General features: G+C 72.0%; 102 protein-coding genes and 1 tRNA gene (2 of these 103 cut by a window edge). 57 read left to right on the top strand and 46 right to left on the bottom strand.

The features are described 5' to 3' along the window. Positions 1 to 1,783, top strand: the 3' portion of a protein-coding gene (locus tag Cs7R123_RS36865; protein WP_212833536.1) for a PD40 domain-containing protein. Its footprint begins 143 nt before the window's first position; the window shows 1,783 of its 1,926 coding nt (coding positions 144-1,926); the start codon falls outside the window, past its left edge; the stop codon is at positions 1,781 to 1,783. Between the two features lie 56 nt (positions 1,784 to 1,839). Here Cs7R123_RS36865 and Cs7R123_RS36860 read toward each other — a convergent pair whose 3' ends face one another. Beyond that, positions 1,840 to 5,058 (bottom strand): efflux RND transporter permease subunit, encoded by a 3,219-nt coding sequence (locus tag Cs7R123_RS36860; protein WP_212833534.1) that lies wholly within the window; start codon positions 5,056 to 5,058, stop codon positions 1,840 to 1,842. Positions 5,059 to 5,438: 380 nt separating this feature from the next. Between Cs7R123_RS36860 and Cs7R123_RS36855 the strand changes: the two genes are divergently transcribed. From Cs7R123_RS36855 to Cs7R123_RS36840, 4 genes are all read left to right on the top strand, one after another. Next, positions 5,439 to 6,152, top strand: coding sequence for a response regulator transcription factor (locus tag Cs7R123_RS36855; RefSeq protein WP_212833532.1), 714 nt, complete (start codon positions 5,439 to 5,441; stop codon positions 6,150 to 6,152). Then, positions 6,149 to 7,615: a cell wall metabolism sensor histidine kinase WalK gene (locus Cs7R123_RS40940; RefSeq protein WP_280517348.1), complete on the top strand. Its 1,467-nt coding sequence runs from the start codon at positions 6,149 to 6,151 to the stop codon at positions 7,613 to 7,615. Before Cs7R123_RS36855 ends, Cs7R123_RS40940 begins: the two co-directional genes overlap by 4 nt. Positions 7,616 to 7,806: 191 nt before the next feature. Next, positions 7,807 to 10,422, top strand: a complete 2,616-nt coding sequence (locus Cs7R123_RS36845; RefSeq protein ID WP_212833530.1) for a chitinase C-terminal domain-containing protein — start codon at positions 7,807 to 7,809, stop codon at positions 10,420 to 10,422. Positions 10,423 to 10,514: 92 nt separating this feature from the next. Next, entirely contained in the window at positions 10,515 to 11,330 is an 816-nt protein-coding gene (locus Cs7R123_RS36840) for a patatin-like phospholipase family protein (RefSeq protein WP_374707073.1), read from the top strand. Between the two features lie 116 nt (positions 11,331 to 11,446). Here the strand turns inward: Cs7R123_RS36840 and Cs7R123_RS36835 are convergent, their stop codons facing one another. Beyond that, positions 11,447 to 12,037 (bottom strand): HdeD family acid-resistance protein, encoded by a 591-nt coding sequence (locus Cs7R123_RS36835; protein ID WP_212833528.1) that lies wholly within the window; start codon positions 12,035 to 12,037, stop codon positions 11,447 to 11,449. 101 nt (positions 12,038 to 12,138) lie between these two features. On the opposite strand from Cs7R123_RS36835, the gene Cs7R123_RS36830 reads away from it, so the two are divergent. From Cs7R123_RS36830 to Cs7R123_RS36805, 6 genes are all read left to right on the top strand, one after another. After that, on the top strand, positions 12,139 to 12,567 hold the full coding sequence (locus Cs7R123_RS36830) for a DUF6325 family protein (protein WP_212833526.1): 429 nt from the start codon (positions 12,139 to 12,141) through the stop codon (positions 12,565 to 12,567). Position 12,568: 1 nt separating this feature from the next. After that, entirely contained in the window at positions 12,569 to 12,979 is a 411-nt protein-coding gene (locus Cs7R123_RS36825) for an SHOCT domain-containing protein (protein ID WP_244872376.1), read from the top strand. After that, complete coding sequence (locus Cs7R123_RS36820; protein WP_212833524.1) at positions 12,979 to 14,397, top strand: hypothetical protein; 1,419 nt, start codon at positions 12,979 to 12,981, stop codon at positions 14,395 to 14,397. The genes Cs7R123_RS36825 and Cs7R123_RS36820 overlap by 1 nt, the downstream gene beginning before the upstream one ends. 35 nt (positions 14,398 to 14,432) lie before the next feature. Beyond that, complete coding sequence (locus tag Cs7R123_RS36815) at positions 14,433 to 18,323, top strand: PT domain-containing protein (RefSeq protein ID WP_212833523.1); 3,891 nt, start codon at positions 14,433 to 14,435, stop codon at positions 18,321 to 18,323. A 71-nt stretch (positions 18,324 to 18,394) separates the two neighbouring features. Further along, the gene (locus Cs7R123_RS36810) at positions 18,395 to 18,853 is read left to right on the top strand and encodes an SHOCT domain-containing protein (RefSeq protein ID WP_212833522.1); all 459 of its coding nucleotides are present in this window, start codon (positions 18,395 to 18,397) and stop codon (positions 18,851 to 18,853) included. Positions 18,854 to 18,906: 53 nt separating this feature from the next. Next, on the top strand, positions 18,907 to 19,968 hold the full coding sequence (locus Cs7R123_RS36805) for an FHA domain-containing protein (RefSeq protein WP_212833521.1): 1,062 nt from the start codon (positions 18,907 to 18,909) through the stop codon (positions 19,966 to 19,968). Between the two features lie 158 nt (positions 19,969 to 20,126). Here Cs7R123_RS36805 and rocD read toward each other — a convergent pair whose 3' ends face one another. Both rocD and ddaH read right to left on the bottom strand, forming a co-directional pair. Beyond that, positions 20,127 to 21,347, bottom strand: a complete 1,221-nt coding sequence (gene rocD / locus Cs7R123_RS36800) for an ornithine--oxo-acid transaminase (protein WP_212833520.1) — start codon at positions 21,345 to 21,347, stop codon at positions 20,127 to 20,129. Beyond that, entirely contained in the window at positions 21,344 to 22,153 is an 810-nt protein-coding gene (gene ddaH / locus Cs7R123_RS36795; RefSeq protein WP_212833519.1) for a dimethylargininase, read from the bottom strand. The genes rocD and ddaH overlap by 4 nt, the downstream gene beginning before the upstream one ends. A 526-nt stretch (positions 22,154 to 22,679) precedes the next feature. Here ddaH and Cs7R123_RS36790 point away from each other — a divergent pair. After that, complete coding sequence (locus Cs7R123_RS36790) at positions 22,680 to 23,435, top strand: SDR family oxidoreductase (RefSeq protein ID WP_212833518.1); 756 nt, start codon at positions 22,680 to 22,682, stop codon at positions 23,433 to 23,435. Positions 23,436 to 23,717: 282 nt separating this feature from the next. After that, positions 23,718 to 25,280: a CocE/NonD family hydrolase gene (locus Cs7R123_RS36785; RefSeq protein WP_244872375.1), complete on the top strand. Its 1,563-nt coding sequence runs from the start codon at positions 23,718 to 23,720 to the stop codon at positions 25,278 to 25,280. A gap of 102 nt (positions 25,281 to 25,382) precedes the next feature. Here the strand turns inward: Cs7R123_RS36785 and Cs7R123_RS36780 are convergent, their stop codons facing one another. From Cs7R123_RS36780 to Cs7R123_RS36765, 4 genes are all read right to left on the bottom strand, one after another. After that, the gene (locus tag Cs7R123_RS36780; protein WP_212833517.1) at positions 25,383 to 25,787 is read right to left on the bottom strand and encodes a hypothetical protein; all 405 of its coding nucleotides are present in this window, start codon (positions 25,785 to 25,787) and stop codon (positions 25,383 to 25,385) included. Positions 25,788 to 25,823: 36 nt separating this feature from the next. Further along, on the bottom strand, positions 25,824 to 27,020 hold the full coding sequence (locus Cs7R123_RS36775; protein ID WP_212833515.1) for a YibE/F family protein: 1,197 nt from the start codon (positions 27,018 to 27,020) through the stop codon (positions 25,824 to 25,826). Between the two features lie 53 nt (positions 27,021 to 27,073). After that, positions 27,074 to 29,137 (bottom strand): hypothetical protein, encoded by a 2,064-nt coding sequence (locus tag Cs7R123_RS36770; RefSeq protein ID WP_212833513.1) that lies wholly within the window; start codon positions 29,135 to 29,137, stop codon positions 27,074 to 27,076. Positions 29,138 to 29,199: 62 nt separating this feature from the next. Next, on the bottom strand, positions 29,200 to 30,675 hold the full coding sequence (locus Cs7R123_RS36765) for an MFS transporter (RefSeq protein ID WP_212833511.1): 1,476 nt from the start codon (positions 30,673 to 30,675) through the stop codon (positions 29,200 to 29,202). A 98-nt stretch (positions 30,676 to 30,773) separates the two neighbouring features. Between Cs7R123_RS36765 and Cs7R123_RS36760 the strand changes: the two genes are divergently transcribed. After that, positions 30,774 to 31,538 carry a TetR/AcrR family transcriptional regulator gene (locus Cs7R123_RS36760; RefSeq protein ID WP_212833509.1) on the top strand — a complete coding sequence of 255 codons (765 nt, stop codon included), beginning with the start codon at positions 30,774 to 30,776 and terminating at the stop codon, positions 31,536 to 31,538. Here the strand turns inward: Cs7R123_RS36760 and Cs7R123_RS36755 are convergent. From Cs7R123_RS36755 to Cs7R123_RS36740, 4 genes are all read right to left on the bottom strand, one after another. After that, a complete protein-coding gene (locus Cs7R123_RS36755; RefSeq protein WP_212833507.1) occupies positions 31,514 to 32,104 on the bottom strand; it encodes an ATP/GTP-binding protein in 591 nt (196 codons plus the stop codon). The two genes, Cs7R123_RS36760 and Cs7R123_RS36755, sit on opposite strands and share 25 nt — an antisense overlap. A gap of 203 nt (positions 32,105 to 32,307) precedes the next feature. Continuing rightward, entirely contained in the window at positions 32,308 to 34,152 is a 1,845-nt protein-coding gene (gene glgB / locus Cs7R123_RS36750) for a 1,4-alpha-glucan branching protein GlgB (protein WP_212833506.1), read from the bottom strand. After that, entirely contained in the window at positions 34,149 to 35,456 is a 1,308-nt protein-coding gene (locus tag Cs7R123_RS36745; RefSeq protein WP_244872374.1) for a glycosyltransferase family 4 protein, read from the bottom strand. The genes glgB and Cs7R123_RS36745 overlap by 4 nt, the downstream gene beginning before the upstream one ends. 156 nt (positions 35,457 to 35,612) lie before the next feature. Next, positions 35,613 to 37,502, bottom strand: coding sequence for an amylo-alpha-1,6-glucosidase (locus tag Cs7R123_RS36740; RefSeq protein ID WP_212833504.1), 1,890 nt, complete (start codon positions 37,500 to 37,502; stop codon positions 35,613 to 35,615). Between the two features lie 100 nt (positions 37,503 to 37,602). Between Cs7R123_RS36740 and Cs7R123_RS36735 the strand changes: the two genes are divergently transcribed. Next, positions 37,603 to 40,266 carry a glucosidase gene (locus Cs7R123_RS36735; RefSeq protein ID WP_244872373.1) on the top strand — a complete coding sequence of 888 codons (2,664 nt, stop codon included), beginning with the start codon at positions 37,603 to 37,605 and terminating at the stop codon, positions 40,264 to 40,266. A gap of 18 nt (positions 40,267 to 40,284) precedes the next feature. Here the strand turns inward: Cs7R123_RS36735 and Cs7R123_RS36730 are convergent, their stop codons facing one another. From Cs7R123_RS36730 to Cs7R123_RS36715, 4 genes are all read right to left on the bottom strand, one after another. Then, on the bottom strand, positions 40,285 to 41,613 hold the full coding sequence (locus tag Cs7R123_RS36730; RefSeq protein ID WP_212833500.1) for an ATP-dependent 6-phosphofructokinase: 1,329 nt from the start codon (positions 41,611 to 41,613) through the stop codon (positions 40,285 to 40,287). 111 nt (positions 41,614 to 41,724) lie between these two features. Further along, on the bottom strand, positions 41,725 to 42,783 hold the full coding sequence (locus tag Cs7R123_RS36725) for a formylglycine-generating enzyme family protein (protein WP_374707071.1): 1,059 nt from the start codon (positions 42,781 to 42,783) through the stop codon (positions 41,725 to 41,727). After that, complete coding sequence (locus Cs7R123_RS36720; RefSeq protein WP_212833498.1) at positions 42,780 to 43,391, bottom strand: HdeD family acid-resistance protein; 612 nt, start codon at positions 43,389 to 43,391, stop codon at positions 42,780 to 42,782. Before Cs7R123_RS36720 ends, Cs7R123_RS36725 begins: the two co-directional genes overlap by 4 nt. A gap of 104 nt (positions 43,392 to 43,495) precedes the next feature. Then, a complete protein-coding gene (locus Cs7R123_RS36715) occupies positions 43,496 to 44,200 on the bottom strand; it encodes a ZIP family metal transporter (RefSeq protein WP_212833496.1) in 705 nt (234 codons plus the stop codon). 184 nt (positions 44,201 to 44,384) lie between these two features. Here Cs7R123_RS36715 and Cs7R123_RS36710 point away from each other — a divergent pair, with 184 nt between their 5' ends. The 7 genes from Cs7R123_RS36710 (at position 44,385) to Cs7R123_RS36680 (ending at position 52,049) form a co-directional block, all read left to right on the top strand. After that, entirely contained in the window at positions 44,385 to 46,190 is a 1,806-nt protein-coding gene (locus tag Cs7R123_RS36710; protein ID WP_212833494.1) for an arylsulfatase, read from the top strand. Between the two features lies 1 nt (position 46,191). Further along, complete coding sequence (locus tag Cs7R123_RS36705; protein WP_212833492.1) at positions 46,192 to 47,094, top strand: HAD family phosphatase; 903 nt, start codon at positions 46,192 to 46,194, stop codon at positions 47,092 to 47,094. A 15-nt stretch (positions 47,095 to 47,109) separates the two neighbouring features. Next, positions 47,110 to 48,369 carry an amidohydrolase/deacetylase family metallohydrolase gene (locus Cs7R123_RS36700; RefSeq protein ID WP_212833490.1) on the top strand — a complete coding sequence of 420 codons (1,260 nt, stop codon included), beginning with the start codon at positions 47,110 to 47,112 and terminating at the stop codon, positions 48,367 to 48,369. 341 nt (positions 48,370 to 48,710) lie between these two features. Then, on the top strand, positions 48,711 to 49,202 hold the full coding sequence (locus Cs7R123_RS36695) for a hypothetical protein (RefSeq protein WP_212833488.1): 492 nt from the start codon (positions 48,711 to 48,713) through the stop codon (positions 49,200 to 49,202). A gap of 47 nt (positions 49,203 to 49,249) precedes the next feature. Then, the gene (locus Cs7R123_RS36690) at positions 49,250 to 50,389 is read left to right on the top strand and encodes a hypothetical protein (RefSeq protein WP_244872372.1); all 1,140 of its coding nucleotides are present in this window, start codon (positions 49,250 to 49,252) and stop codon (positions 50,387 to 50,389) included. Between the two features lie 136 nt (positions 50,390 to 50,525). Then, complete coding sequence (locus tag Cs7R123_RS36685; RefSeq protein ID WP_212833486.1) at positions 50,526 to 51,419, top strand: NAD-dependent epimerase/dehydratase family protein; 894 nt, start codon at positions 50,526 to 50,528, stop codon at positions 51,417 to 51,419. Positions 51,420 to 51,446: 27 nt separating this feature from the next. Continuing rightward, on the top strand, positions 51,447 to 52,049 hold the full coding sequence (locus Cs7R123_RS36680) for a class I SAM-dependent methyltransferase (RefSeq protein WP_212833484.1): 603 nt from the start codon (positions 51,447 to 51,449) through the stop codon (positions 52,047 to 52,049). A gap of 100 nt (positions 52,050 to 52,149) precedes the next feature. Here the strand turns inward: Cs7R123_RS36680 and Cs7R123_RS36675 are convergent, their stop codons facing one another. Next, positions 52,150 to 53,583, bottom strand: coding sequence for a glycoside hydrolase family 76 protein (locus Cs7R123_RS36675; RefSeq protein ID WP_212833482.1), 1,434 nt, complete (start codon positions 53,581 to 53,583; stop codon positions 52,150 to 52,152). Between the two features lie 116 nt (positions 53,584 to 53,699). Beyond that, positions 53,700 to 55,070 carry a sigma-70 family RNA polymerase sigma factor gene (locus Cs7R123_RS36670; protein WP_212833481.1) on the bottom strand — a complete coding sequence of 457 codons (1,371 nt, stop codon included), beginning with the start codon at positions 55,068 to 55,070 and terminating at the stop codon, positions 53,700 to 53,702. Between the two features lie 222 nt (positions 55,071 to 55,292). Between Cs7R123_RS36670 and Cs7R123_RS36665 the strand changes: the two genes are divergently transcribed. Further along, entirely contained in the window at positions 55,293 to 56,360 is a 1,068-nt protein-coding gene (locus tag Cs7R123_RS36665; protein ID WP_212833479.1) for a hypothetical protein, read from the top strand. Between the two features lie 14 nt (positions 56,361 to 56,374). Here Cs7R123_RS36665 and Cs7R123_RS36660 read toward each other — a convergent pair whose 3' ends face one another. Further along, positions 56,375 to 57,598 (bottom strand): CDP-glycerol glycerophosphotransferase family protein, encoded by a 1,224-nt coding sequence (locus Cs7R123_RS36660; RefSeq protein ID WP_212833477.1) that lies wholly within the window; start codon positions 57,596 to 57,598, stop codon positions 56,375 to 56,377. Between the two features lie 152 nt (positions 57,599 to 57,750). On the opposite strand from Cs7R123_RS36660, the gene Cs7R123_RS36655 reads away from it, so the two are divergent. From Cs7R123_RS36655 to Cs7R123_RS36645, 3 genes are all read left to right on the top strand, one after another. Continuing rightward, positions 57,751 to 58,110 (top strand): hypothetical protein, encoded by a 360-nt coding sequence (locus tag Cs7R123_RS36655; RefSeq protein ID WP_212833475.1) that lies wholly within the window; start codon positions 57,751 to 57,753, stop codon positions 58,108 to 58,110. 89 nt (positions 58,111 to 58,199) lie between these two features. Further along, entirely contained in the window at positions 58,200 to 58,550 is a 351-nt protein-coding gene (locus Cs7R123_RS36650; protein WP_212834961.1) for a helix-turn-helix transcriptional regulator, read from the top strand. A gap of 28 nt (positions 58,551 to 58,578) precedes the next feature. Further along, positions 58,579 to 59,010, top strand: coding sequence for a VOC family protein (locus tag Cs7R123_RS36645; protein WP_212833473.1), 432 nt, complete (start codon positions 58,579 to 58,581; stop codon positions 59,008 to 59,010). Between the two features lie 7 nt (positions 59,011 to 59,017). On the opposite strand, the gene Cs7R123_RS36640 is transcribed toward Cs7R123_RS36645, so the two are convergent. Next, positions 59,018 to 59,566: a hypothetical protein gene (locus tag Cs7R123_RS36640; protein ID WP_212833471.1), complete on the bottom strand. Its 549-nt coding sequence runs from the start codon at positions 59,564 to 59,566 to the stop codon at positions 59,018 to 59,020. A gap of 116 nt (positions 59,567 to 59,682) precedes the next feature. After that, complete coding sequence (locus tag Cs7R123_RS36635) at positions 59,683 to 60,447, bottom strand: PH domain-containing protein (protein ID WP_212833469.1); 765 nt, start codon at positions 60,445 to 60,447, stop codon at positions 59,683 to 59,685. Positions 60,448 to 60,532: 85 nt separating this feature from the next. Here Cs7R123_RS36635 and Cs7R123_RS36630 point away from each other — a divergent pair, with 85 nt between their 5' ends. From Cs7R123_RS36630 to Cs7R123_RS36620, 3 genes are all read left to right on the top strand, one after another. Then, positions 60,533 to 60,871 carry a hypothetical protein gene (locus Cs7R123_RS36630; RefSeq protein WP_212833467.1) on the top strand — a complete coding sequence of 113 codons (339 nt, stop codon included), beginning with the start codon at positions 60,533 to 60,535 and terminating at the stop codon, positions 60,869 to 60,871. Between the two features lie 152 nt (positions 60,872 to 61,023). Next, positions 61,024 to 62,376, top strand: coding sequence for an acyltransferase (locus Cs7R123_RS36625; protein WP_212833465.1), 1,353 nt, complete (start codon positions 61,024 to 61,026; stop codon positions 62,374 to 62,376). 284 nt (positions 62,377 to 62,660) lie between these two features. Then, positions 62,661 to 62,987 carry a hypothetical protein gene (locus Cs7R123_RS36620; protein ID WP_212833463.1) on the top strand — a complete coding sequence of 109 codons (327 nt, stop codon included), beginning with the start codon at positions 62,661 to 62,663 and terminating at the stop codon, positions 62,985 to 62,987. 204 nt (positions 62,988 to 63,191) lie between these two features. Here the strand turns inward: Cs7R123_RS36620 and Cs7R123_RS36615 are convergent. The 3 genes from Cs7R123_RS36615 to Cs7R123_RS36605 form a co-directional block, all read right to left on the bottom strand. Further along, a tRNA-Arg gene (locus Cs7R123_RS36615) sits at positions 63,192 to 63,266 on the bottom strand. Positions 63,267 to 63,531: 265 nt separating this feature from the next. Then, a complete protein-coding gene (locus Cs7R123_RS36610) occupies positions 63,532 to 64,158 on the bottom strand; it encodes a DUF305 domain-containing protein (RefSeq protein WP_212833461.1) in 627 nt (208 codons plus the stop codon). 2 nt (positions 64,159 to 64,160) lie between these two features. Next, a complete protein-coding gene (locus tag Cs7R123_RS36605) occupies positions 64,161 to 64,949 on the bottom strand; it encodes a DUF3105 domain-containing protein (protein ID WP_212833459.1) in 789 nt (262 codons plus the stop codon). Between the two features lie 86 nt (positions 64,950 to 65,035). On the opposite strand from Cs7R123_RS36605, the gene argS reads away from it, so the two are divergent. The 7 genes from argS to Cs7R123_RS36570 all read left to right on the top strand — a co-directional run bounded on the left by argS (position 65,036) and on the right by Cs7R123_RS36570 (position 73,220). Further along, positions 65,036 to 66,682 (top strand): arginine--tRNA ligase, encoded by a 1,647-nt coding sequence (gene argS / locus Cs7R123_RS36600; RefSeq protein ID WP_212833457.1) that lies wholly within the window; start codon positions 65,036 to 65,038, stop codon positions 66,680 to 66,682. A 10-nt stretch (positions 66,683 to 66,692) separates the two neighbouring features. Next, positions 66,693 to 68,078 carry a diaminopimelate decarboxylase gene (gene lysA, locus Cs7R123_RS36595; protein ID WP_212833454.1) on the top strand — a complete coding sequence of 462 codons (1,386 nt, stop codon included), beginning with the start codon at positions 66,693 to 66,695 and terminating at the stop codon, positions 68,076 to 68,078. Positions 68,079 to 68,117: 39 nt separating this feature from the next. Next, the gene (locus Cs7R123_RS36590) at positions 68,118 to 69,404 is read left to right on the top strand and encodes a homoserine dehydrogenase (RefSeq protein WP_212833452.1); all 1,287 of its coding nucleotides are present in this window, start codon (positions 68,118 to 68,120) and stop codon (positions 69,402 to 69,404) included. A 165-nt stretch (positions 69,405 to 69,569) separates the two neighbouring features. Continuing rightward, positions 69,570 to 70,619: a threonine synthase gene (thrC, locus tag Cs7R123_RS36585; protein WP_212834960.1), complete on the top strand. Its 1,050-nt coding sequence runs from the start codon at positions 69,570 to 69,572 to the stop codon at positions 70,617 to 70,619. Between the two features lie 66 nt (positions 70,620 to 70,685). Next, on the top strand, positions 70,686 to 71,960 hold the full coding sequence (locus Cs7R123_RS36580) for an MFS transporter (RefSeq protein WP_212833450.1): 1,275 nt from the start codon (positions 70,686 to 70,688) through the stop codon (positions 71,958 to 71,960). A 194-nt stretch (positions 71,961 to 72,154) separates the two neighbouring features. Further along, complete coding sequence (locus Cs7R123_RS36575) at positions 72,155 to 73,018, top strand: SPFH domain-containing protein (RefSeq protein ID WP_212833448.1); 864 nt, start codon at positions 72,155 to 72,157, stop codon at positions 73,016 to 73,018. 10 nt (positions 73,019 to 73,028) lie between these two features. Then, the gene (locus Cs7R123_RS36570; RefSeq protein WP_212833446.1) at positions 73,029 to 73,220 is read left to right on the top strand and encodes a toxin-antitoxin system HicB family antitoxin; all 192 of its coding nucleotides are present in this window, start codon (positions 73,029 to 73,031) and stop codon (positions 73,218 to 73,220) included. A gap of 20 nt (positions 73,221 to 73,240) precedes the next feature. Here Cs7R123_RS36570 and Cs7R123_RS36565 read toward each other — a convergent pair whose 3' ends face one another. Then, entirely contained in the window at positions 73,241 to 73,663 is a 423-nt protein-coding gene (locus tag Cs7R123_RS36565) for a hypothetical protein (protein ID WP_212833444.1), read from the bottom strand. A gap of 74 nt (positions 73,664 to 73,737) precedes the next feature. Between Cs7R123_RS36565 and thrB the strand changes: the two genes are divergently transcribed. After that, complete coding sequence (gene thrB / locus Cs7R123_RS36560; protein ID WP_212833442.1) at positions 73,738 to 74,640, top strand: homoserine kinase; 903 nt, start codon at positions 73,738 to 73,740, stop codon at positions 74,638 to 74,640. 387 nt (positions 74,641 to 75,027) lie between these two features. Continuing rightward, positions 75,028 to 76,989 (top strand): transcription termination factor Rho, encoded by a 1,962-nt coding sequence (gene rho / locus Cs7R123_RS36555; protein ID WP_212833440.1) that lies wholly within the window; start codon positions 75,028 to 75,030, stop codon positions 76,987 to 76,989. 57 nt (positions 76,990 to 77,046) lie between these two features. Here rho and Cs7R123_RS36550 read toward each other — a convergent pair whose 3' ends face one another. From Cs7R123_RS36550 to Cs7R123_RS36540, 3 genes are all read right to left on the bottom strand, one after another. Continuing rightward, positions 77,047 to 77,631, bottom strand: coding sequence for a Uma2 family endonuclease (locus tag Cs7R123_RS36550; protein ID WP_212833438.1), 585 nt, complete (start codon positions 77,629 to 77,631; stop codon positions 77,047 to 77,049). A gap of 97 nt (positions 77,632 to 77,728) precedes the next feature. Next, positions 77,729 to 78,631 carry an AAA family ATPase gene (locus Cs7R123_RS36545; RefSeq protein ID WP_212833436.1) on the bottom strand — a complete coding sequence of 301 codons (903 nt, stop codon included), beginning with the start codon at positions 78,629 to 78,631 and terminating at the stop codon, positions 77,729 to 77,731. 22 nt (positions 78,632 to 78,653) lie between these two features. Then, positions 78,654 to 79,745: an RNA ligase gene (locus tag Cs7R123_RS36540; protein WP_212833434.1), complete on the bottom strand. Its 1,092-nt coding sequence runs from the start codon at positions 79,743 to 79,745 to the stop codon at positions 78,654 to 78,656. A 160-nt stretch (positions 79,746 to 79,905) separates the two neighbouring features. Here Cs7R123_RS36540 and rpmE point away from each other — a divergent pair, with 160 nt between their 5' ends. Together rpmE and prfA are read left to right on the top strand one after the other, a co-directional pair. Beyond that, positions 79,906 to 80,130 carry a 50S ribosomal protein L31 gene (gene rpmE / locus Cs7R123_RS36535; protein ID WP_212833432.1) on the top strand — a complete coding sequence of 75 codons (225 nt, stop codon included), beginning with the start codon at positions 79,906 to 79,908 and terminating at the stop codon, positions 80,128 to 80,130. 85 nt (positions 80,131 to 80,215) lie between these two features. After that, positions 80,216 to 81,304 carry a peptide chain release factor 1 gene (gene prfA, locus Cs7R123_RS36530; protein WP_212833430.1) on the top strand — a complete coding sequence of 363 codons (1,089 nt, stop codon included), beginning with the start codon at positions 80,216 to 80,218 and terminating at the stop codon, positions 81,302 to 81,304. Between the two features lie 197 nt (positions 81,305 to 81,501). On the opposite strand, the gene Cs7R123_RS36525 is transcribed toward prfA, so the two are convergent. Genes Cs7R123_RS36525 through Cs7R123_RS36515 form a run of 3 tightly spaced genes read right to left on the bottom strand, consistent with a single transcriptional unit; the run spans position 81,502 to position 84,073 of the window. Further along, the gene (locus Cs7R123_RS36525; protein ID WP_212833428.1) at positions 81,502 to 82,290 is read right to left on the bottom strand and encodes an ABC transporter permease; all 789 of its coding nucleotides are present in this window, start codon (positions 82,288 to 82,290) and stop codon (positions 81,502 to 81,504) included. Between the two features lie 2 nt (positions 82,291 to 82,292). Further along, positions 82,293 to 83,078, bottom strand: coding sequence for an ABC-2 family transporter protein (locus Cs7R123_RS36520; protein WP_212833426.1), 786 nt, complete (start codon positions 83,076 to 83,078; stop codon positions 82,293 to 82,295). Next, the gene (locus Cs7R123_RS36515) at positions 83,075 to 84,073 is read right to left on the bottom strand and encodes an ATP-binding cassette domain-containing protein (protein WP_212833424.1); all 999 of its coding nucleotides are present in this window, start codon (positions 84,071 to 84,073) and stop codon (positions 83,075 to 83,077) included. The genes Cs7R123_RS36520 and Cs7R123_RS36515 overlap by 4 nt, the downstream gene beginning before the upstream one ends. Positions 84,074 to 84,140: 67 nt before the next feature. Here Cs7R123_RS36515 and prmC point away from each other — a divergent pair, with 67 nt between their 5' ends. The 4 genes from prmC (at position 84,141) to Cs7R123_RS36495 (ending at position 86,809) form a co-directional block, all read left to right on the top strand. Next, on the top strand, positions 84,141 to 84,977 hold the full coding sequence (gene prmC / locus Cs7R123_RS36510; protein ID WP_212833423.1) for a peptide chain release factor N(5)-glutamine methyltransferase: 837 nt from the start codon (positions 84,141 to 84,143) through the stop codon (positions 84,975 to 84,977). Between the two features lie 54 nt (positions 84,978 to 85,031). Next, complete coding sequence (locus tag Cs7R123_RS36505) at positions 85,032 to 85,700, top strand: L-threonylcarbamoyladenylate synthase (RefSeq protein ID WP_212833422.1); 669 nt, start codon at positions 85,032 to 85,034, stop codon at positions 85,698 to 85,700. After that, complete coding sequence (locus tag Cs7R123_RS36500) at positions 85,700 to 86,314, top strand: phosphotyrosine protein phosphatase (protein WP_212833421.1); 615 nt, start codon at positions 85,700 to 85,702, stop codon at positions 86,312 to 86,314. The genes Cs7R123_RS36505 and Cs7R123_RS36500 overlap by 1 nt, the downstream gene beginning before the upstream one ends. 90 nt (positions 86,315 to 86,404) lie before the next feature. Then, positions 86,405 to 86,809 (top strand): hypothetical protein, encoded by a 405-nt coding sequence (locus Cs7R123_RS36495; protein ID WP_212833420.1) that lies wholly within the window; start codon positions 86,405 to 86,407, stop codon positions 86,807 to 86,809. Here Cs7R123_RS36495 and Cs7R123_RS36490 read toward each other — a convergent pair whose 3' ends face one another. Beyond that, positions 86,810 to 87,268, bottom strand: coding sequence for a hypothetical protein (locus tag Cs7R123_RS36490; RefSeq protein WP_212833419.1), 459 nt, complete (start codon positions 87,266 to 87,268; stop codon positions 86,810 to 86,812). A 644-nt stretch (positions 87,269 to 87,912) separates the two neighbouring features. Here Cs7R123_RS36490 and atpB point away from each other — a divergent pair. The 10 genes from atpB to Cs7R123_RS36440 all read left to right on the top strand — a co-directional run bounded on the left by atpB (position 87,913) and on the right by Cs7R123_RS36440 (position 96,733). After that, positions 87,913 to 88,716, top strand: a complete 804-nt coding sequence (gene atpB / locus Cs7R123_RS36485) for a F0F1 ATP synthase subunit A (protein WP_212833418.1) — start codon at positions 87,913 to 87,915, stop codon at positions 88,714 to 88,716. 118 nt (positions 88,717 to 88,834) lie between these two features. After that, positions 88,835 to 89,038, top strand: coding sequence for an ATP synthase F0 subunit C (gene atpE / locus Cs7R123_RS36480; RefSeq protein WP_212833416.1), 204 nt, complete (start codon positions 88,835 to 88,837; stop codon positions 89,036 to 89,038). 69 nt (positions 89,039 to 89,107) lie between these two features. Next, entirely contained in the window at positions 89,108 to 89,638 is a 531-nt protein-coding gene (locus Cs7R123_RS36475) for a F0F1 ATP synthase subunit B (protein ID WP_212833414.1), read from the top strand. Further along, a complete protein-coding gene (locus tag Cs7R123_RS36470; RefSeq protein ID WP_212833412.1) occupies positions 89,638 to 90,459 on the top strand; it encodes a F0F1 ATP synthase subunit delta in 822 nt (273 codons plus the stop codon). The genes Cs7R123_RS36475 and Cs7R123_RS36470 overlap by 1 nt, the downstream gene beginning before the upstream one ends. Positions 90,460 to 90,523: 64 nt before the next feature. Further along, the gene (gene atpA / locus Cs7R123_RS36465) at positions 90,524 to 92,158 is read left to right on the top strand and encodes a F0F1 ATP synthase subunit alpha (RefSeq protein WP_212833410.1); all 1,635 of its coding nucleotides are present in this window, start codon (positions 90,524 to 90,526) and stop codon (positions 92,156 to 92,158) included. Positions 92,159 to 92,160: 2 nt separating this feature from the next. Further along, positions 92,161 to 93,090 carry a F0F1 ATP synthase subunit gamma gene (locus Cs7R123_RS36460; RefSeq protein WP_212833408.1) on the top strand — a complete coding sequence of 310 codons (930 nt, stop codon included), beginning with the start codon at positions 92,161 to 92,163 and terminating at the stop codon, positions 93,088 to 93,090. After that, positions 93,090 to 94,517 (top strand): F0F1 ATP synthase subunit beta, encoded by a 1,428-nt coding sequence (gene atpD, locus Cs7R123_RS36455; protein ID WP_374707068.1) that lies wholly within the window; start codon positions 93,090 to 93,092, stop codon positions 94,515 to 94,517. The genes Cs7R123_RS36460 and atpD overlap by 1 nt, the downstream gene beginning before the upstream one ends. Positions 94,518 to 94,608: 91 nt before the next feature. After that, entirely contained in the window at positions 94,609 to 95,892 is a 1,284-nt protein-coding gene (locus tag Cs7R123_RS36450; protein ID WP_212833404.1) for an LCP family protein, read from the top strand. Between the two features lie 105 nt (positions 95,893 to 95,997). Continuing rightward, positions 95,998 to 96,282, top strand: coding sequence for a F0F1 ATP synthase subunit epsilon (locus tag Cs7R123_RS36445; protein ID WP_212833402.1), 285 nt, complete (start codon positions 95,998 to 96,000; stop codon positions 96,280 to 96,282). A 31-nt stretch (positions 96,283 to 96,313) separates the two neighbouring features. After that, positions 96,314 to 96,733 (top strand): DUF2550 domain-containing protein, encoded by a 420-nt coding sequence (locus Cs7R123_RS36440; RefSeq protein ID WP_212833400.1) that lies wholly within the window; start codon positions 96,314 to 96,316, stop codon positions 96,731 to 96,733. Positions 96,734 to 96,737: 4 nt separating this feature from the next. Here the strand turns inward: Cs7R123_RS36440 and Cs7R123_RS36435 are convergent, their stop codons facing one another. From Cs7R123_RS36435 to Cs7R123_RS36420, 4 genes are read right to left on the bottom strand one after another with little or no spacing between them, the layout of a single operon-like run. Beyond that, positions 96,738 to 97,520 carry an ABC transporter permease gene (locus Cs7R123_RS36435; RefSeq protein WP_212833398.1) on the bottom strand — a complete coding sequence of 261 codons (783 nt, stop codon included), beginning with the start codon at positions 97,518 to 97,520 and terminating at the stop codon, positions 96,738 to 96,740. Beyond that, positions 97,517 to 98,488 (bottom strand): ATP-binding cassette domain-containing protein, encoded by a 972-nt coding sequence (locus tag Cs7R123_RS36430; RefSeq protein ID WP_212833396.1) that lies wholly within the window; start codon positions 98,486 to 98,488, stop codon positions 97,517 to 97,519. Before Cs7R123_RS36430 ends, Cs7R123_RS36435 begins: the two co-directional genes overlap by 4 nt. 48 nt (positions 98,489 to 98,536) lie before the next feature. Beyond that, a complete protein-coding gene (locus tag Cs7R123_RS36425; RefSeq protein ID WP_212833394.1) occupies positions 98,537 to 98,938 on the bottom strand; it encodes a VOC family protein in 402 nt (133 codons plus the stop codon). Further along, positions 98,914 to 99,492, bottom strand: a complete 579-nt coding sequence (locus Cs7R123_RS36420) for a cob(I)yrinic acid a,c-diamide adenosyltransferase (RefSeq protein ID WP_212833392.1) — start codon at positions 99,490 to 99,492, stop codon at positions 98,914 to 98,916. Before Cs7R123_RS36420 ends, Cs7R123_RS36425 begins: the two co-directional genes overlap by 25 nt. Between Cs7R123_RS36420 and murA the strand changes: the two genes are divergently transcribed. Beyond that, positions 99,491 to 100,867: a UDP-N-acetylglucosamine 1-carboxyvinyltransferase gene (gene murA / locus Cs7R123_RS36415; protein ID WP_374707067.1), complete on the top strand. Its 1,377-nt coding sequence runs from the start codon at positions 99,491 to 99,493 to the stop codon at positions 100,865 to 100,867. The genes Cs7R123_RS36420 and murA overlap by 2 nt on opposite strands. Positions 100,868 to 100,970: 103 nt before the next feature. On the opposite strand, the gene Cs7R123_RS36410 is transcribed toward murA, so the two are convergent. Then, complete coding sequence (locus Cs7R123_RS36410) at positions 100,971 to 101,285, bottom strand: hypothetical protein (protein ID WP_212833388.1); 315 nt, start codon at positions 101,283 to 101,285, stop codon at positions 100,971 to 100,973. Between the two features lie 124 nt (positions 101,286 to 101,409). Between Cs7R123_RS36410 and Cs7R123_RS36405 the strand changes: the two genes are divergently transcribed. Further along, entirely contained in the window at positions 101,410 to 102,258 is an 849-nt protein-coding gene (locus tag Cs7R123_RS36405) for a 3-hydroxyacyl-CoA dehydrogenase family protein (RefSeq protein ID WP_212833386.1), read from the top strand. A gap of 117 nt (positions 102,259 to 102,375) precedes the next feature. On the opposite strand, the gene Cs7R123_RS36400 is transcribed toward Cs7R123_RS36405, so the two are convergent. From Cs7R123_RS36400 to Cs7R123_RS36385, 4 genes are all read right to left on the bottom strand, one after another. Then, complete coding sequence (locus Cs7R123_RS36400) at positions 102,376 to 103,434, bottom strand: IS30 family transposase (protein WP_212824477.1); 1,059 nt, start codon at positions 103,432 to 103,434, stop codon at positions 102,376 to 102,378. Between the two features lie 127 nt (positions 103,435 to 103,561). Next, positions 103,562 to 104,350, bottom strand: coding sequence for an alpha/beta hydrolase-fold protein (locus tag Cs7R123_RS36395; protein ID WP_212833384.1), 789 nt, complete (start codon positions 104,348 to 104,350; stop codon positions 103,562 to 103,564). Further along, entirely contained in the window at positions 104,350 to 105,165 is an 816-nt protein-coding gene (locus Cs7R123_RS36390; RefSeq protein ID WP_212833383.1) for an ABC transporter permease, read from the bottom strand. Before Cs7R123_RS36390 ends, Cs7R123_RS36395 begins: the two co-directional genes overlap by 1 nt. After that, complete coding sequence (locus tag Cs7R123_RS36385; protein ID WP_244872370.1) at positions 105,162 to 106,022, bottom strand: ABC transporter ATP-binding protein; 861 nt, start codon at positions 106,020 to 106,022, stop codon at positions 105,162 to 105,164. The genes Cs7R123_RS36390 and Cs7R123_RS36385 overlap by 4 nt, the downstream gene beginning before the upstream one ends. A 145-nt stretch (positions 106,023 to 106,167) precedes the next feature. Between Cs7R123_RS36385 and Cs7R123_RS36380 the strand changes: the two genes are divergently transcribed. Beyond that, entirely contained in the window at positions 106,168 to 108,156 is a 1,989-nt protein-coding gene (locus tag Cs7R123_RS36380) for a protein meaA (RefSeq protein ID WP_212833382.1), read from the top strand. Here Cs7R123_RS36380 and Cs7R123_RS36375 read toward each other — a convergent pair. From Cs7R123_RS36375 to Cs7R123_RS36355, 5 genes are all read right to left on the bottom strand, one after another. Continuing rightward, entirely contained in the window at positions 108,149 to 108,814 is a 666-nt protein-coding gene (locus Cs7R123_RS36375) for a hypothetical protein (protein ID WP_212833381.1), read from the bottom strand. The genes Cs7R123_RS36380 and Cs7R123_RS36375 overlap by 8 nt on opposite strands. Continuing rightward, on the bottom strand, positions 108,811 to 111,471 hold the full coding sequence (locus Cs7R123_RS36370; protein ID WP_212834957.1) for an FtsK/SpoIIIE domain-containing protein: 2,661 nt from the start codon (positions 111,469 to 111,471) through the stop codon (positions 108,811 to 108,813). The genes Cs7R123_RS36375 and Cs7R123_RS36370 overlap by 4 nt, the downstream gene beginning before the upstream one ends. A gap of 64 nt (positions 111,472 to 111,535) precedes the next feature. After that, complete coding sequence (locus Cs7R123_RS36365) at positions 111,536 to 112,546, bottom strand: hypothetical protein (protein ID WP_212833380.1); 1,011 nt, start codon at positions 112,544 to 112,546, stop codon at positions 111,536 to 111,538. 10 nt (positions 112,547 to 112,556) lie between these two features. Next, positions 112,557 to 112,817, bottom strand: a complete 261-nt coding sequence (locus Cs7R123_RS36360) for a hypothetical protein (RefSeq protein ID WP_212833379.1) — start codon at positions 112,815 to 112,817, stop codon at positions 112,557 to 112,559. 99 nt (positions 112,818 to 112,916) lie between these two features. Beyond that, positions 112,917 to 113,399, bottom strand: the 3' portion of a protein-coding gene (locus Cs7R123_RS36355) for a DUF4126 domain-containing protein (protein ID WP_212833378.1). 114 nt of this gene lie beyond the right edge of the window; only the last 483 of its 597 coding nucleotides appear in the window; the start codon falls outside the window, past its right edge — the gene reads right to left on this strand; the stop codon is at positions 112,917 to 112,919.

Here is a 113,399-nt window from a genome sequence, read left to right as displayed (position 1 = left end):
TGCGCCGTACAAGGCCGGCACGCTGCTGGTCTCGAACGGCACCGAGACGGTGCAGATCGGCGGCAAGCCGGTCACCTTCCCCACCAAGGTCACCGACGCGGCGTGGTCGCCCGACGGCAGCCGGGTGGCCTTCGTCGACGGCGACGGAGACATCGCCTCGGCCCGTCCCGACGGGACCGGCCTGAAGAAGCTGACCAAGGCGAAGGCGGGGGTGCACCGCAGCCGTCCGGCGTGGATCTCGGAGGGTGCCGAGATCTCGTTCACCGAGACCTCCGGCGGCAAGGACCGCCTCGTCACCGTGTACGGCAACGGCGGCATGCAGTACGACCAGCAGCGCGAGGTCCCGACCAGCCTGGCCCCGGACTCGGCGGAGACCGGCAACTCGACGGTGACCGGCAGCGCGGCCCACAACGACTCGGCGGACATCGCCTTCCAGCACAAGGGCGCCAAGGGCGGCGAGGTCTGGGTGGTGGACTTCAACCAGCGTGAGCCGTTCGGCCTCAAGCTGTCCGAGGGCACCGAGCCCGCGCTGTCGCCCGACGGGAGCCACGTGGCCTTCGTCGGCGCCAACGGCCAGATCAGCGTCATCGAGACCAAGGACAAGGCCAAGCCCACCCAGATCGGGTTCGGCGCCGCCAAGCCCACGCACCTGGTCTGGACGCCGGACGGCAAGAGCGTCGCCTACACCACCGCCTCCGGGGTGGAGTCGATCCCCGCCCAGGTGGCCAAGGGTGCCAAGGAGAACCCGGCGACGAAGCTGTCGGAGATCACCGGCGTGCCCACCTTCCTCGGCCGGGTGACCGACCGGGTGACCCGCCTGGCCACCGGCGACCCGGTGGCCACGGCGCTGGCGGTGTCGCGGGCGGCGTGGCCGACGCAGCAGGAGCCGTACATGAACTGCGAGTGCGACCGCGTCGCCGACCTGGTGATCGCGCCCGCGGCCAAGCCGGAGCTGGCGCTGGCGGGGGCGCGGATGGCGACCGGGCGGCGCTCGGCGTTCCTGCTGAACAGCGGCGCGAACCTCGACGCCAAGGTCGAGGCCGAGATCAAGCGGATCTTCGGTGCGATTCGGCCGAAGGAGGGCGGCAGCCCGTACGCCCACGTCGTCGGCGACAAGTCGCTGATCTCCGACGCCGTGCTCAACCGGCTCAAGACGCTCGGCTTCGAGGTGGACCGCGTGTCGGCGGCGGACCGCTTCGCCCTGGCGGCGTCCACCGCCCTCGCGGGCGAACCGCAGGGCGCATCCGACGTCGTGCTGGTCTCCGTGAGCGACCCGGCCACGCTCGGGGCGTCCTACGCCGGGGACTACTACGGGGTGAAGGTGCTGCTGACCGACGGGAAGAAGATGCCCGCGGCGACGGCGGCGTTCCTGTCGAAGCTGGGCCCGGACGCGAAGCTGGTCGCGGCGGGCACCGCGATCGACGCGCTGGCCGCCTGGTCGGCCAGGCCCGCGCGGCTGAAGGCGACCGAGGTCCGGGGCGCCGACGACGCCGCGACGGCGGCGCTGCTGCTCGACCGGTACGCGGGAGCCGTCAAGCGCCCGATCCTGGTCTCCAGCAGCGACCCGGTGGCGTTCGCCATCGCCGCGGGCCAGTCGCAGGCCGGGCCGGTGCTGGCGGTCGACGCGGCGGCGCTGCCCGCCCCGCTGGCCGACTGGCTCAGCGTGTCGTCGGCCGGGGTCAACGAGGTCTGGGTGCTCGGTGGCACCGAGGCGTTCCCGCCGGCGGCCCTGGAGACCGTCGGCGGCCGGATCAGCGGCCCGCAGGGCGTCGCCACCTCCTGAACGGAACTGCCCGCCCCGGGGAGGCGGCCCCGGGGCGGGCAGAGTTCCGTGCGGCGTCAGCTCAGGGCCGGCTCCGCGTCCGGGGCGGCGTGCCGCGGCGCGGCGACCGCTGCCTCGGGCTGCGCGGCGACGGGCCGCACACCCTTCTTCCGGTCCCGGCGGTTGCGCGTCCGCTGCTTGAGGCCCTCGACCAGGGAGTAGCCGACCGGCACCAGCACCAGCGTCAGCAGCGTCGAGGTGATCAGACCGCCGATCACCACCACCGCGAGCGGCTGCGAGATGAACGCCGACGACTCGGTGAGCCCCAGCGACATCGGCAGCAGCGCGAAGATGGTCGCGGCCGCGGTCATCAGGATCGGCCGCAGGCGGCGCCGGCCGCCCTCGACGATCGAGTCCCGGATCGACATGCCCTGCTCGCGGTACTGGTTGATCAGGTCGAGCAGCACGATCGCGTTGGTGACCACGATGCCGACCAGCATCAGCATGCCGATCATGGCGGCCAGGCCCATCGGCTGGCCGGTGACCAGCAGCGCCAGCAGCGCGCCGGTGGCCGCGAACGGGATCGACACCAGCAGCACCATCGGCTGGGCCAGGCCCCGGAACGTACCGATCATCACGATGAAGACCAGTGCGACCGCGACGCCCATGGCCAGGAACAGGTCACCGAAGGCCGACTGCTGGTTCTCCAGCACGCCGCCGATCTTGTACGTCGCACCCGACGGCAGCTTCAGCTCCTTGAGCTTGGCCTCCAGCTCGGTGCCGAGCGTGCCCAGCGCCTCGGCGGTCGGGGCACCCGACACCTTGGCGGTGCGGACCTGCTCCACCCGGTTGATCTGGCTCGGGCCGGCGACCGTGGTCACGTCGGCGACGTCGTCCAGGCGCAGCCCGCCGCCGATCGGCAGCGCGCGCAGCGCGGCCAGGTCGACCGGGGCGGCGCCGGTACGCAGGATCACCGGCTGCTCGATGCCGTCGATGACCGCGCGGGTCACCGTCGTGCCGCGGAAGGCCTGGTTGACCAGCTGGCCGACGGCCGCGTCGGTCAGGCCCACCCGCGCCGCGGCGGGGCGGTCCAGCGCGACCTGCACCTGCGGGGTGCTGGCCGACAGGTCGCTGTCGACGTCGGTCAGGCCGTTCAGCTGCGTCAGCGCGTCCTTGATCTGCTGGGCCGCCGCGCGCAGCGTGGCGTCGTCGGGCGCGTTGACCGACACCTCGATGTTGGACGAGCCGAAGCCGCCCTGCACCGCGCCGACCACGACCTCGCCCACGGCGGTGTCGTCCAGCGCGTCGATCTTGCCGCGCAGGGTCTCGGTCAGCTGCGCCTGGTCGACGTCGGCGTCCGAGGTGACCTGGAACCGGGCCTTGGTGGTGTCCGGGGCGCCGCCGCCGAACATGCTCCCGCCGCCGCCGACGGTCACCTGGTACGACTTCACGCCGTCGGTGTCGGCGAGCACCTGCTCGACCCGCTTGGCGGCCGCGTCCGTGGTGGCCAGGTCGGTGCCGGTCGGCAGCTGCTGGGTGATCGAGAACGAGTTGCCCGAGCTGCCGATGAAGCTGGTCTCGATCCGGCTCGCCAGTCCGACCGTGCCGAAGAAGATGACCGCGGCCACCACCAGGGTGATCGCGCGGTGCGCCAGCGACCAGCGCAGCACCGGGACGTACACCCGCTGGAGCAGGCTGCGCAGCTCCTTGGCCTCGGCCTGCTCGCGGATCTCGGCCAGTTCCTCGGCGGTGCCCTGCGGCGACTTGAGGAACCAGAACGCCAGCACCGGGACGATGGTCAGCGACACCAGCAGCGAGGCCAGCAGCGCCGCGGTCACGGTCAGGCCGAACGGGCCGAACAGCTGCCCGACGAACCCGCCGACCAGCGCCACGGGCAGGAACACCGCGACCGTGGTCAGGGTCGAGGCGGTGACCGCGCCGGACACCTCCTTCACCGCGGTGAGGATGGCCTCCTTCTTCGGCTCGCCGTACTCCAGGTGGCGCTTGATGTTCTCCAGGACCACGATCGAGTCGTCGACGACGCGGCCGATGGCGATGGTCAGACCGCCCAGGGTGAACAGGTTGAGCGAGTAGTCGCCGGTGTACAGCGCGATCAGTGCGATGACCACGCTGACCGGGATCGAGACCGCGGTGACCAGGGTCGAGCGGACCGACAGCAGGAAGACCAGGATCACCAGTACGGCGAAGACCAGGCCCAGCGCGCCCTCGGTGGTGAGGCTGCTGACCGAGCGCTCCACCTCGGGCGCCTGGTCGAACACGACCTGCAGCGCGCCGCCGGTGCCGAGCTGCGCGGCGAGCTCGGCCAGCTTGTCGTTGACGGCGTGCGAGATCTCGACGGCGTTGGCGCCGGGCTTGGCGGTGACGCCGACGCCCATGCTCGGCTGGCCGTTGGTGCGGGTCAGCTGGCTGGCCGCGGCCGGGGCCGAGGCCAGCGTCGCGACGTCCTTGAGCTGCGTCAGCGGCTTGGGCGCGGCGGGCTTGGCACCCGGCGCGGTGGCCGGACGTGCCGCCGGGGCACCCGGGGCACCGGCCGCCGGGGTCAGGTACAGGTCGCCGAGCTGGGTCAGCGTGGTGAAGCGGCCGCCGACGGCCACCGAGTAGCTGAGCCCGCCGTCGCTGATCACGCCGCCCGGCATGCTCACGCCGTTGGCGGTCAGCGCGGTCGTGACGGACTGCGCGGTCAGCCCGCGCGCGGCCAGCTTGGCCGGGTCGAGCGCGATGGTGACCTGCGGGTCGCGGGCGCCGGAGAGCGTCGCCTCGCGTACGCCGTCGATGTTGTTCAGGGCCGGGACCACCACAGCCCGCAGCCGCCGCGCCAGCTCCTGGTCGTCGCCGCCCGCGCCGCTCGCGGCGAGCTGGATGACCGGGATGTCGTCGGTCGAGCCGGCGATGACGGTGGGCTCGACGTTGGCGGGCAGGCGGTTGCTGATGCGGCTGAGCGCCTGCTGGATGTCGCCCTCGACCTTGTCGACGTCGACGCCGAAGTCGAACGTGATGGCGACGGTGGCCGAGCCGTTGCGGGAGACGGAGTTGACGCCCGTGGCCCCGTCCACACCCGCGACCGCCTGCTCGATCGGGATGGTGACCTGGCTTTCGACGATCTCCGGGGTGGCACCGGGGTACGCGGCGAGCACCGAGACGTTCGGGAACTGGATGTCCGGGAACATCTGCTGGCGCAGTTGCGGTAGCACGTACGCGCCGACACCGAGGATCGCCACGGTGATCAGGGCGACGAGCCCGCGACTGGCGAGGCTCAGCCTGGTCAGGAACGACATCTCGACTCCAGGGGGATGGTGCAGCTGGTGAGCGGGGGACGGGCGGCCGCAGGGGAGGGGACGCCCAGGTTCGACCGCAGTCAACCAGGACAACGCGCACGAACCCTGAACCGAACCTGAAAGCGAGCCGAAAGCCGCGAGTGCTCTCGGTCACGTTTCCCGGCACCGCCACCGGCGCGCACCACGTCCGTTCCAAGATCCGCCGAGTTGCCGGGCAACCGGGCGAACGGCGTCCCAAGATACGCCCGTATGCCCGGCAAGTGGGGAGGTGTTGGGCACATCGGGCGGTGACTTTCAGCATTTATTCGGGTTGTGTGCAGGCAACCTCGGGGGCGGTTCGGGCACACTGGCGCCGCCAGCCGACGAACAGGAGCACGCCGATGAAGCCGGAGCAGGGAGAGCAGCGCCGGCTGCTCGTGGTCGACGACGAGCCGACGATCGTGTCGCTGCTCTCGGCCAGCCTGCGGTTCGTGGGCTTCGACGTCCGCACCGCCGCCACCGGCGCCCAGGCGCTGGCGGTGGCCGCCGAGTTCAAGCCCGAGCTGCTCGTGCTCGACGTGATGCTGCCTGACTGCGACGGCTTCGAGGTGGTCCGCCGCCTGCGCTCCTCCGGCGCCCACGTGCCCGTGCTGTTCCTCACCGCCCGCGACGGCGTGCAGGACAAGATCACCGGCCTGACCGTCGGCGGCGACGACTACGTGACCAAGCCGTTCAGCCTGGAGGAGGTCGTCGCCCGCATCCGGGCCGTGCTGCGGCGCACCTATGCCGGGGCGGCCCTGCCCAGCGACGACTCCACCCTGCGCTTCGCCGACCTCGAACTCGACGAGGAGACCCACGACGTGCGCCGGGCGGGCAAGCTGATCCGGCTCAGCCCGACCGAGTTCAAACTGCTGCACTACCTGCTCACCAACGCCGACCGGGTGGTCAGCAAGGCGCAGATCCTCGACCACGTGTGGCGCTACGACTTCGGCGGCGACGCGCGGATCGTGGAGTCGTACATCTCGCTGCTGCGCCGCAAGGTCGACACCGTCGACCCGCCGCTCATCCACACGCTGCGCGGCTTCGGCTACTCGCTGCGGCTGCCCCGCTCGTGAAGCTGGTCGCCGCCCTGAAACGGCCCAAGCGCTGGTCGCTGCGGTCCCGGCTGCTGGCCGGGGTGCTCGCGCTGGTCGCCGCCGGATTCGTGGTCGCCGACTTCACCAGCGTCGCGCTGCTGCGGATGTACCTGGTCGAGCGGGTCAACGAGCAGCTGTTCCTCACCGCGCAGGCCATGTCGGGGACCGAGCCCGCCGAGGTCACCACCGAGGAGTTCGCCCGGCTGGCCAACTCCAAGGGCAAAGCCCTGTTCGACGCGTACGTGCTGGAGTTCCGCGACAACACCGGCCGGGTCGTCAAGGAGCTGCGCGGGCCGGGACAGCGCGGCTCGCCCGAACTGCCCGTGCTCGACCGGGCGGACGTGGTGTCGCGCGCGGACAAGCCGTTCTACGCGGCCAACTCGGCCGAACGCCACCACCCCGGCTACCAGGTGCTGGTCACCGAGCGCACCAGCGGCGACGGCAGCGTCGTCATCGCGTACGACCTCACCGGCGTCGCCCGCACCATGGGCCGGCTGGGCGGGATCGAGATCGTGGTGACCATGGTCGTGCTCGGTCTGGCGACCGTGCTCGGCGTCTACATGATCCGGGTCGGGCTGCGGCCGCTGACCGAGGTCGAGCAGACCGCCGAGGAGATCATCGCCGGGGGCGACCTGTCCCGCCGGGTGCCGCTACAGGCCGCGCCGCGCACCGAGATCGGCCGCCTGTCGCGGACCCTGAACACGATGCTGGCCCAGATCGAGAGCTCCTTCGGCGAGCGTACGGCGTCCGAGGCGCGGCTGCGCCGCTTCGTCGCCGACGCCTCGCACGAGCTGCGCACCCCGCTCGCGGGCATCCGCGGCCTGGCCGAACTGCACCGGCAGGGTGTGGTCACCGACCCGGCCGAGGTGTCGGCGCTGCTGGCCCGGATCGAGACCGAGGCCACCCGGATGGGCCTGCTGGTGGAGGACCTGCTGCTGCTGGCCCGGCTGGACGAGCAGCGCCCGCTGCGCAGCGAACCGGTCGACCTGCTGCCGCTGGCCGCCGACGCGATCGAGTCGGCCCAGCTGCGCGAGGCCGCCCGGCCGGTGCGCCTGGAACTGCTCGACGGTGAGGCGCCGGTGGTGCTCGGCGACGAGGACCGGCTGCGCCAGGTGCTGACCAACCTGCTCGGCAACGCGCTCGCCCACACCCCGCCGGGCACGCCGGTGACGGTCCGGGTCGGCACCGAGGACGACCGGGCCGTGCTCGACGTCGTCGACCAGGGGCCGGGCCTGGCTCCCGAGCACGCCGAACGGATCTTCGAACGCTTCTACCGCGTCGACCCGGCGCGCGCCCGCGACCACGACCGCTTCCCGGCGGCGGGTTCCGGGCTGGGGTTGTCCATCGTGGCGGCGCTGGTCACGGGGCATGGCGGCACCATCACGTACGCCCCGACGCCCGGCGGTGGCGCGACCTTCGCCGTCCGCCTCCCCCTCGCGTAACCCGCCCTGTCGGTGCGGCCTCACGGGGCGGGGAACGGCGGGTCGGGCGAGGCGGTTCGCCGTACCTTAACGTCCGGTTAAACATCGGCCGACAACTCTTGCGTGACCGGGGTCACGGGTCTAATTTTTAGCAAACTTTACTAACAGAGTTTCTGGCTTTCCGTGGTACCGCTACGCCCCAGGAGAGTTCCATGCAACGCAAACCGCTGCTCAACCTGCTCGTCGCCGCGGCGACCGGCCTGGCCGCCACCGCGTTCGCGGTCGCGTTCGCCGGCACCGCCAACTCGGCCGTCGACCAGGAGGCCTGCCGCCCCGACGGTCTCTACCGGACTCCCGGCGTCACCGTCCCCTACTGCGACGCCTACGACACCACCGGCCGCGAGTCCATGGGCGCCGGTCACCCGCGCCGGATCATCGGCTACTTCACCAACTGGCGTACGGGCAAGAACGGCGCCCCGGCCTACCTGGTGAACCAGATCCCGTGGCAGAAGATCACCCACATCAACTACGCGTTCGCGCACGTCGACGGGGCGAACAAGATCTCCATCGGCACCCCGACGGCCGCTAACAACGCCTCCACCAACATGACGTGGCCGGGCGTGGCGGGCGCGGAGATGGACCCGGCGTACTCGTACACCGGCCACTTCAACCTGCTCAACAAGTTCAAGAAGCAGTATCCGGACGTCAAGACGCTGATCAGCGTCGGCGGCTGGGCCGAGACCGGCGGCTTCTTCGACGACGCGGGCAACCACATCGACTCCGGCGGCTTCTACCGGATGACCACCAACGCCGACGGCTCGATCAACACGGCCGGCATCAACGCCTTCGCCGACTCGGTGGTGGCCTTCCTGCGCCAGTACGGCTTCGACGGCGTCGACATCGACTACGAGTACGCCACGTCCAACAAGGACGCGGGCAACCCGATGGACTTCACGCAGGCCAACGCGCGCCGGGCCGGGCTGAACGCCTCGTTCCAGACGCTGATGAAGACGCTGCGCACCAAGCTGGACACCGCGGCCGCCTCCGACAGCAAGTACTACATGGTGACCGTGGCCGCGCCCGCGTCGGGCTGGCTGCTGCGGGGCATGGAGGCCTACCAGGCCACCCAGTACCTCGACTACATCAACATCATGTCGTACGACCTGCACGGCGCCTGGAACCAGTACGTCGGCCCGAACGCGTCGCTGTACGACGACGGCGCCGACAACGAGCTGACCGCGGGCGGCGTCTACAGCGCGTACTCCAACATCGGCTACCTCAACACCGACTGGGCGTACCACTACTACCGCGGTGCGGTGCAGGGCGGCCGCATCAACATCGGCGTGCCGTACTACACCCGCGGCTTCCAGGGCGTCACCGGCGGCAACAACGGCCTGTGGGGCACCGCGCCCAAGAGCACGAACTGCCCCGTCGGCACGCAGAGCCCCTGCGGCAACGGCGCGATCGGCATCGACAACCTGTGGCACGACCTGGACACCTCGGGCAACGAGGAGCCGGCCGGCTCCAACCCGATGTGGCACGCCAAGAATCTGGAGAACGGCATCGCCGGCTCCTACCGCGCGGCGTACGGCCTGACCCCGGCCACGGACCCGAACGACAACCTGACCGGCACCTACGTCCGCAACTACTCGGCGGCCCTGGCCGCGCCGTGGCTGTGGAACGCGTCCAAGAAGGTGTTCCTGTCCACCGAGGACGAGCAGTCCATCGGCGCCAAGGCCGACTACGTGGTGAACAAGGGCATCGGCGGCATCATGATCTGGGAGCTGGCCGGCGACTACGCCTTCAACTCCACCGCCGGTGAGTACCAGATGGGCAACACGCTCACCAACGCGATCGCCGCGAAGTTCGCCACCGCCCCGGCGTACGGCGCGAGCAAGGCCAACACGGCACTGCCCGCGCAGACGCTCGACGTGGACGTGACGCTCAACGGCTTCGCGCTGGGCGACTCGAACTACCCGATCAACCCGAAGCTGCGGCTGACCAACAACTCCACCACCACCATCCCCGGCGGCACGGTGCTGGACTTCGACTACGGCACCTCGGCGCCGGGCACGATGAGCCAGCAGTCCGGCTGGGCGATGACGGTGACGCCGGGCCACACCGGCAGCAACATCGGCGGCCTCAAGGGCGACTTCCACCACGTGAAGGTCACCATCCCGAGCTACCAGTCGATCGCGCCGGGCGCCAACGTCGAGATCACGCTGAACTACGTGCTCCCGATCGGCAGCCCGTCCAACTACACGCTCACCTTCGGCGGGCAGAGCTACAGCCTCTCCGTCAACTACGCCCGGGGCGGGGTGGCGCCGAGCGCGTCGCCGTCGACCTCGGTCGGCCCGTCGGCCTCGGCTTCGCCGAGCACCCCGCCCGGCACCTGCACCGACCCGGCGTGGGAGAGCGGCAAGGTCTACACCGGCGGCAACCGGGTGTCCTACAACGGGCACGCGTGGCGGGCGCAGTGGTGGACCACGGGGGAGACCCCCGGTGTCGCCGCGGTCTGGGTGGACCTCGGTGCCTGCACCGGCGGCTCGCCGTCGCCGTCGCCCTCGGTGTCGCCGTCGAGCTCCCCGAGCCCGTCGCCGTCCCCGAGCCGGTCGGCCTCGCCGAGCCCGTCCGCCTCGCCCAGCGCGTCGGTTTCGCCGAGCCCGTCGACCTCGCCCGGGACCACCCCGGCCTGGGCGCCGAACGTGGCGTACGTGACCGGGGCCAAGGTGACCTACGGCGGCTCGACGTACCAGTGCCGCCAGCCGCACACCTCGATCGTCGGCTGGGAGCCGCCGAACGTGCCCGCGCTGTGGCTGAAGCTGTAAGACCGGCGGGGTGACCCGCGCACTGTGATCCTGGCGTCCTCTGAGCTGCACCGATGGCTCGGAGGACGCCAGGATCATGCATGATGGCGGACGTGGGGACAGTCGCGTTCGTGCTGGGTGGCGGCGGGGTGCTCGGCGCCGTCGAGGTCGGCATGCTGCGCGCGCTGTTCCGCGGCGGCATCCGCCCGGACCTGGTCGTCGGGCTGTCCATCGGCGCGATCAACGCCGCGCTGGTCGCCTCCGAGCCGAAACCCGAGGTCGTCGACCGGTTGGTGCGGCTGTGGGCCACCCCGGAGATCAGCGAGGTGTACGGCGACTCGGTGCCGCGCCAGATCCGCCGCCTGGCCACCCGCGCCCACCTGCACTCGCCCGCCCCGTTGCAGCGGCTGCTGGAGCGGACCTTCCGCCCCGAGACCACCTTCGCCGACCTGCCCGTGCCGCTGCACCTGTGCGCGGCGAACATCGAGCGCGCCGACGCGCACTGGTTCGACCGGGGCCGGGTCGTGCCCGCCGTGCTGGCCGCCGCCGCGCTGCCGGGCGTGCTGCCGCCGGTGGAGATCGACGGGGAGCACTTCCTGGACGGCGGGCTGGTGTCGTACCCGATCACCGAGGCGATCCGGCTCGGCGCCGACGAGGTGTTCATGCTCCAGGTGGGCCGTCTGGAGCGGCCGCTGGAGCCGCCGCAGCGCCCGTGGGAGGCGACCAGCGTCTCGATGGAGATCGCCCGCCGGGTCCGCTTCTCCCGCGAGCTGGCCGCCGTGCCCGACGGTGTCCGGGTGCACGTGCTGCCCGGCGGCGCCGGCGCCGACGAGAGCCCGTGGGCATACCGCGACACCGCCGCGATCGGCCGCCGCGTCAGCGAGGCCTACGCCGCCTCCCGCGACTACCTGGCCGCCGTCGGCCGCTGACGCGCGGTCCCGGCGCGGGGTTGTGGTTCGTGCAGTTTCGGGGAAAGTGCACGAACTCGGCCCAAGATTCCTGCACTTTCCCCGAAACTGCCCTTCCCCTGCGCTGCCCAGGGCGGTCAGGGGATGGTCATGGCGGCGTTCTTGGCGGCGCGGCCTGAGGTGAAGGCCAGGATCAGCTGGACTACGCCGAGGGCGACCAGCCAGAGGCCGGTGATCCAGACGATCACGGTCAGGGTGATCGCGGGCCAGAACAGGATGATCAGACCGGCGATCACGCCGAGCAGGCCCATCAGGATCGTGCCGACCTTGCCCCAGCCGGTGCGGCGGCGCGTGAACCCGGCCGCGATCTCGGCGATGCCGCTGACGATCCAGGCCAGGCCGAGCAGCACCGCCAGCAGCTTGACCGTGGTGGGCAGGTGGTTGAGGCAGAGGATGCCGATCACGATGAACACCAGGCCCATGACGCCGATCAGCGCGCGGTGGCCGCCGCTGGCGCCCTTGCTGCTGAAGGCCTCGGCGATCCGGAAGATGCCGACGACGATCAGCAGCACGCCGATCAGGGCGGCGATGACGGCCAGGGTGCTCTCGGGAAAGAGCAGCAGCACCAGCCCCATGGCGATGGAGAGCATGCCGCCGACCAGCGCCATCCGTTTGAAGTTGCGCAGCGCGGCGGACTCCAGCGCCGCATCACCGTACGGGTCGACCATGGTGCGAAGATATCTCGCAATCTCCCGTATTTCTCCCGATTCGTACTAGTAGCCTCGGGAAGCGACGGCGGCTGACGGGGCGCCTGACCGAGGGAGCAGCGATGGCACGGGGACCGCTGGAGTTCGTCGTCGTCGAGTTCCCCGACCGGGTGCCCGGCCGCGAGCTCGCCCCCGAGCTGCACCGCCTCGTCGACCAGGAGATCGTCCGGATCATCGACACGGTGGTCGTGACCCGGGCGGCCGACGGCACCGTCACCACCCACGAACTCGGCGAGTACGAGGGCGACCCCGACTTCGAGGCGCTCGACCCCGACATCCAGGCCGTCGACGGGCTCATCTCCGAACAGGACGTGCGCGACCTGGCCGAGGCGATCACACCGGGCGCGACCGCGCTGGTGCTGCTGTTCGAGCACGTGTGGCTGCGCAGCATGCGCGCCACGGTCGCCGCCGCGGGCGGCGAGGTCGTGCTCGCCGAACGGATTCCGGGCCCGGTCGTCGACGCGATCGAGGCGGCTGGCGTAGGAGGCTGACATGCTGCGACGTCCGGTGGTGGGCCGGCGGCGGCCGGGGCTGCTCGGCACGGCCGCCCGTACGGCGGTGGTGGCGGGCACGGCGACCGCGGTCGCCGGGGCGGTCAGCGGCTGGCAGCAGCGCAGGCAGCAGGAGGCCGCCCAGCGCGCGGCCGCCGAGCAGGCCACCGCCGCGCAGCGGCCGCCCGCCGACACCATCACGCCCGGTTTCCAGGCACCGGCGTCGGCGCCGCCCGCGCAGGCACCGGCGTCGGCGCGGCCGGCGCAGGACCCGGCCCCGGCGCGGCCGGCGCCTCCGGACACCGGCAGCGTGCTGACCCGGCAGCTCGAACAGCTCGCCGAGCTGCACGCTGCGGGCGCGCTCACCGACGCCGAGTTCGCCGCTGCCAAGTCCCGCCTGCTGGGTGCCTGATGGCGCCCCGGGTGCTCACCCAGCCCGACCCCGGCGAACCCGAGGAGCCGCGGGTGGTGCCGGTCGACCCGGCCGCACCGCATCCGGCCGTGCCGCATCCGGCCCCCGCCGATCTGCCGCATTCGGCTCCCGCCGACCTGCCGCTCGGGCTGCCGCCCGCCGGGCCGCCGCCGCCCGGGACCGTGCCCCGCGAAACCCGGCCGCCCGAGCCGCGCCGAGGCCGGGGCGGGCAGGCGGTGCGGGGGCTGCGCTGGGCGCTCGCGTTCGTGCTCGCGCTGCTGTCCGCGTCGCTGGTCACCGGTTCGGTGCTGGCCCGCTTCGCGCGGGCGCAGCTGCTCGACACCGACGCGTACGTGCAGACCGTCGCGCCACTGGCCGAGGACCCGCAGGTGCAGGCCGCCGTCACCGAGCGGGTGACGCACGAGGTCATGTCCCGGCTGCCGATCGAGAAGCTCGCGGGCGACCTGGCGAACGCGGTGGGGCTGCCCCGCGCGCAATCGATCATCGATCTGGTCACGCCCGCGATCACCAACTGGCTGACCGGCCAGGTGCACCGGATCGTCGACGAGGTGGTCCACTCGCCGCAGTTCGCGACGGTGTGGATACAGATGAACCGGGCCGGGCATCAGGGGCTGGCGAACATCCTCACCGGTCAGGACGGCCGCTTCGTACACACGCAGGATGCCACCGTCGTGATCGACCTCGGCCCGGTGCTCGCCCTGGCCCGGCAGAACCTGGTCGACCGGGGCTTCACCCTGGCCGCGCACATCCCCGACATGTCCATCCCGTACCCGGTGGCGCAGGTCGAGCAGCTGCCGACCATCCAGAAATACGTCCGGCTGCTGCAACTCGGGGGGACCTGGCTGCCGATCCTGGCGCTGGTGCTGCTCGGGTTCGCGGTGTGGGCCGCACCGAACCACCGGCGCGGGCTGCTGATGAGCCTGCTGCTGACCGCGCTGCTGCTGGGGGTGGCGCTGGCCGCCAACCAGGTGGCCCGCGACCGGGCCGCGCAGCAGGCGGTGGCGCGCGGCTTCAACCGTACGGTGACCCTCGACGTCTACGACACCGTGATCCGCAGCCTGCTCTACGCCCTGGGCACGGTGCTGCTGGTGGTGCTGCTCGGGGTGGTGTGGACGGTGCTGGCCGGGCCGTCGTCCGGGGCGCGGCGGCTGCGTGCCCTGGTCAACAGGGGGCTGGACCACATCGCCGCGCCGCTGGGCGACGAGCCCGCCGCCCGGAGCGTCGGGCGGTTCGTCCGCCGGTTCTTCGCGCCGATCGCGGTGCTGGTGGGGCTGCTGCTGGCATGGTGGCTGCTGGCCCGCCCGTCCCCGGCCACCGCGCTGTGGGTGTTCGCGGTCGGCGCGCTGCTGACGATGCTGCTGACGGTCGCGCGTCGGGTACCCGACCCGAGCGGCTGATTCACGACTGGCGCGCCTGCGCCATGCTGTCTGCCATGAGCGAGCCGTCCTCGTATCCGTGTCCGATGTGCGGCGCAGCCGCGACCCTGGCGGGACCGTGTCCCGGCTGCGGGCGCGCCCCGGACCGCGACGCCGCCGAGGTCATCGCGTACGACGTGCGCATCGCCGACCTGGCTCCGCGCACCGAGCAGGCCCGCCTGACCTACCAGGACCTCGCCCAGCAACTCGCCACCGCCCGCAGGCAGCGCGAACTGCACGCCACCGCGGTCCGCACCGCCATGGCGCGCGAACGCGGCCGCAACCTCGCGGTGGTGACCCAGCAGACCCGGATCCCCGCCGCCCAGGCCCCCGCCGGACCGGCCGTCCCGCCGGCACCGGGCGCCTTCGCCGGACCGGGCGGGCAGCCCGAGGCGAGCACGAAGACCGTGCAGAACCTGCTGTTCGTGCTCGGCGGCCTGCTGCTGGGCATCGCCGCGATCGTGTTCACCGCCGTCGCCTGGGCCGCGTTCGACGTGGTCGGGCGTGCGGTCATCCTCGGCGTGGTGACCCTGGCCGTGCTCGCGGTGCCGCCGCTGGTGCGACGCCGCGGCCTGACCGCCACCGCCGAGACCTTCGCCGCCCTCGGCCTGCTCCTGCTCCTGCTCGACGGCTACGCCATCTGGTACGTCGACCTCGGCGGCATCGCCGAGCACTGGCACGGTGCCGTTTACGCGGGCACGGTCGCGGCGGGGACGAGCGCGGTCGGGTTCGCGTACTCCCGGCTCGTCGGCACGGCCGCGACCCGCTTCGGCGCCCTGATCACCGCCCAGCCCGCGCTGCCGCTGCTGTTCGTGCCCGCCGGGTTCGGCCTGGCCGGGTGGACGCTGGTCTTCGCCGCCGTCGCCCTCGGCGACCTGCTGCTGCGCCAGACCTGGCGGCAGCCGTCCGGCACGGCGGCCGTGTGGCGGGTGCTGGCGGCGCTGGCCGCCGGTTTCGCCCTGCTCGTCGCGACGCTGCTCGCGCTGAGCGGGTGGGTGCTGGCGGTCGAGAACGTCGCGCAGGCCCTGCGCGCCTCGGCGGTGCTGCTCGCGGTCGCCGCCGTCCTGGTGGCGTGGCTCTGGGTGCGCGATCCGGTCGCCCCCGCCGTCTCCGCGGCCGTTCCTGCCGGCACCTCCGGGCTGGCCTACCGGCGCGGCGTCGCGGCCGGGGTGCTCGCGGCGGCGCTGGCTGCCGCCCTGGCCCGGCCTGCCCTGACCCAGTGGCCCGAGCAGTGGCTGCTGGCGCTGACGGCAGCCGCGGGCGTGGTCGCGGTGCTGGCGCTGGAACTGCGCGGCCCGCTGGCGCGCCGGGAACCGTCCGCCGCGACCGGCGCGCGGGTCGGCGCCGCGCTGGCGCTGGTGGTGCCCGCGGTGTGCGCGGTCTGCTGGGCCCTGCTCACCGGTCTGTACTCGCTCGCCGACGCGGTGCCGTGGTGGAACGCCCACCCGGCGCCCTACGACGGTTCCTACGCCTGGCAGCTGCCCCTGTCGCTGCTGCTGGTCACCGCGGCCGCCTGGTTGCTGGCCGGACGCGGCGGCGTGCTGCGCCGCTGGACCCTGGTGCCCGCGCTGCCGCTGCTGGCCCTGGCCCTGCCCGGCCACCCCGCGCTCACCCCGTGGACCGCCGTCGCCGTCGACCTGGCCACCGCAGCCGTGGCGCTGGCCCTGGCCCTGCTGTCCCGGCCCGGACCCGCTCCGGTGGACCTGCCGCCGACCTCCGCGCCGACCGGCGGTGCGACGAGCGCCCCCGCCGCCACCGGCCCGGACACCGGTCGCCCGACCGCGCCCGACGCCGCCGAGCCCACCGGCCAGGCGAGCGCGGTCCCGGCGGCTGCGGCGGCGCGGGACCAGCTCGCGGTGCTCACCGACGCCTTCGCGGCGACCCAGGCCACGGGCGACGGCGTGCCCGGCGGGGACGCCGCCGCGGCGGGAGCCGAGGACCGTCACGCGGTCGCGACCGGCGAGCGGATCATGCTCACCGGGTTCAGCACCCCGGCGGGGGCCGCGCTGCTCGGCGGCGGCACGGTGCCCGGCGGTGCGATGCCGGGCGGTGCGATGCCCGGCGGCCCGGTGCCGCCCGCCCCGGCCGCGCCGTGGCGACCGACCGCGCCCGGTGCCGTGGCCTGGGGCACGGTCGCGCTGGCTCTGGGTGCGCACGCGCTGACGGCCGGAGCCGGTGCGCCGCTGCTGTCGGCGGTGGCGCTGCTCGGCGTGGTCCTGCTCGGTGCGCTGGCCACCGCGGCGAGCCGGCTGCTGCCACAGGCCGCCCCGGCGCTCGGCGGCCTCGGCGCGGCGATCGCGATCGCGCTGCTCCCGCCCGCCGTGCACGCCACGGCGGTGGCGGCGGGCGCCGGTGGCCTGACCGGACACCGGGCGCTGCTGGTCGCGGCGCTGCTCAGCCCGCTCTGGGTGTACCTGCTGCGCCCGCTGCGCTCGTACGCCGTCGTCGGCGGCCTGGTCGGCGCGCTGTGGGCGCTGCCGTTCGGCGTGCCCGCGACGGAGCCCCGCGAGGTCTACACGGCGCTGTGCGTGCTCGCCCTGTCGGCGGTCACGATGCTGTCGGGCCGGAACTGGACGCGCTGGATCCCGGCGGTGGTGTTCGCCGGCGGCCTGCTCCAGTGCTCAGCCGCGCTCCATGCCGTCTTCATCGCCCCGCTGGGCTGGTTCGGCGCGATCTGGTCCGGCGCCCCGGCCGGGGCCGGGCTCAGCCCGGCGCTGCTCAGCCCGGTGACCTGGAGCGCGGTGCTGGCCCTGGCGCTGTACGCCCCCGCCGCGGTCGCCTGGTTCGGCCCGTCGGGCCGCCGTTACGGCCTGATCCTCGGCGGCCTGGTCGGGCTGGTCGCGGTGTTCGCGGCGCTGGCCGCGTGGCCCGCCCCGTGGCCGGTGATCGCCGCCCTGCAACTGCTGCTGGGTACCGGCCTGCTCGTGCTGGTGTCGCTGCGCCGCCTCGGCGCGCTGACCGCCACGGCGGCGGCGTACGGGGTGCTGCTGGCGGTGCTGGGGCTGGCGGGGTCGCTGCCCCGGCAGTGGTCCACCGTCGCGGCGCTGGCCGTGCTGAGCGTCGCGCTGGCCGTGGTCGCCTTCGGCGGCCGCTCCGCCTCGATCCGCGTCGCGGGCTGGCTGGCCGGGGCGGGCGCCAAGGTGCTGCTGGCGTACGCGATCGGTCGCGCCGCCGAGCTGCCCACGCAGGTGACCGGCTACCTGGTGCTCGCGGTGGCGGCGATCCTGCTCGGCCTGGCCCACCTGCCCCGGGTGCGCCCGCAGCGGGCCGCGGTCGAGGCCGCGGCGCACTCCGCGGCGCTGGTGGCGCTGACCCTGTGCCACGGCGCGGCACGCCCGAGCGCGCTGGTGCTGGCCCTGTGGGGGGTGGCGGTCGGGCTGACCGTGCTCGCGGCGGCGCCCGCCCAGCGGGTGCCGCGCGCGGCGCTGGCCGCGGTGGGCGAGGCCGTCGCGTGGTGCCTGCTGCTGCGGTCGGCGGGCATCGGCACCGTCGAGGCGTACACGCTGCCGGTGGCGGCGCTGGCGCTGGCGGTCGGCCTGTACGCCGCGCGGACCCGGCCGGACCTGTCCAGTTGGCTGTTCGCCGGTCCGGCGCTGGTCGCGGCGTTGCTGCCCAGCCTGGCCGGGGCGCTGACCGGCGACTCGGTGCAGCGGCGGCTGCTGCTCGGCGCGGGCGCGCTGCTCGTGGTGGTCTTCGGGTCCGTACGCCGCTGGCAGGCGCCGGTGGTGCTGGGCGGCGGCGTGCTGCTGGTGCTGGCCGCGCACGAGCTGTTCCTGGTGGTGCGGCTGGCGCCGACCTGGGTGCCGATCGCGGTCGGCGGGGCGGTGCTGCTGACGCTGGCGATCACGTACGAGCGGCGCCGCCGCGACGTGGCCCGCCTGCGCGGCGCGCTGGGCCGGATGCGCTGATTCATGGAAGTCGACGCCGGAGCGTCCACTGCTTGCCAGAATGTGAGGAGGTATCCGAAAAAGGGGGCAACATGGACTTCTGGGATGTCTTCTGGCTATTGCTGATCTTCATCCCGCTGCTGCTGATCTGGGCGTTCGCCATCGTGGACATCTTCCGCCGCGACGACCTCAGCGGCTGGCTCAAGGCCCTGTGGATCGTCGTGGTGATCCTGGCGCCGTTCTTCGGCACCCTGATCTACCTGATCTTCCGCAGGCCGGGCGCCACCCCGCAGGAGCGGCAGGCGATGGATCAGGCCAGCCGTGACTTCGTGCAGAAGTACGCGCCGACCGACACCGCACAGCAGCTCAGCATGCTGGCCGACCTGCACGACCGGGGGAAGCTGACCGACGCCGAGTTCGCCGCCGAGAAGGCGCGGGTGCTCGATGCCGCCAAGGCAGTGACTCCCACCACGCCCAGCGGCCCCACAGGCCCCACCAGCGCCGCCACCTCGGCCGCAGCCGCAAAGCCGACAGCACCGAGTGGCATCTGACGATCCGTTTGCGGGTTGCGGCAGGTCGCGCCCCGAACCTAGGGTCTGTGGTCATGAGGTTCGAGGTCAGCCACGTACTGGATGCGATCGAGCGGCGTCTGGGCACCGACCCGGCACTGGCCGCAGGCGTCCTCGACGTGGGCGAGTTGATCTACTGTGCCGACCTGGACGGCGGCCGCCCCGCCAACCTGGTGCGGCTGGGCATGGTGGTCGACGCGCTGGCGCGCCAGGTCGGCGAGGAGCACGTCTCGGCGTACTGCGTGGTGGACAAGTCGCTGCTGTCGAACCAGGACCTGACCTCCAACGAGCGCATGGTGATGCGCCGCTGGGCCGACGACGGCACCGTCGAGGTCGCGGTCGGCGCCGGCCCGCGCGTCATGGAGATCTCCGAGCTGACCGGCCTGCCGATCATCTCCCGGGCGCTGCCCGCGGTGTGGTCGCCGCTGCCCGGCGCGGGTGGCGCCGTGCTCCAGCCGCGCGGCCCGGTCCCGAACGGCCCGTCGCCGGTCGGGCGCCAGCTCACCGCCCGCTGGTGGCACTGCCCCGACCCCGACTGCGGCAGTTTCGGCCCGGCCCGCCGCGGCAGCGGCCAGCCCGTGCCCCGGCTGCGCAACGGCCAGCCGCTCTGCGCCCGGCACGACGCCCCGCTCGGTGACGCCGGGCCGCGGCCGCCGCAGCAGGTGCTCGCGGTGCGCATCGACGGCGTGATCCGGACCCGGTTCGTGGTCACCGCGGCCGCGCCGATCGTGGTCGGGCGCGCGCCCGACGGCGGGCAGGGGCAGAGCGGCGTGCAGCTCGGACCGTGGCTGAACGAGGACGCCCGCGCGAAGGTCAGCCGGGCGCACGTGTCGGTCGCCCTCACCCAGACCGGGATCTCGATCACCGATTTGAGCATGAACGGCACCCTCGTGCGGCTCGGCGGGGCCGCGGACGGGGAGCTCCAGCTCAGCCGTGGCGCGTCGCGGCAGCTGGGGGTGTCCGACATCGTGGAGCTGTTCCCGGGGGTGGAGATCGGGCGGCTCGGGGCGCTGGCCAGCAGCCGGCCCGTCGACTCGGCGTCGGTGCTCGGCGAGGCGCCGACGATGGCGTTCCGCCCCAACAGCCCCGGCTTCTGACGCGGATGCGGTGATCGTCGGCTGGCGCGGTTGCGTGATCGCTGGCTGCGGGCTGCGTGATCGCCGTCTGCGGTCGGATCAGCGGTTCTGAGCTGACTTTACGACCGCAGGCCGCGATCATGGATCGCGGCCTGCGGTCAGATCGGGGCAGCCAGGGGTCAGGCGGCGCCGATGACCTCGGCGAGCTGCCGTACCGCCCAGCGGACCTCGTCGGCCTCGATGACCAGCGGCGGGGCCAGCCGTACCGTGACGCCGTGGGTGTCCTTGGCCAGCATGCCGCGCGCCATCAGCTTCTCGGACGCCTCGCGGCCGCTCATGATCACCGGGTCGATGTCGACACCGGCCCACAGGCCGCGCCCGCGCACCGCGGTCACGCCCCGGCCGATCAGCGCCCGCAGCTGCTCGTGCAGCAGCCCGCCCAGTTCCGCCGAGCGGCGCTGGAACTCGCCGGTCTCCAGCAGCTTGATCACCTCGATGGCGACGGCGCAGCTCAGCGGGTTGCCGCCGAAGGTCGAGCCGTGCTCGCCCGGCTTGAGCACACCGAGCACCTCGCGGCTGGCGGCCACGGCCGACACCGGCACGATGCCGCCGCCCAGCGCCTTGCCCATGATGTGCATGTCGGGCCGGACGCCCTCGTGGTCGACCGCGAACGTCCGGCCGGTCCGCCCCAGGCCGCTCTGGATCTCGTCGGCCAGGAACAGCACGTTGCGGCGGCTGCACAGGTCGCGCACGCCGGGCAGGTAGCCGTCCGGCGGGACCAGCACGCCCGCCTCGCCCTGGATCGGTTCCAGCAGCACCGCGACGGTGAAGTCGTCCACGGCGTCGGCCAGCGCGGTCAGGTCGCCGTAGGGCACGATCTGGAACCCCGGGGTGTACGGCCCGAAGTCCGCCCGAGCGTCGTCGTCGGTCGAGAAGCTGATGATCGTCGTCGTACGGCCGTGGAAGTTGTCGGCCGCGACGATGATCTTCGCCTGCCCGTCCGGCACCCCCTTGACCTGGTAACCCCACTTGCGGGCCACCTTGATCGCGGTCTCCACCGCCTCCGCGCCGGTGTTCATCGGCAGCACCAGGTCCTGGCCGGTCAGGTCGGCCAGCCGGTGGCAGAACTCGGCGAACTGGTCGTGGATGAACGCGCGGCTGGTCAGCGTGAGCCGGTCCAGCTGCGCGTGGGCGGCCGCGATCAGCTTCGGGTGCCGGTGCCCGAAGTTCAGCGCCGAGTATCCGGACAGGAAGTCCAGGAACCGCCTGCCGTCGACGTCGGTGACCCAGGCACCCTCGGCCTCGGAGATCACCACCGGCAGCGGGTGGTAGTTGTGCGCCGTCCAGCGTTCGGCGTCGGCCACCGCCGACGGGGTACGGCTATCGACGATCGAGTTCATGAGCGCAGCTCCAAGGTGCAGCACTTCGGTCCACCGCCGGCCAGGCGCAGCTCGGAGACGTCCACCCCGATCGGCTCGTAACCGGCCTTGCGCAGTTCCTCCGCCAGGTGCGCGGCCTGCACGGGCAGCACGACGTTGTGCCCGTCGCTCACCGCGTTGAGGCCCAGCACCTCGGCATCTTCGATCTTAGCGATCACAGCGTTCGGGTAGAGCTGGCGCAACACCGACTGGCTGCCCGCGGAGAACGCCTCCGGCAGGTACGCGATGTTCGCGGGCTTGCCGTCCGCACCCGTCGACAGCACCGCCAACGCGGTGTCCAGGTGGTAGAAGCGCGGGTCGACCAGCTGAAGGGTGATGACCGGGCGGCCGAAGATCTCCTGCACCTCGGCGTGCGAGGCGTGCGCGGTGCGGAAGCCCGTACCGGCCAGGACGTACTCCCCGGCGAGCAGAATGTCGCCCTCACCCTCGTTCACGTGCTTCGCGTCGTGCACCTCGTAGCCGGAGCGGTCGAACCAGTCGCGGTAGGCCGGGCCTTCGTCGGCGCGCTCGGCGTGGCGGAACTGGGCGGTGAACATCCGGCCGTCGATCACGGTGCCGCCGTTGGCGGCGAAGACCATGTCGGGCAGCCCGGCGACGGGCTCGATGAGCTCGATCTGGTGGCCGAGGTTCTCGTACGTGGCCTTGAGGCTCTCCCACTGGCTGATCGCCAGAGTGGTGTCGTACGGGGCGGCGGGGTCCATCCACGGGTTGATCTTGTAGGTGACGGCGAAGTGGGTGGGCCGGCACATCAGAAAGCGCTTCTGCATGCCTCAACGCTAGGGGCCGGACAGGCGCGGTAACCACCATTCGGTCATGCGCATGACCTTGGTTTATTGCGCATTTCGAGGGCCCGACCAACGATTCGTTGCGTCGGGCCGAAATCCCATTCCCGCCCTCACGCTACCCCCGCCCCACCACCCCGCCCAGCCCCCTCCCGGGCGACCCCGCCGCCACCCCCTCGGCTCCCGCCGCCCGCCGCCCGCCGCCCGGCGCCCGGCGCCCCGGCGCGCAAGATCGGCGTCTTCGGTCAGAGTCGGCCCTCTGGCGCGACATCTCGACCGCAGCCAGTGATCTCGCCGCCGTGATCGCCGCTTGCGGTCATCCCCAGCGCCGGACGTCGGCGCGGGGGCGAGGGGATGGGGAGGTGATCACGGTGCTGGGGTGGTGACACGCCGTCGAACACGGCCATAAGTTCATGATCGACGGGATGGGCGGGTGGGGTGGGGAGGCGCGGGGCGGGTGGGGGTGGGTCCTGCGTGGTGGGGGTGCTGAACTGTCGTTAAAGTGCCGGGCATGACTGACCAGAGAGTTGCGATCGTCACCGGGGCTGCGCGGGGTATCGGCGCCGCCACCGCCCAGCGGCTGGCCGCCGACGGGTTCGCCGTCGCCGCCGTCGACCTCGATGCGGCCAACTGCGCCGACACCGTCGCCGCCATCGCCGCGGCGGGCGGGCGCGCGATCGCCGTGGGCGCGGACGTCTCCGACTCCGCCGCCGTCGAGGCCGCCGTCGCCCACGTCGCCGAGAACCTCGGCAGCCCGTCCGTGCTGGTCAACAACGCGGGAGTGCTGCGCGACAACCTGCTGTTCAAGATGACCGACTCGGACTGGGACACCGTCATGTCGGTGCACCTGCGCGGGGCGTTCCTGTGCAGCCGCGCGGTGCAGAAGTACATGGTCGAGGAGAAGTACGGCCGCATCGTGTCGCTGTCGAGCACCTCGGCGCTCGGCAACCGCGGCCAGGCCAACTACGCGGCCGCCAAGGCTGGGCTGCAGGGCTTCACCAAGACGCTCGCGATCGAGCTGGGCCCGTTCGGGATCACCGCGAACGCGGTGGCCCCCGGGTTCATCGTCACGGAGATGACCGCGGCCACCGCGGCCCGGGTCGGGGTGGACTTCGAAGCGTTCCAGGCGGCCCGCGCGGCCGAGACGCCGGTGCGCCGCGTCGGCCGCCCGGAGGACGTCGCACACGCCATCTCGTACCTGGCCAGCGAGGGCGCCGGCTTCGTCACCGGCCAGGTCATCTACGTCGCGGGCGGCCCCCGCGGGTGACCGCCCACCCGTCGGCCGGACGGTCTCCGCCCGACGCTGCGCCGTCTCGTTTCCATAGACGTTGGCCTATCACAGTGAATTTAAGGTGATCGAAGTCGACGTGATAGGCCAGCGTCTATGGAAAAACGGCTGATCGCGACTGCTCCGCCCCGGCGACCGACTGGTGGGGCGGTGGTGATCGGGGTGGGCCAAAGTTACCAGTGGGTATTGTGATCTAGCTCACGACATGGTTACCTCTCGGTAACTTGTCCGCAGCAAGACCGACATCCCCGCGAGGTCGCTGTGAGGAGATCCCTACCCCTCTTCACGGTGGTCGTGCTCGCCCTGTTCGGCTGGGCCGCTCCCGCCCACGCCGGCACGACCACCGGGTTCCGCTTCGTCGACATCGCCGCCCCCGACGGGGTGGTCCTCAAGGCCAACGTCATCGAGCCGACCAGCCCGGGTCGGCACCCCGCCATCGTGTTCCCGTCCAGCTGGGGACTCAACGACCTGGAATACCTGGCCCAGGCGAGCGCGCTCGCCCAGGGCGGCTACACCGTCGTGTCGTACACCCCGCGCGGGTGGTGGACCTCGGGCGGCGAGGTCGACACCGCCGGGCCGAAGGACATCGCCGACGTGTCCCGCGTGCTGGACTGGACGGTCGCCAACACTACCGCCGACGCGTCCCGCCTGGGCATGGCCGGGGTGTCGTACGGCGCGGGCATCAGCCTGATCGCGTCCGGGCACGACAGCCGCATCCGGGCCGTGGCCGCGCTCAGCGGCTGGAGCGACCTGGTCGCGTCGCTCTACGGCGGCGACACGCGCCGCCTTCAGTCCACGGCGCTGCTGGTCGGCGCGGCGGCGCTGCTCGCCGACACCAGCGACGAGTTCGACACGGTCATCGGCGACTTCTACGCCAACCGCAACATCGACGGGGTCAAGTCCTTCGCCCGCGCACGGTCCGCGGGCACGTACCTGTCGGCGATCAACGCCAGCCGCCCCGCCATCCTGATGGCCAACGGGTACGGCGACTCGATCTTCCCGCCGAACCAGCTCACCGACTTCTTCACCGGCCTGGCCGGGCCGAAGCGGCTGGAGTTCGCCCCCGGCGACCACGCGATCCCCGAGCTGACCGGCCTGGCCGGGCTGGACAACCACGTGTGGACCTCGGTCCGCCGCTGGATGGACCGCTACCTCCAGGGCGCCGCCAACGGCATCGACGCCGAGCCGCCGGTGGTGCTCCGCTCGATGACCGGCGGCGCGGTCGAGTCCTACCCGAACTGGGCCGCCGTCAACACCACGACCACGCGGTACGGCCTGGGCGAGGTGAGCTGGCTGACCGGCACCGGCCGGCTCGGCGGCACCCCGTCGACGGGCTGGTCGCGGCGCACCTGGTTCACCGTGGACACGGTGGCCTGCGGCGGCGTGATCCTGCTGTCCAACGGCCTGCAGGCGCTGACCGGCATCCCGCCGACGGCCTGGCTCCCGGCCGTGGACCGCAACGCCGCCGGGGTGTGGCAGGCCGACGACGCGTCGAGCACGATCCGCATCCGCGGCACGGCGACGGTGCACGCCCGGTTCACCCCGACCGAGCGCAGCGGCACGCTGGTGGCGTACCTGTACGACGTGGACTGGGCGGGCACGGGCCGCCTGATCACACAGGCCCCGGGTTCATGGCTGAACGGTACGGCCGGCGCCGCCCGTACCCTCGACATCAAGCTGCCCGCGACCAGCTGGGACGTCCCGGCTGGCCACCACCTGGCCCTGGTGCTCGACGGCCACGACGGCTACTACCTCGACGAGAACGGGGCACTGGGCTCCGTCCTCTTCTCCGGCCAGTCCTGGCTGGACCTGCCCGTCCGCTGATCGCGCCATCATGCAGTTTCGGGGAAAGTGCACGAATCCGAGGCCGGATAGGTGCACTTTCCCCGAAACTGCCGGCAAGCTCGGCGACTCACCCCGCCCGCCTCACGCGCCGATGGCGCCGCGGGGCGGGACGATCAGGGCGTAGATGACCAGCACGCACAGGGCGATGTTGATCAGCGACCACCACGGGAAGAGCGGCAGGTAGAGCATCTGGATCAGGGCGGTCAGGGCGGCCAGGCCGACGCCGACGCCGCGCGCCCACGTCTTGCCGGACATCACGCCGGAGCCCACCGCGATCTGGAGCACCCCGAGGATGATGTGCAGCCAGCCCCAGCCGGTACGGTCGAACAGGTAGAACTGACCCGCCGCGTACGAGACGTACTTGTCGTTGAAGAGCGCGAACACCCCTTCGACGACGTTGAACACGCCGAGCAGCAGGATCAGCATGCCCGCGAAGGACAGCCAGCCGGACATCGGCGGGCGCGCGGGCCGTACGGCCGTCGTCATCGGAACATCCTTTCGGGAAAGTGATGTTCTCTCACGCTATCCGTGTTCATGGTCGCTTTCTGTGGAAACGGGCGAACCCGGATGCCGGTGCGCCTCGGCGACGGCCCAGGCGGCCAGCGCGGTGGTGATCGGGACGGCGGCGATGAGCCCGAGCGTGCCGACCACGCCCCGGACGATCTCGGCGGTGATGATCTGCGTCGGCAGCACGTCGCCCGCCTTCGCTCCGGCGCTGACGATCAGCAGCATCAGCGGCAGCGACGCACCCGCGTACGCCAGGATGATGGTGTTGACCACCGACGCCACGTGCGAGCGGCCGACCCGGATCGCGGCGCGGTAGAGCTGGCGGGCCGACAGCGTCGGGTCGGCCAGGGACAGCTCGCCGACCAGGGCGGTCTGCGTGATGGTCACGTCGTCGAGCACGCCGAGCGTGCCGATGATGATCCCGGCCAGCAGCAGGCCGCGCAGGTCCACCCCGGCCAGCACGTTGGTCAGGATCGCCGCCTCGTCGGTGCCCGCGCCGTTCAGGTGCAGCGTCCGGGTCACCAGCAGGCCGAGCAGGCCGGTCAGGATCAGTGCGGCGAGCGTGCCCAGCACCGCCATCGAGGTGCCGACGCTGACGCCGTGGGTGAGGTAGATGACGGCGAACATGATCGCGGCCGCGCCGACGATCGCCACCGGCAGCGGCGACTCGCCCTGCTGGATCGCGGGCAGGATGAACCGCAGCAGCACCGCGAAACTGACCGCGAGGCCGACCAGGCTGGCCACCCCGCGCCAGCGCGCGAACGCGACCACCGCGGCGACGAACAGGGCCACCAGCAGCAGCAACGGCGTCCAGCGGTCGTGGTCGACGACGGCGTAGCGCACGTTGCCCTGCGCGTCGGGGCTCTCCACCACGATCACCCGGTCGCCGGGCGCGATGACCGGCGAGGTCGGCCCGGACGGCACGGTCGCCTCGACCTGCTGGTCGCCGACCCGTACGACGGCGGTGCCGCAGGAGCCGCCGGGCTGGGCCGGGATCTCGCGGGGGCACGCCGGAGTGGCGCTGACGATCCGGCCGTGCAGGCGGGCCAGTTGCTCCCCGGCCGGTGGCGCGCTGCCGCGCGGCCACAGCACGAGCAGCCCGACCACGGTCGCCACCACCATCGGGACGATGACGAGCGTGACGATGCGGCGCAGCCGGGGCGGCGCGGGCGGCAGGGTCTCACTCGGTTCGTGACTGTGCCCCGCCCCCATGACCCGAAGCTAGTCCACCCGGGACGGCCGCCGAGCCGGTTGCGGCATTCCGGTCAGGGCGTGACGAGCATGGCATACCGGTGGCCGTCGTCGGACCACATCACCAGCAGCCGCCCGTCCGGCCCGGCGACGAGCGCCTGGTAGTACGGCTCGGCGTCCACCTGGGCCAGGGTGATCCGGCGGGGCCGGCCGTCGAACCCGTCGGCCGGCTCGCACCACGCGGCCAGGCGCCGCCGCTGCTCGGCCGGGCCGAAGTGGAAGTACACGTCCGGGCCGGGGCCAGGGGCCGTAGTCAGGCCGCACACGGTGTGCCCGCGTACGGTCAGCGGCCATTCGCCCTGGTCGCCGCCGAGTTCGTAACCGGGCACCAGCGCGGGCCCGCCGCGGTCGAGCAGCACCGCGGGCACGGTCGGGTCGCCGGGCGCGGCGATCCGGTCGACGTGCGCGCCCGCGCAGTCGGCCGCCGGGCAGGTGGCCAGCCAGGCCCCGGTTCCGGCGGCGTCGCGCAGCAGCACCGTCGGGCGGTCCTGGTCGTCGAGCGTCAGCGTCATCCGGGGTACGGCCGTCCGCATGCCCGAGCCGCCGCCCTCGATCGCGCTCAGCATCACGTCGACGGTGCCCAGCACGGCCAGCGAGCGCCGGGTGCAGTGCACGGTGTTGCAGCGGGTGACCGCGAGCTCGGCCCGGGTCGGCACCCCCTCCTTGACCGGCAGCGGGCGCGCGGTGGCCACCACGATCGAGCCGTCGGGGCCGGGCGCGACCGCCAGCAGGGGCTGCTCCTCCTTGCCGCCGGTGTGCCACTTCGTGATGCCGTCGGTGCACCGTCCCGGCCCCTCGCAGCGTTCGAGCTGCACGGCGTCGTTGCCGTCGGTCCGGACCAGGTCGGGCACGTCGCGCCCGCGCAGCCCGGCCGCCACGACGGCGCCGTCGGCGCCGATCGCGGCGCTGGTGCCGTCGGACCCGAACCAGGTGACCTCGGAGGTGTGCGTGTCGCTGTCGGCGCAGGCGTCGTCGCGGCACCAGTGCACGGCGTACTCGGTGACGACGATCGGGTGCCGCCCGGCGGGCCACGCCGCCGCGACGATGCCCCCGCTCCAGGAGACCTCGTAGGAGTCGGCGCGCGGGCTGCCGTACGGGTTGACCGCCGCGACGGCCACGCCGAGCAGCATCGGCAGCGGCACCAGCGCGGCCAGCGCCCAGCCTGCGGCGCGCCGGGGCGGCGGGGGAGTGGCGGTCGCGCCGTGTCCGGCCAGGATCCGGTCGATCCGGGCCAGGTCCGTCTCGGCGGGGCCGGGCTGGCGCGGGCCGCGCGGCCGCAGGTACGCCACCGTCAGCAGCGACGCCTGCACCGCCGTCACCAGCAGCACGCCGACCACGACCAGCACCCGCAGCAGCAGCGCGATCGCACGGGGGTGCGAGGTGTCCAGCGCGGCCGAGGCGCTGTCGAACCGGTCGGCCAGCCACGGCAGCACGATCACCGCCGACAGCGCGATCCCGGTGCTCGGCAGCCGGCCGGAGGCCAGCCGCCCCACGTGCCGCAGCAGCGGCTCGTCGTTGTTGCGCAGCACGAGCGCGGGCAGGACCAGCAACCTGGTCGACACCAGCGCCAGCCCGAGCACGATCCCCACCAGCAGGACCGGGAGCTTCAGCTCCTCGCCGCCGGACGCCGCACCGGTCACGCATCCCAGCACCAGCGCCGTCAGGACGAGGAGGAGCACCATGGCCACGGCCGACTCAGGTGCGGTGCGCGCCGCCCGGCGCAGCGCCTGCCGGGGCGGCACCGCGACCCCGCGCAGCCGCCCGGCCAGCACGAGCATCGCGGCGTTCAGCCCGATCAGCCAGGCCACCGCCAGGATCAGCCAGCCGACCACCGAACCGTCGACGGTCGCGTCGGGGCGCAGCACCCCGTCCAGGATCGTCGCCGCGGGTCCGGCCTGCCCGATGCGGATCGCCTCGGCCAGCAGCAGTGCCGGGACCAGCGTCGGCACGAGCACGACGGCCAGGGGCCGCCAGTGCGCCAGCACGGCCAGCAGCCCGGCCGACAGCAGGGCGCCGCCGCCGCTCGGACCGGGCGATACGGCGGCAGGCGCGGCTGGTACGGCGGCGGGGGTGGTCACCGGCGCAGGGTAGGCGACGGGCACCAGCCCGCGCAGCCCCGGTGGCCACCCCTCGACCGGCGTCAGTGTGCGAGTTCCTCCTCGCGGGCCTGCCGCGGCAGCAGGAACGCGGCCGCGAAGGTGACCGCGATCAGCCCCACCTCGACCCACAGCACCAGGCGCATCGCCTCGGCGAAGGAGGCCTGGTCGGGCCCGAACTGCCCGAACTGAACGGTGTTGAAGAACAGCGTGCCGAGCAGCGCGATGCCGACGGCGCCGCCGAGCTGCTGCACCGCGGTGAGGGTGCCGGAGGCCGAGCCGGTCTCGTGTGGCTGCACCCCGGCCAGGATGATGTCGAAGAACGGCGCCATGACCAGGCCCATGCCGAGGCCGAAGGTGCCGAGCGCGGGGGCCAGCTGCCACGGGGTGACGTCGAATCCGGCGATCTCCAGCGTGAACACGAAGCCGACCGTCGCGGCGGCCATCACGGCCAGGCCGACGTGCAGCAGGCTGCGGCCGAGGCGGCGGGTCAGCCCGGCGCCGCTGGCCAGCCCGAAGCCGATCATGATGCCCAGCGACTGCGGCACCGAGGCCAGACCGGCCTTGAGCGGGCTGTAGCCCAGGCCGAGCTGGACGTACATGCTGAAGGCGAGGCCGAAGCCGATCATGCCGGAGAAGAAGGCCAGCCCGGCGACGAGTCCGCCGCTGAAGGAGCGCTGGCGGAACAGCGACGGCTCGACCAGCGGGTCGCCGCCGTTGCGGCGCCGGACGGCCTGCTGGCGTACGAAGAGGGCGAAGACGGGCAGGCAGGACGCCATCATGACGAACGTCCACGTGGGCCAGCCCAGCTCCCGGCCCTGCACCAGCGGGTAGAGCAGCAGCAGGGCGCCGGCGGTGACCAGGCCGACGCCGGTGAGGTCGAGCTTGGAGGCGTGCGACGAGCGGGACTCGGGCAGGAACTTCGCGGCGCCGATCAGGGCGAGCAGGCCCAGCGGCAGGTTGATCAGGAAGATCATGCGCCAGCCGGTGCCCCAGTAGTCGGCGTCGACCAGCCAGCCCGCCAGGATCGGCCCGGCGACCGCGGACAGGCCCATGACCGGCCCGAACGCGCCGAACGCGGCACCCATCTCCTTCGGCGGGAACATCTCCTTGATCATGCCGAGGCCCTGCGGCAGCAGGACGGCGCCGAACAGGCCCTGGAGCACGCGGGCGCCGATGAGCAGTTCGGGCGAGGTCGACACGGCGCACAGCACCGAGGCGGCGACGAAGCCGGCCGAGCCGATCATGAACATGCGCTTGCGGCCGTACAGGTCGCCGAGGCGGCCACCCGTGATCAGGCCCACGGCCATGGCCAGCGTGTACGCGGCGCCGAGCCACTGGATCAGGCTCTCGGTCCCGCCGACGTCGGCCCGGATGGAGGGCCCGGCGATGGTGGTGACGAGCGAGTCGAGCAGGTCCATCACCTCGGCGGCGAGGACCACGAAGAGGGCGGGCCAGCGCCAGCGGTACGCCGGCGGGTCGGTATCGGGTGGGGCGGCGGTCTCCAGGACGGCAGACATGTGTGATCTCCAGGGGGGAGGGGCTTAGCGAACGCTGTTCGTTTGTCGAACACCGTTCTACCTACCGAACGGCGTTCGCGTCAACTACGATGGCTGTCATGGTCGCCCCCACCCCGGAGATCCCCGCGCCGCCGTGGCGACGTTCGCGCAGCTCGTCGGGCAGGCGGCCGCTGAGCCAGGACGCGATCGTCGACGCGGCGCTGGCCGTGCTCGACCGCGAGGGCCTGGAGGCGGTCAGCATGCGTCGGATCGCCGAGGAGCTGGGCACCGGCGCCGCCTCGCTGTACGCGCACGTCGCCAACAAGGACGAGCTGCTGGATCTGGCCTACGACCGCATCGTCGGCGAGATCCGCCTGCCCGAGCCGCCCGATCCCGACCGGTGGCAGGACCAGATCCGCGAGCTGGCCCGGGAGTCGTACCGGGTGCTGAGCACCCACGGCGAGATCGCCCAGGTCGCCCTGGCCAACGTGCCCACCGGCCCGAACGCGCTGCGGATAACCGACACGATGCTGGGCATCCTCATCAGCGCGGGCATGCCGCCGCAGCAGGCCGCCTGGGCGGTGGACCGGATCGGGCTGTACCTGACCTCCGACGCCTACGAGGGGTCGCTGTACCGGGCCCGGCAGCGGGCCATGGGCGCCACGGAGGACGAGTTCATCCAGCAGTACTTCGGGCAACTCGGCGACTACTTCCGCAGCCTTCCCGCGGCGCGGTTCCCGTTCTTCACCGCACACATCGACGAGATGATGTCCGGTGGCGGGGACGAGCGGTTCGAGTTCGGGCTGGAGCTGCTGATCGGCGGCCTGGCCAGGCTGGTCCCGGCGCGGCCGGCGCGGGGTCAGGGCGCCCCGACGGGCGAGTAGTCCGGCCCCAGGATCAGCGAGCGCACGTGCTCGATCAGCGCGACCAGCACCTCGCGGCCCGAGCGGCGGTCGCGCACGTCGCACATGACCACGGGGACGTCGGCGTCCAGCGTCAGCGCGGTGCGCACCGCGGCCACCGAGAACGGCTGCGCGCCGTGGAAGCAGTTCACGGCGACGATGAACGGCGTGCCCCGCTTCTCGAAGTAGTCGATCGAGGGGAAGCTGTCGGCCAGGCGCCGCGTGTCGGCGAGCACGACCCCGCCCAGCGCGCCCACGGCCAGCTCGTCCCACAGGAACTTGAAGCGCTCCTGGCCCGGCGTGCCGAACAGGTAGAGCACGATGTTGTCGCCGATGGTGATGCGGCCGAAGTCCATCGTCACGGTGGTGGTGCGCTTGCCCTCCACGCCGGACAGGTCGTCGTCGGCCGCTCCGGCGGTGGTCAGCACCTCTTCGGTGTGCAGCGGCAGCACCTCGCTCACCGTGCCCACCAGCGTGGTCTTTCCGGCGCCGAACCCGCCCGCGATCAGGATCTTGATCGTGGTGGGTGGCAGGGAGCGTTGGAGCATGCGACCTCTCAAGCGCGCCGGGGGACGACCGCGCCCGGAGATCCGCCGGACATGAGGGCGCAGCCGCGGCTGATACTACTTACCCCGGCGCGGACACGCAGCATCCGATCTGGAGTTTTTAACGTTCTCGACGTATGCGAAGCGGTGACCGGCGCCGATACCGGCCTCCGGTCACCGCTTCGCGCGTGTCGCGTCCCGGCGTGTCAGACGGGGCTGAACCACACCGCCGCGTACGGCCCGATGCCGATGGTCACCTCGCCGTCGCCGTCGGTGCGGATGCGGCCGAGGTTGCCCACCCCCGACCCGCCGTAGATCTCGGCGTCCGTATTGATCACTTCACGCCAGGATCCCGGCCGGGGCAGGGTGATCCGGTGGTCGTTCAGCGGGATGCCGGAGAAGTTGACCACGCAGGCGATCAGCTTCTTCGAGGTCTTGCCGTGCCGCACGAACGACAGCGTGTTGGTGCCGGAGTCGTGCGGGTCGATCCAGCTGAAACCCTCCGGCTCGGTGTCGCGGGCCCACAGCGCGGCGCTGTCGGCGTAGAGCCGGTTCAGGTCGCGCACCAGCGGGCGCAGGTCGCCGTGGTATTCGGCGTGGGCCCAGTCCAGGCCCCACTGCTCGCTCCACTCGCTCTCCTGGGCCAGTTCGGCGCCCATGAACAGCAGCTTCTTGCCGGGGAAGGCGTACATGTAGCCGAGTAGCCCGCGCAGGCCGGCCAGCCGCTGCCAGCGGTCGCCGGGCAGCTTGCCCACGAGCGAGCGCTTGCCGTGCACCACCTCGTCGTGGCTGAGCGGCAGCACCCACTGCTCGTCGAAGGCGTACATGCTGGGCCAGGTCAGGTCGCCGTGGTGGTAGCTGCGGTGCGCCGGGTCGCGCTGGACGTACTCCAGCGTGTCGTGCATCCAGCCCATGTTCCACTTCATGCCGAAGCCCAGGCCGCCCCACTCGACCGGCCGGGAGACGCCCGGCCACGCCGTGGACTCCTCGGCGACGGTCAGCACGCCCGGGTTGTCGGCGTAGACGGCGGTGTTGAGCTCCTTGATGAAGTCCACCGCCTCCAGGTACGTGTTGCCGCCGTCGACGTTCGGGGTCCACTGGCCGTCCTGGCGCGAGTAGTCCAGGTACAGCATCGAGGCGACCGCGTCCACGCGCAGGCCGTCGACGTGGAACTCCTCGCACCAGTAGCGGGCGTTGGCGACCAGGAAGTTGCGCACCTCGCGGCGGCCGTAGTTGAAGACGAACGTGCCCCAGTCGGGGTGCTCGCCGCGCTGCCAGTCCTCGTGCTCGTAGAGGGGGGTGCCGTCGAAGCGGGCCAGGGCCCACTCGTCGCGGGGGAAGTGCGCGGGCACCCAGTCCAGCAGCACCGAGACCCCGGCCTGGTGCAGGCGGTCGACCAGGTGCCGGAACTCGTCGGGCGTGCCGAAGCGGGCGGTCGGGGCGTAGAACCCGGTGATCTGGTAGCCCCACGAGCCGCCGAACGGGTGCTCCATCACCGGCAGGAACTCCACGTGCGTGAAGCCCAGGTCGGTGACGTAGTCCACCAGCTGGTCGGCGAGCTCCTTGTACGACAGCCCCGGCCGCCACGAGCCGAGGTGCACCTCGTACACGCTCATCGGCCGGGCGTGGTGGTCGCGGACCTTCGCCCGCTTGGCCATCCAGGCGTCGTCGTTCCAGGTGTAGTCCGAGGCGTACAGGACCGAGGCGTTCTCCGGGGGGCACTGCGTGGCGAACGCGAGCGGGTCGGACCGGTAGGTCCAGCGGCCGTCGGCGCCGTGCACGCGGAACCGGTAGGTCTGCCCGGCTTGGGCGTGCGGCACGACCCCGGCCCAGATCCCGCTGCCGCCCTGCGGGTGCAGGTCGACGCCGTCGGCGGGCCACCAGCCGGAGAAGTCGCCGATCACCTGCACGGCCTTGGCGTTGGGCGCCCACACGGCGAAGCGCCAGCCCGCACCCTCGGGCTGCGGGTGCGCGCCGAGCACCTGCCACAGCTTCTCGTGGCGGCCCTCGCCGATCAGGAACAGGTCCAGGTCGCCGATCAGCGTGCTCATCGCAGCAGGTTCCCATCCGGTACGACGATGAGCTGCCGCTCGCCGCCGGTCTGCTCGGCCAGCCGCTCCGCCTGGAACAGCGGCTCCTCATGGATGGCGGCCCGGTACGAGGCGACGGTGCGGTCGGCGATGGACTGCCAGCCGTACTTCTCCGACACCATGGTCAGCGCCCGCCGGGCGATCTGCTTGGCCCGCTTGGGCTCGGCCAGCAGCGTGCCGACCGCGCCGGCCAGCGCCGCGGGGTCGCTGTGGGGGAAGGTCATTCCAGTCACGCCAGGTTCAACGATCTCGGCCAGGCCTCCGGTCGCGGCCACCGCCAGCGGGGCGCCCGCGGCCGCCGCCTCCAGGGCGACCATGCCGAACGGCTCGTACAGCGACGGCACCACGGTGGTGTCGGTGGCGGCCAGCAGCGCCGGCAGCTCCCGCTCGGACTGGAACCCGATGAAGTCGACCGTCTTGTTGAGCTTGAGCCGCCGGGTCGCCTCCTGGAGCTCCTCGCGGTAGGGGCCGTCCCCGGCGATGATCACCTTGAGGCCCGGGTGCTCGTCGGCGAGCTGCGGCACGGCGTCAACCAGGTGCTGGACGCCCTTCTCGTACACCAGCCGCCCGGCGAAGCCGACCAGCGGGCCGTCTCCGGCGAAGCGCGAGCGGGCCTCCTTGACCTTCTGCGCGGGCGCCTTCCAGACCTTGCCGTTCACGCCGTTGGGGATCACGTCGACCTTGCTCATCGGCAGCTGGAGCAGGCGGGTGACCTCCCACCGCATGTACTCCGAGCAGACCAGCACCCGGCAGGCGCGGTGGCCCAGCCACCATTCCACCGAGTGGATGCTCTTGTTCAGCTCGTCGGGCAGCCAGCCTTGGTGCCGCCCGGCCTCGGTGGCGTGCACCGTGGCCACCAGCGGCCGGCCCAGGTGCTCGGCCAGCGTCACGGCGGTGTGCGTGACCAGCCAGTCGTGCCCGTGGACCACGTCGTAGTGGTCGGTCTCGGCCGCGCGCAGCGCCGCCCGGGTCAGCGTGTGGTTGAACGCCATCGTCCAGGCCAGCAGCGTCGGCGTGGCCAGCGGGAACAGCGGCGGGTCCTCCGGGGCGCGCACGATGCGCACACCTTCGGCGTACTCCTCCAGCGGGGCGCCCGGCGCGTGCCGGGTCACCACGGTGACCTGGTGCCCGGAGCGCACCAGCGACGTCGCCAGCGCGTGGACGTGCCGGCCCAGCCCGCCGACGACGACCGGCGGGTACTCCCAGGAAAGCATCATGATCCGAAGCGGCTTCGGTGCCGCCAGCGGTTCCGATGCGATGGGCATGGTCATGGTCATGCGGGCCCCCTCGCAGTGACAACCCGGGCATACGGAACGGGACACCTGCCACAGGTGTCGGTACGCCGTTGGGGTTGTGCACAGTCTGGCGGATGGGTATTGCCAGCTGGGGACCTTTTGTTTCGTGTCTGTTACGCTCTGCTACTAGTGAGTAGAGATGAGCAGAATGCGTAGATTTTCTGCTACGCTCCAGGCCTGCGAGGGACAGCCCGTCGCGGCGTGCGGCGGCGCCCCGTCCGCGGTCTCGCTGATCGAGCCCAGACCGTAATCGCCCAGGTGGGCGCGCATTCCGGCCAGCAGATCGTCGATGGGCAGCGATGCGTTGCGCAGCGCCTGGGCGTATGGCCCCATCAGCCACGGCCAGACCGTGCCCTGGTGGTAGGCCCGGTCCCGGTCGGCCATCGTGCCGCTGTGATGTGCGCGATACGCCGGGTCGTCCGGGTCGAGGCTGCGCGGGCCGAGCGGGGTCAGCAGCGCGTCGCCGATGCGGCGCAGCGCCGCCGGGTCCGGCTCCATCGGGGCGTACGGCAGCGACCACGCCAGCAGCTGATTGGGCCGCAGCGCGGCGTCGTCGGGATCGAGCACGTCGTAGAGCCAGCCCTGCGGGGCGGGGAACCGGCGCCGGAAGGCCGCCGCCGTCACCGCCAGCCGCCGCCGCACGTCGTCGCTGCTCACCCCGGCCCGCTCGCGCAGCTTCGCCAGCGCGGCCAGCCCGTTGCACCACAGCGCGTTGACGTCGACGGCCTTGCCGGCCCGCTGCGTCACCGGCACCCCGCCGACCCGGGCGTCCATCCAGGTCAGGGCCTCACCGTCGGCGCCCTGCACCAGCAGCCCGTCGCTCTCGTCCACCTTGATGCCGTAGCGGGTGCCCCGCAGGTGCGCGGCCAGCACGCCGTCCAGCGCCGGGACCAGCTCGGCGGCCAGGTCGTCGTCGCCGGTCGCCTGCACGTGCCGGTCGATCGCGTGCAGGAACCACAGGGTCGCGTCGGCGGTGTTGTGGCCGACCGTGCCGCCGTCGGCGGTGTTGGCGAGCATGCCCTCGCTCAGCGTCGCGGCGTATCCGCGCAGCAGGTCCCGCCCCTGCTCGTGCCGCCCGGTTACCAGGAACAGCCCCTCGTACGACGTCATCGTGTCGCGCGACCAGGCGCCGAACCACGGGTAGCCCGCCACCACGTCCGGCCCGTGCGCGGTGCGCACCACGAACGCGTCCGCGGCCAGCGCCAGCGTCGCGACGTCCGGATCGGCCGAACCCAGCGCGGCCACCAGCTCGCGCCGCCGCCGGTGCTCCGCCGCGACGAGCTCGGCCGCGGGCGCCGGCTCGGCGGACAGGTCCCCGGCCCAGGCGACCACCTCGACCGTGTCGCCGGGCGCGGTCAGCACACCGCCGAACCGGCCCGCCAGCAGCAGATCCTCGTTCGGTACGTACCCCCGCGCGGCCTCCATCCGGTGGTGCACGCCCCGCAGCCAGGTGCCGTCGGGCCGCCAGCCCGGCCCGCGCAGCCGGTACGCCCCTTCGACCACCGCGCCGCCCGCGACCTCGCGCACGTCCAGGTGCCCGGCGCCGCGCTCACCGTGCTGGTCGCGCCACGTGCACAGCGCCTCCAGCTCCAGCTCGACCGGGCCACCGCTGACCAGCCGGTGCACCACCGCGACGCAGGAGGTGCCGTGCCGGACCGCCAGCTCGCGTTCGAGCACCGTGGCACCGATCCGCCAGCGCCACCGCGGCAGGCCGCCGACCAGCGTGAACTCCTCCAGCAGCGCGTGGCCGCGCGGGTCGAGCGCGCCGTCGGCCCACTCGTGGCTGCCCAGCCGCACGATCTCGCCGCCGGGCAGGCGCAGCACCGGGTCCAGCGCGGCCAGTCCGACGTGGCGGGTCGCCGGCGTGTCCCCGGGCACCACCAGCAGCGCGTGGTAGCGGCGGGTGCGCAGCCCGCTGACCGTGCCCATGGCGTAGCCGCCGCGACCGTCGGCCACCAGCCATTCGCGCTGGCCGCCGAGGGAGAGATCACCGCAGATCTGGGTGCCGAATCGCATACCGCCAACTCTGTCAAAGACCGGGCCTGTCGGGACAGTGATCGCGCGACTCAGACGTAAGTTGCACAAAGGTGTAACACGGGCAGGGGAGAATCGCCGGGTGAACGACGCAGAGCGCCGGAGACTGGCCGACGCCGACGCCGGGGCGCAGCCCTGGCGGGCCTGGGGACCATACCTTTCCGAACGGGCCTGGGGGACCGTGCGCGAGGACTACAGCGAGCACGGCACCGCCTGGGAGTACTTTCCGCACGACCACGCACGCTCGCGGGCGTACCGGTGGAACGAGGACGGCCTCGCCGGGATCTGCGACGAGCGGCAGACCTTCTGCTTCGGACTGGCGCTGTGGAACGGCGTCGACCCGATCCTCAAGGAGCGGCTGTTCGGGCTGACCGGCAACGAGGGCAACCACGGCGAGGACGCCAAGGAGTACTGGTGGTACACCGACTCCACGCCGACGCACTCGTGGATGTCATGGCGCTACCACTACCCGCAGCGGGAGTTCCCGTACTCGGAGCTGGTCGCGGTCAACCGGCAGCTGGAGCGGGCCGAGCCGGAGTACGAGCTCGCCGACACCGGGGTCTTCGCCGACGACCGCTACTGGGTCGTCACCGCCGACTACGCCAAGGCCGAGCCGACCGACGTGTGCGTCCTGGTCAGCCTGACCAACCGGGCCGCCGCGCCCGCCACCATCCACGTGCTGCCCACGCTGTGGTTCCGCAACACCTGGTCGTGGGGGCTGCCCGGCCGCGACGACAAGCCGGAGATCACCGTCGAGCAGGTCGGCAGCGGCGGCACGCTGCACGCCCGCCACCGCATCCTGGGCCAGCTCGTGCTCCAGGGCGACGGCGACCCCACCCCGCTGGTCTGCGACAACGAGACCAACGCGCGGCGCCTGTGGGGGTATGCGGAGACGCCGGACTTCCCCAAGGACGGCATCGCCGACCACGTCGTGCACGGCACCGACACGGTCAACCCGGCCGGGACCGGCACCAAGGCCGCCCTGCACTACGTGCTGACCGTCCCGCCGGGCGAGACCGCGCAGATCCGGCTGCGGCTGACCCAGGTCGCCGCGCCGGGCGGCCGGGCCCGCCAGGCTCCGCCGCTGCCCGGCGACTTCGACGAGGTCGTGGACGCCCGGCGCGCCGAGGCCGACGCGTACTTCGCGCAGCTGGTGCCCGCTGGCACGCCCGCGGCCGAGGCCGACGTGGTGCGCAAGGCGGTGGCCGGCCTGATGTGGGGCAAGCAGTTCTACCACTACGACGTGGCGCGCTGGCTCGACGGCGACCCGGCCTCGCCGGCGCCGCCCGACGGCCGCAGGCACGGGCGCAACCACACCTGGCGTCACATGACCAGCTTCGACGTGATCTCCATGCCGGACCCGTGGGAGTACCCCTGGTACGCCGCCTGGGACCTGGCCTTCCACTGCGTCGCCCTGGCCCGGGTCGACCCGCACTTCGCCAAGGAGCAGCTGCTGCTGCTCCTGCGCGACTGGTACCTGCACCCCAACGGGCAGATCCCGGCCTACGAGTGGGCGTTCGGCGACGTCAACCCGCCCGTGCACGCGTGGGCCGCGCTGCGCGTGTTCGAGATCGACGGGGCGCGCGACTTCGCGTTCCTGGCCCGGATCATGCACAAGCTGCTGCTGAACTTCACCTGGTGGGTCAACCGCAAGGACACCGGCGGCAACAACCTGTTCGAGGGCGGCTTCCTGGGCCTGGACAACGTCGGCCCGTTCGACCGGTCCGCGTCGCTGCCCGTGCCCGGGGTGCTGGAGCAGTCCGACGGCACCGCCTGGATGGCGATGTACGCCCTCAACCTGCTGGAGATCTCGCTGGTCCTGGCCACCCACGACCGGGTCTGGACCGACATAGCGACCAAGTTCCTGGAGCACTTCGCCTACATCGCCAACGCCGCCTCGCACCAGGGCCTGTGGGACGACGAGGACGGCTTCTTCTACGACGTGCTGCGCCGCACCGACGGGCGGGAGGTGCCGCTGAAGGTGCGCTCGCTGGTCGGGCTGCTGCCGCTGTGCGCCACCACCACGCTCAGCTCCGTCACGCTGGTGCGGCTGCCCGAGATCGCGGCCCGGCTGCGCTGGTTCCTGACCAACCGGCCCGAGTTCAGCGAGGTCGTCGGGTCGCGGCGGATCTCGGGCGGCGGCCAGCAGCAGCGGCTGCTCGCCGTGGTCGGGCCGGAGCAGCTGCGGCGCATTCTGCACCGGATGCTCGACGAGGAGGAGTTCCTGTCGCCGTACGGGCTGCGCTCGCTGTCGCGGCACCACCTGGCCAACCCGTACACGGTGCGGCTGGGCGGCAACGACTTCACGGTCGGGTACGAGCCGGCCGAGTCGACCAACGGGCTGTTCGGCGGCAACTCCAACTGGCGCGGGCCGATCTGGTTCCCGGTGAACTACCTGCTCATCGAGGGCGTCCGGCACTACGCCCGGTTCTTCCACGACGACCTGCTGGTGGAGTTCCCGACCCGGTCGGGGCAGAAGCTCACGCTGGACCAGATCGCCGACGACCTGTCCGACCGGCTCATCGCGCTGTTCCTGCCGGACGGGCAGGGCGGTAGGCCGTACGCCCCGCGCCATCCGCAGCTGCCCGACCACCCGGACTGGAACGACCACCTGTTGTTCTACGAGTACTTCCACGGCGACACCGGCGTCGGCCTGGGCGCGGCCCACCAGTGCGGCTGGACCGCCCTGGTCCTCGACCTCATCCTCACCCGCCGTCACCCCGACCCGTCCCCCGACCCCCGCTGACGGGGGCCGGGCGGGCGGTCAGCCGAAGGCGCGGGGTTGGCCGGTGGCCTCCAGGACGGACATCCAGAGGTCGCCGGCCGGGTCGACCTGGTTGCGCTTGCTGATGGCCAGGGAGATCGGCACGTGTACGAACCGGCCGCGCCACCGCCCCACCACCATCGCGGTGCGCCCGGCCATCGCGGCGTGCACGGCGGCGTGGGCCAGCCGGATGCAGTAGACGCTGTCGTACGGGTTGGCGGGGACGCTGCGGATGGCGTAGCTAGGGTCGATGTATTTGAGGTTGGCCTCCAGCCCGTGCGCCGCGAAGTCCTCGGAGATGCGCTTGCGCAGGTAGAGGCCGATGTCGCGCAGCTTCGGGTTGCCTGACTTGTCGACCTGGACCGGTTCGGAGTCCAGGTACTCCTGCCCGGCGCCCTCGGCCGCCACGACCACCGCGTGCCCGCGGGTGCGGACGCGTTCGCGCAGGTGGGCCAGGAACCCGGTGTCGCCGTCGAGGGCGAACGGGACCTCGGGCACCAGCACGTAGTCGGCGTCGTTGTTGGCGAGCGCGGCGTAGCTGGCGATGAAGCCCGAGTGGCGGCCCATGACCTGCACCAGGCCGACGCCGTGCGGCACCGCCCGCGCCTCGACGTGCGCGCTGCGGATCGACTCGGTCGCCTTCGAGAACGCGGTCTGGAAACCGAAGCTCTGGTCGATGTACGGGATGTCGTTGTCGATCGTCTTCGGCACCCCGATGACGGCGATCTTCAGCCCGCGCTCCTTGACCACGTCGGCGATGCGCAGCGCCCCGCGCATCGACCCGTCGCCGCCGATCACGAACAGCACGTTGATGCTCATCTGCTCCAGGCAGTCGACGATCTCGTACGAGTCCTGGCTGCCGCGCGACGTGCCGAGGATGGTGCCGCCGTACTCGTTGATGCCGCTGACCGACTCGGCGGTCAGGTCGATCGGGGGGTGGCCGTAGCTCGCGATGAAGCCCTGGTAGCCGTTGCGGAAGCCGTAGATCTTGGTGACGCCGTAGTGCGAGGTCAGCTGGAGCACCAGGCCCCGGATGACGTCGTTGAGGCCGGGGCACAGCCCGCCGCAGGTCACGATGCCGACCCGCGTCTTCGACGGCTGGAAGAAGATCTTGCGGCGCGGACCGCCCGGCTCGAAGCCCGGCAGCGCGTCCAGCGGCAGCGACCGGCCGGTCAGCATGCCCACGGTGTCGTCGAACAGCACCCGGTCGTCCTCGTTGACGTAGTGCTCGGTCGACGGCGGCGCCCCGTCCAGCAGCGACGCCAGCGGCGAGTCCACCCGGCAGTCGCCGAGCGTCCGCACCTCCAGGTCCACACCCTCCGGAACCATCCGCACCAGCCTCCAAACCCGTCGGGAGCCCGCACCCTACCCCCGCCCGGTTACCCCTTCCCACCCCCGCCCACCAGGTGGTCGCCCCCTTTCCCGCTTCGGCGGGCGGGGTCAGCCGGGGCGGACGACCAGGCGGAAGCCGAGGTGGCAGGTGGAGGTGTCGACGGCCTGCGCCATCCGTGCGGCGGGGCGGTAGCGGCGGCAGTAGCTGGGCGCGCACAGGAACGAGCCGCCCTTCATCACCCGGCGGGGGATGCGTACGCCCGGCAGGGCCGGGTCGTAGCTCTCCTGCTCACGGGTGCCGCGCGGGTCGGCGGGAGCGCAGCAGGCGGCGGCGGCCGGCTGGTGGGCGCCGTACCAGTCGGAGGTCCACTCCCACACGTTGCCGATCAGGTCGGACAGCCCGAACAGGTTCGGCGGGAACGACCCCACCGGCGCGGTGCGGTCGTAGCCGTCGTCGCACAGGTTGACCACCGGGAACTCGCCCTGCCACACGTTGGCCAGGTGGATGCCGCCCGGCGTCAGCTCGTCGCCCCAGGCGAACTCGGTGGGCTCGGCGCGGCCGCCGCAGGCGGCGTACTCCCATTCGGCCTCGGTGGGCAGGTCGGCCCCGGCCCAGCGGGCGTACGCGGTGACGTCGGCCCAGGCCACGTGCACCACCGGATGGTCGTCCAGCCCGTCGGCGGTGGAGCCGGGGCCGTACGGGTGCCGCCAGTCCGCGCCGGGGACCAGGTGCCACCAGTTGCCGATGTCGCGCAGGTCGACGCGGCGGCGCGGTCTGACGAACACCACCGACGCGGGCACCAGCAGCGCCGGATCGGCTCCGGGGTAGTCGGCGGCGTCCGGGGCGGTCTCGGCGACAGTGACGTGCCCGGTCTCGGCGACGAACCGGGCGAACTCGGCGTTGGTCACCGTGTGCCGGTCCATCCAGAATCCCTCGACCGTCACCGGGTGTGCGGGCGCCTCCTCCGGATAGTGCCGGTCGGAGCCCATCCGGAACGTGCCGCCGGGGATCCAGACCATGTCCGGGCGGGGCGGCTCGCAGTAGCCGGGCTGCTGCTCGGCCGGCACCACCGGGATGGTCTCGGTGGGGTCGTCGGGTTCGGGCAGGGCGACGGCGTCGCCGAGGGCGACGCCGTTGCCGAACCTGGCCTCGGCCGCGCGGCTCACCTGGCCGCCATCCGGTGCTTCAGCTCCCGGACGCGGAAGGCCATGACGAAGTCGGTGATGGCGCGGGTCAGCGCGATGACGCCGACCAGGACGATGAGCAGCTCGAACGAGCGGACGAACCGGCCGGCCGCCCAGAAGCCGAGGATGATCTCGATGATGCCGACGATCAGCCCGAGCCACCAGGCGTCGTGCTCGCGGCGGGTCATGAACGCGAGCACGATGTCGGCGGCGCCCTTGAACAGCAGGTACCAGCCGATGAACGCGGCCAGCCAGAACACCGTCCTGCCCGGGTTGATCCAGCAGATGAAGCCGGTGACCAGGAACAGGACGCCCAGGATCGCGTGCAGCCAGCGCCAGCCGGGGGCGTAGAACGCCTGGAACAGCTCGGCCACCGCCGCGACCAGGACGACGATGCCGGTCAGCGTGGCGATGGCGACGATGCTGCGGGAGTTGAACGCCAGCACCCACCAGCTGATGATGATCCAGCAGACGCCCGTGATCAGGAACAGCCACCAGGGCACCTTGGTGAGCTTGACCAGGTCCTGTCCGTAGTACCGCTCGGCCGGTTCCGGTCGCCCGGTGCCCGCGTTCGGTGCGGTGGTGCTCATCTGGACCTCCCTGACGCGCAGACGTACGAGTCACAGACTATGCACGGTATGTGAGGTTAGATGTCTTTTCCCGATTTAAGCGATCCACTCCATCGCCGCCGGCACTACTCCATCGCCGCCAGCGCCCCCGCGACCGCGAAGCCGAGCACGGTGAGCAGCCCGGCCGCCTTGCCGCCCTGCGCGTAGGCCTCCGGCACCATCGAGTCGGCGAGCATGGTCAGCACCGCTCCGGCCGCGAACGCCTGGGCGTAGGTCCCGTCGGCGCCGGGCATCAGCGTCACCGCCGTGTACCCGACCGCCGCGGCCAGTGCGGACAGTGCCACGATCAGCCACCACACCCGGTAGGCCCGCTGCGGCGGATGCCCGGCCGCGTCCATGGTCGCGGTCGCGCCCAGCGACTCGGGCAGGTTGGACACGAACACGGCGGCCAGGAACGCCACGCTGACCGAGCCGCCCGCGGCGACGCCCATGCCGAGCACCAGCGACTCCGGGATGCCGTCCAGTAGCGCGCCGAGGGTCAGCGACCGCCGGGCGGCGTTCGCGCCCGACCCGGCGCGTCTGGTGACGGTCTGGTCGAGCCGGTAGAAGACGACCGCGCCCAGGCCGAAGGCGGCGAACAGCCACGGGTCGGCGGCGAAGCCGAACGGGATCAGCTCGTACGCGATGGCGGCCAGCAGCGCGCCCGCGCCGAACGCCAGCACCAGGCCGACGGTGCGGCCCGGCGGCCGCCAGTGCAGTGCCAGCCAGGCTCCGATGAGCAGCGACGACGCCGCGAACGCGCCCCATGCCGCCGCGTGCAGTGCACCCATGCTGCCTCAACGCGCCCGCCGTCACCCCGGCAGCGGCTCTGCCCAAATTGCTCCAAAAGTGAACTAATCCCGGAATACTGGGGCGAGCGAGTGCCCCGTGATCACTGCACTTTCACGGAAGGTGCAGGAAAGGGCGCGGTCATTCGTGCAGTTTCCCGGAAAGTGCAGCGTCCAGGAGGTGATCATGGCGCGCAAGCAGACGACCACCGTCGCGGGCCGGGCGCCCGCCGTCAAGGCGGTCGCGAAGAAGGCCGCGAAGGCGGCGAAGGCCGCGCCCGCGCGGAAGCCGGCCAAGGCCGCACCCGCCACGGCGGCGGTGGCCCCGGCGGCCCCGGCCGCCAAGAAGGGCCCGGCCAAGAAGGCCGCTCGGAAGGCGCCGGAGAAGAAGGCCGCCTCGGGCCCCGCCCCCACCGCACCCGCGAAGAAGGGCACCAAGAAGGCGGTCACCGCCAAGGCCGCGGCGCGCGCGGCCGCCGCCGGGCCGCCCCCGGGCGGGCGAGGGCCCAACATCCTGGTCATCTGGGGCGACGACATCGGCATCACCAACCTGAGCTGCTACAGCGACGGGCTGATGGGCTACCGCACGCCCAACATCGACCGGCTCGCCGACGAGGGCGTGCGGTTCACCGACTACTACGGCGAGCAGAGCTGCACCGCGGGCCGGGCCGCCTTCCTCACCGGGCAGTCGGTGTTCCGCACCGGCCTGTCCAAGGTCGGCTTCCCCGGCGCGGACCTCGGGCTGCGCAAGGAGGACCCGACCATCGCCGAGGCGCTGAAGCCGCTCGGGTACGCCACCGGGCAGTTCGGCAAGAACCACTTCGGGGACAAGGACGAGTTCCTGCCCACGCTGCACGGCTTCGACGAGTTCTTCGGCAACCTGTACCACCTCAACGCCGAGGAGGATCCGGAGCAGGACGACTACCCGAGCCCGGAGGACTACCCGAACTTCCGGCGCAACTTCGGACCCCGGGGCGTGCTGCACTGCTGGGCCGAACCGGACGGCACCCAGCGCATCGAGGACACCGGCCCGCTGACCCGCCTGCGGATGCAGACCATCGACGACGAGGTGCTGGGCGTCGCGACCGACTTCATCGAGCGCCAGGCGGCGGCGGACACCCCGTTCTTCGTCTGGTTCAACACCACCCACATGCACTTCCGGACCCATCCGCGCCCCGAGGTCAAGGGGCTGGCGGGTCGGTGGCAGTCCGACTACCACGATGTGATGGTCGATCACGACCGCCTGGTGGGCGAGCTGCTGGCGGTGCTGGACCGGCTCGGCCTGGCCGAGGACACGATCGTCATGTACAGCACCGACAACGGGCCGCACATGAACACCTGGCCCGACGGCGGCATGACCCCGTTCCGCAACGAGAAGAACTCCAACTGGGAGGGCGCCTACCGGGTGCCGTCGATCCTGCGCTGGCCGGGCCGCATCCGCCCAGGGTGGGTCTCCAACGAGATCGTCGCCCACCTGGACATGTTCCCGACGCTGGTGGCCGCCGCGGGCGACCCCGACGTGGCCGAGCGGCTGAAGGCGGGCACCGACCTGGCGGGCAAGCACTTCAAGGTGCACCTGGACGGGCAGAGCGTGCTGGAGTACCTCACCGGGCAGGAGGAGGAGAGCCCGCGCGAGGGCTTCTTCTACTTCTCCGACGACGGCGACCTGACCTCCGTGCGGTTCGACAACTGGAAGCTGGTCTTCATGGAGCAGCGGGCCCCGGGCACGCTGCGCGTCTGGGCCGAGCCGTTCGTGCCGTTGCGGGTGCCGAAGATCTTCAACCTGCGGACGGACCCGTTCGAGCGGGCCGACATCACCTCCAACGGCTACTACGACTGGCTGCTGGAGCGGGCGTACATGGTGATGGCCGCGCAGCGGATCGTCGCCGACTTCCTGGCCACGTTCCAGGAGTTCCCGCCGCGCCAGAAGGCGGCGACCTTCACCATCGACCAGGTGATGGAGAAGATGCAGGAAGGCATCGGGAGCCACTGAGATGATCGATCTGCTGCCGTCGTGGCGGCCCGGGGCGACCCGCGACGCGGTCGAGGCGTTCCTCGCCGCGTCGCGGGACCTGCCCGTCGACCAGCGCGTCGCCGTGCTGGACAACGACGGCACGCTGTGGTGCGAGAAGCCCGGCTACGTCCAGTACGACTTCCTGGTGGCCCAGCTGCACGCCGCCGTGGCCGCCGACCCGTCCGTCGGCGAGCGGACCGAGTACCGGGCGCTGCTGGCACAGGACAAGGCCCTGCTGGGTGAGCTGGGCCTGCAACGGGTGGCGATGGCGCTGCTGGAGCTGTGCGCGGGCGTGACGCCGGAGGAGTTCACCGACCGGGTGCACCGGTTCATGGCCGAGGCCGTGCACACGCGGGGTGTGCCGTACCCGAAGCTGGTCTACCAGCCGATGCGGGAGCTGCTCGGGGCGCTGCGCGCGCACGAGTTCTCGGTGTTCGTGGTGACCGGCGGCGGCACCGAGTTCGTCCGGGCGGTCAGCGCGCAGCTGTACGGCGTCGCACCCGACGACGTCGTCGGCACGCTGGTGGAGTACCACTACGCCGAGCATGACGGCCATCCCGCGCTGGAGCGCACCGCCGAGGCGTACGGCGAGGTCAACGAGGGCCCGGCGAAGGTGGCGCACATCCAGACGCAGCTCGGGCGGCGGCCCGTGTTCGCGGCGGGCAACTCCGGCGGCGACCGGCAGATGCTGGAGTACGCCGCCGCGGCCGGCCCGCCGAGCCTGGCCCTGCTGCTCGACCACGACGACGCCGACCGCGAGTACGCGTACACGTCCAAGGCGGTCTCCTTCGCCGAGACCGAGGCCATCACCGACGTGGCCCGCCGCGAGGGCTGGACGGTGGTCAGCATGCGCGACGACTGGACGCGGATCTTCGCCGCGTGACGCTAGGGTCGGCCCATGCGGTACGACCTGTTGCTGACCGGCGGGCGCGTCCTGGACCCCGGCGGCGGACACGACGCAGTGCTCGACGTCGGGGTGCGCGCCGGGGTGATCGCCGAGGTCGGGGCCGGGCTGCCGCGCGGCGCGGCCCGCGAGGTCGCCGACGCCACCGGCCGCCTGGTCACCCCGGGCCTGGTCGACCTGCACACCCACGTCTTCAACGGCGCCACGTACTGGGGCATCGACCCGGCCCCCACCGCCTGGTGCTCCGGCGTCACCACCTGGGTCGACGCCGGTTCGGCCGGGGCCTACACGCTGCCCGCGCTGCGCGAGGCGGTGCGCGGCCACCGGGTGCGGGTGCCCGTGCTGCTCAACATCAGCGGCCCGGGGCTGGCCGCCGCCACCGGCGAGGCGCGCGACCTGGACAACTGCGACACCGACCTGGCCATCCGCACCATCGAGGCCAACCGGGACCTCGTCGTCGGGATCAAGTCCCGGATCGACCACAACGCCGTCGGCGCGAGCGGGCTGGAGCCGCTGCGCCGGGCGCTGGCCGCCGGCCGCGCCTGCGGCCTGCCGGTGATGGTCCACATCGGGGTCGCCCCGCCCGCGATCGGCGAGATCCTGCCGCTGCTGCGCCCCGGCGACATCGTCACCCACTGCGCCAGCGGGTTCGCCCACGACCCGGCCGCCCTCGACCCCGCCGTGCGCGCCGCGTACGACCGGGGCGTGCTGTTCGACGTCGGGCACGGGGCGGGCGGGTTCGCCTTCGACGTGCTGGAGGCTCAGCTCGCGGCCGGGATGCCGCCGCACACCGTCTCCACCGACCTGCACGGGCGCTCCCAGCACGGCCCGGTCTTCGACCTGCCGACCACGATGGCCAAGCTGCTGGCCGCCGGGATGAGCCTGGAGCAGGTGGTCGCGGCGGCCACGGTCGCCCCGGCACGCGCCCTCGCGCTGCCCGCAGGCCTCGGCACCCTGCGGCCCGGCGCCCCGGCCGACCTGGCCGTCTTCACGGTCGAGCAGGGCGCGTACGAGCTCGCCGACGTGCACGGCCAGCTCCGGACCGCCCCCCTGCGGCTGCGCAACGAGGCGACATACCTGGCCGGGCAGCTGCTTCCGCCTGCGCTGTCCGCCGCCCCCGCCCCGTGGATCCCGCTCACCGACGCGCAGCGCACCGCGCTGGCCGCCCGCGAGCGGGCGATCCGCGCGCTGCTCACCGTGCCGCTCGTCCCGCCCGCCGCCCTCGCCGACCAGTTCCCCCGCCTCCCGCGCTGAGAAGGACACCTCGGTGGCGTCGCGCACCAGCACGTCGTCCTCAGGTGTGAGCCCCCCGCGCCATGAACCTGCACGCGCCTACACCTCATATGGTGTAGCCACACCGCATGAGGTGTACGCGACAGAGCGACCATGCCGTCTCACGGCGTGGGCAGGGCCTGGCCACCGGTTCAGGCGGTCGCCTTTCGATCCCGCCGTGCTCGGCGCGCGATAGTACGGGACGAGCGGGGCGGATATACGGACTTTGCGGTAGGTGGCAGAGATCAGCCAGGTAGCGCGCAGAATGGACGTCTTGGGGCTGGCTCTCCCAGCCGGCGCCCTGGCCCCGTGAGGAGGACGTCATGGGACGCCTCTGTAGTAGAGCCGCCATCCTCGCCACCACCGCGCTCACTGCCGCCGCGCTGGTCGGCGCCCCCGCCGCGTCCGCAGCCGCGGCCGCCACCCGTCCCGGTGCGGTGGAACCCACCCCGGCGATCTGCGCCAAGACCGCCAAGACGGTCGAGGACGGCCTGACCGAGTTCGCCGCGCAGCTGTCAGACGTCACCCAGGCCGCCGATTCCGGCAACCTGACCGGAGCGGAGAAGTCGGTGCGTAAGGCCGGCGACGCCCTGGTCGCGCTCGCCGACGACCTGCGCGCCGACGCGGCCACCGCCGACGCGGCCGACGTACGCAGCACCCTGGGCCAGCTCGCCGACGAGTTCGAGTCGCAGGGCAAGCAGCTGGACACCCTGAAGGACCTGCAGGAGCTCGACGTCTCGCGCATCGACGCCCTGTCCGACCAGATGATCGCCATCTGCGGCGCCTCGACGGCGCCGGTGCCCGACCACACCTGACAGCCGCTCGGGTCGTGCCCGCGCCGGTACGGCTCTAGCATCGTCGCGTGCCGCTTCGCCCCCTGCTGCTCGCGCTCGCCGCCGCGCTCGCCCTGACCGGGTGCGACGCCGCTCCCGCCGCCGCACCCGGCTGGGTGCCCGCGTCGGGTGCGCCCGCCGCCTCCGCCGCGCCCGGCGCCGCCCCGAGCCCGTCCCCGGCCCGCGCGTCCTTCGCGCCGGGCAACCCGAAGGGCGGTGCCGCGGTCCCGGCCGAGGCGCGCGCGGTCGACACCTCGCATCCGACCCGGGTCGTCGGCACCGGAACCCCGGCCAGCTGCACCTCGCAGGCGGTCGTGAAGGCGGTGGCCGCCGGGGGAGTGATCACGTTCGACTGCGGCCCGGACCCGGTGACGATCACGATGGCCGCGACCGCGAAGGTCCGCAACGCCAACGGCCCGCGCATCGTGCTCGACGGCGGCGGCCTGGTCACCCTCAGCGGCGGCGGCAGGCGCCGCATCCTGTACATGAACACCTGCGACCAGGCCCAGGGCTGGACCACCTCGCACTGCCAAGACCAGGACCACCCGCAGCTCACGGTGCAGAACCTGACGTTCGCCGACGGCGACTCCACGGGCGAGACGGCGGAGGGCGGCGGTGGCGGCGCGATCTTCGTACGCGGCGGCCGCTTCAAGATCGTCAACTCCCGGTTCGTCCGCAACCGGTGCGACGGCACCGGCCCGGACCTCGGCGGTGCCGCGGTGCGCGTGCTCAGCCAGTACCACAACCAGCCCGTCTATGTCGTGAGCAGCACCTTCGGCGGTGGCAAGGGGCTGGGCGGCACGTGCGCCAACGGCGGGGCGCTGAGCAGCATCGGGGTCTCGTGGACCGTGCTCAACTGCGTCTTCAGCCACAACTCCGCCATCGGCCGCGGTGCCAACCCGGCCCGGCCCGGCACCCCGGGCGGCGGCAGCGGCGGCGCGATCTACGCCGACGGCAACCTGTTCACGATCCGGGTGGCGGGCACGGTCATCGAGGACAACCACGCCCGCGAGGGCGGCGGCGCGATCTTCTTCGTCAGCAACGACCGCACCGGCACGCTGCGCCTCGAACACTCGACGCTGCGCCGCAACCCCAGCGACGGATTCGAGACCAGGGGCTTTCCGGGCATCTTCTTCCTCGGCGCCCGGCCGCCGACGGTCGTCCGGTGAATGAACAGACCGCCTCGGGCAGCCTGTATGCTGCTAGGCGCCTGGCAGGCACCTCGCGAGATCGGTTCACGACCGGCTGACGGTGCGGCCGGCGCGGACAGCTGATGCAGCCGAGCGGTGCGGGAGCCGAATAACCATGTCGAACGAGATCCTCCTGGTGACCGGCGGTGCCGGCTTCGTGGGCAGCCACCTCATCCGCGAGCTGCTGGCCACCCGTCCCGACGCGCACATCGTCTCGATCGACAACTACTTCACGGGCACGAAGGCCAACGAGATCGTCGACGCCCGGGTCACCTACCTCGAGGGCAGCACGGTCGACGTCGCCAAGATATGGGCCGAGCACGGCTACGCGTCCCCGCGCCAGGTCTTCCACCTGGGGGAGTACGCCCGGATCGTGCAGTCGTTCGCCGAGTTCGACCGCACCTGGGAGTACAACACCCGCGGCACCAAGGAAGTGATCATGTTCTGCGCCGAGCACGGCGCGCGCCTGGTCTACTCCGCGTCCAGCTCGAAGTTCGGCAATGAGGGCAAGGACGAGCACCTCAACCCGTACGCGTGGACCAAGGCCAAGAACGTCGAGCTGATCAAGAACTACGGCGACTGGTACGGCCTCGACTACGTCATCACGTACTTCTACAACGCGTACGGCCCCGGCCAGATCAGCCACGGCACCTACGCCACCGTGATCGGCATCTTCGAGCGGCAGTACCTCGAAGGCAAGCCGCTGACCGTGGTCTCGCCCGGCACCCAGACCCGTGACTTCACCCACATCTCCGACATCGTCGCCGGCGTGCTCGCCGCCGCCGAGGGCGGCAAGGGCGACGGCTACCTGCTCGGCACCGGTCGCGAGTGGGAGGTCCGCGAGGTCGCCGACATGTTCGGCACCGACGTCGAGATGATCCCGGCGCTGCCGGGCGAGCGCACCAAGGGCCGCGCCGACAACGCCAAGGCCCGCGCGCTCGGCTGGGAGCCCAAGGTCGTGCTCAGCGAGTACATCGCCCAGTTCGTGGCGCAGCACCCGCGCGCCTGAGCCGTTCACGCGGCTAGGCTGCGGGTCATGCCCGACCCCCAGGCCGTCACCCGCGCCACCTACGACCACATCGCCGCCGCGTACGCCCAGCAGTTGGGCGGCGTCGACGGCATGGCGCCCGACCGCGAGCGCTTCGCCGCCGCGCTGACCCCGGGGGCGCTGGTCGCCGACATCGGCTGCGGCCCGGGCCACCACGTACGCGCGCTGCGTGAACTCGGCCTGCGCGTGGTCGGGCTGGACCTGTCCGAGGGCCAGCTGCGCGCCTCCGACGGCGTGCCCGGACTGGTGCAGGCCGACATGCTCGAACTGCCGTTCGCCGACAGCACGGTGGACGGGGTGTGGGCCATCGCGTCCCTGCTGCACCTGCCGCGCGAGGTGGCCCCGCGGGCGGTCGCCGAGTTCGCCCGGGTGCTGCGCGACGGTGGGCAGCTGTGGCTGACCGTGGCCGAGGGTGACGGCGAGGGCTTCGAGCCGTCGCACTACGACGACAGCCGGGCGCCGCGCTGGTTCAGCTACTACCGCGAGGACGAGCTGCGCGGCTGGCTGGAGCCCTCCGGCTTCGAGGTGGTGTGGACGCGCCATGGCCAGACCCACCGCTCCTGGCTCTCCCTGCACTGCCGCCGCACCTGACCCCAAAGTCATCAAAGTTGCCGGGCAATCGGGCGTCTCCGGGGTCCGCATTCGCCCCATCGCCCGGCAACTTGAGTGGTGGTTCAGCGGTGGGTCCGTGCTACCAGGCGGCGTTCATGAGGTCGGTGGCGGATTGCTGGCGGGCGGCGTCGGTGCCGTCCAGCGGCCCGGCCCAGCGCAGGCCGTACGCGTCGAGCGGGTTGCGGTCGGCGGCGTACGCCGCGTCGGCGTTGCGGCGCAGGTAGGCCAGGTATGGGCGACCGGACAGGGCGAGGTCGAGCTTGACCAGGCCCCGGGCGAGCACCCCCTTGAACGTCGGTCCGTCGGCGCCGCAGTTGGGTTCACACGGCTCGCGCAGGATGCCGTTGACGTTGAGCGCGGACGACGTGGTCGCCGCGTCGGCCGTGCGGCGCGCGGCGGTCAGCAGCGAGGCGTCCCCGGTGGCCCGGTTCAGCTCGGTCAGGCCCGCGATCAGGGCCCCCTGGTTGTACGACCACGCCGTCGACCCGTTGTTGCGGCAGGTCGACAGGTTGATCCCGTCGTTGACCAGCCCCGCGGAGTTGACCAGCCCGGTGTTCTGGATCCAGGTCCACGTGTTGCGGGCCCGTTGCAGGTATGCGGTGTCGCCCGGGATGCGGTTGTGCAGGGCCGCGTTGAGCTGGAGGAACAGACTGTTGGCGATGGCCGCCTTGTACGTGCGCGCCACGCTCCACCACACTCCGCCGCCGCAGGCGCCGTCCCAGTAGGAGTTCATGTAGTCGGCGTCGGCGCGGGCGGTGTTGAGGTAGCGGCTGTCGCCGGTCGCGTCGTAGGCGTCCACCCAGGCCAGACCCCACCACCCGGTGTCGTCGAGGTAGTCGTTGGTGAAGTTCCCCCGGAACTTGCCGAGGTTCTTGTCGTACGTGTTCGCGATGGCGTAGCGGTAGCTGGGCATGCCGGTCACCCGGACGCCGTCGATGACCGCCGTCAGCGCGTTGGCGCTGTTCCACCAGCCCGTGGTGTCGAACAGGCCGGTGCCGAGGTTGTAGAACTGCATCAGCGCGGTCGCGGCGGCCGTGGCCCGGTTGCCCGCGTTCCAGGTGGTGCGGGCCCAGGCCGTGCACGCCACCTCGGGCCGGTCCCCGGCCTTGCCGCAGGCGCGCAGCGCGCCCACGCCGAGGCTGGCCCAGTCGTCGACGTTGTACATCAGCGTCCGCCAGCCGGTCTGGCCCGAGGGGATCGCGGTGTCGCCGAGCTTGCTGCCGGCGGCCCAGGTGCGGCCGCCGTCCATGGAGCGGTCCAGCCAGACGTGGTCGCCCGGGTTGCCGCCGCCGATGCTGGCCCAGCCCATGGCGTCGGCGTCGTCGAAGTGCAGCACGATGGACCGGCCCCAGACGCCCGCCGTCACCGGCTGCCGGTCGCCGGGTGACAGCGCGGGGTCGCGGGCGTCGCAGTACCGGTTGCAGATGGTCGCAGCCCAGGCCGGGCCGGGGACGGTGAGGACCGCCAGCGTGGCGGTCAACGCTGCCGCGAGGGCAGCACGAAGTGTTCGCATGACTCTCTCCTGAAGGGACGGATCAGGGAAAGAGCGCTCTCTCGACCACGCTAGCCACGGCCGAATCCGTATACAACCCTTTCTATATGCCAGCGTTGGACCGGCGGCCGCTCAGCTCAGCGGTAGCCGAACATCTGGGTCCAGTAGTAGCGGTACGGCCCGCCGGTCGCCCGGCCCACGCCCATCGCCTTGGACGAGCAGTTCAGGATGTTCTCGCGGTGGCCCTTGGAGTTCATCCACTGCTGCATCGTCGCCTTGGCGGTGGCGTTGCCCGCGGCGATGTTCTCCGCCGACGGCGTCGTGTACCCCTGCGCCTTGGCGCGGTCCCACGGGCTCACGCCCTCCGGGGTGTCGTGCGAGAAGTAGGCGCGTTTCGCCATGTCCTCGCTGTGCAGCCGGGCGGCCTTCGCCAGGCGGCTGTCGGCGTGCACCGCGCCGCAGCCGGCCTTCTTCCGCTCGGCGTTGACCAGCGCCAGGATCTGCTCCTCCAGCGTCTGCGGCGCCCGGGGCGTCGGCTTCACCGACGGCGACGCCGACGGGCCGGCCGAGGGCGGGGCCGAGACCTGCGGGGTCGCCGACGGGGGCGCCGAGAGGGTCGCGGCCGGGTCGGCTGAGCCCGCGGCCGCCGATCCCGGCGACAGCGCCGTCGCGCCGTCCGCCTCGCCGCCGCGGGGCGGGGTCAGCACGTACACCCCGACGGCCAGCACCGACACGGCCGTGGCCGCGCCCGCCAGCCGCAGCGCCCACCGGCGCCCGGCGCCGCCGCCGGGCCGGACCACGCCCGCGGTGAAGAGCAACCCCAGCACCGCGTACGCGCTGACCCTGGTACGCAGCCGACGGCAGTGCTCGCACTGGTCGATGTGCCGGTCGACCCGGCCGCGCTCGCGCACGTTCAGCCGCCGGTGGCCCGGGGCGATCGCGTCCAGCCCCGCGCAGCGCCCGTGCTGGCGCGCCACGAGCATGGTGCGCACGGCGCTGCCCAGCGCCTTGCGGGAGCGGTGCACCAGCACCGCCGCGTGGGCCGAGCCGACGCCCAGCACCTCGCCGACCTCGCGGCTGGACAGGTCCCAGCGCAGCGTCAGCTCCAGCACCGCCCGCTGCCGGGGTTCCAGCGCGTGCGCGGCGTTCCAGACCAGCTCGTACGCCTCCCGCTGCTCGGCCGCGAGCTCGGGCCGCCGCGCCCGGTCGTCGTCGGTGAGCAGCTCCTCCGGCAACGGCCCCGGAGCCACCCGGCCCGCCGCCGACATCGCCCGCCGGTACGCGATCGAGAACAGCCACGTCTTCAGCGCCGCCGGGTCGCGCAGCTTCGCCAGGTCCCGCCAGGCCACCAGGAACGTCTCCTGCACGACGTCCTCGGCCGTGTGCACGTCGCCGACCTGCCGGATCACGAACCCGAGCAGCCCCGGCCGATACTGCCGGTAGAGCCGGTCGAACGCGTCCCGGTCACCGGCGAGCGCGCCCCGAGCCAGCGATGTGTCAGACCGCATGACAGCCTCCTGGAAGAGCGGTGGTCCCAGTAGGTCCCGCCACAGCGCCCGCCATTACACCCCCGCGCCAACTTTTTGTCGACCGCGCCCGCGCCACGCCGCGGTGGTGTGCAGTTTCGGGGAAACTGCCGGAATCTTGGCCGCGATTCCGGCACTTTCCCCGAAAATCCAGGCTGGTCCGAGCGGTGGGCGAGGGTGCGTGCGTTCGCTAGGGTGCCGATCATGAGCGGGTCCGGGAAGTCCAGCAGCCCTGTCGAGCACGTCGGCGGCAGGGCGCCGGAGCGGTTCGGCTGGCTCTGGGGGCTGGCCGGGTTCGCGGGGGTGGCCGGGGTCATCGCCGCCTACGTCCTGTTCGGCGCCTCCGCCCGAGCGGCACTGCTCGGCTTCGCCTGCGACGTGACCGCCTGCTCGACCGTCGGCATGACCGCGGCCGGCTGGCTGGTCGTCTCGCTGGCGGCGGTGGCGCTGCCCGCGGTCGGCCTGTGCTGGGCCAGGTCCGGGCCGATCGCCCGACGGGCCCTGGCCGCCGCCGCGGTGGCGGCCGTGGCGCTGCCGTTGCTGTTCCTGCCCGGCCGGCGGCGGAGCATGTCGGACATGATCTCCGGCCCCGGCGCCGACCAGTTCGGCAGCGGCTTCATGTGGGCCCTGGGCGGCATCGGCGCCGTCATCGCGGCCCTGCTCGTGCTCGCGGCGGTGTCGGGCAAGGCTCGGGCGGTGAACCGGAACTTCAACGCGATCGCCGGGGTCCTGGGAGCCGCGCTGATGGTGGCCGCCCTGCCCGTGGCCGTCGCGAACACCTACCCGACCTACGTGCGGGCCGACGAGATCTTCCCGGCGGTCCTGACCATGAACGGCGACACCCTCACCCGCACCAGCGCCTCGGACCAGCGCGGCTGCGACGGCGTACTGCCCGACGACGCCTTGCTGAACCGGGAGAACTGCTACCTGACCGTGCGCGCCGCGTTCACCACGGACGACAGCGACGCCGTGGTGACGTTCCGGGCGGTGCTCTACCGCGACGACGAGACCGCCGACGCCGTACGCGCGGGGCTGCCGAGCGGAATGGACCTCGCGGAGACGACCGGCGACGCGTCGACGACCTTCTCCACGAACGGTCCGTGGGTGCTGCTGGGCAGCGCCGCCCACGCGGACGGGCACGAGGTCGGCACGGGCGAACGCAACTGGGTGCTGTGGCCGCTGAGGCAGGTCTCGTACCACTTCATCGGCGCCCAGGCGGGCATCTTCATCGACCCCGACCCGAAGGACGAGATCCACCCGCGCACGCCCTGACCGGCAGACGCGGGTCAGCGCAGCGCGGCGAGCGGGCTGACGGCAGGGGCCGGGACGGGCTGCGGGGCGGGCGCGGTCTGCTCGCCGAGCAGCACCCGGCGTACGGTGCGCTCGCTGGCGCGGCCGTCCTCCAGGGCGCAGAAGCGGTCGCGGAAGGCGGTGCGGGCCCGGCGGGCCGCGGCGTCGTCGACGGCGCCCGTCCGGAAGCGCTCGACCAGCTCCTCCTGCGTGGTCACGACGACACCGGGGGAGTCCTCGAAGACGTCGAAGTAGACGCCGCGCTTGGTGCGGTACTGCTCCCAGTCGGACGCGAAGACGACGATCGGCCGGTCCAGGATCGCGTAGTCGAACATCGTCGACGAGTAGTCGGTGATCAGGACGTCCGCCGCCAGGTACAGGTCCTCGACGACCGGGTACGCGGTGACGTCGACGACCTGGGCCGACCCGGTGCCCGCCGCCTGCGCGGGCGGCTCGTAGAAGTAGTGGGTGCGCAGCAGGATCGTCGTGCCGGGGCCGAGCGCCTCGGCCAGCGCGGCGACGTCGAGGTGGCCCGCGAACCGGTTCGCGGTGCCGCCCCGGTGGGTCGGCGTGTAGAGGACGACCTGCTGGGCGGGCTCGATGCCGAGCAGGGCCCGCACGCGCGCGCCGTGCTCCGGCCCGGCGTTGACCAGGATGTCGTTGCGCGGGTAGCCGTACTCCAGCGACTCGAAGGCGCCCGGGTAGGCGGTGCCCCACGCCTCGGTGGAATGCGGGTTGGCGGCGATGCTGAAGTCCCACCGGCCGACCCGCTGGAGCAGCTCCGCGTGGTCGCGACCCACGGGGCGCCCCGCGTGGGCGAAGCTGTCGATGCCCATGAGCTTGAGCGGGGTGCCGTGGTGGGTCTGCACGTGCACGCTGCCGCGCCGCTTCACCACGTAGTCGGCGAAGTTCACGTTGCCGATGAAATAGGCGCCCCGGGCCATGATCCAGAAGTACTGGAGCGTCTCCTCCACGACGTACGAGACGCCGTCGGGCATGCCCGTGGCGCCCTCCTTCGTGACGACCCAGACGCCCCGGATGCGCGGCGCGAGGTCCCGGGCCTTCTCGTAGATCGCGGCCGGGTTGCACCGGTAGCCGCGGCCCCAGTACGCCGTGTAGACGGCCAGGTACGGGTCGACCGGCAGCAGGAGGAAGAGCCGGTAGCAGAGGTACTTCACGGCACGGAACGCCTGCCGGGCCAGGCTGCGCAGCTTCGGCACCAGGCGACCCAACGAACTGACCCCCGACATGCCGACCCCTATCGCACCAGAGTGAACAGAAGGTATCAGCTCGTCGGCGCCAGGGAGAAGGGCCGGTGCCGGGGGTACGGCCCGACGCACCGGCCTTGGCGCCGTGTGCCACCCTCTGCTCCGTGACCCCGCCGCACCCCACACAGACCGCCAGGCTCCACGGGCTCGCCGCAGGAGCCCTGTGCACGGGCATACTCGGCCTGATCGTGCAGGTCAGCCTCAGCCCCGGCGACGACGAGTGGCAGCCGGCGGTGCAGTGGCTGATCGTCGTCTCGTTCGCCCTGTTCCTGCTCGCCTGTGCCGCCGGGATCTTCGGCTGGCTGATGCGCGAGCACGAGATCTGGCGGCAGGGCGGCGGCGTCGAACAGGGCGTCGCCCGCGCGAAGGAGAAGGCCGAGGCGCAGGCGCGGGCCTACGCCGAGCAGACGGCCTGGAGCACCCAGCCGCGATACGCCGACGAGGCCGAGCGGCGCGACGGCTAGCCGCGGACCAGGGGCATGTCGGCCCCGCGTGGCAAGCTGGACGGGTGAACCGGGACGACCTCGTACGGCTGCGCCGTGCCCGCGACCGGATGGACCGCGACTTCGCCGAGCCCCTCGACGTGCCCGCGCTGGCGCGGGAGGCGCTCATGTCGGCGGGCCACTTCCAGCGCAGCTTCCGGGCCGCCTTCGGCGAGACGCCGTACAGCCATCTCATGACCCGGCGGATCGAGCGCGCCAAGGCGCTGCTGCGCCGGGGCGACCTCAGCGTCACCGAGGTCTGCTTCGCCGTCGGCTGCACCTCGCTCGGCTCGTTCAGCTCCCGCTTCACGGAGCTGGTCGGCGAGACCCCGAGCGCCTACCGGGGCCGTACGCACGAGCAGGCCGCCGCCATCCCCGCCTGCTTCACGAAGGTCCACACCCGGCCGGTCCGCAACGGCTGAACCCGCCGCGGCCGATAACGTGAGCCGTATGGACTTCCGGGTTTCGCACTGCTTCATCCTGGTCGACGACCATGAGAAGGCGCTGGGCTTCTACCGCGACGCGCTCGGCTGCGCGGTGCGCAACGACGTGCGGTTCGAGGGTATGCGCTGGGTGACGGTCGTGCCGCCGGGGCAGCCCGAGCTGGAGATCACGATCGAGACCGTCGACTCGTACCCGGGCACCTCGCCCGAGGACAAGCAGAAGCTGTCCGAGCTGCTGGCCAAGGGCCTGCTGCGTGGGCTGATCTTCATGACCGAGGACGTCGACGCCGCGTTCGAGCGCATCCGCGCGACCGGCGCCGAGGTGGTCCAGGAGCCGATGGACCAGGCGTACGGCGTGCGCGACTGCGCCTTCCGGGATCCGGCCGGGAACATGATCCGCATCAACCAGCCCGCGAAGTACCCGCCGGGCCGCGGCTGAGCCCGGATCACGCGCCGCTGCCGGCCGGCCCCAGGATGATCCGTTCGGCGTGGTGCGGATGCCAGACCATCGGCCCCACCCAGCCGCTGACGACCCGTGCCACCTGGCCTTTGAGCGGCTCGGCGGGCCAGATCGCGCGGCCGTGCTCCCAGGCGAGCAGGAGGCCCTCGGTGGTGTGCGGATCGTTGAGCACCAGCGCGCAGCGCTTGCGCGACCGGGTCCAGGTGTTCCAGATCGCCCAGCCGCCGGGCTGCGGTTTCAGGTACAGGCCGGCGCAGACCTGCTCGTACGTGTAGTCCGCGGTCGGCGGCATCGCCTCCGGCCGCAGCACCAGCACGCCCGCGACGTCACGCAGCCTCGACTCGTCGTCGAGGCATCCGTCGCCGTCGAAGTGGAAGTGCTGGAGCACCATCGCGATCTCCCGCAGCGCGAGTGCGACCGGCCCGGCGTCGGCCGAGGGCTCCAGCACCTCCCAGCCCTCGTCGTACGCCGTCGCGACCAGCCGGTTCGCCAGGAACTCGACCTGGCGCAGGTAATCCATGTCGGTGAAAGTCACGGCCGCACTCTGGCAGCGCCGGCGACCAGCCGCACCCGAATATCGGCCGGCCGCAGGTTGCCCGGTCGCCCGGTGCGCAGTGCTCTCGGGCGCGGGCCGGACCGCTCAGGCGCGGGTCAGCGCGACGCCATGACCTGCTGGACGGCGTGCCAGAGCCTGCGGAGCTGCGCCGATCGCTGGACGGCGGCCGACCAGGCCAGCTCGATGTCGGAGCGCAGCCGCAGCAACCGCTGCTCGCCCTGGCCGTCGGGCGCCGCCCCGATGCCCGGAGGCCGCAGCCGCCTGCCGTCCGCCGTGCAGATCAGCAGCGCGTCGCGCCACGGCTCACGCTCCCAGCGGACCTCGGTCAGCTCGCCCCACGCGACCGTGTGCCGCCGCGCCGCCGTACGGACGACCAGCCCGTCGGCGCCGACCTCGGTGTACGGCACGAGCACGCCCCAGACGAATCCCACCGCCACGGCGCTGAACGTCCACAGTATGAGCGCGGTACGCAGCGTCGCGTCGGACGCGGTGGAAGCCACGACCGCCATCGCGACGAACGCGGCGGCAACCCCGACGGCGAGCCAGCGCAGATACAGCGGCGGCCGGTGGCGGCGTGCGGCGATCGGCGCGGTCGCGGCCGCAAGGGCGCCCGGTCGCAGGGTCCGGTCGGCCGGGTCGAACGACGCCCGGTAGCGCCGGGCCCGCTTCGCCTCCCGGTGCCGCACCACGCCGACGAGCAGCCCCGTGACGGCTCCGGCGGCCGCGTGATCGAGGGCTCCGTCACCGGTGGCGATCCCGGCGAGTGCGCCCAGGACCGCGCCCAGCGACACGGTGACGGCGAGCCTCGCCCACAGGCTGCGCCGGGGGTTCGCCTCGTCGGGGGTGTCGGTGGAGGTCACGGCGGGCATGATGGCACAGGCCGGCAACGGGCTGCCTGCGGTGGCCGCCCGGCGGCCGGCCCGGAACCTCGGACGGGGAGCAGTAGTGGGGATCGACGTCATCCTGGCGCGGCGCACCCGTACGGGCACCGGCCCCAGGCGCGCCGAGGTCAAGGAGGTCGACTTCGTCGCCGCCTCCGGCGACGTCGTCGAGCGGATCCTGGCCGCGGTATGGGACTCCGGACGCACCCCGATGCTCGATCGGGCCGATCCCGTCGGCGATCTCATCCTGACCTCTGCGGAGATGGACCAGCTGCGCGCCGAACTGGAGATCCTGCGGGAAGCCGTGCCGGCGAGGGACGTCTCCGTGGTGGAAGCCATGCTGCGGCTGGCCCGGCTGTGCCAGGAGCACCCGGACCTGGAGATCTGGTTCCAGGGCGACTGACGTCGCGAGGCGGCCCCGCGACGGAGCGTATGTCTGATCGGTGTTCCCAACGGCCTTGAAATCCTTATTCAATGGCTTCTATAAGGCTTTTCAAAGACGCCTAGATGGTGCTGGATTACGCAGTTGGCCTGGGAATATGTAGCATCGGCGCGGTGTACCGCCCGCACAGCCACCACCCGATCGAGCGCATGCAATGGATGGACGCCCTGCGTGCCGTCGCCGCCGGATCGGTAGTCGTCTTCCACCTCGTCAGCTATGGCTTCCCCGCCCTGCGCCCGTCGTGGCTGATCGAGCACATCGACCTCGGGCGGTACGGCGTACTGCTGTTCTTCCTGGTGAGCGGCTACGTGATCTCCATGGCGCTGGAGCGCTACCGCCACCTGGGCGCCTTCTGGATCGGGCGGGTGCTGCGGCTCTATCCCGCCTATCTCGTGTCCGCCCTGGCGATGGTCGCGGTGCTGCTGACCGGCTTCCGGCCGTACGCGGGCTGGGAGGTCGGGCACCCGGCGGTCTCGGTGCTGTCACACGCCGCGATGCTCGGCGAGTTCACGGGCGCGTCACCGGTCCTGGGCGTGTACTGGACCCTGTCCTACGAGATGGTCTTCTACCTCGTGGTATCGGCCCTGTTCGTGGTCGGGCTGCAACGGCGGATGCACTGGTGGGCGCTCGGGCTCGCGGCTGTGGCGCTGCTGGGCGGCGGGGTGCTGCCGGACGCCCTGATCGGCACCGAGCCGAGCAGCCGGATCCTCGTGGCGGCCGCGCTGCTCCTGCTGCTGGCCGGAAGCGTCGCGGCCTACGTCTGGGGCGGTCGGCGGGTGGCGGTGCTCGCCGCGCTCGGTGGCTTCGCACTGCTCGGCTTCATCGCGCTGAACGGGCGGCTCTGGCCGAGGACCCAGGCCGTCGCCTCGTGGAACGTGCTGACCTTCCTGGCGGTCATGTTCGCCGGCGGCGTCATCTTCCACGCCCACCGGGGCACGCTCCGCCGGTCGTACGCGATCACGGTGCTCGCCGTGGTCCTGGCGCAGATCGTCGGTGCGACGTGGCTGCATCTGGCGCACCAGCCGTGGAGCGAGTCACGGCTCGCTGCGGCCCGCGAGGGCTCGCTGACGACGCTGCTCGCGGTCGTCGTCACCTTCGGCGTCTTCTTCGCGCTGCGCGATCGGAGCTTCCCTCGGGCGCTGACCTGGATGGGCCAGGTCAGCTACTCCGCCTACCTCTTCCACAACGTCATCCTCTTCGCGCTGATGACGTCGGTCCAGACGTGGCGGATGAGCCCGTGGCGGCAGCTCCTGCTGTTCGTGGTGACGGTCGCGGTCATCCTCGCGGTCTCCGGGCTCTCCTACCGGTTCGTCGAGCGGCCCGGTCAGACCGTGGCCAAGCGGCTCTCCCGCCGCTTCCGGGAGGCCGGCTCCCCACCGCCGCATCAGCTCGCGCCGGTGGCGGCAGAGTACGGCGAGCCCGACCCGCCAGCCGAGGGCGTGCGCGCGAGAGTTCTCGCAGGCTGACGACCGGAGAACTGCCGCACGATCTTCGGAACATCCTGCGGCCGGCGGTATAATGATCTCGATTGCTCGGTTCCGCAGTGTCCCGAATGGAATCGGGGCAGGCGAACACGTGCCGGCTCCAGCAAGTCCGATCCCGGAGTCGGCGAGAATCCAGGCCGATCCGCTTTCATTAGATCGACCATCGTCGGTGCGCTCAAACTCCGCTCATGGCCAAATCCTCCATCCGGAGGTGTTCGATGTCTGGAGCAACCACACCCATCGGTCGGCGACTCAGGATCGCGGCGATGACGTCCACCCTGCTTGGCGCGCTGCTGGCAGGAGTACCCACCTACGTGCAGCCAGCGTCGGCCGCGCAGTCAGCCCCCGTCGCGCTAGTCGCCGCGGAGCCGAAGCCGGATCCCGGTGATCAGTGGACGCCGAATTCCGGCGGTCAGCCGAAGCCGGATCCCGGTGATCAGTGGACGCCGAATTCCGGCGGTCAGCCGAAACCGGATCCTGGCGACCAGTGGACGCCGGATTCGGGTGGTCAGCAGCAGGCGGGTTCCGGTGATCAGTGGACGCCGGACCAGGGTTCCTCCGATGCCGCGAGGGGAGGCGCCCAGTGGGACTGACGCGACCGAGTCCTTACCGGGGTTCGCCCAGGTGTCCCGGCAGGGCGCTGCGCGACTTCGGCGCCTACGACGCGCTGGGCCACAGGTGGAAACCTCGGAACGGGCGGCCGTAGGCGGTCCGGCGAAGCCGGACACAGCCGTACATACGCTGAAGCCACTGATCTGGTCTACCCAGTTCAGTGGCTTCTTTGTGCGGGTGGAATGTGGTGCCCCCGGCAGGATTCGAACCTGCGCCCCCGCCTCCGGAGGGCGGTGCTCTATCCCCTGAGCTACGGGGGCTCAGCGACCGACAAAGAGTAGCAGGGTCGGCTGCCCGGTGCCGAATCGGTATCCGCCGCCCGTGTCGCGCCCGCCCACCGCCGTTTGATCGCCGCTTCCGGTCAAGACGTGCGCCACGAGCCGCGATTCTGACCGCAAACAGTGATCGCGCCCCCGCCCCCGCCGCCCGCGGCGCCCACGCCGCCGCCCCGCCCCGCGGTGCCCGCCCCACCCACGCAGAAGCCCCGCCGGGCCGAGGCCCGGCGGGGCTTGCGCGAACCACCGCTCAGCTGAAGCCGAGCACCTGCTGGAGTTGCTGCATGGCGGCGATCTCGCCCTGCTGGCCGGCCTTCATCGAACCGGCGAGCCAGACCACGTCCGGCTGGTCGGTCGCAGCCAGGACGCCGTCGACCATGTGCACGCCGCCCAGGTGATGCTTGATCATCATCTGGAGGAACAGCCGGTCGACGTCACGCCCGGTGGCCTTGTCCAGGGCGGTCATCTCCTCCGGCGTGGCCATGCCGGGCATGAGGTTGCCCTCGACCCCGCCGTTGGCGTCCGGCATCCAGGCCATGGGCTTGGCGGCGGTGTTCACGTTGAGGCCCCAGTCGCGCAGCCACTGGCGCATCATGCCGATCTGGCTCTGCTGGGTGAGCGCGATGTCGGCGCCGAGCGAGCGCACCGCGGGCGAGGTCGCCCGGTCCGCCGCGATCATGCCCATGGCGACGGCCTGGGCATGGTGGGAGGACATGTCGCGGGCGAACCCGGCGGCGGCGGAGTCGTCGGCGGGCAGGCTGGCGCGGTGCACCAGGTTGGTGCCGACGAAGCCGATGGCGAGGCCGAGCAGCAGGGCGACCAGCCCGGCGAGGCCGATCCTGCGCCAGCGGCCGGGGCTGGTCGTCTCCTCGACCATGCTCAGCTGCCCTGCCCGCTGGACATCGCCTGGACCTGCTCCTGGGTCAGCGGAGTGACACCGGTGGCGGTGTTGCCGCCGGAGCAGGCGACGCCGGGCTCGACGGTGGCGTTGACGCGCAGGTCGGTGATGAAGTCGTCGATGCGCTTGTCGTCGGCGTTGTCGACCTTCAGCTGGAAGCCCCAGGCCTGGAGCGAGATCGGCTTGTCCAGCTTGTCGATCGGGCTCATGAGCGTGTAGTCCTTGCCCGCGATCTTGGCCTTGAGCTTCTCGACCTGGTCGGCGGGCAGGTCGCTGCGGTAGGCGATCCACACGGCGCCGTGCTCCAGGCTGTGCACGGCGTGCTCGCTCGGGATGGGCGCGTCATAGACGTTGCCCGAGCACTGCTGCCAGACCTCGTTGTGGTTGCCGCCGACGGGCGGGCTCTGCTTGTAGGTCAGCGAGCCGTACTGGTGCTGCCGGGTCAGGTCGGCGGCGTTGGTCTCGCGGTAGTCGACGATGCCGGGGATCGCCTTGGCGGCGCCCTCCCAGTCGAACGGGGGCTTGAACGCCTGCCACGCGCCGTAGCCGATGATGCCCGCGGCGAGCAGGCCGACCGAGGTGAACAGGGCGATCGGGCCCCAGTTGCGACCCTGGTTGACCTTGACGGGCGCGATCGGCTTGCCCTTCGGGCCCCTGGGCGGGGTCTTCGCACCGGCCGTGGTCTTCTCGCCGGGCTTGGCACCGGGCTTGCCGCCGACCTTCACAACGTTGGGGCGGTGCTGTTCGCCGCCCTGCGTGCTGATGCTCATCGTGGTGTCCGTCACATCGAGGGGTGGGCGCGCCCGCCATGTGGTGGGACGCAGAGGGCCGAAGTCTACCCGGTTAGCATGGCCAGGTGACTCCCGCGAATCTTGCCGACGCTGTTCTCTCCGCCGCCAGGGCCGTCTTCACGGCCCGTGGTCTCGATCTGTCGGCGCTGCCGGCGGCGGCGACGGTGGAGCGTCCGCGCAACCCGGAGCACGGCGATTACGCCACCAACCTGGCTCTTCGGGTCGCCAAGAAAGTCGGCGCGAACCCCCGTGACCTGGCCGCGGCCCTGGCCGAGGAACTCAGCAAAGTCACAGGTATCGCTTCGGTGGAGATCGCCGGACCGGGCTTCCTGAACATCCGGGTCGACGCCGCGGCAGCGGGCGAGCTGGCCCGGCAGGTGGTCACCCTGGGTGCCGAGTACGGGCGGGGCACCGCCCTGAGCGCCCAGAACCTCAACCTGGAGTTCGTCTCGGCGAACCCGACCGGCCCGATCCACCTGGGCGGGGTCCGCTGGGCCGCGGTCGGCGACGCGCTCGCGCGGCTGCTGAAGGCGGCGGGCGCCCAGGTCACCACCGAGTACTACTTCAACGACGCCGGTGCGCAGATCGACCGGTTCGCCCGGTCGCTGCTGGCCGCGGCGCGGGGCGAGCAGACCCCGGAGGACGGGTACGGCGGCGCGTACATCGCCGAGATCGCGGCGCAGATCACGGCCGCGCACCCCGGCGCCGACGACGTCGAGACGTTCCGGGTCGAGGGCGTCGAGCTGATGTTCGCGCAGATCAAGTCGTCGCTGGCCGAGTTCGGCACCACCTTCGACGTGTACTTCAACGAGAAGGACCTGCACGACAAGGGCGAGCTCGACCTCGCCCTGGCCCGGCTGCGCGAGCAGGGCCACGTCTACGACGCCGACGGCGCGACCTGGCTGCGCACCACCGACTTCGGCGACGACAAGGACCGGGTGCTGCGCAAGAGCGACGGCGACTGGACCTACTTCGCCGCCGACTGCGCCTACTACCTGGACAAGCGCGAGCGCGGCGCCGACCTCGTCGTGATGATGCTGGGCGCCGACCACCACGGATACGTCGGCCGCATGCGCGCCATGTCCGCCTGCTTCGGCGACGACCCGGACACCAACCTGGAGATTCTGATCGGCCAGATGGTGAACCTGGTCCGCGACGGCGCCCCGGTGCGGATGAGCAAGCGCGCGGGCACCGTCGTGACGATGGAGGACCTGGTCGAGGCGATCGGCGTGGACGCGTCGCGGTACGCGCTGGGCCGGTTCAGCATCGACTCGCCGATCGACATCGACGTGGACCTGTGGACCCGGGCGTCGAACGAGAACCCGATCTACTACGTGCAGTACGTCGCCGCGCGTACCGCCGGGGTGGCCCGGCAGGCCGCCGACGCGGGCCTGACCCGCGACTCCGCCGAGTTCGACCCGGCGCTGCTGTCGCACCCGAAGGAGCTGGAGCTGGTCAAGGCGCTCGGCGACTTCCCCGGTGTGGTCGCCACCGCCGCCGAGCTGCGCGAGCCGCACCGCATCGCGCACTACCTCGAACAGAACGTGGCCCGCGCGTTCCACCGCTTCTACGACGAGTGCCGCGTCACCCCGATGGGAGACGCGCCCATCGAGCCTGTCAACGTCGCCCGGCTCTGGCTCAACGACGCCACCCGCATCGTCATCGCCAACGGCCTCGGGCTGCTCGGCGTGACCGCCCCCGAACGGATGTGACGGCCAGACCATGAGAGCTCACGAGGCCGGTGCCCTGCACGGAGAGATCGGGCACACCGGCCCGACCTGGCTGCGCACCCCCGTCGACGTCAACGCGCTGCTGGAGCCGCTGTGGCCGCGTACGGCGCGCAAGGACGACGCGGGCGTGCTGCACGTCGGCGGGCGCAGCGTGGCCGAGCTGGCGGCCGAGTTCGGCACCCCGGCGTACCTCCTCGACGAGGAGGACTTCCGGGCCCGGTGCCGCGCCTTCCGCGACGCGTTCGCCGGGGCCGAGGTGTACTACGCGGGCAAGGCGTTCCTGTGCCGGGCGGTCGTGCGCATCCTGGTCGAGGAGGGGCTCAGCCTCGACGTGTGCAGCGGCGGCGAGCTGGCCACCGCGCTGTCGGCGGGCATGGACCCGGCGCGGATCGGGCTGCACGGCAACAACAAGTCGGTCGGCGAGCTGACCCGGGCGCTGCGCGCCGGGGTGGGCCGGATCGTGGTCGACTCGTTCGACGAGATCGACCGGCTGAGCGCGCTGGCGCGCGAGTTCGGCGTACGCCCCGCGGTGATGATCCGGGTGACGGTCGGCGTCGAGGCGCACACGCACGAGTTCATCGCGACCGCGCACGAGGACCAGAAGTTCGGCTTCTCGCTGGCCGGCGGCCGGGCGTTCGAGGCGGCCCGGCGCATCCTGGCCGACGACGTGCTGGAGCTGCGCGGGCTGCACTCGCACATCGGCTCGCAGATCTTCGACACCTCCGGGTTCGAGGTCAGCGCGCGCCGGGTGCTGTCGCTCCAGCAGCGCATCCTGGAGGAGCTGGGCGCCGAGCTGCCCGAGCTGGACCTCGGCGGCGGCTTCGGCATCGCGTACACCAGCCAGGACGACCCGCAGCCGGCGGCCGACCTGGCCCAGCGCATGTTCAAGATCGTCGAGGGCGAGTGCCGGGGCCTGGGCATCGCCCAGCCGCACCTGTCCATCGAGCCGGGCCGCGCCATCGTCGGCCCGTCCACCTTCACCCTGTACGAGGTGGGCACGGTCAAGCCGCTCGACGGGCTGCGCACCTACGTGAGCGTGGACGGCGGCATGAGCGACAACATCCGCGCCGCGCTGTACGACGCGTCGTACAGCGCGACGCTCGCGTCACGCTCGTCACAGGCGGAGCCGATTCTCGCCCGCGTGGTGGGAAAACATTGTGAAGCCGGGGACGTGGTGGTGAAGGATGAATTCCTGCCCGCCGACGTGAAGCCCGGAGATCTTATTGCGGTGCCGGGGACCGGTGCCTACTGCCGGAGCATGGCGAGCAACTACAACCACGTCCCGCGGCCGCCGGTGGTGGCCGTACGGGACGGGCAGGCACGGGTGATCGTGCGCCGGGAGACCGAGGACGATCTCCTGGCGTTGGACGTGGGCTAGGGGGCGCCGCCCCCTGCCGGATCGCATCGGGGAGACGAAGTGGCTGACTCGCTCAAGGTGGCGCTGCTGGGGTGTGGCGCGGTCGGCTCGGAGGTCGTGAGGCTGCTGCACGAGCAGGCCGCCGACCTGACGGCGCGCATCGGCGCGCCGATCGAGCTGGTCGGCATCGCCGTGCGCCGGGGCGGGCGCGACCGGGCCGGGCTGCCGGTCGACCCGAGCCTGTTCACCACGGACGCGCTGGGCCTGGTCAAGCGCGACGACGTCGACGTGGTGATCGAGGTCGTCGGCGGCATCGAGCCCGCGCGCACCTGGCTGGTCGAGGCGCTGCGCGCCGGCAAGAGCGTCATCACCGGCAACAAGGCCCTGCTGGCCGAGGACGGCGGCAGCCTGCACGACGCCGCCGCCGAGGGCGGCGCCGACCTGTACTACGAGGCTGCCGTCGCCGGGGCCATCCCGCTGCTGCGCCCGCTGCGCGAGTCGCTGCACGGCGACCGCATCATGCAGGTCACCGGCATCGTCAACGGCACCACCAACTTCATCCTGTCCGCGATGGACAGCACCGGCGCCGGGTTCAACGAGGCCCTCGAAGAGGCCACCGCCCTCGGGTATGCCGAGGCCGACCCGACCGCCGACGTCGAGGGCTTCGACGCCGCCGCCAAGGCGGCGATCCTGGCCAGCCTCGCGTTCCACACCCGGGTGCGCGCCGCCGACGTCTACCGCGAGGGCATCACCGAGGTCAGCGCGGCCGACGTGGCCAGCGCCAAGGCCATGGGCTGCGTGATCAAGCTGCTGTGCATCGCCACCCGCACCGTCGACGGCGGCGTCAGCGTGCGCGTGCACCCGGCGATGATCCCGCGGACCCACCCGCTGGCCGGGGTCAACGAGTCGTTCAACGCGGTCTTCGTCGAGGCCGACGCGGCCGGGCAGCTGATGTTCTACGGCCGCGGCGCCGGTGGCGCCCCGACCGCCAGCGCGGTGCTGGGCGACCTGGTCGCGGTGGGCCGCAACCGCCTCGCGGGCGTACGCGCCGCGAGCGAGTCCGCCTACGCCGACCTGCCGGTGCGCCCGATGGGCGAGGTGCGCACCCGCTACCACGTGTCGCTGGACGTCGAGGACCGCGCGGGTGTGCTCGCCGCCGTCGCCGGGGTCTTCGCCAAGCACGGCGTCTCCATCGCCACGGTCAACCAGTCCGGCCGGGGCGACGAGGCCATCCTGGTCATCGTCACCCACTCGGCCCCCGACGCCGCCCTCTCGGCCACCGTCTCCGAACTGCGCACCCTCGACTTCGTCCGCGCCGTAGCCAGCCTCCTCCGCGTCGAGTTCTAACCCGCACGGGGCGGCGGGGGAGAGGGGCCGGGGGCGCTCGTACCATGGCGGTGTTGTCCGGGCTCTGCCTGCCGGTGGGATTCATGTCCCGCTGGGTGGAACCCAGGTGGTGGGTGGGCCGTTGAACGGGCAAGGTAGCCGATGACCGTCGGTAAGGGGGCCAGCATGTGGCGTGGATTGATCGAGCAGTATCGCGACCGGTTGCCGGTGTCAGAGAAGACGCCCGTGATCACGCTGCACGAGGGCAACACGCCCCTGGTCCCGGCACCGGTGCTGTCCGACCGCACCGGCTGTGACGTCTACCTGAAGGTCGAGGGCGCCAACCCGACCGGCTCCTTCAAGGACCGCGGCATGACCCTGGCGGTCTCCAAGGCGGTCGAGGAGGGCGCGAAGGCGATCATCTGCGCCTCGACCGGCAACACCTCCGCCAGCGCCGCCGCGTACGCCGCGCGCGCGGGCATCACCTGCGCCGTCCTCGTGCCGCAGGGCAAGATCGCACTGGGCAAGCTGGCCCAGGCCCTCGTGCACGGCGCGAAGCTGCTCCAGGTCAGCGGCAACTTCGACGACTGCCTGAGCATGGCCGCCAAGCTGGCCCAGGACTACCCGGTGGCGCTGGTCAACTCGGTCAACATCGACCGGCTGCACGGCCAGAAGACCGCCGCGTTCGAGATCGTCGAGGCGCTGGGCGACGCGCCGGACATCCACTGCCTGCCGGTCGGCAACGCGGGCAACATCAGCGCGTACTGGATGGGCTACCAGGAGGACGCGACGGCGGGCAACGCCACGCACACCCCCCGGATGTACGGCTTCCAGGCTGCCGGTTCCGCCCCGATCGTCGACGGCGCCGTGGTGGCCAACCCGTCCACGATCGCGACGGCGATCCGCATCGGCAACCCGGCCTCGTGGACCAAGGCCCTCGACGCCCGCGACCAGTCCAACGGCCTGATCGAGGCGGTCACCGACCGCGAGATCCTCTCGGCATACCGGCTGCTCGCCCGCGAGGTGGGCGTCTTCGTCGAGCTCGGCTCGGCGGCCAGCGTCGCGGGTCTGCTCCAGAGCGCCGCCGCGGGCAAGGTCCCGGCCGGCTCGCGGATCGTCTGCACCGTCACCGGCCACGGCCTCAAGGACCCCGAGTGGGCCATCTCGACGGCTCCGGCGCCGACCACCATCGGCAACGACCCGCTGGCCGCCGCCCGCGAACTCAACCTCGCCTGAGCCGCACCACGCCCGCCGCCGCCACCCGCTCCGGGTAGGCGGCGGTCGGCGTATGTGGTGGAAAACATGGGCGGGTGCCGACACCCCGGATCATCCCAGGTGTACGGTGCCTCTGTGCTTCGGGTCCTTACGCGTAACCGTGACTTCCGGCGGCTGTTCCTGGCCGAGCTGATCGTCTTCGGCGCGGACTGGTTCGTCATGGTCCCCCTGTTGCTGCTGCTCAACGAGAAGACGGGGCAGGGGCTGTGGGGCGGCCTGGCGCTGGCGGCCGAGACCGGCACGGTCGCGCTGCTGCTGCCGTACGCGGGGACGATCGCGGACCGGTTCGACCGCAAGCGCATCCTCATCACCTCCAACCTGTCCGCCCTGATCGCCGTGGTCGGCCTGTTCCTGGTGCACGGGCCCTGGGCGGGCCCGATCGCGCTGGTGTCGGTGGCGGCGCTGTCGGGGGCGAAGGCCTTCTACACCCCGGCCGCCAACGCGGCCATGCCGAACCTGGTCGACCGCAGCGACCTGTCGCCCGCGATGGCGGTGCACGGTTCCGCCTGGGGCACGGTCACGGTGCTGGCCTCCTCGATGGGCGGCGTGGTCAGCGCCTGGCTGAGCCCGTACGCGTGCTTCGGGCTGGTCGCGGTCGGCCTGGTCGGCGCCGCCCTGCTCACCTCGGGCATCCACCGCCCGACGCAGCTGCCGGGCCGGGCCGAGCAGCGGCCGGCCTTCGCGGCGATCGCCGAGGCGAACCGCTTCCTGCGCCGCGAGCCGCGCCTGCTGGCGCTGGTGACCGTCAAGTCGGCCGTCGGCGTGGGCAACGGCCTGCTGGCCACGTTCCCGGTGCTGGCCATGGCGTTCGGGGTCGGGCCGCGCGGGCTGGGCCTGATGTTCGCGATCCGGGGGCTGGGCAGCCTGGTCGGCCCGTTCGTCTTCCGCGCCGCCCTGGCCCGCCCGCACTGGCTGTTCCCGGCCCTGGCCATCTCCATGTCGACGTACGGGCTGGCCTACCTCGGGGTGTCGATGGCGACCTGGTTCCCGCTGGTGCTCGCGGGCATCTTCGTCGCGCACGCGGCGGGCGGCGGCAACTGGGTGATGTCGAACTACGCCCTGGCCCAGGAGGTGCCCGACGAACTGCGCGGCCGGGTCGGCGCCAGCGACCAGATGATCGCCATGCTGGCGGTGACGGTGTCGCAGCTGACCGTGGGCTTCTTCGTGGACTCGGTGGACGTGCGGCTGCTGATCGCCTGCTGCGCCACCACCACGCTGCTGTACGCCGTCGGCTGGCGCCTGGTCACCCGCCGCCTGCCCCGCCACGTCACGGCCGGCCCCGCCCTGGCCGTCGCCGACTGACCCACCCTGCCCCGCTCGCCGAACCCCGCCCGACACCTCGGGCGGGGTTCGTGCAGTTTCGGGGAAAGTGCAGGAACGGGCCCCGAGATTCCAGCAGTTTCCCCGAAACTGCTGCCACAGCGCCGCCCCCGTGCGCGGATTGGGGAGGGGGTGCTAGCGTGGTGATATCACTTCGATATTGGGGGAGGCGGGTCATGCAGAAGCGGGCGTTCCGGGTCTCCGGGTTCCTGCTCGTACTGGTGGCGCTGGCGATGCTGGCGGCCACGATCACGGTCGTCGCGGTGTACGCCGACAAGCCGGGCGGTGACGCCGTCATCGGCATCACCGCGGTGGCCGCGGCGCTGCTGATCACCCTGGTCTGCACGGGATTCATCGTGATCAGCCCGAACGACGCCCGGCTGATCCAGTTCTTCGGCAGCTACGCGGGGACGATCGACACGCCCGGGTTCCACTGGACCTGGCCGCTGACGGAGAAGACCAAGATCTCCAAGCGGGTCCGCAACTTCGAGTCCAACCGTCTCAAGGTCTCCGACGCCGACGGCAACCCCGTCGAGATCGCCGCCGTGGTGGTGTGGCGCGTGGTGGACACGTACGCGGCGAAGTTCGCCGTCGACGACTTCGTGAACTTCGTCGAGGTGCAGGCCGAGACCGCGGTGCGGCACCTGGCCACCAGCTACCCGTACGAGGCGCACGGCACCGACCGCACCAGCCTGCGCGACAGCGCCGCCGTCAGCGACGAGCTGACCGCCGAGCTGCGCGAGCGCGTCGCCCTGGCCGGGGTCGAGGTGGTGGAGTCGCGGATCACGCATCTGGCCTATGCTGCGGAGATCGCTCAGGCGATGCTCGCCCGCCAGCAGGCGCAGGCGATCGTGGCCGCCCGCGCGACCATTGTGGAGGGAGCCGTGGGGATGGTCTCCGGCGCGCTGGAGCAGCTGCGCGAGCAGGGTGTCGTCGAGCTGGACGAGGAGCGCAAGGCGCAGATGGTGTCCAACCTGCTGGTGGTCCTGTGCGGCGACCGCGCCGCACAGCCGGTCGTCAACGCGGGCACCCTCTACTGAGGACGACGCGGTGGCTGAGCGCAAGAAGCTGCTGCTGCGGCTGGATCCGGCGGTCCACGACGCCATCGCCCGCTGGGCCGCCGACGACCTGCGCAGCGTCAACGCGCAGATCGAGTACGCGCTGCGCGCCGCGCTGAAGTCGGTGGGGCGGCCGGTCGACCGCCCCACCGCCACCGTCGAGGACGACGAGTCCGAAGACTGACAGGCCGAAGTGGACGGTGCTCAGACTACGGGCGGCACCGTCCACTCGGACTCGCCCGGACGCGGCGCCAGCGCGGCCGGATCGACCGGCGCCGCCTGCGGCCTCCTGCGGCCGACGAAGGCACCCGCGAGCAGCAGCGACACCCAGAGCACCTGGCTGACGGAGAGCAGGGTGCTGACGACGCGGATCGTCATGAGGTGGTTCTGGTAGCCGCCGCTCTGGTAGGTGGCCGACAGGACCATGCGCACGCCCCAGTAGGACCACCAGAAGGCGAAGCCGAAATGCACGATGCCGACCACGCAGCCGGCGAGGATCAAAGTGGTGGCGACGGCGCCCAGCCGCTTGCGCATGACCAGCGCGAGCACGAGGCCGACCAGCAGCACCAGCGGAAGGAACAGGGCCGGCACGGCCCAGGCGAGCTCGGCGGGGTCGACGAGGTTCATGGGATCTCCCGAGGGGTGGACAACGGCCACACCGTACCGGTGGGCGACCAGCGCCGCAGACCTATATTGACCCCGTGACGATCACCTTCGGTCCGGGCGCCCGCACGGTGCTGGCCCCGGCGACCAGCGCGAACCTCGGCCCCGGCTTCGACGCCCTGGGGCTGGCGCTGGACCTGTGCGACGAGGTCACCGCCTGGGTGACCGAGGACGGCAGGACCAGCGTGACGGTCGAGGGCGAGGGCGCCGGCGAGTTGCCCGCCGACGACACGCACCTGGTCGTACGCGCGATGCGGGAGACCTTCGCCGAGCTGGGCGCCCAGCCCGCCGGCCTCGGCCTGCACTGCCGCAACCGGATACCGCAGGCCAGGGGCATGGGATCGTCCAGCGCCGCGATCGTGGCCGGGGTGACCCTGGCCAACGCCCTGGCGGGCGGCCGCCTGAGCCGGGCCGACGAGGTGCGCATCGCCGGCCGCATCGAGGGCCACCCCGACAACATCGCGCCCTGCCTGTTGGGCGGATTCACCATCGCCTGGGGCGGCGCCGACGCCGCCCGGGCCGTGTCGCTGCCGGTGGCCCCCGGGGTGCGGCCCACCGTGTTCGTGCCCGCGGTGCGGGGCTTCACGGCGCAGGCCCGCGCGGCGCTGCCGCCGCAGGTGCCGCACGCCGACGCGGCGTTCAACGCGGGCCGCTCGGCGCTGCTGGTGCACGCGCTGACGGCCGAGCCGGGGCTGCTCTACGAGGCCACCGAGGACCGGCTCCACCAGGACTACCGCGCCCCGGGCATGCCGCAGACAGCCGAGCTGGTCGCGCGGCTGCGCGCCGCCGGCGCGGCGGCCGTGGTCAGCGGGGCCGGGCCCAGCGTACTGGTGCTCTCGGCCCTGCCGTCCGATTTCACGCCGGACGGCAGTTGGGTGTCCCACAGTATTGCCGTGAACGCTGGCGGGGCGGTCGTATGCGAAGGTAGGATCCCGTGTTAGAAACCGGGGCGTATCACCTGACTTTTGCAGCAGTTCAGACACGCCGAGTAGCCCGGTGTTGCCGCTGGTCTGAGTCGTTGATTACGCTCTAGGGCAGCACAGCCGCGAAGCGCCCGATCTTGTGCGGGGCGGCGCAACCGGAGCTCGGTTCAGACGGACACGTTTGCCTGACAATACGGCCGTCCACCCCCTGTCTACGCCTGCCGCAGCCTGATCGCACGCTCCTGGTGTCCTGCCGTCGCTTCTGGACGGAGAGGGAACACCGTCGAGACTGCGCAAAAACCCCCGTAGGGCTCGCGATGAGTACCCACGGGTATCCGAGGCCGCCCGGCCGCCACTGTCGAAAGAAGACCCGGGCTGCCCCGGCCAATCGAGGGAAGGAATCCATTGAGCGACACCACCGACATGACGTCGGATGTCTCCCACGTCGCTGACGACGCCTCCACCGGCCGGCGCCGCCGTACTGCCGGCAGCGGTCTCTCTGCGAAGCTGCTGCCTGAGCTGCAGACTCTCGCGGCGGGGTTGGGCATCACGGGCACCGCACGCATGCGCAAGGGCGAGCTGATCGCCGCGATCACGGCCAGCCAGGGCGGCGGCGCTCCGCGCCCCCGCGCTGACGTCGCCGCGGCCGCCGCGCCGGCGCGCGAGGAGGTGCGGGCCGAGGTCCGCGAGACCGCGGCCGAGCCCGCCGGCGCGGAGGGTTCCGAGCCGCGTGGCGAGCGTCGTAGCCGCCGCGGGGCGCCGGAGCCGCGTGGTGAGGCTGAGGCGCCCGCCGGCGCCCCCGAGGGCCGCGAGCGGGGCGAAGGCCGCCGCGAGTCGCGCCGGGAGCGCAACGGCGAGCGGGGAGAGCGTGGTGACCGCGGGGACCGCGGCGAGCGCTCCGACCGGGGCCCGCGTGAGGAGCGTGCCGACCGGGGCCCGCGTGAGGAGCGTGCCGAGCGGGGCCCGCGTGAGGAGCGTGCCGAGCGGGGTCCGCGCGAGGAGCGTGCCGAGCGGGGTCCGCGTGAGGAGCGTGCCGAGCGCACCGCCGACCGCGGTGAGCGCAACGCCGACCGGGCGCCGCGCGAGCGGGACTTCGACGGTGACGAGGACGGCGACGGCCGCCGCGGGCGGCGCAGCCGGTTCCGCGACCGCCGGTCGCGCGGCCGCGAGCGCGAGACCGGCAGCGGCGGTGGCGGCGGTGCCGAGCCGCAGGTGAGCGAGGACGACGTCCTGGTGCCGGTCGCCGGCATCGTCGACGTGCTCGACAACTACGCCTTCGTGCGCACCACCGGCTACCTGGCGGGCCCGAACGACGTCTACGTGTCGATGTCGCAGGTCAAGAAGTACGGTCTGCGCCGCGGTGACGCGATCACCGGCGCCGTGCGGACCTCGCCCCGCGAGAGCGGAAGCGGCGAGCAGCGTCGCGACAAGTACAACCCGCTGGTCCGGCTGGACACGGTCAACGGCATGGAGCCCGATGAGGCCCGCCGCCGTCCCGAGTTCTACAAGCTCACTCCGCTGTACCCGCAGGAGCGCCTGCGCCTGGAGACCGAGCCGCAGATCCTGACCACGCGGGTGATAGACCTGGTCATGCCGATCGGCAAGGGCCAGCGCGCGCTCATCGTGTCGCCGCCCAAGGCCGGTAAGACCATGGTGCTCCAGGCCCTGGCCAACGCGATCACGACGAACAACCCCGAGTGCCACCTGATGGTGGTGCTGGTGGACGAGCGGCCCGAAGAGGTCACCGACATGCAGCGCTCGGTGAAGGGCGAGGTCATCGCCTCGACCTTCGACCGGCCGCCGATGGACCACACCACCGTCGCCGAGCTGGCGATCGAGCGGGCCAAGCGCCTGGTCGAGCTGGGTCACGACGTGGTGGTGCTGCTGGACTCGATCACGCGTCTGGGCCGGGCGTACAACCTGGCGGCGCCGGCCTCCGGCCGCATCCTGTCCGGTGGTATCGACTCGACCGCGCTCTACCCGCCCAAGCGCTTCCTCGGCGCGGCCCGCAACATCGAGAACGGCGGCTCGCTGACCATTCTCGCCACGGCGCTGGTGGAGACCGGTTCGATGATGGACACGGTCATCTTCGAGGAGTTCAAGGGCACGGGTAACGCCGAGCTCAAGCTCGACCGCAAGATCGCGGACAAGCGCATCTTCCCGGCGATCGACATCGACCCGTCCGGCACCCGCAAGGAGGAGATCCTGCTGGCGCCGGAGGAGCTGGTGATCGTGCACAAGCTGCGCAAGGTCCTGCACTCGCTGGACTCGCAGGCGGCGCTGGACCTGCTGCTGGACAAGCTGAAGCAGACCCGCACCAACATCGAGTTCCTGATGCAGATCGCGAAGACCACTCCCGGCGAGTGACGTCAGCGCGGAAAGAGGGCCGACCCCGGCGGGGTCGGCCCTCTTCGCGTGTACGGACTACGGGATCAGCTCGGTGACTGGGATGGCGGCCCAGTCCAGGCCCGGCACGGTGATGAACTCGCCCGCGCCGAAGACGCCGGTCGACTCGTAGACGTCGGTCTCGGCCAGGTGGAACGTGTGCACCGCGAAGATCGGGGTCGGCTCGATCCGCCAGTAGTAGGGGATGCCGGCGTCGGCGTACTCGGCCGGCTTGTGCTTGCGGTCGGCGGTCTGCGTACCCGGGCTGACGATCTCCACGGCCAGCACCACCTCGTGCGGCGGGAAGCTGAACCAGTCCAGGTTGACCGCGGCGGCGCGGACGACCAGCACGTCGGGGTTGCGGCGCAGGTCGTCGGCGAGCCGGATCTCCTGCTCGTGCAGGGCGGCCAGGGCGGGCGGGCAGCGGCGCAGCAGCGCGGTGACCAGCCGCATCATGACGATCTGATGCCGCGCCGTCGGTGGCGTCATGGGGCGCAGGACTCCGTCCAGGAGCTCGATGCGGCTGTCGGGGGGCAGCGTGTCGTACTCGTCCGGCGTGACGGTCACCGCGGCGGGCAGCGTGGCCGTCCCGTCCCGGGTGAGCTTCTGCGACAGCTTGGTCACCGTAGGTCCCCTTGTACTGACGTCTGTCAACCCATGTTAAGAAGGGCACCCTCCGCTACGTAATACGTCAAGAGGGTGCCCTTGCTTACTCTGGGGGCTAGAAGGCGCCGTCGGCGACCTGGAAGACGGTGAGGCCCAGCTCGCGCCACATCCGCACCACCTGGTTGCGGTCGTCGAGCACGGCCACGACGTGCCAGCTGTCGCGCAGCTCCCGCTCGAAGATCTCCTGCTTGACGACGGAGTCCTTGCGCTGGTCGCCGGTGCGGCGCATGTGCAGGCCCGCGTACGGGACGCCGACGTGCTCGTCCAGCCAGGCGGCGGTCGCCTCCCGGCACGCGTCGACCCGGCCGGAGCAGTAGACCACCGTGTGGCCCGCCGCGTGCAGCGCGCGGACCGCGTCGATGACCGGCTGGTTGGGCAGGTCCAGGTGCACGCGGGTGTGGTCGTACGGGCTGCGCGCGCCCATCAGCGCCACGGTGCCGTCCAGGTCGACCAGGATCGCCCGGGGCGCGTCCGCGGGGGGCGTGTAGGTGCGGTGCACCCCCGGCTCGGGCAGCGTGAGGTCGGTCCGGTGCCCGGCCAGGTAGCGCTCGTGCATGCGCAGGATCACCTCGGCGCCGACCCGGTCGCCCTCGGGGCGGGCCGCGTCGCGGTCGAGGCAGGTCTGGAGGGGCACGTCGGTGAAGTCGCGCAGCACGCTGCGGGCGCCGCAGGCGGCGGCGAGCTCGGCCAGCTCGCGCACCACCTTCGCGCGCAGGTTGGTGTCGTCGCAGATCACGTCGACCCCGGCGCGCAGCAGCGCCTCGACCTGGGCGCGCTGGGCCACGGTGACCTGGTGCTCGGCCCAGCCCTCGCCGAGGTTGCCGCCGTGCAGCATGCGGCGCAGGTCGTCGCGGTTGACGCGGACTGCGGCGGCCTGGGTCTTGGCCCAGGTGGTCTTGCCGGAGCCGGGCAGGCCCCTCGTGATCGTGAGAGTCGGCGTGATGGTCAGGGTGGGCATGTCGCTGCTCTCCGGGGTCGGGCTACTCGTCGTCGAAGGTACGGCCGTGCGGGGTCTCGCTCGCCTCCGGCCGTACGGAGTACCAGAGGGCGGGCCGGTAGTCCTTGCCGTCCAGCCGTGCGAACAGGTAGCCGCGCAGCTCGTGGCGCCCGGCGACGAGCGCGAAGTCCTTGCGGGTCCAGCCCTCGGGCAGGTCCGCCAGGATCTGGGCGTACGCCTGCTCGACCTGGGCGGACCGGGTGGCCGTCTCGGTGCGCAGCCGGTCGGCGACCGACGTGATCCAGGCGTGGAACTCGTCGGGCACCGGCTCGGCGATCTGCGCGACCGTCGCCCCGGCGCCCAGCGCCTCCCAGATGCCACGGGCGTGCAGACCGTAGATGATCCGGTGCAGGTGCAGGTAGTCCTCATATTTGATCTTCACGCGGGTGTCCGGGCCGGTCGCGCGCACGACCAGGCCTTCGCGGCCGGGGCGGGCGGGTGCCGCCAGCGCCTCGGCGAACGTCGCGTACCCGAAGACCTCGACCACCGGGCCGGGCCAGTCCGGCACGCCCTCGGGGCCGTACGAGCGCCCGGTGGCGACGTCGACCGCGCCGAGCAGCATCAGGTCGTTCATGCCGCGGTAGTCGACGACGATCCGGTTCGCCGGGTAGATGATCTCCACGAGCACGGTCCGCCCGGCCGGCGGCGCCCAGTGCGGGTACCGCTTGCGCAGCAGGTCGGTGGCGTGCCGCGCCTGGTCGGAGTTGAACGACCCGCGGGTGGCCACCGCCGGGCCGTCCGCGGTCGGGTAGATCACACCGAGTGACCCGTCCGCCTTGTCCGTGACCTGCACCGGCTCGTCCAGGCCGATCTGGGCCGCGCCCGGCTGGCCGTGGTTGAAGAACTTCGCCAGCGGGCGCGCCAGCACGGCACCGGTGTCGTCGGTGATCAGGCCGCGGCAGGAAAGGGTCACCGTGTCCCAGGTGTTCGCATACACGCACTTCTCGGTGTAGTTGAAGATCGTCAACGGCAGGTGCGGGTGCCGCTGCCTGCGCACCAGTCCCTCGGTCAGGGCGCGCTCAAGCGCGTCGGCCGGGAACAGAGCATCCAGTGTCGTTGTTGCGAGGGGGGACATGGCCGGTGACGCTACCGAGAGACCGCCGCATGGCGCATCCGAGATAGGTGGCATACTGGTCAGTCGGCCAGACCGGGTCTGGTTCACGCCCGAGCGGCCCGCGCGAGCGCGGTACGCGATGACGGCGACCCAGCGCCCACGACTTGAAAGGACCGAGGCTATGAAGTCCGGTATCCACCCGCAGTACCAGGAGACGACCGTCACCTGCTCGTGCGGCAACACCTTCGTCACCCGCAGCACCGCCAAGGGTGGCGCCATCCACGCTGAGACCTGCAGCGCCTGCCACCCGTTCTACACGGGCAAGCAGCGCGTCCTGGACACCGCCGGCCGGGTCGCCAAGTTCCAGGCCAAGTACGCCAAGGTCCAGAAGAAGGACGCCAAGTAGCTGTCTTTCCGGCGCCCGCTCCGTGTCTCACGGGGCGGGCGTCGTGCTGTTGCCCGCAAGCATCGTTTCTAGGGAGGATTCGGACATGAGCAACGAACGTCTCGACGCCCTGCTGGCCGAGTACTCGGACCTGGAGGCGAGGCTGGCGGACCCGTCGATCCACGCCGACCAGGCTGCCGCGCGCAAGGTGGGGCGGCGCTTCGCCGAGCTGACCCCCATCCACAAGACCGCGGGCGAGCTGTCGGCCACCCGCGCCGACCTGGAGGCCGCGCGCGAGCTGGCCCCGGTCGACCCCGACTTCGCCGCCGAGGCGGTGGCGCTGGAGCAGCGGCTGCCCGAGCTGGAGGAGAAGCTCGCCGAGCTGCTGGCCCCGCGCGACCCCAACGACGGCAAGGACGTGATCCTGGAGATCAAGTCCGGCGAGGGCGGCGAGGAGTCGGCCCTGTTCGCCGGGGACCTGCTGCGCATGTACCTGCGCTATGCCGAGAAGCACGGCTGGCTGACCGAGGTGCTCGACTCGCAGGATTCCGACCTGGGCGGCGTCAAGGACGTCTCGGTCGCCATCAAGACCCGGGGCGTGCCCGAGGGCGGCAACGGCGTCTGGTCGCGGCTGAAGTGGGAGGGCGGCGTGCACCGGGTGCAGCGCGTGCCCGCCACCGAGTCGCAGGGCCGCATCCACACCTCGGCCGCGGGCGTGCTGGTCATGCCGGAGGCGGAGGAGACCGAGGTCGAGATCGACCTCAACGACCTGCGGATCGACGTGTACCGGTCGCAGGGCGCGGGCGGCCAGTCCGTCAACACCACCGACTCGGCGGTGCGCATCACGCACATCCCGACCGGCACCGTGGTGACCTGCCAGAACGAGCGCTCGCAGCTGCAGAACAAGGACAAGGCCATGCGCATGCTGCGCGCCAAGCTCGCGCAGTACGCCGAGGAGCAGGCGGCCGCCGCGGCCGCCGACGCGCGCAAGGCGCAGATCCGCACGGTGGACCGGTCGGAGCGGATCCGCACGTACAACTACCCGCAGAACCGGATCACCGACCACCGGATCGGGTACACGGCGTACAACCTCGACATCGCGATGGGCGGGGAGATGGACGGCGTCCTCGACGCCCTCACCACCGCCGACCGCGCGGCACGCCTGGCCGGCGAGACGGAACTCTCCCGCCAGTAACCGCGAGACGAACCGAACCACAGCCGAGCTCACCTGACGCCGCGGTCACCCCGACCAACCCCGTTTTTCATAGACGTTGGCCTATGACGTCGACTTCGATCTTCGCTCAGTCGATGTAATAGGCCAACGTCTATGAAAAACGGGGTTGGTAACGGTGGGCGGCGCGGGTCGGTGACGGGGTGGGTGTGCGGGGTGGGTCAGTGGCCGGCGCTGTCGTAGCGGCGCAGGCCCGCTCGGAAGACCGTGCGGGCCAGCAGCGCCAGGTACAGGGCGGCCAGCGGGGTCAGCAGCCCGATCCACGGGGACGGCTTGTCCAGCAGCCAGGCGACGGGGAAGTACGTCATGAACCCCCACGGGACGACCAGCGTCAGCAGCGCCCGCACCGCCAGGCTGAAGATCCCGATCGGGTACCGCACCAGGTTGTTGATGTTGTTCAGGGTCACCGCGAAGAACGGGTGCGGCCCCGCGATCCAGAACGACGCGCAGTTGCCCAGCACCACCATCGACAGGTTGACCGTCACCGCGCTGGCCAGCAGCACCACCGCCGTCACCACCCGCAGCGGCGACCAGTCCACGTCCAGGTGCGCCAGCGCCCAGACGATCATGGTGCCCCCGGCGAGCATGTCGCCGATGCCGTGCAGCCCGATCCCGCCGCTGATCACCTGCACCGGCACCGGGGCGGGCCGCACCAGCGCATAGTCCAGCTCGCCGTGGTTGATCTTCCCGGCCAACCGCCAGGTGCCCTCGAAGAACAGCGGTCCGGTCCCGATGACCACCCCGAACATGCCCATCAGCAGCAGCGCCTCCGGGAACGTCCAGCCGTTGAGGGTCGGCACGTGGGTGAAGACCGACTTGAGGAACAGCAGGTTCAGGGTCTGGAACAGGGCGCCGGCGACGACGAGGATCCAGAAGTCGGCCTCGTACTCCAGCACGGCGCGCAGGTTGGCACCCAGCCCGCGCCGGTAGATCCGCAGTGTGCGCAGCATCGTCAGCCTCCGTGCACGGTCAGGGCGCGCAGCGCGCGCCGCCACACCAGCCGGGCCGCCCACCACAGCGCCAGCACCCACCCCGCCTGCACCGCCAGCAGCCGCAGCGCGTCCAGGCCGGTCGCCTGGCCGAGCAGCAGCGCCGCCGGGGTGGCCGTGATGCTGGCGAACGGCAGCACCGCGGCGAGCCCGCCCAGCCACGCGGGCAGCAGCGCCAGCGGGATCATCGCCCCGCTGAACAGCATCACCAGCCCGTCCTTGGCCCAGGAGACGCCCATGAAGTTCTGCGTCCAGAAGCAGGTCATCGTGGTGAAGTACGCGATGGTGAACTTCAGCGGCGGCACCATCGCGAAGCTGGCCGCGAACAGCAGCGCCTGCTGCGGTGACGGCACCGGGATGCCGCCGGTCAGCACGATCATGCCGGTGCCCGCGACCGCGATCGCCGCGAACTCCAGCGCCAGCCCGCCCATGTGCTCGCTGAACCGGGCCCACTGGTAGTCGATCGGCTTGGTCAGGTCGATCGCCACCTGGCCGGTCTGGATCCGCTCGGCCATCCACCAGTCGCCGTAGGCCGAGCCGACCGCCCCGGAGGCCCAGCCCACCAGCAGGTACGTCTTCATGTGCGGCCAGTCGTACCCGGCGATCCCGCCGTCGGCGAGCAGCGCGTGCCACACCGCCAGCGACGAGGCCAGGAACAGGCCGCCGCCGATCCAGGAGATGAGCGAACTCAGCCGGTACGTCATGATCCGGCGGGTCGACATCCGCCACAGCGACAGGTACGGCGTCATACGAGCAGCTCCCCGGCGTACACCTTGCGCACCACGTCCTCGATCGCGGGCTCGTCCAGGTGCAGCTCGCCGACCTCGACCACACCGAGCACCGCCGCGATGACCTGCCCGGCGGTATGGCTGAACCGGTCGAACACCACCGTCACCTCCTGCGGCCCGGCGCCCGGCAGCACCTCGACGTCGGGCAGCCGCGCCGCCAGCCGCGCCACCGGCACGGCCTCCGCCAGTTGCAGCCGCATCCGCCGGGTACGCGCGAACCGGTCCTTCATCTGCGCCAGCGGCCCGTCGAAGATGATCCGGCCCTCGTCGATGATCACGATGCGCTCGCACACGTCCTCGATGTCGCCGAGGTCGTGGGTGGTCAGCATCAGCGTGGTGCCGTCGGCGCGCAGCTCGCGCAGGAACTGCCGCACCTTGTCCTTCACCGAGATGTCCAGGCCGATGGTGGGCTCGTCGAGGTAGACGATGCGCGGGGTGTGCAGCAGCGCGGCGGCCAGGTCGGCGCGCATCCGCTGGCCCAGCGACAGCTTGCGGGCCACCACCGGCAGCAGGTCGCCCAGGTCGAGCACGGCGTCGAGCCGGTCCAGGCGCTCGCGGTAGGCGGCGGGGGTCAGGTCGTACATGTCGCGCAGCAGGTTCAGCGACTCGCGGACCGGCAGGTCCCACCACAGCTGGGTGCGCTGGCCGAACAGCACGCCGATGTTGCGCGCGTTGTCCATCCGGTCCACGTGCGGGGTCGCCCCGGCCACCCGGACCGTGCCCGCCGTGGGCACCAGGATGCCGGTGAGCAGCTTGATCGTGGTCGACTTGCCGGCGCCGTTGGGCCCGACGTACGCCACCGACTCGCCCGCCTCGATGGACAGGTCGATCCCGTCGACCGCGGTGAAGTCCTTGTACCTGGGCCGGACCAGGTGTTTCAGCGAGCCGCGCAAGCCCGGATCCTTCTGCGGCCGACGGAAGATCTTCGTCAGCCCTTCGGCCTGCACCAGTGCCATGCGCCCACCCTCGCGAAAAGCTCCCGCCCGGGGCAACCGGTTTCCCGCCTGCGGATACGGTGATCGGATGAGCGGAGCGGTGGGGCTGTCGGTGCGGCTGCGGCAGGCTGCGGCCCGGCTGGCGGCGGCGGGCGTGGACTCCGCGCGCGTCGACGCCGAGCTGCTGGCGGCGTATGTGCTGGGCGTGCCCCGCGGGGCGCTGCTGCTGATCGGGCAGCTCAGCGACGAGCAGGCCGAGGTGCTGGACCGGCTGGTGGAGCTGCGCGCGCAGCGCGTCCCGTTGCAGCACCTGACCGGCACCGCCCCGTTCCTGGGCCGGGACCTGCTGGTCGGGCCCGGCGTGTTCATCCCGCGCCCGGAGACCGAGCTGCTGGCCCGCTGGGGGGTCGAGGCGCTGCGCGACGTACGGGTGCCGACCGTGCTCGACCTGTGCAGCGGCACCGGCGCGCTGGCGGTGACCGTCGCCGACGCCCGCCCCGACGCCCGCGTGTACGCCGTCGAGCGCGGCGAGCAGGCGCTGCCCTGGCTGCGGCGCAACGTCGAGGGCACCGGGGTCGTGGTCGTCGAGGGCGACGTGCGCGACGTCACGCTGCCCGAACCGGTCGACCTGGTGCTGTGCAACCCGCCGTACGTGCCGTCGGCGGTCGCCGTACCCCCGGAGGTCGGGCACGATCCGCACGACGCCGTCTTCGCCGGACCCGACGGCCTGGATCTCATTCCGGTGATCGTCACCCGTTCGGCGCGGGTGCTGCGGCCCGGCGGGCTGATCGGCATGGAGCACGACGACACGCACACCGACGCCATGCGCGAGCTGCTGTCGGCGGAGTTCGACGAGGTCACGACGCATCTCGATCTGGCCGGGCGGCCGAGGTTCACCACGGCGGTCCGCGCGGGCACCGCCTGATCAGCGACAGGTCACGCCTGTCGCACGGTGCGGTTCGCATCAGGTGAAAACCACGTGACAGACTGGCTCACCGTGAGGCTCTACGACTGTCGTAACGTCGTCGAACGCGACCGGGGCATCCAGGCCGCCATCGACGCCGTCTCCAGCGGTGACCTGGTGGTCCTGCCGACCGACACGGTGTACGGCATCGGCGCCGACGCCTTCAAGCCCTGGGCGGTGACGAACCTGCTCAGCGCGAAGGGCCGGGGCAGGCACATGCCCCCGCCGGTGCTGGTGGGCTCCCGGCACACCCTCGACGGGCTGGTGCTGCGGCTGCCGGGCGTCGCCCGGGACCTGGTCGAGGCGTTCTGGCCCGGCGCACTGACCATCGTGGTCGAGCAGGCGCCGAGTCTGCAATGGGATCTCGGCGACACCGGCGGCACCGTGGCCGTACGCATGCCGCTGCACCCGGTGGCGCTGGAGGTGCTGCGCAAGACCGGCCCGATGGCCGTCTCGTCGGCCAACCTCACCGGCAACCCCGCCGCGGTCACCGCCGAGGAGGCCCGCGAGCAGCTCAGCTACAAGGTCAGCGTGTACCTGGAGGCGGGGGAGTGCCCCAACCCGGTGCCGTCGACCATCGTCGACCTGACCGGTGACCGGCCCCGCATCCTGCGCGCGGGCGCGATCGACATCGAGCAGCTGCGCGAGGTCGCCCCCGACATCGCCGGGCCCGGGGAGGCATGATGCCGCCGTTCACCGTGCTGCACGTGTGCATGGGCAACATCTGCCGCTCGCCGATGGCCGAGCGCCTGCTCACCCGGGCCGTGACCGAGCGCGCCGCGGCGCTGGGCGGGTCGTACGACGGGTCGGAGCTGCTGCTGTCCCACTCCGCGGGCACCGGCGGCTGGCACGAGGGCGAGGAGATGAACCCGCCCGCCGCGCGCCAGGTGCGCGCCCGGGGCGCCTCCCCGGACGGCTTCAGCGCCCGCAAGCTGCGCGCCGACCACATCGAGGCGGCGGACCTGATCCTCACCGCCACCGCCGACCAGTACGACTACGTCACCGCGCTGCGTCCCGACGCCGCCGACCGCACCTTCGTGCTCGGCGAGTTCGGCCGCCTGCTGCCCGCCGTCGACCTGGCCGCCCTGCCCTCCGCCGCGCCGACCCCCGACGCCGTCCACGACCGCGGCATCGCCCTGGTCGCGGCGGTCGCGGCAGCCCGCAACGGCGAACCCGCCCAGCCCAAGGACGACCTCGACGACCCCTGGGGCCGCGGCGACCAGGTCTTCACCCGCGTCGCCGACGAGATCCAGGACGTCCTCACCCCCCTGACGGCCACCCTCCTCCCCCTCCCGTGACCAGCCTCTCTAGTTGTTGATCATGAACTTATGGCAGGGTTGGACGGCGTGTCCCGGGCACAAGTTCATGATCGACTTTGAGGTGGCGTGATGTTGGCGAAGCGGCTGAGGTTCCTGCCGTACATGCTCGGTGTCACCGCCGCCGTCGCGGCGGTGGCGGCACCGGTCGGCTGGCTGGTCGCCGGGGGCACGGCCGCGCTCGGCGTGCTCGCCGGCGTCGCGCTGGTCGCGGTGAGCTACCTGTTCTCCAGCTTCGTGCTCGCGTGGGCGGACTCGGTCAACCCGAAGCTGGTGCTCACGATGGGCCTGGCCACGTACGCGATCAAGTTCACCGTGCTGTACCTGGCCATGGCCAGGGTCGCGCAGACGGGCTGGGCGGGGCTGAAGCCGATGGCGCTCGGGATCGGCGTGGCCGCGATCGCCTGGACCGTCGGCCACGCCTGGCACGTGTGGAACAGCCGCATCCCGTACGTGGACGTCGACCTCATCAAGTGATCAGTCGAAGATCTTCGGCTTGCACGGGTCGCGCACGGCGCCGCTGATCAGGTTGTCGCCCTCGGTGTCCTTGCGCGAGGTGCGGCTCCAGTCCACGACGGTGCGGAAGCTGCCGTCGCGGCAGCTGATGGTCACGTCCTTGGCCTCGTACTTCAGCTCGGGCGCATAGGTCTGCTTGCCCTTCAGCGTGTACGTCTTCGAGGCGACGGCGCTCCACTTGTCCCCGTCGCGCCGCTCGATGCGGATCTTCAGAGTGAGATTCTCGGCCCCGGGCGTGGCGCAGCGGTAGCGCACCTGGCCGGAGACCTTGCCGGTCTCCTCGTTCTTCTTGGGGCCGTCGACCACCACGGTGCAGTGCACCGGTTTGGTCGCGGACGCGTCATCGTTGCCGCGCGGCTCGCACCCGGCACCTAACGCTGTGACCAGCACCAATAGCAAGGGGGCGATCGCCTTGCGCATCTTCAGCACCGCCGGGAGGTTCGAGGGGTTTCCTCTATTTCACCGGGTACCTGGAAGTAAAGCAATGTAGATCTTTGACTGTGGGCGCTCGCCGTCTCACTGTGTGCTTCGCCACGCTGTGAGGGAACTGGGACATCGGCGGTCGCCGACGGCCGGCCGGAGGGCGAGCCTGGCGTCGCGTGGGCGGAAATGTGACAATCGGCGGGCCGATGTCGGGTGTGACAAGCGGCAGAAAAGATACAGTAATCGTCTGAAATATGTACAAAACGCGAACAAGACATTGATGACTCTCGTAGCCAATACGTAAGTACTGGTCACGAAGGGCAAGGTGAGCTTGGCCATGATGGGCTGGGGGGCGCTTGTCCCCCTACGCCAAGTGGCTGATATTGTTCGCCGCGTCATGGCCGATGACCAGCCTCCAAAGCGCCCCCTACCTGCGGGCGCCGATGCGGGTTGGGCGGCCATCGGGTATCTCCTCGGCGGAATGCTGGTCTGGGGAGGGGTCGGGTGGCTCATCGATAAGTGGCTGGGACTCCCCAACGTCGGGCTGTTGATCGGGTTGATCGGCGGCACGGCCGCCGGAGTCTTCTTGACCGTGAAGAGACTGGACGGGTGACCGTACCCGATCGACGGAGGATGACAGGTTGATTACGCAGCCGGGGTTCCTTGCTGAGGAGTTTCCTCCCAGTGTGGACAGCTTCGACTTCAAGAGCCTGATCCCGTCCCTCGAGGGCACCTTCTGGGGCCCCGCTTTCACCAAGATGACGTTGCTGATCTGGATCGCCGTCGCGATCGTGATCGTGTTCTTCCTGGTGACCTACCGCACCCCGACCCTCGTGCCGACCAAGAAGCAGTGGCTGGCCGAGTCGGTCTACGGCATCGTGCGCAACAACATCGCCGGTGAGATCATCGGCGTCAAGGAGGGCGTGCGCTTCGCGCCGTACCTCGCGACGGTGTTCCTGTTCGTCCTGGTGACGAACCTCTGGAGCATCATCCCGTTCGCGCAGATCTCGCCGAACTCGCACCTGGCCTTCCCCATCGTCCTCGCGGTGATGACGTGGCTGATCTACATCTACCTGGGCATGCGCAAGCACGGCGTCCTCGGCTACCTGAAGCACGCCTGCGTCCAGCCCGGCGTCCCGTGGTGGGTGCACCCGATCCTGGTGCCCATCGAGTTCATCTCGAACCTGGTGCTGCGGCCGATCACGCTGTCGGTCCGTCTGTTCGCCAACATGTTCGCCGGCCACCTGATCCTGCTGGTGTTCACGCTGGGCGGCGTCGCGCTGTGGAACGCGCAGAGCGCGCTGCTCAAGGGGGCTGCACTCGGCAGCTGGGCGTTCGCGATCATCATGACGCTGTTCGAGTTCTTCATCCTGAGCCTGCAGGCGTACGTCTTCACGCTGCTGTCGGCGACGTACTTCCAGAGCTCGATCTCCGAAGAGCACTGATCCGCGCCCGGCGCGACCTTCACCTTTGCTTTCGATCCACAACTGAAGATCGTTCGTACCTACATACCAAAAAACGTGCGCGTGACTGGCACGCGTCCAACGCAGGAGGAAAACCGACATGAGCGGCAGCCTTAACGTCATCGGTTACGGCATCGCGGCCCTGGGCCCCGGCATCGGCGTGGGTCTGGTCTTCGCTGCCTACATCCAGGCGACCGCCCGCCAGCCCGAGAGCGCGGGCCTGACCCGTGCCTACATGTTCATGGGCTTCGCCGTCGTCGAGGCGCTGGCCCTGCTGGGCTTCGTGCTCGCCTTCGTCAAGTAACGCGTTCATAGGCCGAGACGTTCGGTGACCGGTCGCCCGCGACCGGTCACCACCGAAGGGGAGTGACTTATGAACATCGCTGAAGAAGGGCACGCGTACAACGTGCTCGGCGTGCCGATCGCCGAGGTGATCGTCGGCCTCATCGCCTTCGGTGTGCTGCTCTTCGTGCTCACCAAGTACGTGTTCCCGCGTATGGAGAGCATGTTCCAGCAGCGCGTCGAGGCCATCGAAGGCGGTCTGGTCAAGGCGGAGAAGGCTCAGGCCGAGGCCGCCGCGCTGCTGTCGCAGTACAAGGCGCAGCTGGCCGAGGCCCGCACCGAGGCCGCCCGCATCCGCGACGAGGCCCGGGCCGACGCCGAGGGCATCCGTGCCGACGTGCTGGCCAAGGCCAAGGAAGAGTCCGACCGCATCATCGCGGCCGGTCGCGAGCAGCTGTCCGGCGAGCGCGCGAGCATCGTGCGCGAGCTGCGCGGCGAGATGGGTGCCCTGGCCGTCAGCCTCGCCGGCAAGATCGTCGGCGAGTCGCTGGAGGACGAGGCGCGCCGTCGCGGCACCGTCGAGCGGGCGCTGGCTGAGCTCGAGACCGCCGGAGCGCGTTGATGCAGGCGGCAAGCCGAGAGTCGTACACCGCGGCCCGGGCGGCGCTCGAGGAGAGCGCCCGGGCGGCGGGTGCCGCGGCCACTGCGGTCACGGCCGACGAGGTGCTGGCCTTCGCCGCTCTGCTCGACCGCGAACCGCGCCTGCGCCGCGCGCTGTCGGACCCGTCGCGGCCCGGCGACCAGCGCGGTGAGCTGGTTCGCAGCCTGCTGTCGGGCAAGGTGGGCCAGGCTAGCCTGGACCTGCTGGTAGTGCTGGCGTCGGGCCGCTGGTCGGCCGCGTCGGAGCTGCTGGACGCCGCCGAGCGCCTGGGCGCGGACGCGCTGCTGGCTTCGGCCGACCAGGCCGGCGACCTCGCCGAGGTCGAGGACGAGCTGTTCCGCTTCGGCCAGATCGTGGCCGGTGACCCGGCCCTGGCCGGTGCCATCGGCGACTTCACCGTGCCGGCGTCACGCCGGATCGAGCTGGTGCACGGGCTGCTGGCCGGCAAGGCCAAGCCGTCGACCGTGCGCCTGGCCGAGCTGGCCGTGGGCGGCTTCGGCGGGCGGTCGTTCGCCAACGCGCTGACCCGCCTGGTCGAGATGGCCGCCGAGCGGCGCGAGGCGCAGGTCGCCTACGTCACGGTGGCGAAGCCGCTGACCGACGCCGAGGAGAGCCGGCTGGCGTCCTCGCTGTCGGGCATCTACGGCCGGACGATTTCGATCAAGGTGACGGTCGACCCGACCGTGCTGGGCGGGCTGTGCGTGAAGGTCGGCAGCGACCTCTACGACGGCACCGTCGCCAAGCGCCTGGCCGCCGTCCGGAACGCGCTCGTCGGCAAGTGACGCAGCCGAGCCCTGAGAACGCATTCACTGACTTGACAGTCACGACACCGATAGGAAGCTGAGGATGGCCGAGCTGACCATCTCGTCCGAGGAGATCCGTGGAGCGCTTGAGCGTTTCGTCTCCTCGTACGCGCCCGAGATCTCCCGCGAGGAGGTCGGCGTCGTCACCGAGGCCGGTGACGGCATCGCCAAGGTTGAGGGTCTCCCCTCGGCCATGGCCAACGAGCTGCTGGAGTTCGCCGACGGCACCCTGGGTGTCGCGCTGAACCTCGATGTCCGCGAGATCGGTGTCGTCGTCCTGGGTGCCTTCGCGGGCATCGAGGAGGGCCAGCCGGTCAAGCGCACCGGCCGCGTTCTCTCCGTACCGGTCGGCGACAAGTTCCTGGGCCGCGTGGTTAACCCGCTGGGTGAGCCGATCGACGGCCTGGGCGAGATCGCCGACGAGGGCTTCCGCGAGCTGGAGCTGCAGGCTCCGAACGTGATGGTCCGCAAGAGCGTGCACGAGTCGCTGGAGACCGGCATCAAGGCCATCGACGCGATGACCCCGATCGGCCGCGGCCAGCGTCAGCTGATCATCGGTGACCGCAAGACCGGCAAGACGTCGGTGGCGCTGGACGCGATCATCAACCAGCGGGACAACTGGAAGTCGGGCGACCCGAAGAAGCAGGTCCGCTGCATCTACGTCGCGATCGGCCAGAAGGCCTCCACCGTGGCGTCGGTCAAGGGCACCCTCGAGGCCGCGGGCGCGATGGAGTACACCACCATCGTCAACTCGCCGGCGTCGGACCCGGCCGGCTTCAAGTACCTGGCGCCGTACACCGGTTCGGCCATCGGCCAGCACTGGATGTACGCGGGCAAGCACGTCCTCATCGTCTTCGACGACCTGAGCAAGCAGGCCGAGGCGTACCGCGCCGTGTCGCTGCTGCTGCGCCGCCCGCCGGGCCGTGAGGCCTACCCGGGTGACGTCTTCTACCTGCACTCCCGCCTGCTGGAGCGCTGCGCGAAGCTGTCGGACGAGCTGGGCGCGGGTTCGATGACCGGTCTGCCGATCATCGAGACGAAGGCCGGCGACATCTCGGCGTTCATCCCGACCAACGTCATCTCGATCACCGACGGCCAGATCTTCCTCGAGGAGGGTCTGTTCAACTCGGGTGTGCGTCCGGCCATCAACGTCGGTACGTCGGTCTCCCGGGTCGGTGGCTCGGCGCAGGGCAAGCCGATGCGCAAGGTCTCCGGCCGTCTGCGGCTGGACCTGGCCCAGTTCCGTGAGCTGGAGGCGTTCGCCGCCTTCGCCTCGGACCTGGACAAGGCCTCGCGCGCCCAGCTGGAGCGCGGTGGCCGCCTGGTCGAGCTGCTCAAGCAGCAGAACTACTCGCCGTACCCGATCGAGGAGCAGGTCGTCTCGATCTGGTCGGGCACCGAGGGCAAGCTGGACGACATCCCGGTCGCCCAGGTGCGCCGCTTCGAGTCGGAGTTCCTGCAGCACCTGCGCAGCTCCCACTCGGACGTGCTGAAGACGATCGCGGGCGGCACCTGGGACGACGGCGTCGCCGCCAAGCTCGACGGGCTGATCGCCAAGTTCAAGGAGGGCTTCCTGCCGTCCGAGGACAAGCTGGTGATCAACGAGGCTGACGCCGAGGCACTCGAGGGCGACGAGCGGACTGAGACCGTCACCCGCATCGTGGCGGAGAAGAAGTAGTCATGGCCGGTGGGGTTCGGGTTCTTCGTCGGCGGATCAAGGCGACCCGCTCGACGAAGAAGATCACCAAGGCGATGGAGCTGGTCGCGACCAGCCGTATCGCCAAGGCCCAGGAGCGCGTCGCGGCCTCGCTGCCGTACGCGACCGCCATCACCGACGTGCTGACCGCGCTGGCGTCCAACACCAACGCACAGCACCCGCTGCTGGTGCCGCGCGACCCGGAGCACCGGGCCGGCGTGCTGCTCATCACCAGTGACCGGGGTCTGTGCGGCGGCTACAACGCCAACGCGATCCGGCTCACCGAGCAGCTCATCGCCCGGCTCAAGGCGCAGGGCAAGCAGGTGGCGCTGTACGTGGTCGGCCGCAAGGGGGCCTCCTACTACAACTTCCGCGGGCGCGAGCTCGCCGGAAGCTGGAGCGGGTTCTCCGAGCAGCCGCGCTTCGAGGACGCGCGCCGGGTCGGCGAGACGCTGGTCCAGGCGTTCGTGCACGGCGCGGACGACAGCCTCGACGGTGCCGGTGCCGACGGCGTGCTGGGCGTGGACGAGCTGCACATCGTCTACACCGAGTTCAAGTCGCTCATGACGCAGACCGCGTCCACGAAGATCTTCGCGCCCATGCAGGTCGAGGAGCGCGAGGGCAACCGGGACGAGCTGCTGCCGGCGTACGAGTTCGAGCCGAACGCGGAGGAGCTGCTCGACGCGCTGCTGCCGAAGTACATCAACACGCGGATCTACGCGGCGTTGCTGGACTCGGCGGCCAGCGAGTCGGCCTCGCGCCGCCAGGCGATGAAGAGTGCGACCGACAACGCGGACACCATGATCAAGTCGCTGACGCGGGAGATGAACTCCGCCCGCCAGGCGTCGATCACCCAGGAAATCAGTGAGATCGTCGGCGGCGTGAACGCGCTGGCGGCGGCGGGGAGTGAATGATGACTACTGACATTAAGGCGGGCGTCGGTCGAGTCGTCCGGGTCATCGGCCCGGTCGTCGACATCGAGTTCCCGCGTGACGCGATGCCCGCACTCTTCAACGCGCTCCAGGTCGACGTGACCCTGAGCGAGGGCGTGCGGACGCTGACCCTCGAGGTGTCCAACCACCTCGGCGACAACGTCGTACGCGCCATCTCGATGCAGCCGACCGACGGCATGGTCCGGGGCGCCCAGGTGCGCGACACCGGCTCGCCGATCAGCGTCCCGGTGGGCAACGAGACCAAGGGCAAGGTGTTCAACGTCCTCGGCGAGTGCCTCAACCTGGAGAAGGGGCAGAAGCTCGAGGTCACCGAGCGCTGGCCGATCCACCGCAAGCCTCCGGCGTTCTCGGAGCTGGAGCCGAAGACCGAGATGCTGGAGACCGGCGTCAAGGTGATCGACCTGCTGGCCCCGTACGTCAAGGGCGGCAAGATCGGTCTGTTCGGCGGTGCCGGCGTGGGCAAGACGGTGCTCATCCAGGAGATGATCATCCGGGTCGCGCGTAACTTCGGCGGTACCTCCGTCTTCGCCGGCGTGGGTGAGCGCACCCGTGAGGGCAACGACCTCATCCACGAGATGGCCGGGGCGAACGTGCTCGGCGACACCGCGCTGGTCTTCGGCCAGATGGACGAGCCCCCGGGCACCCGTCTGCGGGTCGCGCTGTCCGCGCTGACCATGGCCGAGTACTTCCGCGACGTGCAGAAGCAGGAGGTGCTGCTCTTCATCGACAACATCTTCCGCTTCACGCAGGCCGGTTCCGAGGTGTCCACGCTGCTCGGCCGTATGCCCAGCGCCGTGGGTTACCAGCCGACCCTCGCCGACGAGATGGGTGAGCTCCAGGAGCGCATCACCTCGGTGCGCGGCCAGGCCATCACCTCGCTCCAGGCCATCTACGTGCCCGCGGACGACTACACCGACCCGGCGCCGGCGACCACCTTCGCCCACCTGGACGCGACCACGAACCTCGAGCGGAAGGTGTCCGACAAGGGCATCTACCCCGCCGTGGACCCGCTGGCCTCGTCCTCGCGAATCCTGGCCCCGGAGTACGTCGGTGCCGAGCACTACGCCGTCGCCTCCGAGGTGAAGCGGATCCTGCAGAAGTACAACGACCTGCAGGACATCATCGCCATCCTCGGTATGGACGAGCTCTCCGAGGAAGACAAGATCACCGTGGCCCGCGCCCGGCGGATCGAGCGCTTCCTGTCGCAGAACACCTTCGCGGCCAAGCAGTTCACCGGTGTCGAGGGTTCGACCGTGCCGGTGAAGGAGACCGTCGAGGCGTTCAAGAAGATCTCCCAGGGCGACTACGACCACGTCCCGGAGCAGGCCTTCTTCATGTGCGGTGGCCTCGACGACCTCGAGCGCAACTACCGTGAGCTGACCAAGTAAGGCTCAGCGAAGCCGGTCCGAGAGCCCCGTTCCCTCCTGGGAGCGGGGCTCTCGGCATACCTGGGGCGGGTTCGGTCTCGTTGTGCACTGCGTGGCGACGAAGACGTGGCGCGCGGCGGCCCGATGGGCCCGCCGGAGCGTGCTGGCAGGCACGGTGCTGATGCTGCTCAGCGGGGCCTCGCTGGTCACCGTGGACCGGCTGGTGGCGCGCTACGAGGGCGCGGTGCACAAGGCGGACCTGTTCGGCGACGAGCACCCGGACGCGGCACGGTCGGTGCCCGAGCCCAAGCCGATCGAGGACCTCAGGGGGCCGCTGAACATCCTGCTGGTGGGGATCGACCCGCGGCACAGCGACCCGTACTGGATCCCGCGCGCCGACTCGGTGCTGATCATGCACATCCCGGCCGGGCTGGACCGGGGCTACCTGTTCTCGCTGCCCCGCGACCTGCTGGTGCCCATCCCGGCGTTCCCGAAGGCGAACTACGGCGGCAGCAGCTCCGAGAAGCTCGCACACGCGATGTTCTTCGGCGCCCAGGTGCCCGGCGACCGGCGCGCCAACTACGCCCAGGGCTTCGAGCTGCTGGCGGCCGCCGTCAAGGGGTACACCGGCATCCAGCGCTTCGACGCCGGGGCGATCGTCAACTTCAGCGGCTTCCGCCACATCGTCGACGCGCTCGGCGGGATCGACCTCACCGTCGACGAGCAGGTCGTGTCGATCCACATGCAGCCCGACGGCGAGAAGCGCAAGCCGGGCAGGAGCGCGAACGGATACATCGGCCCCCAGATGACGTACGAGCCCGGCCGCCGGCACTTCAACGGCTGGCAGGCGCTGGACTTCGCCCGCCAGCGCTACATCGCCGACGGGGACTACGGCCGCCAGCGCCACCAGCAGCAGGTGATCCGGGCGATGGTCAGCAAGGGCGTCAGCGGCGACGTGCTGTCCGACCCGATCACGCTGGACCGGGTGCTGCGGGCGGCGGGGGACTCGGTCACCTTCAGCGGCCGCGGCTACGCGATGCTGGACTGGGCCTTCGCGCTGCGGCAGGTCCGGCCGGAGAACATCGTCATGGTGAAGCTGCTCGGCGGCGGCGTCGGCAAGTGGGTCGAGGACAAGGACGCCAAGTCCGACGACGGCGACAAGGCCGACGACGGCGGCGGCGACGCGCCCAAGGGCGACGACCCCAAGTCGGACGACAAGAGCGACAAGGGCGACAAGGACAAGAAGAAGGACGACAAGCCCAAGAAGAAGTACCAGTACCTGGGCGAGCAGCTCGACTACCCGTCGCGCACGTTCCTGGCCTCGGTGGTCAACGGCACGATCGAGCAGTACCTGTTCGCGCACCCGGAGATGCTCCAGACGATGACGTCACACTGACCGGTCCTGCCGCCAGGTGCCGATCACCGGCGGCTAGACTCGCCGGTACATCCTTCTCGCGACCTGGCACGCCAGGTTGACCACCATAGGCACTGAGGAGTCATCGTGGCCAAGCTGATCCAGGTCGAGCTCGTCGCCGTCGAGGAAAAGGTCTGGTCCGGGCAGGCCGAGATGCTCATCGCCCGCACCACCGAGGGCGAGCTGGGCGTGCTGCCGAGCCACGCGCCGATGCTGGGCCAGATCGTGCCGGGGACCGTGCGGATCAAGCTTGAGGGCGGCGAGGAGCTGGCCTACGAGGTGGACGGCGGGTTCCTCTCCGTGACCGGTGAGTCCGTGACGGTGCTGGCCGAGAGCGCCACCCCGGTCGCCGCGGCCGGCTCGCGCCACTGATCGCGCCGCCGCGCCGCCCGGAACGCCGACGATGAGGTTGCTAGAAGCCGTCGCCATCATCCTCGTCGTCGCGCTCGCGCTGCTGGCCTTCCTGTTCGTGCGCCGCGAGATCTTCGCGCGCCGGCACGGCACGGTCGAGCTCTATCTGCGCCTGCACCAGCGTCCGGGCGGGCGCGGCTGGGCCCCGGGCTTCGCCCAGTTCCGCGGGGACTACCTGCGCTGGTACCGCATGTTCAGCCTGTCGCCCCGCCCGCGCCGCACCCTGAACCGCCGCGAGCTGACCGTGGTCAGCCGCCGCCCGCCGTCGCAGGACGAAGCCGTGCTGGTGCCCGCCGACTGGGTCGTGCTCCACTGCGCCGACTCGCGCGCCACGGTCGAGATCGCGATGCCGCTGCACACCGTCACGGGCTTCCTGTCCTGGCTGGAAGCGGCCGCGCCGTACTCGACCTGACCGCTCAGCGCCCCGAGCCGCGGCGCGACAGCAGGCGGTGCGCGGTCGGGACGGTCAGCGCCAGCAGGGCGGCCGTCCAGAGCAGGGCCGGGGCCAGGGTGCGCGGCGCGAGCGGGCCGGGCTCCAGCCACAGCGCGCGCAGGGCCGTCGCCACGACCGACACCGGATTGTGCTGCGCGATCGGGCGCAGCCAGCCCGGCAGGTCGCCGGTCGGCAGGAACGCGCACGACACCAGTACGAACGGGTAGGTCCAGGCCAGGCCGAGCCGCCGGGCCCGCACCGGGGTACGGGCCGCCAGCCCCAGCATCACCGACACCCACGCGACCGCCTGCCCGAACGCGAGCAGCACCGCGAACCCGGCCGCCGCCCGCGCCGCCCCGGTCTCGATCCGCCAGCCCATCACCGCGGCCGTGGCCGCCGTCGCCGCCACCGCCAGCAGCTGCGGGCACAGGTTCGCCCCGACGTGCCCGAGCAGCACCGACCAGCGCGACACGGGCAGGGCCCGGAAGCGGTCCAGCGCACCGCCCCGGCGGTCCTGGGCCAGCCCCACCGCCGTCAGGCCCGCCGCGAACATCACGGCCTGGGTGAACACCCCGGGCAGCAGGAAATCGCGGTAGACGACGCCTGGGAGGGCGAGGACGGGGCCGATGACGTACCCGAGGAACAGCGCGACCGCCACCGGCTGCCCGGTGGCCAGCAGCAGCAGGCCGGGCAGCCGCCGGGACCGGACCAGGTTGCGGCGCGCCAGCACGGCGCTGTCGGCCAGCATGGCGGCCAGCTCGCTCACGTGCGCGCCTCCTCCTCGGCCACCGTCGGCGTCGCCGCCTGCCCGGTGAGCTTGAGGAACATGTCGTCCAGGCTGGCCCGGTGGATGCCGATGTCGACCGGCTCGATCCCGGCCGCGTCCAGCCGCCGCACCAGCTCGGTCAGCGCCTGCGCCCCGCCGGTCACCGGCGCCTGCACCAGGTGCTGATCGGGCAGCACGGCCGCCTGGCCGCCGCAGACCCGGTTCAGGATGTCCTCGACCACCTGCGTCTCGGCCCGGTTGCCGAGCACGACCTGGATGCGCTCGCCGCCGATGCGGCGCTTGAGCTCCTCCGGGGTGCCCCCGGCGATGGCCCGGCCCCGGTCGATCACGATGATCTCGTCGGCGAGCTGGTCGGCCTCGTCCAGCTGCGCGGTGCACAGCAGCAGTGTGCAGCCCGTGCGGACCCGCTCCCCGATCACGTCCCACATGCCCAGCCGCCCGCGCGGGTCCAGGCCCAGGGTCGGCTCGTCCAGCAGGAGCACCGGCGGCGCGGCGACCAGCGCGGCCGCCAGGTCGAGGCGGCGCCGCATCGCCAGGGAGTACGTGCGCACCGCCCGCGTCCCGGCCTCGGTGAGGTGGAACCGCTCCAGCAGCTCCTCGGCGCGGGCGCGGGCCCGGCGGTGGCCCAGCCGGTGCAGCCGCCCGACGAGTTCCAGCTGCTCGAAGCCGGTGAGGAACCCGTCGACGGCCGGCTGCTGGGCGCTGACGCCCAGGTGGCGGCGGGCGTGCTCGGGCTCGGCGGTCACGTCGATGCCGTTGACGAAGGCGCGGCCCTGATCGGGCCGCAGCAGCGTGGCGAGGATGCGCATCGCGGTCGTCTTGCCCGCTCCGGCCGGTCCCAGCAGGCCGAGCACCGTGCCCTCCGGCACGCTGAGGCTCAGGCCGGCCAGTGCCTTGACCTGGCCGTACCGTTTTGCGAGCCCCTCGGCGACGATCGCATCGGCCATGGCCTCACGGTAGTCACCGGGGCTTTTCCGCGAGCGGGATCGCCGTTTTCAGCCCGCCACCAGTTCCACCTCGTAGCCCTGGGTGTCGTGGAGGTAGGCGGCGTAGGTGTCGGGGCCGCCCGCGTACGGGTGGCGGTCGGCGAACATGAGCGTCCAGCCGCGCGCGGGAGCCTGCGCCACCAGGCGGTCGACGTCGGCCCTGGTCCCGGCGTGCAGCGCGAGGTGGTTCAGGCCGGGCGCGCAGCGGTCGTGCCGGTCCCCGGTGAGCGCGGGGGACTGCTCGAACACGACGTAGCCGGTGCCGTGCCGCCAGGAGACGCCCCCGGGGAAGCGCTGGAACTCGGTCCACCCGAGTTCGGTCAGCAGCCAGCCCCAGGAGCGCTCGGTCTCGGCCAGGTCGGGGACCCAGACCTCGACGTGGTGGATCACCGGTTGCCCCCCGGCACCCACTTGACGTCGGCGGTGCCGTTCGAGTTCGCCACGCGGCTGAGGATAAACAGCAGGTCAGACAGCCGGTTGAGGTACTGTGCGCTCAGCGGGCTGGTGCGCGGCGCATCTGCCGCCAGCAGGGCGAACGTGCTGCGTTCGGCCCGGCGGGCAACGGTGCGGGCGACGTGCAGCAGTGCCGCTCCCGGCGTACCCCCCGGCAGGATGAACGAATCCAGCTTGGACAACCGAGCGTTGAACTCATCGCACCAGCCTTCCAGGCGGGTGATGTAGTCCTCGGTGATGCGAAGCGGTGGGTACTTGGGGTCGGGGGTGATGGGGTTGCAGAGGTCGGCGCCCACGTCGAACAGGTCGTTCTGGACCCGCACGAGCACGTCGCAGACATCGTCAGCTAAGTTGCCAAGGGCGAGCGCGACTCCCAGCGCGGCGTTGCACTCGTCCACATCGGCGTACGCGGCGATGCGCGGGTCGGTCTTGGCCACGCGCTCACCGCTGCCGAGCGCGGTGGTGCCGGCGTCGCCGGTCTTCGTGTAGATGCGGGTGAGGTGAACAGCCATGACAGCGAGCCTAATGGTGGTGGGTGGCGGTGAGTCCCGGGGAGCGTTGCTGGGAAGCGCGCGGATCGGTGATCAGGCTTCTACGATGGCCGACGTGGACGTGATCCGGGTAAGGGGCGGCGTGCGGCTGTCCGGCGAGGTCGGCGTGGTCGGGGCCAAGAACTCCGCGCTCAAACTGATGGCCGCGGCGCTGCTGGCCGAGGGCGAGAGCGTGATCAGCAACGTGCCGCGCATCACCGACATCGCCCTGATGGGCGAGGTGCTGCGGCGGCTCGGCGCCGAGGTCGCGTTCGAGGACGACCGGGTACGGATCAACGTGCCCGCCCGGTTGCACCCCGAGGCCGACTACGAGCTGGTGCGGCGCCTGCGCGCCTCGATCTGCGTGCTGGGGCCGCTGCTGGCCCGGTGCGGCCGGGTGCGGGTGGCCCACCCGGGCGGCGACGCGATCGGCTCGCGCGGCCTGGACATGCACGTCTCCGGCCTGGCCAAGATGGGCGCCGACATCAGCGGCGAGCACGGCTTCGTGGTCGCCGAGGCGCCCTCGGGCCTGCACGGCGGCCGGATCAGCCTCGACTTCCCGAGCGTCGGCGCGACCGAGAACCTGCTGATGGCGGCGGTCCTGGCCCGCGGCACCACGGTGATCGACAACGTGGCCCGGGAGCCGGAGATCGTCGACATCTGCCAGATGCTGATCGCCATGGGCGCCCGCATCCAGGGTGCGGGCACCTCGGAGCTGGTCGTGCACGGCGTGGACCAGCTCCAGCCGGTCGAGCACGCCACGATCGGCGACCGGATCGTGGCCGGGACCTGGGCCTTCGGCTCGGCGATGACGCGCGGCGACGTGACCGTGCGCGGGGTCGACCCGCGCTGGCTGGAGATCGCGCTCGACAAGATCCAGCAGGCGGGCGGGGCCGTCGACTACGGGCCGGACTGGTTCCGGGTCCGCATGACCGACCGGCCCGCCGCCGTCGACGTCCGTACGCTGCCGTTCCCCGGTTTCGCGACCGACCTGCTGCCGATGGCGATCGGCATGGCCGCCGTCGCCGACGGCGTCTCGCTGATCACCGAGAACATCTTCGACGGCCGGTTCATGTTCGCCGAGGAGCTCAAGCGGCTGGGCGCCGACATCCGGATCGAGGGCCACCACGCGATGGTGCGCGGCCGCGAGACGCTGTCGTGCGCCGAGGTCAGCGCCAGCGACATCCGGGCCGGGGCGGGCCTGGTCATCGCCGGGCTGTGCGGCGACGGGGTCACCACCATCCGGGCGGTGCACCACATCGACCGCGGCTACCCGAACTTCGCCGCGGACCTGCGCTCACTCGGTGTCGAGGTCGAACGGGCCGAGGCCCCGGCCGACCCGGAGTACGGCTTCTGACTCTGTCATGGTCGCCGGCTACCGCGGCCTTAATCGGTGTCGTCCTCCGCTGCGCTCCAGACGACACCGAGCGGCCGCTACCGCGGGCGAGCATTGTCTCAGTTCAGCCGACGAGGCGGCGCGCCCGCATCGCCTCGTCGGCGAAGACGAGCACGCGGATGCGCCCGTCCGGGGCGGTCGCGAGCGTGGCACGGATGCCGGCGCTGAGCAGGTGCTCGCGCAGCAGCTTCGCGTCGGCGGGTGTACGGACCATCGCCACGCTGGCCAGCAGGCCGTAGTCGTCGGTGGTCGGGGCGGTCGGCGCCACCGGGGCGGGCGTCTGCCCGTCGCGCTGGAAGCCGCGGTACAGAACCACGGCCAGCACGGCGATCGTGAGGATCGCCACCATCGGCCCGGCGAGATATGCGCTCTCAGGCATGACCCAAGTGTGCACCCGACTCACGTTCGCGTGGGCATATTCAGCAATCGGCAAGACGCCGGTCGAGGGCTCCTGAGCGGTCGTTTAGGCTCGACCGCGACGAACGTACTCGGGAGGCTTGGACATGGCAGGGAAGCTCGCGGTGATCGGTGCCGGGCTCATGGGCTCCGGTATCGCCCAGGTGGCGGCGCAGGCGGGATGGCAGGTCACCCTGCGCGACCTCGACGAGGCGGCCACCGCGCGGGGCCTGGGCGGCATCAGCAAGTCGCTGGCCCGGTTCGCGGCCAAGGGCACCATCACCGAGCAGGACGCGCAGGACGCCCTCGGCCGGATCACCACCACCACCGACCTGGAGGCGGCCGCCGAGGCGGACATCGTGATCGAGGCGGTCTTCGAGAAGCTGGAGATCAAGCAGGAGGTGTTCCGGGCCCTGGACCGCATCTGCAAGCCGGACGCGGTGCTCGGCACCAACACCTCGGCCATCCCGATCACCCAGATCGCGGCCGTGACCCAGCGGCCCGAGCAGGTCGTGGGCACCCACTTCTTCAGCCCGGTGCCGATGATGCGGCTGTGCGAGCTGGTGCGCGGGCTGCGTACCAGCGACGAGGCGCTGGCGGCGGCGCGGGCCTTCGCCGAGGGGATCGGCAAGACCTGCATCGTGGTGAACCGGGACGTGGCCGGGTTCGTGACCACCCGCCTGATCACCGCGCTGGTGGTGGAGGCGGTCAAGCTGGTCGAGTCCGGCGTGGTGACGCCGGAGGACCTGGACGTCGCCTGCAAGCTGGGCTTCGGCCACGCGATGGGGCCGCTGGCGACGGCGGACCTGACCGGGATCGACATCCTGGCGCACGCGGCCAGCAACATCTACAGGGACACGGCGGACCCGAAGTTCTTCCCGCCGGAGCTCATGCAGCGCATGGTCACGGCCGGTGAGCTGGGCCGCAAGTCGGGTCGGGGCTTCTACCAGTACTGACCGCCCGCGAGCCGGACCCGCCCGCGAGCGGCGGCGGATCCGCGCTGGCCGCGCCGACTCACCACCCCGTTTTTCCATAGACGTTGGCCTATTGCATCGACTGATTCGAGGGCGGTTTCACCCGGTAGTTGCAATTAGCTGTTCCTGGAGTACTTCGGCTGGTGTTCTGAAGCCGAGGATCTTGCGGGGTCGTCCGTTGATCTCAGCGGCGACCCCGTCGAGGTGTTCCTGGGTGTGGACGCTGAGGTCGGTGCCTTTGGGCAGGTATTCGCGTAGTAGGCCGTTGGTGTTCTCGTTGGTGCCGCGTTCCCAGGGGCTGTGGGGGTTGGCGAAGTAGACCTGGCAGTCGGTGCGGGCGGTGAACAGCTTGTGGGAGTGGGCCATCTCGAAGCCGCGGTCCCAGGTGAGGCTGCGTAGTAGTTGGCGGGGCAGGTGGGTCAGTCGGTCGGCGACGGCTTCGGCGACGGCGGCGGGGTCGTGGTGGTCGGGCAGGGCGGTCAGGGTGAGGTAGCGGGTGGTCCGTTCCACGACGGTGGCGATGCCGGACCTGCCGTGGGCGCCGATGATGAGGTCGCCTTCGTGGTGGCCGGCGGTCTTGCGGTCGGCGGCGTCGGCCGGGCGGGTGCTGATGTGCGGCAGGTCGGCGAACCGGGCGCGGCGGCCGTCGGGCTGCGCCGGGCGGCGGTGGGCGCGGCCGGTGCGCAGGACCGGCCGTTCGAACAGGTCCTTCAGGCCGCCGCGGGCCTGCACATAGATCGCCAGGTAGATCGTCTCTGCGGACACGTGCCACTCCGGGGCGTCGGGATGGGCGAAACGCAATCGTCCCGCGATCTGCTCCGGTGACCACCGCTTGGCCAGCCCCGCCACGACCGTGTCGCGCAACGGCCCCGGGACGGCCAGCTTCGCCGGCTTGGGCCGCCGCGCCCGCCGCCCGGCCCGCAACTGCGCCAGCACCGCGTCATAGCGGAGCCGGTACGCCCGCACCAGCCGCCCGCCCGGACCCCTGCGCCGCAGGTGAGGCGGCCCGTAACGGTCATCGCCGTTACGGGCCACCTCCCGGCACACCGTCGAGGCGTGCACCCCGACCGCGATCGCTATCTGGACCTGGGTGAACCCCGCCGCCCAACACCGCTGGATCGTCGCCCGCTGCTCTGCCGTCAGCCGCTTACCCGGCACCGCCCAACCCCCACCACTTGTCGCGTCGGGCGGTACAACCCGAATTGCAACAACTGGTTGTGATCAAGGAGATCGAATTCGTTGTAATAGGCCAACGTCTATCAAAAACGGGTGGTGACGGGGTGCGTCAGGCGGGGGAGAGGGTGCGGCCGAGGAAGTCGAAAGCCGCCGGGGTGATGGTGTTCCAGTACCGGCGGGTGTGCCCGCCCTCGGCATACGCCGCCTTCGCGCCCGGAATCCGCCCCTCCAGCTCGCGTACCGCGTCGTAGAACCCGTCCTGCCGCCCGCACCACAGCGACACCGGCGTCCCCGCCAGCCCCGCCGCACCGGCGAACACGGCGTCCCCGCGGGCCACGGCGGGCGAGAACGCCGCCACCGCCCGGTGCGCCCCCGGGAACCGCTCGGCCAGCCGCAGCACGCCGTACCCGCCCATGGACCAGCCCCACAGTGCGATCCGGCCGACGTCGAAGCCGCGCTGCCCGCACCAGGCCGGCAGTTCCTCGGCGGCCATCCGGCCCGGGTCGTCGGCGCCTGAGGGCTCCCAGCGCAGCCGCCCGCCGGTCGCCCCGGCCAGCACGAACGGCGGGACGCCCCGGCGCACCGCGTCGGTGAGGAACCGGCCGAAGCCGAAGCGCGGGAAGTCGGCGGCGGTGGCCGACGCCCCGTGCAGCACCAGGCAGACCGGCAGGCCCCGGCCGTCGCCGTGGCCCTCGGGCACGGCGGTGTAGAAGTCGACCTGCCGGCCCCGGGTCGCCGAGTCGCGCTGCTCCACCCGCTCGTCACCCAGCGGCACGGCCGGGATGAGCTCGAAGCCGTCGTCGTCGGGGGTGTCGGCGAAGGCGCGCCACACCCCCAGCCCGGCCACGGCCGCACCGGCGGCGGCGCCGCCCAGCAGCAGGGCCCGGCGGCGGTCCATCAGCCGTCCCGGCTGGTGGTCCAGCGGAACCCGAACAGGCACAGCACCAGGCCGCCGACGCACCAGGCGCCGAGGACCAGGGCGACCTTGCCCAGCTCGTACGAGCCGGCGACCTCCTGGGCGGCGAAGTCGGCGGGCAGGAACACCGAGCGCAGGCCCTGGCACATCCACTTGAGCGGGAACAGCGCCGCGAACTGCTGCATCCAGTGCGGCAGCGACGAGTACTGGATGAACACGCCCGAGGTGAACTGGAGGATCAGCGCGATCGGGGTGACCACGGCCGGGCCGGAGCGGCCGGACTTGGCCACGCCGGAGAAGGCGATGCCACACAGGGTGCACGCGGTCAGGCCGAGCACGCTGACCCAGGCGAAGGTGAACCATTGCTGCCCGGTCGCGGGCAGCGAGATGTCGTAGAAGGCGACCGCGACGGTCAGCAGCAGCACGATCGACAGCAGCGCCAGCGCGGCGACGCACAGGATCTTGCCGCCGAAGTAGACCCACTTCGGCATCGGCGTGGACCGGTAGCGCTTGAGCACGCCGCGGTCGCGCTCGATCGGGATGGTGATGGCCAGGTTCTGGAAGCCGGTGGCCATGATGCCGGAGGCGATCATGCCGGTGACGAAGTACTGCGACAGCGTCACCGCCGGGCTCACCCCCTCCGGGGTGATCACGGTGTTCTTGAAGATCGATCCGAAGATCAGCATCAGCATGACCGGGAACAGCAGCGTGAAGACCAGCGACTCGCGGGTCCGGACGAACTGCTTGAACTCGATGCCGCCCTGTGCCAGGGCCAGGCTCAGTCCGTTCTCGCTCATGCCGCCTGCTCCTTCTCGCCCAGCATCTCCAGGTAGATGTCCTCCAGCGTCGGCCGGGTGACGGTCAGTTCCGGCACCTCGCCGCCGAAGCGCTCCGACAGCCGCCGTACCGCCTCGGTGGGCTGGTCGGTCTGCTCGGAGCGCGCCTGGCCGTCCTCGCGCCAGGCGACGCGGGCCGTGGCCTGGTGCCGCCCACCGAGCTCGGCCGGGGTGGAGACGGCCAGCATCACGCCCCGGTTGATCACGCCGACCCGGTCGGCCAGCGCCTCGGCCTCGTCCAGGTAGTGCGTGGTGAGCAGGATCGTGGTGCCGTGGTGGGACAGCTGGCGGATCAGGTCCCAGAACTCGCGGCGGGCCGCCGGGTCGAAGCCGGTGGTCGGCTCGTCGAGGAACAGCAGCTCCGGCTGGTTCACGATGCCCAGGGCCACGTCCAGGCGGCGCTTCTGGCCGCCGGACAGCGTGTGGGTGCGGGAGTCGGCCTTGTCGCTCAGCCCGACCCGCTCGATCACCTCGGCCGGGTCGGCGGCGTTCGGGTAGAAGCGGGCGAAGTGGCGCACGACCTCGCCGACCTTCAGCTCGTCGAACTCGCCGGTGCCCTGCAGCACCATGCCGACACGCCTGCGCCAGTCGGTGCCCGCCCTGGCCGGGTCGACGCCGAGCACGGTGACGTCGCCGCCGTCGCGCTGGCGGAAGCCCTCCAGGATCTCCACAGTGGTGGTCTTGCCCGCGCCGTTCGGCCCCAGCAGCGCGAACACCTCGCCGCGCCGTACCGCGAGATCCACGCCCGCGACGGCCTGGTTGTCCCGATAGGACTTGCGCAGACCGGAAACGCTGATCGCCAGCTCTTCGTCAGTCACACGGGCACGATACGCCCCGCCCGGGGCGGCGCCGATCCCGCTGCGGGACAGGGAGACCTGCGAGGACGGGGAGATCTGCACGACGCGATCACCAGTGAGATTGTTCACCGGCTCAAGTTACTGAACGTTCACTTAGCATCGGCGTATGGAACCTCGCCTCGCCGACCGGGACCGTCCCTGGGTCATGCGGACCTATGCCGGGCACTCCAGCGCCGCGGCGACAAACGCGCTGTTCCGGCGCAACCTGGCCAAGGGCCAGACCGGGCTGTCGGTCGCCTTCGACCTGCCCACCCAGACCGGGTACGACGCCGACCACGAGCTCGCCGCGGGCGAGGTCGGCCGGGTCGGCGTGCCGGTGGCGCACCTCGGCGACGCCCGCGCCCTGTTCGACGGCATCGACCTCGCCGCCGCGAACACCAGCATGACCATCAACGCCACCGCGATGTGGCTGCTCGCGCTGTACGTCACCGTCGCGCGGGAGCAGGGCGCCGACCCGCAGGGCCTGGCGGGCACCACCCAGAACGACATCATCAAGGAGTACCTGTCGCGCGGGACGTACATCTTCCCGCCCGGCCCGTCGCTGCGGCTGACCACCGACGTCGTCGCGTGGACGGTGGCCAACGCGCCCGCCTGGAACCCGGTCAACATCTGCTCGTACCACCTCCAGGAGGCTGGGGCCACGCCCGTGCAGGAGGTCGGCTTCGCGCTGGCCACCGCCGTCGGGCTGCTGGACCGGGTGCGCGAGGGCGGCCAGGTCGCGCCGGAGCGGCTCGGCGACGTGGTGCAGCGGATCTCGTTCTTCGTCAACTCCGGCGTGCGCTTCGTCGAGGAGATGGCGAAGATGCGCGCGTTCACCCGGCTCTGGGACGAGATCACCCGCGACCGGTACGGCGTCACCGACCCGAAGCAGCGGCGGCTGCGGTACGGCGTACAGGTCAACTCGCTCGGGCTGACCGAGTCGCAGCCGGAGAACAACGTCGCCCGCATCGTGCTGGAGATGCTCGGGGTCACCCTGTCGCGCGACGCGCGCGCCCGCGCGGTGCAGCTGCCCGCCTGGAACGAGGCGCTGGGCCTGCCCCGCCCCTGGGACCAGCAGTGGTCCCTGCGCCTCCAGCAGATCCTGGCGTACGAGTCGGACCTGCTGGAATACCCCGACCTGTTCGCCGGGTCGCATGTCGTCGAGGCGCTGGTCGACGAGATCGTCACCGGAGCGCGCCGCGAGCTGGAGCAGATCCTCGACCTCGGCGGCCCGGTGGCGGCGGTGGAGTCCGGCTACCTCAAGAGCGCCCTGGTCTCCTCGCTGGTCCGGCGGCGGCAGCGGGTCGAGTCCGGGCAGGACGTCGTCGTGGGCGTCAACCGGTACACCGAGACCGAGCCGTCCCCGCTGACCGCCGCCGGCGCCGAGGCCATCGAGCAGGTGGATCCGGCCGTGGAGCAGGCCGTGATCGCGTCGGTGCGGCAGTGGCGCGAGCAGCGCGACGGCCGGGCCGCCGCCGCGGCGCTGGACCGGCTGCGCGCCGACGCCGCCGGGCGGGCCAACCTGATGACCGCCACGCTGGCCTGCGTGCAGGCCGGGGTCACCACCGGCGAGTGGGCGGGCGTGCTGCGCGAGGTGTTCGGCGAGTACCGGGCGCCCACCGGCCTGGCCGGGGTCACCGGCGGGGCTGACGAGGGGCTGGCCCGGGTTCGCGAGCGGGTCCGGGCCACGGCCCGGGAGCTGGGGCGCGAGCGGCTGCGGCTGCTCGTCGGCAAGCCCGGCCTGGACGGGCACTCCAACGGCGCGGAGCAGATCGCCGTACGCGCCCGCGACGCCGGGTTCGAGGTGATCTACCAGGGCATCCGGCTGACCCCGGCGCAGATCGTCGCCGCCGCCGTCCAGGAGGACGTCGACCTGGTGGGCCTGTCGGTCCTGTCCGGCTCCCACCTCAACGCCGTCCCGGCGGTCCTGCGCGGCCTGCGCGAAGCGGGCCTGCCCGACCTCCCGGTCGTCGTCGGCGGGATCATCCCGGACACCGACGCCGCCACCCTCCTGGAGGCAGGCGTGGCCCGCGTCTTCACCTCCAAGGACTTCGCCCTCACCGACATCATGGACGAGCTGGTCACCGTCGTCCGCGCCACCCGGGTGGTCAGCTGAGGTCGGTCAGGGTGAGCAGAGCTGTCGACAGCATGCCGGCCAGGGCGACCAGGGCGGTGGCGCCCGCGTCGAGGCGGGCGCCCCAGTAGCGGTCGGCGAGGTCGCGGGCAGGGATCAGGCCGGCCAGCGGCGCGGCGAAGATCAGCAGCCAGCCGGTGACGAAGCCGAGCGGGCCGAGCGTCTGCAGGCTCAGGCCGAGCAGCGCCACGGCGGCCGAGCAGGCGGCGCCGACCGCGAACAGCAGCGGCAGCACCAGCGGCGGCAATGCCTCGCCGCCGCGCCGGGCCCGGTCGATACGGGCGGCGGCGGCCTCCAGCAGCGCGATCGGGTCGGGCACCGCGCCCTCCGGGGTGCCCGGGGCCGGGATCGGGGTCGGGGTCGGGCCGAGGCGGCGGCCGCGGCGGCCGCGCACCTCCTTCAGCTCGTCCCACAGGGCGCCCGCGGCCAGGTCCGTCTGGGCCATCACCTTCTGCGCGTGCGCGGCGCGGGCACCGGCGGCCACCACCGAGTCCTCGGCCGCCGCCAGGTCGTGCTCGACCGTGGCGACACCGTCGGCGTGGGACTGGTTGGCCGCGGCCAGCGCCGTCTCGTGCCGGCGCGAGGCGGCGACCAGGTCGGCGATGAGGGCGCGGTAGCGCGCCGCCGGGGTCGAGGTCACGGGGCCACCTCGTACGGGATGACGAGTTGCGGCCGCTGGTGCACGGCCCGGTCGAAGTGCAGCGCCCGCCCGGGGCGCGGCGCCCAGACGGGTCCGCCCGCCTGCGGGTACAGCGGGGACAGTTCGGGGCCGTGGACGTCCAGGGCCACCCAGGCGCCGATGGCGTCGAACCGGGCGCCGACCCCGCCCAGGTCGTCGCGCAGCCGGGCCACCGTGCGCCACCAGCCCAGCAGGTGGGTACGCCGCTCCGGCCCCCGCGCCAGCACCGTGCGCAGCAGCTCGTGGCCGGTGGGCAGCCCCGGCCCCGGCTTGGCGGCCAGCCGGTCGTGCACCGCGTCCAGCGCGAAGCCGAACACGTAGTGCGGGGTCTCGTCGGTGTCGGCGGCGGCCGTGCGCAGCAGTTCGACCACGGCGTCGGCGGTGTACCAGTCGCAGCGGTGCCGGGCGGCGACCACGGCGTGCAGCGACTTCGCGGCGGTGGTGGCGTCGTCGTCCAGGCACAGCAGGCTGAACCGGGCCGTGCCCGGGGCGTGCTGGCCCGCCAGGGCGTGCCCGGCCGACAGCAGCACCGCGCACGCCTCCTCGACCCGGGTGCCCAGCACCGCCAGGTTGCGGCCGGGCGCGCGGTTGAGCCGCAGCGTCGCGGGCCGGCCGGTGACGTCGATGGTCTCGCCGAGCAGCGCGACCGCACCCAGCCGCGACAGCAGCTCCGGGTCCGGGGTGGGCGGCAGCAGCGGGAACAGCGGCCGGGCGTCGCCGTCGAACAGCCGGGGCGGCTCGGCGCCCTCCGGCCGGGCCAGCCACAGCTGCTCCTGGAGGCTGAGCCAGGTGCCGCGGTCGCCCGCGTCGGGCAGCCGTACGACGGTGTTGGCCGACGGCACGCCCGAGTCGGCGTTGACCACGGCGTGGCAGCGGGGGATCAGCTCGGCGGCCAGGTTCACGTCGGACAGGATCCGGCGCGCCTTGGGCAGCGCGATGCGCAGCGTGAACTGCGAGACCAGGCCGGACCGGCCCCACAGCGCCTCGATGCCGGAGACGTCCTGGCTGGCCAGCACCAGGTGGATGCCCTGCGACCGGCCGCGCCGGGCCAGGTCCTCCAGCAGGTTGACCGCCTCGGTGGTGACCGCGTCGCGGGCGCCCAGCAGCACCTGGAACTCGTCGATGACCGCGACGATGCGCGGCCAGCTGCCGGTCGGGTCCTCGGCGCGCAGCTCGGCCAGCTTGGTCGCCTCGTGCGCCTTGGCGGCGGCCGCGCGGCGCTTCAGCTCGTCGGCGAGGTGGCGCAGCAGGGCCAGGCCGAACTCCCGGTCGGCGTTCACGTTGACGCCGACCAGGCGCACGTGCGGCAGCCAGCTCGGGTCGCGGGTGCCCGGCGCGAACCGGGCGAACGACACGCCCTCCTTGAAGTCGAGCAGGTACAGCGCCAGCTCGTCGGGGGAGTGGCGGGCGGTGAGGGCGGCCAGCCAGCAGTACAGCAGATTGGTCTTGCCCGAACCGGACGGTCCGCCGATCAGCGCGTGCGGCGGGTCGTCGCCGAGCACCAGTTCGATCAGGCGCCCGTCGGTGCCCTCGCCGATCGGGGCGCGCAGCGCCTCGGCCGAGGACTGCTGCCACATCTGGTCGGGCAGCAGCGCCGCGAACGGCACCGGCGGCGGTCCGGCGGTGGCCTGCTCGGCCAGGGCCCGGCAGACGCCGGTGAGCAGCGCGGCGCTGGGCGCCGGGTCGAGCTGCACCGGGATCTCGCCGGTCAGGCTGGTCCGGGCGGTGCCCGCGCCGATCACGATCGACTCGACGCCGGTATCGGCGCCCAGCTCGAAGCCCCGGCAGATCAGATGCACACCCGCCGCCACCCCCGTCCGGGCCACCCGGTCCAGCTGCGCCCGCTCGGCCCGGGACAGCTCGGCGCCGTTCGGGTCGGCCAGCAACACCGCCACCCGCCACGGCTCCGGGCGGCGGCCGGTCTCGGCGGCCAGCTCGGCGACGCTCAGGTACACCCCGCCGAGCACGTTCTCGTTGATGCGGCGGATCTGCTCGGCGAGGTCGTCCAGCAGCGGCCCGAGGCCGCCCGGCCCCAGGTACGTGATCATGCCGCCGGGGGCGAGCGGGGCCAGTCCGGCCAGGGCGCCGCCGAGCTGGCCGGGGTCGTACACGGTGAGCCGCAGCGACCCGGCCGGGACGCTGGCCAGCGCGCGCAGCAGCAGCGCGCCGATGAGCCCGTCGACGGTGGCGACGGCGTCGCCGGACAGGCTCAGGTGCGCCGCGTCCAGCAGCGGCACCAGCGCGGGCGGCGCGTCGGCGCCCGGTTCGTGGCCGAGCACGCCGATGCGCAGCAGCCCCGGCGCGAAGCCGTTCTGCTGGTCCGGCTTGGCGCCGGGGCGCCACGCCGACCAGACCGTGCCCGCCGCGCCCGGGGCGGCGGCCTCGGCCAGCTCGCGCAGGGTGCCGGTGAGCTTGCCGGTCTCGCGCTGCCAGCGGGTCTGCGCCTCGGCGCGGGCGGCGTCGCGGGCGTCCTGGAGTTCCTGGCGGCGCCGGGGTGCGGAGCGGCGCACCGCCTCCAGCTGCTCGGCTGCGGCCTGGCGGGCGGTGACCGTGGCGGCCTGCGCGGCGCGGGCGGCGTGCCGGGCGGCGGACAGCTCCCGGCGCACGGCCGCGACGATCCCGCGGCCGCCCGCCCGGGTCTCACCGGAGCGGGCGGCGACGGGATCGTCGGGCAGCGGCGGCTCAGCCACCGCTGCGGCGCTTGGTGGGCTGCGTGACCCGGCCCAGCTCGTCGACGGCCGACCGCCGCCGACCGCTGTCGGTGATCCGCAGCGCGGCCCGGTGCGACTCGGCCCGCTCGGCGGCCCGCTGCTGGGCGGCCCCGGCGGCGGCGCGCTCGGCCTCGATGATCTCGGTCAGCGCGCCGTCGTCGCGGCCGGTGGCGCGCAGCATGGCGGCGACCAGCACGGCAGCGGCGGTGGCGGCGTCGACCGGGTGCGTCGGCGTACGGTCGGCGGGCCGGTGCGTGCGGGCGTGGCAGACGCGCGCCACGATCTCCTCGGCGGCCTCGGGGGGCAGCTGCGGGAGCAGCTCGGCGGGCAGCGGCAGCGCGGCGCGGCGCACCCGGGCCAGGTCCTCCAGGCGCGGCGGGTAGCCGACGAGCTCGGCGGCGAGGTGGCGGACCAGCGGCGGTGCGATCGCGGCCAGGGCCAGGCCGATGGCGGGCCCGGCGGCGGCCAGATGGCGGTGCAGGCGGCGGCGGTCGCCGTCCAGCGCGGCGCGGGCGCAGCGGCGCAGCAGCTCGGCGGTGGACTGGGCGGCGTCGGCGCGGTCGCCGGCCAGCGTGTCGACGGCGAAGGACTCGCCGGTCACGGCGGTGACGCGCTCGCCCCACCAGTCGGACAGGCCGCAGTCGGCCGCGGCCCGGGCGGCTTCGCCCCGGCCGGCCTGTACGGGGACGGCGGCGGTCCAGCCGTCGTCGGGACGCCGGTGGGCGTCCACGGGCATGCCCAGCGCCAGCGCGTACTCGTCGAGGGAGTCCTGGGCCACACGCAGCGCGGCCGCGGCGTGCTCCAGGCGCTCGACGGCGCGGCTGAGGTCGGGCACGGCGACCGGCGTGGCGCTGTGGTGGAGCACCCAGGCCAGCAGGCCCGACGCCGTACGCAGCCGTTCGGTCGCCCCGGCCACCTGCGGCAGGGGCAGTTCCTCGCGGGCGAGGCGGAGCTGGTCGGCCAGATCTTCGACGAGACTCATGAACGCGGCCTCACAGCGTCGCGACGTACGACTCGGCCTGCGCGACCGCGTGCAGGGTCGCGGTCAGGCATTCCTCCAGCTCGGTGGCGGCCTGGGCCAGTGCCGCCTGGGCGGCGGTGACCGCCTCGTGGCCGGAGCCCTCGACCGCGGTGGCGAGGCTGAGCTGCGCCTCACCGAGCCGGTCGTTGGCGGAGCGGACCGCGTCCTGGCCTTCCTGCACATGCAGCATGGCGGCATCGATGGCGGCTTTGACCTCGGCGACGCTGGCCACGGCACCTCCACGGGGGATCAGAATAAGATGAACCTCCGAGAGTATGCCGTTTTACCCTGTTTAATAGCCTTTCGCCACGCCTGCGGGCCAGCGTTACTTTTATGACAGAACTTTGCGGGCGCGCCGCTGGCGACGCTTGCGCGCCGCGGTCACGGCGAGTAGGACCAGCAGCGCCACACCCAGGATGACCAGCACCGGGATGATGATCGCCACGACCGACAGGCTCACGCTCGCGGTGTCCTCGACCGTGGAGACCACCGGCGCGGCCACGCCGACCGTCGCCAGGTTCAGCGCGGGTCTGGCCACCGCCTTGGTGCCGTGCACCGTCAGCGAGATCAGCACGCCGATCACGATCGGGATCCACATCTTCTGCGTGAACAGGTCGGCCGGGTTCTCCACCGTCACCGTCTGCGAGCCCGACCCCGCGGCGAAGGCCATGCCGCCCGCGGTCGGTCTGACCACGGTCTGCACGATGTCGTTGACGCTGTCCACCGCCGGGATCTTGTCCGCGACGAACTCGATCGCCAGCAGCACCCCCAGGAGGAGCAGCACCCACCCGTTGCTCAGCCAGTGCCACGGCCC

Origin of the sequence: Catellatospora sp. TT07R-123, assembly GCF_018327705.1 — a bacterium.
Classification (GTDB): Bacteria; Actinomycetota; Actinomycetes; order Mycobacteriales; family Micromonosporaceae; genus Catellatospora.
The sequence above is the reverse complement of the archived record's forward strand: the minus strand, read 5'-3'. Positions and strand labels throughout refer to the sequence as shown.

What these genes read in the sequence shown, in the direction of transcription:
- Cs7R123_RS36430 (WP_212833396.1), bottom strand. Translation starts at nt 98,488, where the DNA reads ATGGCCGATGCGATCGTCGCCGAGGGGCTCGCAAAACGGTACGGCCAG.
- Cs7R123_RS36835 (WP_212833528.1), bottom strand. Translation starts at nt 12,037, where the DNA reads ATGGTCGACCCGTACGGTGATGCGGCGCTGGAGTCCGCCGCGCTGCGC.
- Cs7R123_RS36580 (WP_212833450.1), top strand. Translation starts at nt 70,686, where the DNA reads ATGGGCGGGTGCCGACACCCCGGATCATCCCAGGTGTACGGTGCCTCT.
- Cs7R123_RS36755 (WP_212833507.1), bottom strand. Translation starts at nt 32,104, where the DNA reads ATGCTCCAACGCTCCCTGCCACCCACCACGATCAAGATCCTGATCGCG.
- atpE (WP_212833416.1), top strand. Translation starts at nt 88,835, where the DNA reads ATGAGCGGCAGCCTTAACGTCATCGGTTACGGCATCGCGGCCCTGGGC.
- Cs7R123_RS36720 (WP_212833498.1), bottom strand. Translation starts at nt 43,391, where the DNA reads ATGAGCACCACCGCACCGAACGCGGGCACCGGGCGACCGGAACCGGCC.
- Cs7R123_RS36855 (WP_212833532.1), top strand. Translation starts at nt 5,439, where the DNA reads ATGAAGCCGGAGCAGGGAGAGCAGCGCCGGCTGCTCGTGGTCGACGAC.
- Cs7R123_RS36775 (WP_212833515.1), bottom strand. Translation starts at nt 27,020, where the DNA reads ATGGGGGCGGGGCACAGTCACGAACCGAGTGAGACCCTGCCGCCCGCG.
- prmC (WP_212833423.1), top strand. Translation starts at nt 84,141, where the DNA reads ATGAGCGGAGCGGTGGGGCTGTCGGTGCGGCTGCGGCAGGCTGCGGCC.
- Cs7R123_RS36500 (WP_212833421.1), top strand. Translation starts at nt 85,700, where the DNA reads ATGCCGCCGTTCACCGTGCTGCACGTGTGCATGGGCAACATCTGCCGC.
- Cs7R123_RS36790 (WP_212833518.1), top strand. Translation starts at nt 22,680, where the DNA reads ATGACTGACCAGAGAGTTGCGATCGTCACCGGGGCTGCGCGGGGTATC.
- Cs7R123_RS36710 (WP_212833494.1), top strand. Translation starts at nt 44,385, where the DNA reads ATGGCGCGCAAGCAGACGACCACCGTCGCGGGCCGGGCGCCCGCCGTC.
- Cs7R123_RS36525 (WP_212833428.1), bottom strand. Translation starts at nt 82,290, where the DNA reads ATGCTGCGCACACTGCGGATCTACCGGCGCGGGCTGGGTGCCAACCTG.
- Cs7R123_RS36760 (WP_212833509.1), top strand. Translation starts at nt 30,774, where the DNA reads ATGGTCGCCCCCACCCCGGAGATCCCCGCGCCGCCGTGGCGACGTTCG.
- Cs7R123_RS36380 (WP_212833382.1), top strand. Translation starts at nt 106,168, where the DNA reads ATGGAACCTCGCCTCGCCGACCGGGACCGTCCCTGGGTCATGCGGACC.
- Cs7R123_RS36365 (WP_212833380.1), bottom strand. Translation starts at nt 112,546, where the DNA reads ATGAGTCTCGTCGAAGATCTGGCCGACCAGCTCCGCCTCGCCCGCGAG.
- Cs7R123_RS36495 (WP_212833420.1), top strand. Translation starts at nt 86,405, where the DNA reads ATGTTGGCGAAGCGGCTGAGGTTCCTGCCGTACATGCTCGGTGTCACC.
- Cs7R123_RS36410 (WP_212833388.1), bottom strand. Translation starts at nt 101,285, where the DNA reads ATGCCTGAGAGCGCATATCTCGCCGGGCCGATGGTGGCGATCCTCACG.
- Cs7R123_RS36475 (WP_212833414.1), top strand. Translation starts at nt 89,108, where the DNA reads ATGAACATCGCTGAAGAAGGGCACGCGTACAACGTGCTCGGCGTGCCG.
- Cs7R123_RS36685 (WP_212833486.1), top strand. Translation starts at nt 50,526, where the DNA reads ATGTCGAACGAGATCCTCCTGGTGACCGGCGGTGCCGGCTTCGTGGGC.
- glgB (WP_212833506.1), bottom strand. Translation starts at nt 34,152, where the DNA reads ATGAGCACGCTGATCGGCGACCTGGACCTGTTCCTGATCGGCGAGGGC.
- Cs7R123_RS36820 (WP_212833524.1), top strand. Translation starts at nt 12,979, where the DNA reads ATGGCGCCCCGGGTGCTCACCCAGCCCGACCCCGGCGAACCCGAGGAG.
- Cs7R123_RS36520 (WP_212833426.1), bottom strand. Translation starts at nt 83,078, where the DNA reads ATGACGCCGTACCTGTCGCTGTGGCGGATGTCGACCCGCCGGATCATG.
- Cs7R123_RS36610 (WP_212833461.1), bottom strand. Translation starts at nt 64,158, where the DNA reads ATGGTCGAGGAGACGACCAGCCCCGGCCGCTGGCGCAGGATCGGCCTC.
- Cs7R123_RS36490 (WP_212833419.1), bottom strand. Translation starts at nt 87,268, where the DNA reads ATGCGCAAGGCGATCGCCCCCTTGCTATTGGTGCTGGTCACAGCGTTA.
- Cs7R123_RS36730 (WP_212833500.1), bottom strand. Translation starts at nt 41,613, where the DNA reads ATGGTTCCGGAGGGTGTGGACCTGGAGGTGCGGACGCTCGGCGACTGC.
- Cs7R123_RS36460 (WP_212833408.1), top strand. Translation starts at nt 92,161, where the DNA reads ATGGCCGGTGGGGTTCGGGTTCTTCGTCGGCGGATCAAGGCGACCCGC.
- Cs7R123_RS36815 (WP_212833523.1), top strand. Translation starts at nt 14,433, where the DNA reads ATGAGCGAGCCGTCCTCGTATCCGTGTCCGATGTGCGGCGCAGCCGCG.
- Cs7R123_RS36405 (WP_212833386.1), top strand. Translation starts at nt 101,410, where the DNA reads ATGGCAGGGAAGCTCGCGGTGATCGGTGCCGGGCTCATGGGCTCCGGT.
- Cs7R123_RS36565 (WP_212833444.1), bottom strand. Translation starts at nt 73,663, where the DNA reads ATGAACCTCGTCGACCCCGCCGAGCTCGCCTGGGCCGTGCCGGCCCTG.
- Cs7R123_RS36515 (WP_212833424.1), bottom strand. Translation starts at nt 84,073, where the DNA reads ATGGCACTGGTGCAGGCCGAAGGGCTGACGAAGATCTTCCGTCGGCCG.
- Cs7R123_RS36740 (WP_212833504.1), bottom strand. Translation starts at nt 37,502, where the DNA reads ATGCGATTCGGCACCCAGATCTGCGGTGATCTCTCCCTCGGCGGCCAG.
- rocD (WP_212833520.1), bottom strand. Translation starts at nt 21,347, where the DNA reads ATGAACTCGATCGTCGATAGCCGTACCCCGTCGGCGGTGGCCGACGCC.
- ddaH (WP_212833519.1), bottom strand. Translation starts at nt 22,153, where the DNA reads ATGCAGAAGCGCTTTCTGATGTGCCGGCCCACCCACTTCGCCGTCACC.
- Cs7R123_RS36645 (WP_212833473.1), top strand. Translation starts at nt 58,579, where the DNA reads ATGGACTTCCGGGTTTCGCACTGCTTCATCCTGGTCGACGACCATGAG.
- Cs7R123_RS36575 (WP_212833448.1), top strand. Translation starts at nt 72,155, where the DNA reads ATGCAGAAGCGGGCGTTCCGGGTCTCCGGGTTCCTGCTCGTACTGGTG.
- Cs7R123_RS36675 (WP_212833482.1), bottom strand. Translation starts at nt 53,583, where the DNA reads ATGCGAACACTTCGTGCTGCCCTCGCGGCAGCGTTGACCGCCACGCTG.
- atpA (WP_212833410.1), top strand. Translation starts at nt 90,524, where the DNA reads ATGGCCGAGCTGACCATCTCGTCCGAGGAGATCCGTGGAGCGCTTGAG.
- Cs7R123_RS36780 (WP_212833517.1), bottom strand. Translation starts at nt 25,787, where the DNA reads ATGACGACGGCCGTACGGCCCGCGCGCCCGCCGATGTCCGGCTGGCTG.
- Cs7R123_RS36765 (WP_212833511.1), bottom strand. Translation starts at nt 30,675, where the DNA reads ATGTCTGCCGTCCTGGAGACCGCCGCCCCACCCGATACCGACCCGCCG.
- Cs7R123_RS36745 (WP_244872374.1), bottom strand. Translation starts at nt 35,456, where the DNA reads ATGCCCATCGCATCGGAACCGCTGGCGGCACCGAAGCCGCTTCGGATC.
- Cs7R123_RS36395 (WP_212833384.1), bottom strand. Translation starts at nt 104,350, where the DNA reads ATGGACCGCCGCCGGGCCCTGCTGCTGGGCGGCGCCGCCGCCGGTGCG.
- Cs7R123_RS36715 (WP_212833496.1), bottom strand. Translation starts at nt 44,200, where the DNA reads ATGGGTGCACTGCACGCGGCGGCATGGGGCGCGTTCGCGGCGTCGTCG.
- Cs7R123_RS36680 (WP_212833484.1), top strand. Translation starts at nt 51,447, where the DNA reads ATGCCCGACCCCCAGGCCGTCACCCGCGCCACCTACGACCACATCGCC.
- Cs7R123_RS36860 (WP_212833534.1), bottom strand. Translation starts at nt 5,058, where the DNA reads ATGTCGTTCCTGACCAGGCTGAGCCTCGCCAGTCGCGGGCTCGTCGCC.
- Cs7R123_RS36650 (WP_212834961.1), top strand. Translation starts at nt 58,200, where the DNA reads ATGGACCGCGACTTCGCCGAGCCCCTCGACGTGCCCGCGCTGGCGCGG.
- Cs7R123_RS36830 (WP_212833526.1), top strand. Translation starts at nt 12,139, where the DNA reads ATGGCACGGGGACCGCTGGAGTTCGTCGTCGTCGAGTTCCCCGACCGG.
- Cs7R123_RS36545 (WP_212833436.1), bottom strand. Translation starts at nt 78,631, where the DNA reads ATGCCCACCCTGACCATCACGCCGACTCTCACGATCACGAGGGGCCTG.
- rpmE (WP_212833432.1), top strand. Translation starts at nt 79,906, where the DNA reads ATGAAGTCCGGTATCCACCCGCAGTACCAGGAGACGACCGTCACCTGC.
- Cs7R123_RS36420 (WP_212833392.1), bottom strand. Translation starts at nt 99,492, where the DNA reads ATGGCTGTTCACCTCACCCGCATCTACACGAAGACCGGCGACGCCGGC.
- Cs7R123_RS36605 (WP_212833459.1), bottom strand. Translation starts at nt 64,949, where the DNA reads ATGAGCATCAGCACGCAGGGCGGCGAACAGCACCGCCCCAACGTTGTG.
- lysA (WP_212833454.1), top strand. Translation starts at nt 66,693, where the DNA reads ATGAGAGCTCACGAGGCCGGTGCCCTGCACGGAGAGATCGGGCACACC.
- Cs7R123_RS36705 (WP_212833492.1), top strand. Translation starts at nt 46,192, where the DNA reads ATGATCGATCTGCTGCCGTCGTGGCGGCCCGGGGCGACCCGCGACGCG.
- Cs7R123_RS36540 (WP_212833434.1), bottom strand. Translation starts at nt 79,745, where the DNA reads ATGTCCCCCCTCGCAACAACGACACTGGATGCTCTGTTCCCGGCCGAC.
- Cs7R123_RS36845 (WP_212833530.1), top strand. Translation starts at nt 7,807, where the DNA reads ATGCAACGCAAACCGCTGCTCAACCTGCTCGTCGCCGCGGCGACCGGC.
- Cs7R123_RS36810 (WP_212833522.1), top strand. Translation starts at nt 18,395, where the DNA reads ATGGACTTCTGGGATGTCTTCTGGCTATTGCTGATCTTCATCCCGCTG.
- Cs7R123_RS36470 (WP_212833412.1), top strand. Translation starts at nt 89,638, where the DNA reads ATGCAGGCGGCAAGCCGAGAGTCGTACACCGCGGCCCGGGCGGCGCTC.
- Cs7R123_RS36670 (WP_212833481.1), bottom strand. Translation starts at nt 55,070, where the DNA reads ATGCGGTCTGACACATCGCTGGCTCGGGGCGCGCTCGCCGGTGACCGG.
- thrC (WP_212834960.1), top strand. Translation starts at nt 69,570, where the DNA reads ATGTGGCGTGGATTGATCGAGCAGTATCGCGACCGGTTGCCGGTGTCA.
- Cs7R123_RS36620 (WP_212833463.1), top strand. Translation starts at nt 62,661, where the DNA reads ATGACGTCCACCCTGCTTGGCGCGCTGCTGGCAGGAGTACCCACCTAC.
- Cs7R123_RS36695 (WP_212833488.1), top strand. Translation starts at nt 48,711, where the DNA reads ATGGGACGCCTCTGTAGTAGAGCCGCCATCCTCGCCACCACCGCGCTC.
- murA (WP_374707067.1), top strand. Translation starts at nt 99,491, where the DNA reads ATGACAGCGAGCCTAATGGTGGTGGGTGGCGGTGAGTCCCGGGGAGCG.
- atpD (WP_374707068.1), top strand. Translation starts at nt 93,090, where the DNA reads ATGACTACTGACATTAAGGCGGGCGTCGGTCGAGTCGTCCGGGTCATC.
- Cs7R123_RS36825 (WP_244872376.1), top strand. Translation starts at nt 12,569, where the DNA reads ATGCTGCGACGTCCGGTGGTGGGCCGGCGGCGGCCGGGGCTGCTCGGC.
- Cs7R123_RS36700 (WP_212833490.1), top strand. Translation starts at nt 47,110, where the DNA reads ATGCGGTACGACCTGTTGCTGACCGGCGGGCGCGTCCTGGACCCCGGC.
- Cs7R123_RS36805 (WP_212833521.1), top strand. Translation starts at nt 18,907, where the DNA reads ATGAGGTTCGAGGTCAGCCACGTACTGGATGCGATCGAGCGGCGTCTG.
- Cs7R123_RS36665 (WP_212833479.1), top strand. Translation starts at nt 55,293, where the DNA reads ATGAGCGGGTCCGGGAAGTCCAGCAGCCCTGTCGAGCACGTCGGCGGC.
- prfA (WP_212833430.1), top strand. Translation starts at nt 80,216, where the DNA reads ATGAGCAACGAACGTCTCGACGCCCTGCTGGCCGAGTACTCGGACCTG.
- Cs7R123_RS36390 (WP_212833383.1), bottom strand. Translation starts at nt 105,165, where the DNA reads ATGAGCGAGAACGGACTGAGCCTGGCCCTGGCACAGGGCGGCATCGAG.
- Cs7R123_RS36440 (WP_212833400.1), top strand. Translation starts at nt 96,314, where the DNA reads ATGAGGTTGCTAGAAGCCGTCGCCATCATCCTCGTCGTCGCGCTCGCG.